106 protein-coding genes, 1 tRNA gene and 5 pseudogenes (2 of these 112 only partly in view) are annotated in these 115,343 nt (G+C 67.0%); 66 read left to right on the top strand and 46 right to left on the bottom strand.

Annotated elements, in window-relative coordinates:
- A protein-coding gene (locus CIK77_RS02975) for a ThiF family adenylyltransferase (protein ID WP_087054604.1) crosses the window boundary here: on the bottom strand, window positions 1–736 show its 5' portion. The gene continues 476 nt to the left of window position 1, outside the view; only the first 736 of its 1,212 coding nucleotides appear in the window; its start codon is at window positions 734–736; its stop codon lies off the left edge, out of view.
- A gap of 249 nt (window positions 737–985) precedes the next feature.
- On the opposite strand from CIK77_RS02975, the gene modA reads away from it, so the two are divergent.
- The 5 genes from modA to fdhD are packed head-to-tail and all read left to right on the top strand — an operon-like array spanning window position 986 to window position 6,085.
- Window positions 986–1,735: a molybdate ABC transporter substrate-binding protein gene (gene modA, locus CIK77_RS02970; RefSeq protein WP_087054566.1), complete on the top strand. Its 750-nt coding sequence runs from the start codon at window positions 986–988 to the stop codon at window positions 1,733–1,735.
- 4 nt (window positions 1,736–1,739) lie between these two features.
- The gene (locus tag CIK77_RS02965) at window positions 1,740–2,591 is read left to right on the top strand and encodes an ABC transporter permease (RefSeq protein ID WP_087054567.1); all 852 of its coding nucleotides are present in this window, start codon (window positions 1,740–1,742) and stop codon (window positions 2,589–2,591) included.
- Window positions 2,588–3,976: an ABC transporter ATP-binding protein gene (locus tag CIK77_RS02960; protein WP_087054568.1), complete on the top strand. Its 1,389-nt coding sequence runs from the start codon at window positions 2,588–2,590 to the stop codon at window positions 3,974–3,976. The genes CIK77_RS02965 and CIK77_RS02960 overlap by 4 nt, the downstream gene beginning before the upstream one ends.
- A 26-nt stretch (window positions 3,977–4,002) precedes the next feature.
- Window positions 4,003–5,085 (top strand): GTP 3',8-cyclase MoaA, encoded by a 1,083-nt coding sequence (moaA, locus tag CIK77_RS02955; protein WP_087054569.1) that lies wholly within the window; start codon window positions 4,003–4,005, stop codon window positions 5,083–5,085.
- Between the two features lie 52 nt (window positions 5,086–5,137).
- Window positions 5,138–6,085 (top strand): formate dehydrogenase accessory sulfurtransferase FdhD, encoded by a 948-nt coding sequence (fdhD, locus tag CIK77_RS02950; RefSeq protein WP_087054570.1) that lies wholly within the window; start codon window positions 5,138–5,140, stop codon window positions 6,083–6,085.
- 34 nt (window positions 6,086–6,119) lie between these two features.
- Here the strand turns inward: fdhD and CIK77_RS02945 are convergent, their stop codons facing one another.
- Together CIK77_RS02945 and CIK77_RS02940 are read right to left on the bottom strand one after the other, a co-directional pair.
- Window positions 6,120–7,064: a 3-methyladenine DNA glycosylase gene (locus CIK77_RS02945; protein ID WP_441897706.1), complete on the bottom strand. Its 945-nt coding sequence runs from the start codon at window positions 7,062–7,064 to the stop codon at window positions 6,120–6,122.
- The gene (locus CIK77_RS02940; protein ID WP_087054571.1) at window positions 7,061–8,338 is read right to left on the bottom strand and encodes a M18 family aminopeptidase; all 1,278 of its coding nucleotides are present in this window, start codon (window positions 8,336–8,338) and stop codon (window positions 7,061–7,063) included. The genes CIK77_RS02945 and CIK77_RS02940 overlap by 4 nt, the downstream gene beginning before the upstream one ends.
- An 82-nt stretch (window positions 8,339–8,420) precedes the next feature.
- Here CIK77_RS02940 and CIK77_RS02935 point away from each other — a divergent pair, with 82 nt between their 5' ends.
- From CIK77_RS02935 to CIK77_RS02925, 3 genes are all read left to right on the top strand, one after another.
- Complete coding sequence (locus tag CIK77_RS02935) at window positions 8,421–10,166, top strand: DEAD/DEAH box helicase (protein WP_249268541.1); 1,746 nt, start codon at window positions 8,421–8,423, stop codon at window positions 10,164–10,166.
- 123 nt (window positions 10,167–10,289) lie between these two features.
- The gene (locus CIK77_RS02930; RefSeq protein ID WP_249268542.1) at window positions 10,290–11,381 is read left to right on the top strand and encodes a VIT1/CCC1 transporter family protein; all 1,092 of its coding nucleotides are present in this window, start codon (window positions 10,290–10,292) and stop codon (window positions 11,379–11,381) included.
- A gap of 122 nt (window positions 11,382–11,503) precedes the next feature.
- Window positions 11,504–11,589 (top strand) — tRNA-Leu (locus CIK77_RS02925).
- A 624-nt stretch (window positions 11,590–12,213) separates the two neighbouring features.
- Here the strand turns inward: CIK77_RS02925 and CIK77_RS02920 are convergent.
- The 18 genes and pseudogenes from CIK77_RS02920 to nrdI all read right to left on the bottom strand — a co-directional run.
- Window positions 12,214–13,209, bottom strand: a pseudogene (locus tag CIK77_RS02920) (recombinase family protein); the annotation flags it as partial.
- A 107-nt stretch (window positions 13,210–13,316) separates the two neighbouring features.
- The gene (locus tag CIK77_RS17565; protein ID WP_170934101.1) at window positions 13,317–13,460 is read right to left on the bottom strand and encodes a hypothetical protein; all 144 of its coding nucleotides are present in this window, start codon (window positions 13,458–13,460) and stop codon (window positions 13,317–13,319) included.
- A gap of 98 nt (window positions 13,461–13,558) precedes the next feature.
- Complete coding sequence (locus CIK77_RS02910; RefSeq protein WP_087054574.1) at window positions 13,559–14,845, bottom strand: single-stranded DNA-binding protein; 1,287 nt, start codon at window positions 14,843–14,845, stop codon at window positions 13,559–13,561.
- 84 nt (window positions 14,846–14,929) lie between these two features.
- Window positions 14,930–16,696, bottom strand: a complete 1,767-nt coding sequence (locus tag CIK77_RS02905) for a type IV secretory system conjugative DNA transfer family protein (protein ID WP_087054575.1) — start codon at window positions 16,694–16,696, stop codon at window positions 14,930–14,932.
- Window positions 16,697–16,780: 84 nt separating this feature from the next.
- Window positions 16,781–17,326 (bottom strand): hypothetical protein, encoded by a 546-nt coding sequence (locus tag CIK77_RS02900; protein ID WP_140403513.1) that lies wholly within the window; start codon window positions 17,324–17,326, stop codon window positions 16,781–16,783.
- Entirely contained in the window at window positions 17,323–17,733 is a 411-nt protein-coding gene (locus CIK77_RS02895; protein ID WP_087054577.1) for a hypothetical protein, read from the bottom strand. The genes CIK77_RS02900 and CIK77_RS02895 overlap by 4 nt, the downstream gene beginning before the upstream one ends.
- 34 nt (window positions 17,734–17,767) lie before the next feature.
- Window positions 17,768–18,226 (bottom strand): annotated as a pseudogene (locus tag CIK77_RS02890) (transposase); the annotation flags it as partial.
- Window positions 18,227–18,263: 37 nt separating this feature from the next.
- Window positions 18,264–19,679 carry an IS30 family transposase gene (locus CIK77_RS02885; RefSeq protein WP_212647471.1) on the bottom strand — a complete coding sequence of 472 codons (1,416 nt, stop codon included), beginning with the start codon at window positions 19,677–19,679 and terminating at the stop codon, window positions 18,264–18,266.
- Window positions 19,680–19,870: 191 nt separating this feature from the next.
- Window positions 19,871–20,586, bottom strand: a pseudogene (locus CIK77_RS17835) (transposase); the annotation flags it as partial.
- A 68-nt stretch (window positions 20,587–20,654) separates the two neighbouring features.
- Window positions 20,655–20,813, bottom strand: a pseudogene (locus tag CIK77_RS02870) (bifunctional DNA primase/polymerase); the annotation flags it as partial.
- 276 nt (window positions 20,814–21,089) lie between these two features.
- Entirely contained in the window at window positions 21,090–21,701 is a 612-nt protein-coding gene (locus tag CIK77_RS02865; RefSeq protein ID WP_087054582.1) for a hypothetical protein, read from the bottom strand.
- A gap of 4 nt (window positions 21,702–21,705) precedes the next feature.
- Window positions 21,706–22,386: a hypothetical protein gene (locus CIK77_RS02860; protein WP_140403514.1), complete on the bottom strand. Its 681-nt coding sequence runs from the start codon at window positions 22,384–22,386 to the stop codon at window positions 21,706–21,708.
- A 243-nt stretch (window positions 22,387–22,629) separates the two neighbouring features.
- Entirely contained in the window at window positions 22,630–23,127 is a 498-nt protein-coding gene (locus tag CIK77_RS02855) for a hypothetical protein (RefSeq protein ID WP_086992464.1), read from the bottom strand.
- Between the two features lie 100 nt (window positions 23,128–23,227).
- Entirely contained in the window at window positions 23,228–23,998 is a 771-nt protein-coding gene (locus CIK77_RS02850; RefSeq protein WP_170934102.1) for a helix-turn-helix domain-containing protein, read from the bottom strand.
- A 79-nt stretch (window positions 23,999–24,077) separates the two neighbouring features.
- The gene (locus CIK77_RS02845; RefSeq protein WP_087054584.1) at window positions 24,078–24,653 is read right to left on the bottom strand and encodes an NADPH-dependent FMN reductase; all 576 of its coding nucleotides are present in this window, start codon (window positions 24,651–24,653) and stop codon (window positions 24,078–24,080) included.
- 48 nt (window positions 24,654–24,701) lie between these two features.
- Window positions 24,702–25,727 carry a class 1b ribonucleoside-diphosphate reductase subunit beta gene (gene nrdF, locus CIK77_RS02840; protein ID WP_087054585.1) on the bottom strand — a complete coding sequence of 342 codons (1,026 nt, stop codon included), beginning with the start codon at window positions 25,725–25,727 and terminating at the stop codon, window positions 24,702–24,704.
- Window positions 25,728–25,759: 32 nt separating this feature from the next.
- Window positions 25,760–27,916, bottom strand: coding sequence for a class 1b ribonucleoside-diphosphate reductase subunit alpha (gene nrdE / locus CIK77_RS02835; protein ID WP_087054586.1), 2,157 nt, complete (start codon window positions 27,914–27,916; stop codon window positions 25,760–25,762).
- Window positions 27,913–28,416 carry a class Ib ribonucleoside-diphosphate reductase assembly flavoprotein NrdI gene (gene nrdI / locus CIK77_RS02830; RefSeq protein ID WP_087054587.1) on the bottom strand — a complete coding sequence of 168 codons (504 nt, stop codon included), beginning with the start codon at window positions 28,414–28,416 and terminating at the stop codon, window positions 27,913–27,915. The genes nrdE and nrdI overlap by 4 nt, the downstream gene beginning before the upstream one ends.
- Window positions 28,417–28,901: 485 nt before the next feature.
- Here nrdI and CIK77_RS02820 point away from each other — a divergent pair, with 485 nt between their 5' ends.
- From CIK77_RS02820 to CIK77_RS02805, 4 genes are read left to right on the top strand one after another with little or no spacing between them, the layout of a single operon-like run.
- Window positions 28,902–29,843 carry a metal ABC transporter substrate-binding protein gene (locus CIK77_RS02820; protein ID WP_087054588.1) on the top strand — a complete coding sequence of 314 codons (942 nt, stop codon included), beginning with the start codon at window positions 28,902–28,904 and terminating at the stop codon, window positions 29,841–29,843.
- On the top strand, window positions 29,843–30,583 hold the full coding sequence (locus CIK77_RS02815) for a metal ABC transporter ATP-binding protein (RefSeq protein WP_087054589.1): 741 nt from the start codon (window positions 29,843–29,845) through the stop codon (window positions 30,581–30,583). Before CIK77_RS02820 ends, CIK77_RS02815 begins: the two co-directional genes overlap by 1 nt.
- Window positions 30,580–31,455 carry a metal ABC transporter permease gene (locus tag CIK77_RS02810; protein WP_087054590.1) on the top strand — a complete coding sequence of 292 codons (876 nt, stop codon included), beginning with the start codon at window positions 30,580–30,582 and terminating at the stop codon, window positions 31,453–31,455. Before CIK77_RS02815 ends, CIK77_RS02810 begins: the two co-directional genes overlap by 4 nt.
- 11 nt (window positions 31,456–31,466) lie before the next feature.
- A complete protein-coding gene (locus CIK77_RS02805; RefSeq protein ID WP_087054591.1) occupies window positions 31,467–32,159 on the top strand; it encodes a metal-dependent transcriptional regulator in 693 nt (230 codons plus the stop codon).
- A 5-nt stretch (window positions 32,160–32,164) separates the two neighbouring features.
- Here the strand turns inward: CIK77_RS02805 and CIK77_RS02800 are convergent, their stop codons facing one another.
- The 3 genes from CIK77_RS02800 to CIK77_RS02790 all read right to left on the bottom strand — a co-directional run bounded on the left by CIK77_RS02800 (window position 32,165) and on the right by CIK77_RS02790 (window position 34,597).
- On the bottom strand, window positions 32,165–32,845 hold the full coding sequence (locus CIK77_RS02800) for a metal-dependent transcriptional regulator (protein ID WP_087054592.1): 681 nt from the start codon (window positions 32,843–32,845) through the stop codon (window positions 32,165–32,167).
- A gap of 102 nt (window positions 32,846–32,947) precedes the next feature.
- Window positions 32,948–34,012 (bottom strand): DNA-methyltransferase, encoded by a 1,065-nt coding sequence (locus CIK77_RS02795; protein WP_087054593.1) that lies wholly within the window; start codon window positions 34,010–34,012, stop codon window positions 32,948–32,950.
- A 258-nt stretch (window positions 34,013–34,270) separates the two neighbouring features.
- Window positions 34,271–34,597 (bottom strand): hypothetical protein, encoded by a 327-nt coding sequence (locus tag CIK77_RS02790; RefSeq protein WP_327078608.1) that lies wholly within the window; start codon window positions 34,595–34,597, stop codon window positions 34,271–34,273.
- A 188-nt stretch (window positions 34,598–34,785) separates the two neighbouring features.
- Here CIK77_RS02790 and CIK77_RS02785 point away from each other — a divergent pair, with 188 nt between their 5' ends.
- The 3 genes from CIK77_RS02785 to CIK77_RS02775 all read left to right on the top strand — a co-directional run bounded on the left by CIK77_RS02785 (window position 34,786) and on the right by CIK77_RS02775 (window position 37,243).
- A complete protein-coding gene (locus CIK77_RS02785; protein WP_212647470.1) occupies window positions 34,786–35,091 on the top strand; it encodes an IS110 family transposase in 306 nt (101 codons plus the stop codon).
- Window positions 35,092–35,151: 60 nt separating this feature from the next.
- Entirely contained in the window at window positions 35,152–36,414 is a 1,263-nt protein-coding gene (locus CIK77_RS02780; RefSeq protein WP_087053862.1) for an IS256 family transposase, read from the top strand.
- 187 nt (window positions 36,415–36,601) lie between these two features.
- Window positions 36,602–37,243, top strand: a complete 642-nt coding sequence (locus CIK77_RS02775) for a transposase (protein WP_249268613.1) — start codon at window positions 36,602–36,604, stop codon at window positions 37,241–37,243.
- 20 nt (window positions 37,244–37,263) lie between these two features.
- Here CIK77_RS02775 and CIK77_RS02770 read toward each other — a convergent pair.
- Window positions 37,264–37,560, bottom strand: a pseudogene (locus CIK77_RS02770) (transposase); the annotation flags it as partial.
- Between the two features lie 581 nt (window positions 37,561–38,141).
- On the opposite strand from CIK77_RS02770, the gene CIK77_RS02760 reads away from it, so the two are divergent.
- Genes CIK77_RS02760 through CIK77_RS02750 form a run of 3 tightly spaced genes read left to right on the top strand, consistent with a single transcriptional unit; the run spans window position 38,142 to window position 40,132 of the window.
- Window positions 38,142–38,753 (top strand): TetR/AcrR family transcriptional regulator, encoded by a 612-nt coding sequence (locus tag CIK77_RS02760; RefSeq protein WP_087055259.1) that lies wholly within the window; start codon window positions 38,142–38,144, stop codon window positions 38,751–38,753.
- Between the two features lie 37 nt (window positions 38,754–38,790).
- Window positions 38,791–39,366 carry a hypothetical protein gene (locus tag CIK77_RS02755; RefSeq protein ID WP_087055260.1) on the top strand — a complete coding sequence of 192 codons (576 nt, stop codon included), beginning with the start codon at window positions 38,791–38,793 and terminating at the stop codon, window positions 39,364–39,366.
- A 13-nt stretch (window positions 39,367–39,379) separates the two neighbouring features.
- Window positions 39,380–40,132 carry a VOC family protein gene (locus tag CIK77_RS02750; protein WP_087055261.1) on the top strand — a complete coding sequence of 251 codons (753 nt, stop codon included), beginning with the start codon at window positions 39,380–39,382 and terminating at the stop codon, window positions 40,130–40,132.
- A 312-nt stretch (window positions 40,133–40,444) separates the two neighbouring features.
- Here CIK77_RS02750 and CIK77_RS02745 read toward each other — a convergent pair whose 3' ends face one another.
- The 10 genes from CIK77_RS02745 to CIK77_RS02705 form a co-directional block, all read right to left on the bottom strand.
- Window positions 40,445–42,166, bottom strand: a complete 1,722-nt coding sequence (locus tag CIK77_RS02745) for a copper resistance protein CopC (protein WP_029153853.1) — start codon at window positions 42,164–42,166, stop codon at window positions 40,445–40,447.
- The gene (locus CIK77_RS02740; RefSeq protein ID WP_084644363.1) at window positions 42,163–42,900 is read right to left on the bottom strand and encodes a YcnI family copper-binding membrane protein; all 738 of its coding nucleotides are present in this window, start codon (window positions 42,898–42,900) and stop codon (window positions 42,163–42,165) included. The genes CIK77_RS02745 and CIK77_RS02740 overlap by 4 nt, the downstream gene beginning before the upstream one ends.
- A 64-nt stretch (window positions 42,901–42,964) precedes the next feature.
- Entirely contained in the window at window positions 42,965–43,555 is a 591-nt protein-coding gene (locus CIK77_RS02735) for a DUF5134 domain-containing protein (protein WP_051216734.1), read from the bottom strand.
- Between the two features lie 119 nt (window positions 43,556–43,674).
- Window positions 43,675–43,848, bottom strand: coding sequence for a hypothetical protein (locus CIK77_RS17560; RefSeq protein ID WP_157560608.1), 174 nt, complete (start codon window positions 43,846–43,848; stop codon window positions 43,675–43,677).
- 26 nt (window positions 43,849–43,874) lie between these two features.
- Window positions 43,875–46,130 (bottom strand): heavy metal translocating P-type ATPase, encoded by a 2,256-nt coding sequence (locus tag CIK77_RS02730; RefSeq protein ID WP_086990901.1) that lies wholly within the window; start codon window positions 46,128–46,130, stop codon window positions 43,875–43,877.
- A complete protein-coding gene (locus tag CIK77_RS02725) occupies window positions 46,127–48,115 on the bottom strand; it encodes a cytochrome c oxidase assembly protein (protein WP_181861389.1) in 1,989 nt (662 codons plus the stop codon). Before CIK77_RS02725 ends, CIK77_RS02730 begins: the two co-directional genes overlap by 4 nt.
- A gap of 70 nt (window positions 48,116–48,185) precedes the next feature.
- A complete protein-coding gene (locus CIK77_RS02720; protein WP_086990903.1) occupies window positions 48,186–48,413 on the bottom strand; it encodes a heavy-metal-associated domain-containing protein in 228 nt (75 codons plus the stop codon).
- A gap of 77 nt (window positions 48,414–48,490) precedes the next feature.
- Entirely contained in the window at window positions 48,491–49,297 is an 807-nt protein-coding gene (locus CIK77_RS02715) for a M56 family metallopeptidase (RefSeq protein WP_029153849.1), read from the bottom strand.
- Window positions 49,298–49,301: 4 nt separating this feature from the next.
- On the bottom strand, window positions 49,302–49,685 hold the full coding sequence (locus CIK77_RS02710) for a BlaI/MecI/CopY family transcriptional regulator (RefSeq protein ID WP_029153848.1): 384 nt from the start codon (window positions 49,683–49,685) through the stop codon (window positions 49,302–49,304).
- A gap of 56 nt (window positions 49,686–49,741) precedes the next feature.
- Window positions 49,742–50,680, bottom strand: a complete 939-nt coding sequence (locus tag CIK77_RS02705) for a GlxA family transcriptional regulator (RefSeq protein ID WP_249268614.1) — start codon at window positions 50,678–50,680, stop codon at window positions 49,742–49,744.
- A gap of 336 nt (window positions 50,681–51,016) precedes the next feature.
- On the opposite strand from CIK77_RS02705, the gene CIK77_RS02700 reads away from it, so the two are divergent.
- The 7 genes from CIK77_RS02700 (at window position 51,017) to CIK77_RS02670 (ending at window position 59,277) form a co-directional block, all read left to right on the top strand.
- Window positions 51,017–51,877, top strand: coding sequence for an ABC transporter substrate-binding protein (locus tag CIK77_RS02700; protein ID WP_029153846.1), 861 nt, complete (start codon window positions 51,017–51,019; stop codon window positions 51,875–51,877).
- On the top strand, window positions 51,874–52,932 hold the full coding sequence (locus CIK77_RS02695) for a FecCD family ABC transporter permease (protein WP_084644361.1): 1,059 nt from the start codon (window positions 51,874–51,876) through the stop codon (window positions 52,930–52,932). The genes CIK77_RS02700 and CIK77_RS02695 overlap by 4 nt, the downstream gene beginning before the upstream one ends.
- Complete coding sequence (locus tag CIK77_RS02690) at window positions 52,929–53,726, top strand: ABC transporter ATP-binding protein (RefSeq protein WP_029153844.1); 798 nt, start codon at window positions 52,929–52,931, stop codon at window positions 53,724–53,726. The genes CIK77_RS02695 and CIK77_RS02690 overlap by 4 nt, the downstream gene beginning before the upstream one ends.
- The gene (locus tag CIK77_RS02685) at window positions 53,723–54,553 is read left to right on the top strand and encodes a DJ-1/PfpI family protein (RefSeq protein ID WP_086990907.1); all 831 of its coding nucleotides are present in this window, start codon (window positions 53,723–53,725) and stop codon (window positions 54,551–54,553) included. The genes CIK77_RS02690 and CIK77_RS02685 overlap by 4 nt, the downstream gene beginning before the upstream one ends.
- Window positions 54,554–54,751: 198 nt before the next feature.
- A complete protein-coding gene (locus CIK77_RS18010; RefSeq protein ID WP_234988384.1) occupies window positions 54,752–55,060 on the top strand; it encodes an NUDIX domain-containing protein in 309 nt (102 codons plus the stop codon).
- A gap of 147 nt (window positions 55,061–55,207) precedes the next feature.
- On the top strand, window positions 55,208–58,714 hold the full coding sequence (mobF, locus tag CIK77_RS02675; protein WP_087055262.1) for a MobF family relaxase: 3,507 nt from the start codon (window positions 55,208–55,210) through the stop codon (window positions 58,712–58,714).
- A gap of 203 nt (window positions 58,715–58,917) precedes the next feature.
- Window positions 58,918–59,277 carry a hypothetical protein gene (locus CIK77_RS02670; RefSeq protein ID WP_087055263.1) on the top strand — a complete coding sequence of 120 codons (360 nt, stop codon included), beginning with the start codon at window positions 58,918–58,920 and terminating at the stop codon, window positions 59,275–59,277.
- Window positions 59,278–59,533: 256 nt separating this feature from the next.
- On the opposite strand, the gene CIK77_RS02665 is transcribed toward CIK77_RS02670, so the two are convergent.
- Both CIK77_RS02665 and CIK77_RS02660 read right to left on the bottom strand, forming a co-directional pair.
- Window positions 59,534–60,721, bottom strand: a complete 1,188-nt coding sequence (locus CIK77_RS02665) for a hypothetical protein (RefSeq protein ID WP_086993036.1) — start codon at window positions 60,719–60,721, stop codon at window positions 59,534–59,536.
- 124 nt (window positions 60,722–60,845) lie between these two features.
- Window positions 60,846–61,418 (bottom strand): helix-turn-helix domain-containing protein, encoded by a 573-nt coding sequence (locus CIK77_RS02660; RefSeq protein ID WP_170934156.1) that lies wholly within the window; start codon window positions 61,416–61,418, stop codon window positions 60,846–60,848.
- A gap of 112 nt (window positions 61,419–61,530) precedes the next feature.
- Between CIK77_RS02660 and CIK77_RS02655 the strand changes: the two genes are divergently transcribed.
- From CIK77_RS02655 to CIK77_RS02590, 14 genes are all read left to right on the top strand, one after another.
- The gene (locus CIK77_RS02655) at window positions 61,531–62,973 is read left to right on the top strand and encodes an HNH endonuclease signature motif containing protein (RefSeq protein WP_181861388.1); all 1,443 of its coding nucleotides are present in this window, start codon (window positions 61,531–61,533) and stop codon (window positions 62,971–62,973) included.
- 221 nt (window positions 62,974–63,194) lie between these two features.
- Window positions 63,195–63,485 carry a PadR family transcriptional regulator gene (locus CIK77_RS02650; RefSeq protein WP_332841604.1) on the top strand — a complete coding sequence of 97 codons (291 nt, stop codon included), beginning with the start codon at window positions 63,195–63,197 and terminating at the stop codon, window positions 63,483–63,485.
- Complete coding sequence (locus CIK77_RS02645) at window positions 63,482–64,216, top strand: hypothetical protein (protein WP_087055266.1); 735 nt, start codon at window positions 63,482–63,484, stop codon at window positions 64,214–64,216. Before CIK77_RS02650 ends, CIK77_RS02645 begins: the two co-directional genes overlap by 4 nt.
- 217 nt (window positions 64,217–64,433) lie before the next feature.
- A complete protein-coding gene (locus CIK77_RS02640) occupies window positions 64,434–65,552 on the top strand; it encodes a thiamine pyrophosphate-dependent dehydrogenase E1 component subunit alpha (protein ID WP_087055267.1) in 1,119 nt (372 codons plus the stop codon).
- The gene (locus CIK77_RS02635; protein ID WP_087055268.1) at window positions 65,549–66,565 is read left to right on the top strand and encodes an alpha-ketoacid dehydrogenase subunit beta; all 1,017 of its coding nucleotides are present in this window, start codon (window positions 65,549–65,551) and stop codon (window positions 66,563–66,565) included. The genes CIK77_RS02640 and CIK77_RS02635 overlap by 4 nt, the downstream gene beginning before the upstream one ends.
- Window positions 66,562–67,815: a dihydrolipoamide acetyltransferase family protein gene (locus CIK77_RS02630; RefSeq protein ID WP_087055269.1), complete on the top strand. Its 1,254-nt coding sequence runs from the start codon at window positions 66,562–66,564 to the stop codon at window positions 67,813–67,815. The genes CIK77_RS02635 and CIK77_RS02630 overlap by 4 nt, the downstream gene beginning before the upstream one ends.
- A 15-nt stretch (window positions 67,816–67,830) precedes the next feature.
- Complete coding sequence (locus CIK77_RS02625; protein ID WP_087055270.1) at window positions 67,831–69,438, top strand: carboxyl transferase domain-containing protein; 1,608 nt, start codon at window positions 67,831–67,833, stop codon at window positions 69,436–69,438.
- A 6-nt stretch (window positions 69,439–69,444) separates the two neighbouring features.
- Entirely contained in the window at window positions 69,445–71,421 is a 1,977-nt protein-coding gene (locus tag CIK77_RS02620) for an acetyl/propionyl/methylcrotonyl-CoA carboxylase subunit alpha (protein ID WP_087055271.1), read from the top strand.
- Entirely contained in the window at window positions 71,418–71,921 is a 504-nt protein-coding gene (locus tag CIK77_RS02615; protein WP_087055272.1) for a MaoC family dehydratase, read from the top strand. The genes CIK77_RS02620 and CIK77_RS02615 overlap by 4 nt, the downstream gene beginning before the upstream one ends.
- Complete coding sequence (locus CIK77_RS02610) at window positions 71,918–72,745, top strand: HpcH/HpaI aldolase/citrate lyase family protein (RefSeq protein WP_087055273.1); 828 nt, start codon at window positions 71,918–71,920, stop codon at window positions 72,743–72,745. Before CIK77_RS02615 ends, CIK77_RS02610 begins: the two co-directional genes overlap by 4 nt.
- Window positions 72,746–72,801: 56 nt before the next feature.
- A complete protein-coding gene (locus CIK77_RS02605; RefSeq protein ID WP_249268658.1) occupies window positions 72,802–73,968 on the top strand; it encodes an acyl-CoA dehydrogenase family protein in 1,167 nt (388 codons plus the stop codon).
- Window positions 73,969–74,104: 136 nt separating this feature from the next.
- Window positions 74,105–75,028: an ABC transporter ATP-binding protein gene (locus tag CIK77_RS02600; RefSeq protein ID WP_249268615.1), complete on the top strand. Its 924-nt coding sequence runs from the start codon at window positions 74,105–74,107 to the stop codon at window positions 75,026–75,028.
- Entirely contained in the window at window positions 75,025–75,912 is an 888-nt protein-coding gene (locus CIK77_RS02595; protein ID WP_087055275.1) for an ABC transporter permease, read from the top strand. Before CIK77_RS02600 ends, CIK77_RS02595 begins: the two co-directional genes overlap by 4 nt.
- A gap of 6 nt (window positions 75,913–75,918) precedes the next feature.
- The gene (locus CIK77_RS02590) at window positions 75,919–76,140 is read left to right on the top strand and encodes a helix-turn-helix transcriptional regulator (protein ID WP_087055276.1); all 222 of its coding nucleotides are present in this window, start codon (window positions 75,919–75,921) and stop codon (window positions 76,138–76,140) included.
- Window positions 76,141–76,142: 2 nt separating this feature from the next.
- Here CIK77_RS02590 and CIK77_RS02585 read toward each other — a convergent pair whose 3' ends face one another.
- On the bottom strand, window positions 76,143–76,436 hold the full coding sequence (locus CIK77_RS02585) for a transcriptional regulator (RefSeq protein ID WP_087055277.1): 294 nt from the start codon (window positions 76,434–76,436) through the stop codon (window positions 76,143–76,145).
- Window positions 76,436–77,335: a hypothetical protein gene (locus CIK77_RS02580; protein WP_140403539.1), complete on the bottom strand. Its 900-nt coding sequence runs from the start codon at window positions 77,333–77,335 to the stop codon at window positions 76,436–76,438. Before CIK77_RS02580 ends, CIK77_RS02585 begins: the two co-directional genes overlap by 1 nt.
- A gap of 133 nt (window positions 77,336–77,468) precedes the next feature.
- Here CIK77_RS02580 and CIK77_RS02575 point away from each other — a divergent pair, with 133 nt between their 5' ends.
- The 3 genes from CIK77_RS02575 (at window position 77,469) to CIK77_RS02565 (ending at window position 79,693) form a co-directional block, all read left to right on the top strand.
- On the top strand, window positions 77,469–77,810 hold the full coding sequence (locus CIK77_RS02575; protein WP_170934157.1) for a histone-like nucleoid-structuring protein Lsr2: 342 nt from the start codon (window positions 77,469–77,471) through the stop codon (window positions 77,808–77,810).
- A gap of 94 nt (window positions 77,811–77,904) precedes the next feature.
- Window positions 77,905–78,768 carry a siderophore-interacting protein gene (locus tag CIK77_RS02570; RefSeq protein WP_087055280.1) on the top strand — a complete coding sequence of 288 codons (864 nt, stop codon included), beginning with the start codon at window positions 77,905–77,907 and terminating at the stop codon, window positions 78,766–78,768.
- A gap of 91 nt (window positions 78,769–78,859) precedes the next feature.
- Window positions 78,860–79,693, top strand: a complete 834-nt coding sequence (locus CIK77_RS02565) for an undecaprenyl-diphosphate phosphatase (protein WP_087055281.1) — start codon at window positions 78,860–78,862, stop codon at window positions 79,691–79,693.
- A 116-nt stretch (window positions 79,694–79,809) separates the two neighbouring features.
- Here the strand turns inward: CIK77_RS02565 and CIK77_RS02560 are convergent, their stop codons facing one another.
- Window positions 79,810–80,667 carry a PAC2 family protein gene (locus CIK77_RS02560; protein WP_249268616.1) on the bottom strand — a complete coding sequence of 286 codons (858 nt, stop codon included), beginning with the start codon at window positions 80,665–80,667 and terminating at the stop codon, window positions 79,810–79,812.
- Between the two features lie 81 nt (window positions 80,668–80,748).
- Here CIK77_RS02560 and CIK77_RS02555 point away from each other — a divergent pair, with 81 nt between their 5' ends.
- The 12 genes from CIK77_RS02555 (at window position 80,749) to CIK77_RS02500 (ending at window position 94,530) form a co-directional block, all read left to right on the top strand.
- Window positions 80,749–81,414, top strand: coding sequence for an HAD family hydrolase (locus CIK77_RS02555; protein WP_087055282.1), 666 nt, complete (start codon window positions 80,749–80,751; stop codon window positions 81,412–81,414).
- Entirely contained in the window at window positions 81,411–82,487 is a 1,077-nt protein-coding gene (locus CIK77_RS02550) for a tRNA (adenine-N1)-methyltransferase (RefSeq protein WP_087055283.1), read from the top strand. The genes CIK77_RS02555 and CIK77_RS02550 overlap by 4 nt, the downstream gene beginning before the upstream one ends.
- 10 nt (window positions 82,488–82,497) lie before the next feature.
- Window positions 82,498–83,469 carry an FKBP-type peptidyl-prolyl cis-trans isomerase gene (locus tag CIK77_RS02545; protein ID WP_114347180.1) on the top strand — a complete coding sequence of 324 codons (972 nt, stop codon included), beginning with the start codon at window positions 82,498–82,500 and terminating at the stop codon, window positions 83,467–83,469.
- A gap of 100 nt (window positions 83,470–83,569) precedes the next feature.
- The gene (locus CIK77_RS02540; RefSeq protein ID WP_249268617.1) at window positions 83,570–84,550 is read left to right on the top strand and encodes a helix-turn-helix transcriptional regulator; all 981 of its coding nucleotides are present in this window, start codon (window positions 83,570–83,572) and stop codon (window positions 84,548–84,550) included.
- The gene (locus CIK77_RS02535; protein ID WP_087055285.1) at window positions 84,547–85,503 is read left to right on the top strand and encodes a helix-turn-helix transcriptional regulator; all 957 of its coding nucleotides are present in this window, start codon (window positions 84,547–84,549) and stop codon (window positions 85,501–85,503) included. Before CIK77_RS02540 ends, CIK77_RS02535 begins: the two co-directional genes overlap by 4 nt.
- A 102-nt stretch (window positions 85,504–85,605) precedes the next feature.
- Window positions 85,606–85,878, top strand: a complete 273-nt coding sequence (gene tatA / locus CIK77_RS02530; protein ID WP_441895960.1) for a twin-arginine translocase TatA/TatE family subunit — start codon at window positions 85,606–85,608, stop codon at window positions 85,876–85,878.
- A gap of 6 nt (window positions 85,879–85,884) precedes the next feature.
- Entirely contained in the window at window positions 85,885–86,700 is an 816-nt protein-coding gene (tatC, locus tag CIK77_RS02525; protein ID WP_332841603.1) for a twin-arginine translocase subunit TatC, read from the top strand.
- Window positions 86,701–86,737: 37 nt separating this feature from the next.
- On the top strand, window positions 86,738–89,128 hold the full coding sequence (locus CIK77_RS02520) for a DEAD/DEAH box helicase (RefSeq protein ID WP_087055287.1): 2,391 nt from the start codon (window positions 86,738–86,740) through the stop codon (window positions 89,126–89,128).
- Window positions 89,129–89,303: 175 nt separating this feature from the next.
- Complete coding sequence (locus tag CIK77_RS02515) at window positions 89,304–90,395, top strand: BMP family lipoprotein (protein ID WP_249268618.1); 1,092 nt, start codon at window positions 89,304–89,306, stop codon at window positions 90,393–90,395.
- An 87-nt stretch (window positions 90,396–90,482) separates the two neighbouring features.
- A complete protein-coding gene (locus CIK77_RS02510) occupies window positions 90,483–92,012 on the top strand; it encodes an ABC transporter ATP-binding protein (RefSeq protein WP_087055289.1) in 1,530 nt (509 codons plus the stop codon).
- Window positions 92,009–93,250 carry an ABC transporter permease gene (locus CIK77_RS02505; RefSeq protein WP_170934158.1) on the top strand — a complete coding sequence of 414 codons (1,242 nt, stop codon included), beginning with the start codon at window positions 92,009–92,011 and terminating at the stop codon, window positions 93,248–93,250. Before CIK77_RS02510 ends, CIK77_RS02505 begins: the two co-directional genes overlap by 4 nt.
- On the top strand, window positions 93,247–94,530 hold the full coding sequence (locus tag CIK77_RS02500) for an ABC transporter permease (protein WP_087055290.1): 1,284 nt from the start codon (window positions 93,247–93,249) through the stop codon (window positions 94,528–94,530). The genes CIK77_RS02505 and CIK77_RS02500 overlap by 4 nt, the downstream gene beginning before the upstream one ends.
- A gap of 32 nt (window positions 94,531–94,562) precedes the next feature.
- On the opposite strand, the gene CIK77_RS02495 is transcribed toward CIK77_RS02500, so the two are convergent.
- Entirely contained in the window at window positions 94,563–95,189 is a 627-nt protein-coding gene (locus CIK77_RS02495; RefSeq protein ID WP_087055291.1) for a hypothetical protein, read from the bottom strand.
- A gap of 138 nt (window positions 95,190–95,327) precedes the next feature.
- On the opposite strand from CIK77_RS02495, the gene CIK77_RS02490 reads away from it, so the two are divergent.
- The 11 genes from CIK77_RS02490 (at window position 95,328) to CIK77_RS02440 (ending at window position 107,896) form a co-directional block, all read left to right on the top strand.
- Window positions 95,328–96,200, top strand: a complete 873-nt coding sequence (locus CIK77_RS02490; protein ID WP_087055292.1) for a helix-turn-helix domain-containing protein — start codon at window positions 95,328–95,330, stop codon at window positions 96,198–96,200.
- A gap of 81 nt (window positions 96,201–96,281) precedes the next feature.
- On the top strand, window positions 96,282–99,197 hold the full coding sequence (gene uvrA / locus CIK77_RS02485) for an excinuclease ABC subunit UvrA (RefSeq protein WP_087055293.1): 2,916 nt from the start codon (window positions 96,282–96,284) through the stop codon (window positions 99,195–99,197).
- Window positions 99,194–101,092, top strand: a complete 1,899-nt coding sequence (gene uvrC / locus CIK77_RS02480; protein ID WP_087055294.1) for an excinuclease ABC subunit UvrC — start codon at window positions 99,194–99,196, stop codon at window positions 101,090–101,092. Before uvrA ends, uvrC begins: the two co-directional genes overlap by 4 nt.
- Before the next feature lie 59 nt (window positions 101,093–101,151).
- The gene (gene rapZ, locus CIK77_RS02475) at window positions 101,152–102,030 is read left to right on the top strand and encodes an RNase adapter RapZ (RefSeq protein WP_087055295.1); all 879 of its coding nucleotides are present in this window, start codon (window positions 101,152–101,154) and stop codon (window positions 102,028–102,030) included.
- Window positions 102,031–102,280: 250 nt separating this feature from the next.
- A complete protein-coding gene (whiA, locus tag CIK77_RS02470) occupies window positions 102,281–103,273 on the top strand; it encodes a DNA-binding protein WhiA (RefSeq protein WP_087055296.1) in 993 nt (330 codons plus the stop codon).
- Between the two features lie 151 nt (window positions 103,274–103,424).
- The gene (locus tag CIK77_RS02465; protein WP_087055297.1) at window positions 103,425–104,051 is read left to right on the top strand and encodes a superoxide dismutase; all 627 of its coding nucleotides are present in this window, start codon (window positions 103,425–103,427) and stop codon (window positions 104,049–104,051) included.
- A 100-nt stretch (window positions 104,052–104,151) separates the two neighbouring features.
- The gene (gene gap / locus CIK77_RS02460) at window positions 104,152–105,156 is read left to right on the top strand and encodes a type I glyceraldehyde-3-phosphate dehydrogenase (RefSeq protein WP_087055298.1); all 1,005 of its coding nucleotides are present in this window, start codon (window positions 104,152–104,154) and stop codon (window positions 105,154–105,156) included.
- A gap of 127 nt (window positions 105,157–105,283) precedes the next feature.
- Entirely contained in the window at window positions 105,284–106,498 is a 1,215-nt protein-coding gene (locus tag CIK77_RS02455; RefSeq protein ID WP_087055299.1) for a phosphoglycerate kinase, read from the top strand.
- The gene (tpiA, locus tag CIK77_RS02450; protein WP_087055300.1) at window positions 106,489–107,277 is read left to right on the top strand and encodes a triose-phosphate isomerase; all 789 of its coding nucleotides are present in this window, start codon (window positions 106,489–106,491) and stop codon (window positions 107,275–107,277) included. Before CIK77_RS02455 ends, tpiA begins: the two co-directional genes overlap by 10 nt.
- Window positions 107,278–107,288: 11 nt before the next feature.
- Entirely contained in the window at window positions 107,289–107,537 is a 249-nt protein-coding gene (secG, locus tag CIK77_RS02445) for a preprotein translocase subunit SecG (protein ID WP_087055301.1), read from the top strand.
- Window positions 107,537–107,896, top strand: a complete 360-nt coding sequence (locus CIK77_RS02440; protein ID WP_087055302.1) for an RNA polymerase-binding protein RbpA — start codon at window positions 107,537–107,539, stop codon at window positions 107,894–107,896. Before secG ends, CIK77_RS02440 begins: the two co-directional genes overlap by 1 nt.
- Window positions 107,897–108,014: 118 nt before the next feature.
- Here the strand turns inward: CIK77_RS02440 and pgl are convergent, their stop codons facing one another.
- From pgl to tkt, 5 genes are all read right to left on the bottom strand, one after another.
- On the bottom strand, window positions 108,015–108,782 hold the full coding sequence (pgl, locus tag CIK77_RS02435; RefSeq protein WP_087055303.1) for a 6-phosphogluconolactonase: 768 nt from the start codon (window positions 108,780–108,782) through the stop codon (window positions 108,015–108,017).
- The gene (locus tag CIK77_RS02430; protein ID WP_087055304.1) at window positions 108,782–109,717 is read right to left on the bottom strand and encodes a glucose-6-phosphate dehydrogenase assembly protein OpcA; all 936 of its coding nucleotides are present in this window, start codon (window positions 109,715–109,717) and stop codon (window positions 108,782–108,784) included. Before CIK77_RS02430 ends, pgl begins: the two co-directional genes overlap by 1 nt.
- Window positions 109,714–111,276 (bottom strand): glucose-6-phosphate dehydrogenase, encoded by a 1,563-nt coding sequence (gene zwf / locus CIK77_RS02425; RefSeq protein ID WP_087055305.1) that lies wholly within the window; start codon window positions 111,274–111,276, stop codon window positions 109,714–109,716. The genes CIK77_RS02430 and zwf overlap by 4 nt, the downstream gene beginning before the upstream one ends.
- A gap of 137 nt (window positions 111,277–111,413) precedes the next feature.
- Window positions 111,414–112,520, bottom strand: a complete 1,107-nt coding sequence (gene tal / locus CIK77_RS02420; RefSeq protein ID WP_087055306.1) for a transaldolase — start codon at window positions 112,518–112,520, stop codon at window positions 111,414–111,416.
- Complete coding sequence (tkt, locus tag CIK77_RS02415; protein ID WP_087055714.1) at window positions 112,517–114,613, bottom strand: transketolase; 2,097 nt, start codon at window positions 114,611–114,613, stop codon at window positions 112,517–112,519. The genes tal and tkt overlap by 4 nt, the downstream gene beginning before the upstream one ends.
- Window positions 114,614–114,855: 242 nt before the next feature.
- Here tkt and CIK77_RS02410 point away from each other — a divergent pair, with 242 nt between their 5' ends.
- A protein-coding gene (locus tag CIK77_RS02410) for a heme o synthase (protein WP_087055715.1) crosses the window boundary here: on the top strand, window positions 114,856–115,343 show its 5' portion. It continues 427 nt past the right edge of the window; 488 of the gene's 915 nt are visible here — the first part of the coding sequence; its start codon is at window positions 114,856–114,858; its stop codon lies beyond the right edge, outside the window.

The raw sequence follows: 115,343 nt of genomic DNA, 5'->3' as shown, positions 1-115,343 counted from the left end.
GGGATCGCAGCGCGTCGAAGAGCATCACCCGCCCGAGCAGCGGCTCGCCGATTCCTGCGATGAGCTGAATCGCCTGCATCGCCATCGCCGCCCCGACCTGCAGGCACATCGCCCCGAGCACGCCCACCTGGGCACACGTCGGAACCTCTCCCGCGCTGCCTGCGGGATACAGATCGTCGAGCAGCACGGGCGAGCGTCCGTCCGGCGGAGTCGACCAGAACACCGTCAGCTGGGCGGTGAACTCCTGGATCACGCCCCACACCAGCGGCACGCCCAGCCGCTCGCACGCGGCGGCCACGTCGACCCGCGTCTCGAACGTGTCGGCACCGTCGAGCACCACATCGGCGCCGCTGAGCAGCTCGACCGCGTTGGAGGCATCGAGGCGCCGGATCACCGTGCGCACGTCGGTCTCCGGCGAGAGGTCCGCGGCCGTGCGTACGGCGCTGAGCGCCTTCGGTGCACCGATGTCGTCGTGCCGGTGCATCACCTGGCGCTGCAGGTTCGAGACCTCGACCACGTCATCGTCGATCACGGTGAGCGTGCCGACGCCTGCCGAGGCGAGCGCGAGAACGGCGGGGGAGCCGAGTCCACCCGCGCCCACGAGTGCGACGTGCGCGTTCGCGAGTCGCCGCTGCGCGTCCTCGCCGAAGCCCGCGAGGGTGAGATGACGCGCCGTGCGGGTTCGCTCCGCCTCGGAGAGCGAAGCGACGGGGTCGACGAGCGGTGGGAACGGCATGTCTCCAGGGTAGGCCGCACCACGGTCATCCGGGCGCTCCCCGCCCGAGGAGCGCCCGTCGCTCATCCGGTGCCGGTCGTTCGTCCGATGCCGGATTCCCGACCGACGCCCTCCCATCCCCGTGTGCCGCTCTGCGCCACAGCGCCGCGGCAGTCCGCTGGGGCGCGGCACAGTGCGCCACCACTCCGGCGGCGGAGCGACGGGCGCACCGGGGGCCGTCTCCGCTGATGGCAGGATGGGCGGGTGAGGATGAGACGTCTGGTGGCCGCGACAGCGGCGGCATCCGGCGTGCTGCTCGCGGGGTGCGCCGGACCGGCCGACGGCGACGGCACGCCGGTGACGGTGTTCGCGGCCGCATCGCTGCAGGGCGCCTTCGAGGAGATCGCCGCCGCCTTCGAGGCGGAGCATCCGGATGTCGACATCCGTCCGATCGTCACGGACGGCTCGAACGTGCTGGTCACGCAGATCGAGGAGGGTGCCGCGCCCGACATCGTGGCGACCGCGAACGAGCAGACCTTCGACCGGATCGCGGACGACGTCTCCGAGGCGCGCATCTTCGCGACGAACACCCTGGTGATCGTCACGCCGCCCGACGCGGAGACGCCGGTCTCCGACCTCGCCGACCTCGCCGATCCGGGGCTGAACGTCGTCCTGTGCGCGCCCGAGGTGCCGTGCGGCGCGGCCAGCGGCACGCTGCTCGATTCCGCCGGCGTCGACGTCACTCCGGCCAGCGAGGAGCAGAACGTCACCGCCGTGCTCACGAAGGTCGAGACGCAGGTCGCCGACGCCGGACTCGTCTACCGCACCGACGTGGTCGGGCGCGACGTCGGCGTCCTCGACGCGACGGGCGCCGACGAGGTGATCAGTCGCTACCCGATCGGCGTGCTCGATGCTGCACCGGAACCGGATGCCGCGGCCGAATTCGTCGACTATGTGACAGGAGATAGCGGACGCGCCGTGCTGGAGGCCCGCGGATTCGGCGCAGGATCGACACGATAGGACTATGAGCGACGTCCGCAGCGGCACCGCCCGCACAGAAGCCGGCCCGCGTCGGCGGGCGTCCCCGCCGGGGCAGCTTCCCCGAATACTGGCTGTTCCCGCCCTCGTCGGGATCGCCATGCTCGTCCTCCCGCTGGCCGCCCTCGTCGGCCGGGTGGAATGGACGACGGTCTGGGGAGACGTCACCTCGCCGGCGTCCCTTGAGGCGCTGTGGCTCTCGGTGCGCACTGCGCTGGTGGCGACGGGGATCTGCCTCGTGCTCGGAGTGCCGCTCGCTCTTCTGATCGCCCGCTCCGCCCGCGCCGTGGCGGCCGTGCTGCGGGCGCTCGTGACGATACCTCTGGTGCTGCCGCCGATGGTCGGCGGTGTCGCTCTGCTGTTCCTGCTCGGCCCGACCGGCCCCGGCGGCTCGCTCCTCGCCGAGGTCGGCATCCAGATTCCGTTCACCACCACGGCCGTGGTGCTGGCGCAGGTGTTCGTCGCGCTGCCGTTCCTCGTGCTCGCCCTCGAGGGTGCGCTGCGCTCGGTCGGCACCGAATTCGAGCTCGCGGCAGCGGGATTGGGCGCGGGCCGGTGGCGCATCCTCGCCCGCATCACGCTCCCGCTCGCCGCACCCGGCCTGATCGCCGGCACGGTGCTGTGCTTCGCCCGTGCGGTCGGCGAGTTCGGCGCCACGGCGCTGTTCGCGGGGAACGCGCCGGGTGTGACCCGCACGATGCCGCTGGCGATCTACACCGCGTTCAACGGATCAGGGCTCTCGCAGGGACCGGCGGTCGCGCTGTCACTGCTGCTGCTGATGACCGCGATCCTCGTGCTTCTTCTGGTGCGGGCCTGGCGACCGGGAGCGATGCGATGAGCCGTGGAAATCAGCACAGGGTGAGCGGCGCGCCGATCGACGCGCACGTGATCGTGAACCGTCCCGGATTCCGGCTCGACGCACGCGTGCGCGTCGAGCACGGCGAGATCGTCGCGGTGATGGGGCCGTCAGGCGCAGGGAAGTCCACACTGCTGGGCGCGATCGCCGGAGTGACGCGCCTGTCGGGCGGGACCGTGGCGTTCGGCAACGACACGGCTGCCACCAGGCGGCGCCACGTGCGCCCGCAGAAGCGCGACGTGGTGCTGCTCAGCCAGGATCCACGGCTGTTCCCGCACCTCTCCGCACGCGACAACGTCGCGTTCGGCCTTCGCGTGCGCGGCCTCGACGGCAAACACGCCCGCAACGAGGCGGATGAGTGGCTCTGGCAGGTCGGCCTCGGCGGCACGGGCGACCATCACCCCCGCGAGCTGTCAGGAGGGCAGCAGCAGCGTGTCGCGATCGCCAGGGCGCTGGCGGCCGCACCCCGCGCCGTGCTCCTCGACGAACCGCTCACGTCCCTCGACCCCGAAACTGCCGCCGACATCCGAGCCATGCTGCAGGAGCAGCTGATCTCGTCCAGGGTCGCCGCTCTCATCGTCACGCACGACGTCACCGATGCCGCCGCCCTCGGGCGGCGCCTGTTCATACTGGAGAAGGGCACCATCACGCAGGAAGGGCCGACTGCGGATGTGCTCGCGCGCCCGCAGACGCCGTTCGCTGCGACGGTCGCCGGCCTGAACCGGATCGTGGGCACCGGATCGAGCGGCGGATGCCTGGTCAAGGCGTCGGAGGGCCCCGTTCGCATCGGAGGCAGCGACTCCGCAGACGCAGGCGGCGGACCGCTCGCCGCGGCGCACGTCGTGCCGCATCATCGGGCACTGCCTGCGGGGTACGAGTCGGCGGACGACGCGGAGCACGTCGACGGGGACGCACCATCGTCGACGCGCGATGCCCAGGCCGCGGCGCTGGCGCGCACCCCGCGACGGCACGCGCACGAGGGCAAGCGGGTCACGGCGCTGTTCCGGCCGAGCGATGTGCGCCTGGAGCGCGCCGACGACGACTCGTGGACCGCCGCACTGCGACTGGCCCGCGATGCCGAACCGGAACCCGGCGAGTGGCTGGCACGGGTCGTCCGATTCGAGTCGACGCCGTCCGGAGCGCGCGTCGTCACGGAGAACCCGCGAGTGGCGGCCGAGATCCCCGCCGAACGGCTCGCCGGCATGCACCTGGCTCCCGGCGACCCCGTGCGCCTGTCCGTACCGGCGGATCGCGTGCGGATCATCGGCCCGGCACGCAGGCCGCGCGCATCCGGTGCGCACTCGCCGCGCGAGGACGGCACGCGCCAGGTCACCGACCGCGGTGCCGCTTCCGCTGTCGGAGAGTAGCCTGGTCTGATGCACAGGAGTCGCTCATGACGGCCGTTTCGCTGGGCGCGACGATCGCAGTCGCCCCTGCGGAAGGCGCAGCCGCGCGCCCCGCGACGTTCGACGGGCCCCTGGGCGGGCCGATCGTCGACCGCTTCGGCCGCGTGCACCGCGATCTGCGCATCTCGCTCACCGATCGCTGCTCCCTGCGGTGCACGTACTGCATGCCGGAGCAGGGCAACGAGTGGCTGGCACGCGAGAGCATCCTCACTGTCGACGAGATCGTTCGAGTGGCCGGCATCGCCGCAGCCAGCGGCATCTCGACGTTCCGACTGACCGGGGGAGAGCCGCTGCTGCGGCGCGACATCGTCGACGTGGTCAGGCGGCTCGCACGCATCGAATCCCCTGACGGGCCCGTGAAGATCGCGATGACGACCAACGGCATCCGGCTGGGGGAGTTCCTTCCCGATCTGGTCGATGCGGGCCTGAAACGACTGAACATCTCGATCGACACGCTCGATCGGGAGAAGTTCCGCGAGCTGACCCGTCGTGATCGCTTCGACGACGTGATGGACGGCATCGCGGCCGCGGCGCGCAGCGGCCTGAAGCCGCTCAAACTCAACACCGTCGCCATGCGCGGGGTGAACGAGGACGAGATCGTCGACCTGGTGGAGTTCGCCACGGGACACGGCGCGCAGCTGCGCTTCATCGAGCAGATGCCCCTCGACGCCGGACACACCTGGAGCAGGGACAGCATGGTCACGCGCGAGGAGATCCTCGACGCGCTGCGCACGCGGTGGGAGCTGGAGCCGATCCCCGGCCGCGGCGGCGCGCCCGCCGAGACCTGGCGGCTCGGCGGAAGCTCGCATTCGGTCGGCGTGATCGCATCCGTCACCGCCCCGTTCTGCGGCGACTGCGACCGGATGCGCCTCACGGCCGACGGGCAGATCCGGAACTGCCTGTTCTCCAACGACGAGTACGATCTCGTGCCGCGGCTGCGCGGGGGCGGCAGCGATGACGACATCGAACGGGTGCTGCGGGCGGCCATCGCGGGTAAGCTGCCCGGGCACGCCATCAACGACCCGTCGTTCCTGCAGCCGGAGCGCGGTATGAACGCCATCGGCGGCTGACCCGAGCCGTCCGCGCGGAGCTGGGGCCCACACGCGCGCGTAACATGGCTGTATGGGACGGATCACGACGCGGCGGCCTGTCACCAGAGTCTCCCTCACGCACGGCGAGCGGCGCAGGCCCGACACTCTCGCGGTGGAGGAGCCGCTCGAGATCCGCATCGCGGGGGAGCCGCTCGTGATCACGATGCGCACGCCGGGGCACGACGTCGAGCTGGCGGCGGGATTCCTCGTCTCCGAAGGGGTGGTGAAGACGGGGGGCGACTTCCGTTCGGCGATCCACTGCGGTGGTCCGGGAACCAACGGCCTCGGCATGCCGGAGGTCGGCGCTCCGGCGGCGGCAGACGCCGCCCCGCGCAGTGTGCTGGACACGCTCCGGGCGTCCGACAGCGGCGCCTCGGCGAGTGAGAACACCTACAACGTGCTCGATGTGGCACTCGCGCATGGCGTCGCGCTGCCCAGCACCGACCTGTCGCGCAACTTCTACACGACCAGCTCCTGCGGCATGTGCGGCAAGGCGTCGATCGATGCCGTCCGCACCGAATCGGCCCATGACGTCGCCGGCGACGCCTTCACGATCGATGCCCGCCTGCTCGCGGAGCTCCCCGACACGCTCCGCGACAACCAGGACGCCTTCGACAAGACGGGCGGTCTGCACGCTGCGGGCCTGTTCGACGCGGACACGGGCGAGCTGCTCGTCCTGCGCGAAGACGTCGGCCGCCACAACGCCGTCGACAAGGTGGTGGGCTGGGCGGTGCTGAACGACCGACTGCCGCTGCGCCGAACTGTGCTGATGGTGTCGGGCAGGGCCAGCTTCGAGCTCGTGCAGAAGGCCCTGATGGCGGGCATCCCGGCACTGTCGGCAGTGTCGGCGCCGTCATCGCTGGCGGTCGAACTCGCCGACGACGCGGGCCTCACGCTCGTCGGCTTCCTGCGCGGTGACACCATGAACATCTACACCGGCCACGACCGCATCCTGGTGCCGCAGCCCGCCGAAGCCTAGCCGGCGACAGTCGCGCAGATGCGGCGAAGGGCCGCTACCCAGCGGCTGCGGCGGCGTCCGCCCGTACCGGAGCAGCGATGCGCTGGGCCGACGGGGCGGGGGCGGTATCAGGGAAGGCCGCCGCGAGGATCCGTCGGCGCAGCGCATTGCCCCGTTCGGCGAAGCCGCGCTGACGGCGCACATACTCGGCTTTGCCATCCGGCGTCTCGATCCGGACAGGGTCGAAGCCCCACGCGCGCAGATCGTAGGGCGCGGCCCGCATATCGAGGCTGCGGATGTCTGCGGCCAGTTCGAACGCGTCCAGCAGGAGATCGCCTGGCACGAGCGGCCCGAGTTTGATCGCCCACTTGTACACGTCCATGCCCGCGTGCAGACATCCGGGCTGATCGAGATCCGGCTGTGTGTCGCGCGTCGGCCGCAGGCGGTTGCGCGGTTCCGCCTCTGCAGTGAAGAACCGGAAGGCATCGAAGTGCGTGCACTTCAGCTCGTGTTCCTCCACGACGCTGTCGGTGCCGTCCTGCCCGAGTCGCAGCGGCTGCGGATGCCTGTGCGCATCGGAGCGGTACACCATCGCCCACTCGTGCAGACCGAAGCAGTCGAACTGACCGGGCCTCGACGCGGTGCGGGTGAGCATGATCCGGATGAGACTCGCCAGATGCGGCTTCTCTGTCGCGTAGCCGGCGTCATCCGGAATCAGGGAGTCGGGCGTCGATCCCTCGCGGTACCAGCGCCATCCGGCGCGCTCGCTGTCGGCGGCGTCGGCGAGTTCCACGCCGGCGCCCGGATGCCATCGGCGCAGCACGGCGGGCTTGAACGAGTAGTACTGGAACAGGAAATCCCACACCGGGTGCTTCTCGCCGCGTGCCGCGCGCTCGCGGTGCCCGGCGGTGAGGGCATCGGCCCGGCGGATGTGGACGCGCTCGTGCTCGCGCCACGCTTCGTGCGGAAGCCTGGCGCGAGCGGGCGCGTCCGATGTCACGCGGCGAGCACCTCACCCATGGCTCGTGAGAGGTACCAGGGGTCGACGACGCTGGTGAGCTCGCGTGCGGAGTGCATCGACAGGATCGGCACGCCGACGTCGACGGTCCGGATGCCCAGGCGCGTCGCCGAGAGCGGCCCGATCGTTGACCCGCATGACACCGCGTTGTTCGAGACGAACTCCTGCGACGGCACCGCGGCGCGCTCGCATGCGGCGTTCCAGGCGGCGGCGCCGTGGGCGTCGGTGGCGTAGCGCTGGTTGGCGTTGATCTTCAGGATCGGCCCCCGCCCGGCCATCGGCAGGTTCACGGGGTCGTGCCGCTCCGGATAGTTCGGGTGCACGGCATGGCCGACGTCGCTGGAGACGTGCAGCGACGCGGCGAACGCGCGGGCCCGATCTTCCGCCGTCGCGCCGAGCGCATCGCCGATGCGGCGCAGCACGTCTTCGTGGAAGGGGCCTGCGGCGCCGGAGCGCGACGAGCTGCCGACTTCTTCGTGGTCGAACGCGGCGAACATCGCGATCGACCGCGTCGGTGCGGCCGTCTCTATCGCGATGAGCCCCGCATGTGTCGACAGCAGGTTGTCGAGGCGACCGGACGCGAACAGGTCACCATCGGCGCCGAACACGCGCGGGTCCTGCGTGTCGGCCGTGAGGATGTCGTAGCCGGCGATCTCGTCAGGCCGCACGCCGGCCTCGCGCGCCAGAACGGCGAGGATGTCGGCCGACTCCGCGTCGCCGAGTCCCCACACCGGGTCGAGATGCTTCTGCTTGTCGAGCGCGAGCGACTCGTTCACAGCGCGGTCGAGGTGCACAGCGAGCTGCGGGAATCGCAGCAGCGGCCCTGTGCGCACGACGTGCTCGACGCCGTCGCGCGTCACGATCCGCCCCGCGAGTTCCAGCTCGCGGTCGAGCCACGAGTTGAGCAGCGGGCCGCCGTAGACCTCGACGCCGAGCTGCCACCAGCCGCCTGGACCCGTGGTGGTGGGCTTGGGCTTCAGCTTGAAGGCGGGGGAGTCGGTGTGGGCTCCGACGATGGAGAACGGCGTGAGCGGCCCGGCGTCATCCGGGACGACGAATGCGATCGCCGAACCGTCGCGCCGCACCACGTAGCGCCCACCCGGTCGCACCTGCCAGGCGTCGCGCTCGTCGAGAGCGTCGAAACCTGCGCCGGTCAGTCGGCGCACGACCTCGGCGGCCGCGTGGTACGACGAGGGCGAAGCGGTCACGAAAGCGGCGAGGTCATCGATGTGCGTACGTGCGTCGGCGGGGATCATCCGACGATTATCCCAGCTCCGGATGGGCGACGCCCTGCCGCTTCGAAGGTTCGACGTCGTCGGTCTCGCATATCGTGGACGAGTGCTGTCACCGTCCTATCCGCAGAGAGCTCCGTGGGGTACCGCGGAGAACCTTCGCGCATGGCAGCGCGAGGCGATGGAAGCGTACGACCTGGCGAACAAACGCGACTTCCTGGTCGCTGCGACACCCGGCGCAGGAAAGACGACATTCGCGCTGACGATGGCGCGAAAGCTCCGCAGCGACGATGTCATCGACCGTGTCATCGTGGTCGCGCCGACCGAGCATCTCAAGACCCAATGGGCGGATGCCGCTGCTCGTGCGCACATCCGGCTCGATCCGAACTTCCGCAACAGCGACGTCTCACCGTCGCGGCAGTACGCCGGTGTGGTCGTCACCTACGCGCAGGTCGCCGCGAAGGCGTACGTGCACCGCCAGCTGACGGAGTCGGGGCGCACACTGGTCATCCTCGACGAAGTGCACCACGGCGGCGACGCGCTCAGCTGGGGCGACGCCGTGCGGGAGGCGTACGCGCCGGCCACCAGAAGGCTGATGCTGTCAGGCACGCCGTTCCGCAGCGATGACTCGCCGATCCCGTTCGTCGACTACGCGCCGGATACTGCCGGCGGCATGACCTCGATCACCGACTACAACTACGGCTACGGGCGGGCCCTCGCCGACGGCGTCGTGCGCCCCGTGCTCTTCCACGTGTACGCCGGCCAGATGGCCTGGCGCACGAAGGCCGGCGAAGAGGTGGAGGCGCAGCTCGGGCAGGACAACATCAAGGACGTCACGTCTCAGGCCTGGCGCACGGCGCTGGATCCGAACGGCGAGTGGATGTCGCAGATCCTGCGCTCGGCCGACGCACGGCTCACCGAGATCCGGCACCACGTTCCCGATGCGGGCGGGCTCGTGCTGGCGACCGATCAGACGGCGGCTCGCGCGTACGCGAAGCTGCTGATGTCGATCACCGGCAGAAGGGCGACCGTCGTGCTCTCCGACGACAAGGCGGCTTCTCGGCGCATCGAGGACTTCGCGGGGAACGACGACAGGTGGATGGTCGCTGTTCGCATGGTGTCAGAGGGCGTCGATGTGCCGCGGCTGGCGGTCGGGGTGTACGCGACATCGTCGTCGACGCCGCTGTTCTTCGCGCAGGCGATCGGGCGCTTCGTGCGGGCCAGGCGCCGCGGCGAGGCGGCCAGCGTGTTCCTGCCGCACGTGCCGTCTCTGATGGATCTCGCCGGCGAGATGGAGCGGGAGCGCGACCACGTCATCGGCCGTGGCGAGAAGGACGGCGACGGGCTCGACGATTCCCTGCTCGACGCCGCGGAGCGCGAGGAGAAGGCCTCGGACGAGCTCACAGAGGAGGAGGGGAAGTTCGAAGCCCTCAGCTCTGTGGCGCACTTCGACAAGGTCGTGTTCGAGGGCAGGGAGTTCGGCCAGCTCGCCGTTCCCGGCACCGAGGAGGAGCAGGAGTTCATCGGGCTTCCCGGCCTGCTCGAGCCGGAGCACGTGCACGATCTGCTGCTGCAGCGCACGCAGCGGCAGTCGAAGCATCGGGAGGTGCGCGAATCCGCAGAGCGTGACAGCGGGCAGAGCGCGCTCCCCGAGCCGCTGCACCGCACGCTGAAGGAGCAGCGGCAGCTGCTGAACAACCTCGTCGGGCTCTACTCCAGGCAGACGGGCGATCCTCACGGCAAGATCCACGCAGACCTTCGACGCACCTGCGGCGGGCCGGCCGTGGCACAGGCGACCGTGGCACAGCTGCAGAAGCGCATACAGAGCCTGCGTCGTCGCGTACGCTCCTGACGGCATCCGGGTGCCTGTGAGGGCGTCGCAGAGGGTGCGGCGCGCGTGCTTCGGGGATCCGAAATGCTGTCAATGCGCGGATCTGCGACGTGTTGCGGGCACGGCGCGAATACCGTGGAACGAGTGAACGACACGGAGTATCAGACCCCGAGCGAGCCGACCGCATCGGACCGCCGCCGCTGGGCGCAGTACATCGCCGACGAGCGTGCGGAGGCTGCGGTGTACCGGCGGCTCGCGCGCAAGCGACAGGGTGAGGAGCGCGAGATCCTGCTGCAGCTCGAGGACGCCGAGAAGCGCCACGAGCAGCACTGGATCGACCTGCTCGGCGGTGAGCCGAAGAAGCTGCCGAAGGCGAGGATGCGCGACAGGCTGACCGGGTGGATGGCCGGACGCTTCGACTCGGTGTTCACCCTCGCGATGGCGCAGCAGGCGGAGGCGCGCTCGCCCTACGACGCCGACCCGTGGGCGACGCCGGCGATGCGCGCCGACGAGAAGATCCACCACGAGGTCGTGCGCGGACTCGCCGCGAAGAGCCGACGCAAGCTCTCCGGCACGTTCCGGGCTGCGGTGTTCGGAGCGAATGACGGGCTCGTCAGCAATCTGGCGCTCGTGATGGGCATCGGTGCAACGGGCGCGGCGCCTCAGTTCGTCCTTTTCAGCGGCGTCGCCGGCCTGCTGGCCGGGGCGCTGTCGATGGGGGCCGGGGAATACGTCTCGGTGCGCAGTCAGCGCGAACTGCTGGAGGCGACGGAGCCGAGCGACTTCGCGCACGCGAACCTGCCAGACCTCGACATCGACGCGAACGAGCTCGCCCTCGTGTATCGGACCAGGGGAATGGCAGGGGAGGAGGCGATGGAACGCGCACGGCGCGTGATCGCCGAGGCCAATGGCGGGCAGATGCCGCAGCGCGCCGTGTCCGGTGACGCGCACGAAGTGGTCGGAGGCGCTCTCAGAGCGGCGGTGTCGAGCTTCCTGCTGTTCGCCTCTGGTGCGATCATCCCCGTGCTGCCGTGGATCTTCGGCATGTCGGGAATGGCCGCCGTGGTCGTCGCACTCGTGCTCGTCGGCATCGCGCTGAGCGTGACCGGTGCGCTGGTCGGTCTGCTGTCCGGTGCCTCACCGATTCCGCGCGCGCTGCGGCAGCTGGCGATCGGCTTCGGTGCCGCCGCGGTGACCTACGGTCTGGGGCTGATCTTCGGCGTCGACCTCGGGTAGGAACGCGGGTCACCGCCACGCCCGAGGCATGTCATGATTCGTCGGGCACGGTCGTAGGTGGTAATGTTTTCTCTTGGTTCGAAAAGCTCCGCACGGCGGGTCTGGACGGGCCGACACCCAATGCGCGGGTGGCGGAATAGGTAGACGCGCTAGCTTGAGGTGCTAGTGCCCGTATTAGGGCGTGGGGGTTCAAGTCCCCCCTCGCGCACTCAATGAGCGATGTTGTAACCCGGGCCTGAAGAAACAGGTCTCGGGTTACAGCATCGCTCTCCTCGTCTGAGGACGAGCGTGCTTCGGCCCAGGTGAGGGCTTGCTGCTTCGTGTTCTCGTCGAGGATCGTGGCGAAGGGTGCGGCGGTGTCGGCGGTGAGGGTGCCGCCCTCGTTCAGGTAGATGCGGGTGAAGAAGGTCTGGTTCGCGAGGCGCTTGTTCTGCTCGTCGCAGCGCTCGTAGATCTTTGCGAAGTCGCGGGCGAGATCGAGAGCTCCGTCGATGAGGGCACGGGCTCCTTGGTAGTCGTTGTGGTGCTCGGCGATCTGCGCTTCGATCCCGTCAAGTTCGGCGCGGAGCCGGGTCTGGAACTTCTTCAGCTGGTCCAGGGACAGGGCGTCGGCGAGGTGGGCTTCGAGGAGCTTGTCCTGCTCGGCGAGGATCTGCTTACGCCGTTCGGTGAGGTCGCGGATGGATTGGTTCGTGCCTGCGGTGAGCTGGTCGAACTCGTGGGTGAGCATCCCCCGGAGCGCGTCGGTCATCGCTGGGGTGAGGGTGATGCGCCGGTAGTAGTCGGCGACGAGCTTCTCGACCCGGTCCACGGGTGCGTAGGGCATGTCGCAGGTGGTGCGCTTGTTGTTGCGGCCCAGGCAGATGAAGTACGGGTAGATGTTCCCGTGCCGGTTCTTCGCGTGGATGATCGTCATCCGCTGGCGACAGCGCCCGCAGTACAGGGTGCCTTTGAGGTAGTGGTCGTGCTTCTGGGTGCGGACCCCGGACTGGGCGTGGGCGCGGAGCACGGACTGCACCTGGTACCAGATCTCGGGCTCGACGAGGCGCTCGTGTGCACCGTCGTAACGGACGCCGCGGTAGACGACGTCGCCCTTGTAGTACGGGTTCTGCAGCATCCGGTGCACCGACGATAGCCCGAGCGGACGTGCGGGACGTTTCGGCGTCGGCACGCTGCGCAGACCCTTCTTGGTGAGTTCGGTGCGGAGCTGGGCGAGGCTGTAGTTCCCGGACGCGTACGCGGTGAATGCCCACTTGACGAGTCGTGCCCGATCGGGGTCTTGGGTGATGCCGCGCACTTCACGGCCGAGGTCGTCGCGGTGGAGGGTGTTGCGGTACCCGATCGGGGCGCGCATGGGGGTGCCGCCGGTGGAGGCTTTCTGGACGAGGCCTTTCATGACCTCGTTGGCGAGGTTCACGGAGTAGAACTCCGCGATCGAGGACATGATCCCGTGCAGCAGCATCCCCGATGGGGTCTCGTCGATGTTCTCCGTCGCCGATACCAGCAGCACGCCGGCCTCGCGGAGGGCGAGGTGGATCTCGACGTCGTCGGCACGGTTGCGGGCGAGCCGGTCGACTTTATGGACGATGCAGTACGCGACCTTGTGGGCCTTGACGTAGGCGATCATCTCCCGCAGCGCGGGACGGTCGGCTTTCTTCGCCGACTCCCCCGCGTCGACGAACTCCTTGACGATGCTCGCGCCGAGGGTGTCGGCTTTGGCGTGGTTCGCGCCCCGCTGCGCAGGGATCGAGAAGCCCTCGTCGTGTCCGCCTTTGGTGGCCTGCTCCTTGGTCGACACCCGCAGATAGGTCACTGCGGGAGCAAGCATCGTTTCCGCGGGCGGGGATGGTGGTGCGATCGTGTCAGTGGCGTACAGCATGGCGGCGGTTCCTCGGCTTTCTCCCCGCCGGTGCGTGTTCTGGGCGGGTGGTGATGTTACCTTCCTTCGGCAGTGAGATCCCGGTCCGTGCTGAGTTTCAGCACTTCCGGTCGTACGGTCACCGGCTCGTGCTCGGTGTCGCGGTTGGCGTGGGCTTCGGCGAGCGTGAACCGGACGAACAACTCCGTCAGCGCGGTCATGTTCGGACGCTCCCGGTGCACCACCCGGATCCCGTATGAGCGTTCCGCTTGCGGCACATACCCGGTCTTCCGCTCATACGGGCGACGCCTCCCCGCCATCACCGGGCCTGCTGTTCCTTGGCAATCACGTCACGGATCGTTGCGTCCTGCTCCTCACGGCGCGCGGCAACCTGCTCGGCGACGAATGCGAGGAAGTCGTCCGTCCGCGCCGCGACGGGTCGTTCCGTGGTGTCGGGCTCCGTCCAATCCTCAGCTTCCCCGCCGGGCCAGGCCGTGATGCGGGTGGGCCGGTCTCGGTCGAGGCGGGTGCCGGAGATCGTGGCCCAGTCCCGCAGCCGCTCCCGTGCAAGGCTGAAGTCGTGGTGCCAGGCGAGAGCCTGGTTGCCTTTCGCTTGGGGGTCGAAGCAGAACAGCCAGTGCTGGCGTAGCGCGGACAGCTCCCAGAGCAGTTCGGGGTGGCGATGCCACATCGGCGGGATCACCTGGGCGGGCAGGCCGTAGGTGTGGCGAAGCCAGTCCACCCACCCGTTCAACTCGAGAAGCTCGGCTTCGAGGTCTGCGGGTGGGAGGGTGCGCCAGTTGATCGGCCGCGCCACCGCGGTGAGCGACTTCGCCAAGTCCGCCTGGAACGTCTGCTTCGCGAACGCTCTCGCTTTCTCAGCGACGTCTGCGGGCAGCCCGGACAGGTCGATCCCGTCGAAGTCAGGCCCCTGAGCGGTCGGATCTGTATCGGGCAGGTCAGGTGGTGTGGGGTTGTCGGTGGTCATCAGGATGCTCCCGGAACAAGGGCGAGAAAGAAGAAGGAGAGCCGCGAAGGACGCGGCGAAGAGCAGGGGGCGGGCGCGGCGACCAGGTGGAGGTGGTGGGGAGGCTGGTCGCCGCACCCGCGGTTTATCGGGCGACCGCCTCGCGCTGCACTGCGCCGGTGCTCGCGGTCGCGGCGGGTGGCTCCGGGTCGAGCTGTGCTTCCCGCTGGGCGAGAGCCTGCTGCACCTGCTCCCGCAGCGGCGCCTCCTGCTGCGGGCTTCTCGTTCGAGCGGGGCGCGGTCGACGGTGTAGCGGGTGAGGTTGTTGTCGTGTCCGATCCGGGACGCGACGAACTGCTCCCGTTCAGCGCCGTCACTGCCGGTGTAGGTGCGGGTCTCGCCTTCGGCAAGGAAGTTGTCGCCCTTACGGAACTGCTCATGGGCGAGTTCGGCAGACTTGCGGAACATCACCAGGTCGGTGAACTCCGGGTCGAGCTGGGTGAACGTGCCGTCCTGTTCGAACCGGGCCTGGGGCTGCCCGATACGCATGTAGACGCGGGCATCACCGTTGCTCGTGAACGTCAGCTCCGGGTCCGTAGCGACGAACCCGGAGAGGGACTGCTTGGTGCGGATGGTCATCAGCGAGTACTCCTATCGGTCTCACACCCGCAACTGCGGGGGCTACTGGACAGGTACGACCGCCACCCTGAAGTCGTGGCCCTGCTACCGGGCACCGCCCTGGAGGGCCTGCTCCACCTCACCCCGGTCAGCTCTCAGTTGCTTCGCGTCGGCGCGGGACGGCCAGGGGCGCAGGTTCGTGATGATGGGCCGGGCGGTGCGGAGCATTACCACGCCCGTGCCGAACGGGAGCGTGCGCAACACGTCTGGGGGGAGGATAGGGACGCGGCGGATCGAGCGCTGCGATGAGTGCGCCCCATACGCGTCGGTCGTCACGCTGTTGGTGGTTTCGTCGCGGTCGCCGATGAGGGTGGAGAGGTCTTGGAGGTCGCGGCTGTTGGAGGCTCCGCCGAGGATGATCTTGACGATGGAGGCGTCCCAGATCGCGTTCGCCTGGTTCTCGCTCCACTTCTCCCTGGCCTGTGCGAGGGACTGCAGGACGGGGAGTGGGGTGATGCCGGTGCCGCCGCCTTCCGCCATCAACGTCGGCAGCGACGGGAGCGGGGCGAGGTTCCCGATCTCATCCAACGCGAGGAGCAGGGGCGGGTCCATGCGGGCACCGGGTGACCGGGCGGCGATCTTCCTCGCCGTCTCAACCAGGTCCTCGATGAACGCCGCCACCAGCGCTGACGACGCCCCAGCCCCCGCACCCGTCGCCAGGAGGTAGAGAGTCCCGTTGCCGCGAAGGAAGACCTCGGGGTCGAACTCCTCACCCGGTCTTGGTGAGACGGCGTCGAGGACGCGGGGGTCGGCGAGGGCGGAGAACGCGAGGGACACGCCCTGCCAGATCGAATCCCTCGTCCGCGGGTCAGCCTGCACCATCGCATCCAGGCTGTCCGCCCACCCCTCCGCCGCCCCAGGATGCGAGGACAGCACCCGTACGGCGTCGGCGGCGAGGGTCGGGTTCAGCGCCCACTGATACAGGGTCTTCGCATCCCTCCCGTCGAGAGCGGCGGCATGCAGGAGCGCTTGGATCGCGGCGGTGGTCTTCCCTTCCCAGAACCCGGCGTCTTGGACACCGCCGAATCCGGTGGCGGTGGCGAGGCCTTTGGCGCGGATCATCGCCGTCAGCGGGTCCTGGCAGCCCCGCACCGGCGACCACCGCATCCCCGCAGACAACCCTGGGGCGAGCTGCTGGGGGTCGAACACCGCGACCTTCCCCTTCTTCGCCCGTGCTTTCAATGTCGCGGTGAGGTTGTCCGGGCGGGTGCTGGTGGTGATGACGGCGCCGGGGGCGTCGAGGATCGCGTTGATCACCACATGCAGACCCTTCCCCGACCGGGGAGGACCGATCAACAGGATCGAGTCCTCGACCGTCGCCCACACCTGCCCTCCCTTCCCCGTGCCGAGGAGATACCCGACGTCGCTCGGGGCTGGCGTCCCGGTGAGAGAGGGCCGCAACGTCGCGGCCTTCTTCACCAGGGCCTTCGGGGAGGCGACGCGGGCGACCTCGGCGGCGGTGGCGGTGCCTGCGAGCCGGTGCGGGTCCGTCTTCGACCGGGAACGGTGAACCGCCCGAACCACGAAGAATCCCGCTGTCCCGAGCACACTGAGGAACAGGGTGACGACTGCCCAGTAGGCGAACGGGTTCAGGCCTTCCGCGCCGAGCGCCGCACCCGGGTCTGCTGGGGTGGCAAGGACGGCGAGGCCGGTCGTGAACCCGCTGGCCGGTTCAGGGAGCCCGGTGAGGAACGCGGTCACGGAGCCTGCGACGCGCAGGATCCCGGTGAACACGGCGGCGGTGACGAGCAGGCCGAGGGTGATGTCGATGAAGAGGTCGTTGGCGGGTTTCGCCTGCGCAGGACCAGACACGGTGAACGCACCTTCCCGACCCCGCAGAAGGGAAAGAAGCGGGGTCAGGACAACAGGTACGACGACGAGAGGATGAGCCGGCGGTCAGTCGATGCGCTGCACCGAGGTGGTGCTGGAGATCCGCCCCAGCAGGATCACCTCACCGGTGATGACGGGGTTCTCTCCACGTTCGATCAGGGCGCGTGCCGTCCCGGTGGGGCCAGCGGAGCTGTGGCGCAGGATGAGCGCGACGGCGACGTCTTCACCGGGCACGAACCCGCTCGCGGTGAACTCCAGAAGGTTCGGCAGCGTCACCAGTGCGGGTGCGTCGTCTTCCGGTGAAGCGAACGGCGACCGCGGCACAGGATCGGGCGGGGTGAGGATGTCCGCATGGATGCTGCCGTCCAGTTCTCGCACCTCCACCCGGGTTGGTGATCCGAAGCGCCCGACGAGCTCCGTCACCGTGGCCGTGATCTCGCCTCGGCGGATCGGGGTAGTGGCAAGGCGGTTACCGTTCACGGTCACGACGAGAGTGTCCGCGTTCACGGCTTCGAGGAGAATCTGCGGCAGCACCGCAGGCACCACCACCCCCTGCTTCGGGGTTCCGGAGGGTTGCTGGGTGCGCGTGCGTCGGTGGCGTCGAAGGGTCATGTCAGGAAGGTGCGACCCGGCTCCGAACGCCCCGCCCCGTCATCGCTGATGGGGTCAGCGGTGAGGGCTTCTTCCCGGGCGATGAGCTCGCCCAGTGCGTCCGCCCACCCACCGGTGATGTGCAGCAGCGTCTCGTAGTCAGCGGAGGCAACTTCACCCTCGGCGAGCGTCACCCACGTCCAGCTCCCATCCGGTTGCGGAAGCCGAGCCTCGGATGCCCACGTCCAGGACACCGGGACCCGGTCCTCGTCAGCCCAGTCGACTCCGGGCGGGTACTTTTCCTCGATCGCGAACCGTGGCGAGGACCCGTGTAGGGGATGCAGCACGAAATGCCCGGCTCCGAACGTCTCCGGATCCTCATACAGCAGGATCAACCGGCCCTGGGAGTGCTGCTCGATCCGCTGCAACCGGGCCTGCTGAAGGTTCGGTTGACTCCGTTCCTCATGCCGCCAGAGCGACGGCCGATCTCATGATGTCCTCGAACGCGACCGGACTCAACTTCCCCAGCCGGCGCTGACGACGACGCCGGTTGTAGGTCGCCTCGATCCAGTGGATGATCGCGAGCCGCAACTGCGTCCGCGTCTCCCATCGCCGCGAGTCGAGGACGTTGGTCTGCAGGGTGGAGAAGAAGCTCTCCATCGCCGCGTTATCGCCCGCCGCGCCGACCCTGCCCATCGATCCGACCAGTTGATGGCGCCGCAGAGCCTTCCGGAACCGCCTGGCCCGGAATTGACTGCCTCTGTCCGAGTGCACGATGCATCCGGCGACGTTCCCGCGGCGGGCGACGGCGTCCTCGAGCGCGGCGACGGCCAGGCGCGCGGTCATCCGCGGCCCGGTCGCATACCCGACGATCCGGTTCCCGAACACGTCCTTGATCGCGCAGAGGTAGAGCTTGCCCTCGCGGGCTTGGATTCCAGCAGTCGTCGCAACACGTTGATTACGAGACTTTCAGTAAAGCAGCCATTCGCTCGTCCGGGGTGTCCCAGTCCAACGACTTTCGGGGGCGTCCGTTGAGCTCTTGAGCGACGGCCAGAAGATCGTCAGCGCTGTGCATGGCGAGGTCGGTGCCCTTCGGGAAGTACTGCCGGAGCAGGCCGTTGGTGTTCTCGTTGCTGCCGCGTTGCCAGGGCGAGCCGGCATCGGCGAAGTAGACGTCGAAGTTCGTCGCGGTGCTGAAAGCCCAGTGCTCGGCCATTTCCGCGCCCTGGTCCCAGGTCAAGCTACCCCGCAACGACGAGGGCAACTCTTGGACGGTCGCGATGAGGGAGTCGCGGACGGCTTCCGCAGTGCGATCCCGCCCGAGGTGCCCCAGCATGACGAAGCGTGTGGACCGCTCGACGAGCGTCGCCATAGCGGATCCGCCGAGCGCTCCGATGATGAGATCTCCCTCCCAATGCCCAGGGACATCGCGGGAATCGGCCACGGACGGGCGGTTACTGATGGCGTTCATCGGGTCGACGAATCGTGGGCGTCGAGCGTCGGCTTGCCGGTGTGGTTTCCGGGCAACGCGCCCCCGCCGCAACTGCTGTCCGAGTGATCGCTTCAGTTCGCCGCGGGCGTGGACGTAGATTGCCTGGTAGATCGTCTCGGTGCTCACGCGCATCTCCGGAGCGGCCGGGAAGTCCTTGATCAGTCGGTGGCTGATCTGTTGCGGCGACCACTTCATCTTCAGTTTCGCCTGAACATAGGACTGGAGGGGTTCGTGGGCGAGGATCTTCGGCTGTCGCGGCCTGGCGCGGCGTTTGACCGAGAGCCGGTGCGCGGTGTGAGGCATGTAGCCGCGGGTAGAGACCGTGTTGCGACGCAGCTCGCGACTGATCGTTGACGGCGATCGTCCCATCTCCGCCGCGATCTGGCGGATCGAAAGCCCCGCGCGGTGCAGGTCTTGAAGCTGTTCTCGTTCGAGAAGACTGACGTATCGGCTGTCGATGACTTTCTCCACGATGTTCAGATCGACGCTTCCGCCGATCGCGCGGGATCTTCGTTCGGGCACGCTCCCATTGTTCTGCTCTGGGTAGCGCACGACACGACCATCCGGATAGACCCGGCCCCGCTTGATGATTCTGATGCCCTTATCCCAGTCGGCTGCCGAACGGGCGTCCGCGCCAACTCGCGCCCTGGCTTCCGCGCGGGTGAGCCCTGCCGCCCGAAGGCGCAGGAACTCCTCGCGCCTGGGGTTAACGCGGCGGGCCTCGCTCGTGGATATCCCCACTTTCCGCGCCCACGCGTACGCGGTCGGTCGATGAATGCCCAACTCACGTGCGACGGTCGAGATGATCTGCCGCTCGCGAACGAGCCGCAAGAACTCCTCTTTCAACTCCGGCGAGTAGACACGCGGAGTCGCCCGCTGCATCGTCAACCCCGTCTTGCGCAGCCAGTTGTAACCGGCGTCCTCGTCCACCCTGACTGCTCGCGCGGCCGCGCGAACAGTCCCGCCTCGATCGAGTACCCGGAAGAACTCTTCCTTCTGCTCCTCGGTGTATCTCTTCTCCGCCATCGCGTCACCTCTCCTATAGGCGTTGCGACGACTGCTGGAATCCAAGGGGTCCAGTGCTCGGTGATGTCGGTGAGCCAGATCTCGTTCGGCCCCGCCGCGGTGAACACGCGCTGTACCCTGTCATCGTGCACCGTCGGCCCGGGACGGCGCTTGCCCTTCCCGCGCCCGCGCTTGCTGATCTCGGAGGCGATGCCCTCCTGCGAACACAACCGCCACACGCGCCGCTCGCTGGCGACATGCCCGTCCGCGGCGAGCTCGTCCGCGAGGAGGCGATACCCGAACGCGGGATCGTCGTGGTGGGCGTCGCGGAGCGCGTCGATCAGGTGGGCGTCGTCCTCGTCGCGCGGTGAGCACGGACGCGCCTGCCACTTGTAATACGCCTGCTTTGTGAACCCCAGAACCCGGCACGTCACCGCGACGGGCACCCCGGCCGCGGCAAGGTCTTGGACGAGCGGGAACATCATTTTGGGGCCTGGCCGCCGAGCTTCAGATTCGCCTGCGACAGATACGCCGTCGCCTTCTTCAGGATCAGGTTCTCCGTCTCCAGCTCCTTGATCCGCTTCAGCATCGCTGCCTGCTCACGCCGCTCATCGACGTCACCAGCCGGCTCGATCCCTCGGCTGACGAGCTGGGCGTCACGCACCCACGCCTGCAGCGCGGACTTCGAGATCCCGAGATCCGCGCACACCTGCTTCTGCGACAACCCGGACTCCACGAGCTCGACCGCGGTCTGCTTGAACTCGTCCGTGTACTTCTTCGGCATAGTCGTATCCTCTCCCGCTCGAAAGCGGTCCAGGAGTCAACCGAACCTTCAGCAGGCCCATACCTTCCCCACCAGGCGTCGATCTGCGTGGGGTCGGTGGTGGCGTCGTGGAACCCATGCGCGGTGAGCGGGCGCTTCTGACCGGGTGCGCAGGGGAACACGGGGATGCCCGCGGCGGCGTAGACGGCGGCAGCCTTCCCAAGCTCCTTGGGGAGGCTGGTGGGCATCGGCCAGGCAGTGGGGTCGGTGATGGTCATGTGCACCTCCTTCAGGACACGGCACGGGCCGGGGCTCGTGCGCGGTATCCACAGGGAAGGTGCGTCAACAAACCGTGCTGGCCGCAGATTCTCCGCTCTGAGCATCCCTTCTGAACCTCAACCCCTACCCGAGGTCGCGTGGTTGCCGCGAGCATTTTTGGGCGGGATGCGCCGTTTCGTCAAGAACATGCGCCAAATCGTCAAACACACCGGCTTCCAGCTCCACCGATCAGAGATGACTTTCTGCTACAGGCTCCGGCCAGAACCACGGTCTGGGCATGGCGGCTCGGGGCCGTCCGGGTCCATGCTCAGGTGTTGTTCCCGTTCGGCGAGGAGCTCGCTCAGCAGTGCCCCACGTTCCAGCATGGTCAGCGCCTGCCCGGGCGCACGAATATCCGAGGGTGTGGCAGCCGTCCGTCCAGTTTCGAGGACCGCGGCGTTGATCCGGTCAAGAATCTCAGCCGTGTTGTGCTGTTCGGTGTCCTGCTCCAGGATGCGGGCGATCTCGTTCACCACGACACTGTCGTGCTCGGCCGGTGGGAACGCCGCCGACGCCGTCACCCCATCCCCGACCGGGACACGGCCCACGACGAGCCGGAACTGGCCTTCTCCGTCGTACCCAGTCGCGTCATACACGCCGGGCGGCATCCAGTCGTGTGCGTCTGACGCCTGCCCCGCATACAACTCAGCCCCAGCCGGGTCGTCAGGGTCAACCACGCGAATGTCGGGATCGGCAGCGAACAGCATCGCTGACAGTTCCTCCCTCTGCGCCCGGTCCAGCAAGGGTGTGCCTTCCCCGGCTTTCTCCCGTTCCACGAGTACACGGAGGGTTTGCAGGGCGATCAGATCCGAAGGCACCCACTCACGGTGAAACCGCTCCGGAAGGAACATCGTCCGCGGCCCCCCCCTTGGCCACGAGCCCCTGCAGGGCGTGTTCGCGGCGCAGCGCGGTCGCGGTGAACTCGGACCGCCACTGGGCGTGGTCGGATCGGAACCTCATGTCCTCGTACTCGCCCTCGAACGACGGGGCGACCGTGACGAGATAATCCTCCTTCACCGGCTCCACCGGCAACCGCTCCCGCTCCAACAGATCCACCAGGCCATCACGGACCCGCTCAGCCCGCTCCAACCGATCCAAAGTCTCCGGGAGACGTGACGCCTGGACCGCGAGGGAGAGACACTCGTCCCGCCACCGCTCATGCGCGTCCTCAAAGCTCTCCGGATCGGGCGTGCCGTCCGGGAGGCGGAAGTCACCGGTGCCCGGTTCGGGTGGGAACATCTCCGCCACGATCTCCGGAATCCCCGACTCCTCGAACGCCTCCCACCCGGGTGACGGCACCGCTACCGGCGGGGTGGGAGCGGCGTCAGCTGCGGGTGTCCAGGAGCGGATGTGCGGGACGTCGTCGCCGAAGTCTTCACCGAATACCCGGTCGCCTTCTGTGCGGAGCTGGTCGGGAGGACCGGCGAGCCCCTCGATCAGCACCTCAACGACCATGTGCTGCGCCTCGGCTTGGGTGCGAGCGAGGACATCGAAAGCGACCACCACCCGATGCGGGCGCGGCGGCTCAGACGAATACCCCAAAGGGGGGATCGTGATATCGGACATGATGAAAGACTCCAATCACACTCGGATAGACAGGACACGCCACTGCACCCGATCGCTCAGGTGTCACAGGTGGTGCTGTTCCAGAGGTACGCACAGAACCGAGTCAAGGGCGAGGCATCCCGGCAATGACGCGTCGAAACACCAAAAACACGCGCCGAAACGTCAAACTCCGCCACCGGGTCAGCGTGCGAGGTGACGCCCTGACGAGGGGCCAGCGACGGAGCTCGGCGTCGAGTCAGGGGTGAGAGCATCCTCGCGTTCCTGCAGCGCATGCTGCAGATAGCGGTTGATGACGGTGTGGTTCGTTCCGTCCGCACCGCCCGTCAGAGGTACGTGGTGGAACGAGTACGCCGGGTACGGCGTCGCCTCCCGCAGCGCCTCCAACCACGCATCCACGTCCTCGGGCAGTACCCAATCCTGCGGCGGCGGATTCGACTGTAGGAACTCCGTCGCCCCGGCATATACCTCAGAGTCTTCGAGCATCTCGTGGATCGTGACCGCCACCGCCCGCGCCAACGCGACCGGGTTCCGGCCTGCGATCACGGTCGGCTCGACCTCCGGGTCATCGGTCCAGACGATGATGCCGAGAGACAGGGCGCTCGGCGGGCTTATCTTGCGCCGAGGATCCGCAGCGTTCGTGGACGTCGATGCTGATGCTTCGCCCGGGTTGATGCTCATGGTGGTGGCTACTTCCCTCGCAGGTTCGCGCGCACGATGGCGTGGTCGGCGTACTTGTGAGGCAGGACACAGTTGGCGGCCACTGGTATCGAGCAGTCGTCTATGGTCGAGAGATTTGCCGATACTGCTGCGGGGACAGACCGTGTACCTGACGGAAGGCGCGTGAGGCGTGGCTGGGGTCGGTCCATCCGACGCGACGTGCGATGGTTTCGACGGTGTCGCTGCTTGAGCGTAGAAGGTCGGCCATGCGTCGTGAACGTTCGTTGCGAAGGAACGCTGCTGGGCTTGTGCCGACGTGGCGGGTGAAGAGTCGGGCGAGTTGCGATCGAGAGATCGCGGCCTCGTCGGCGAGAACATCCATGGTCCACGCGCGGCCAAGATCGTTCATGAGCAACGCCATTGCGTGGCGCACCGAGGGGTGTTCGGGCGAGTGCTCGGGGACGGGTCGCGTGAGGATATCGAGCAGGTCCACTGCCAGACTCAAGCGGCGAAGTGTCGGCAAATGGTGCCGTTCACCGTCGATCAACCGTTGCAGGGAAGCATTCACGTGCGGGAACACTGTGGAAGGCACGTCGAGCACGGTCGGGTCTGACCGGTGACTATCTGAAAGCACAAGAGGAGCAGGAGCGCTGGACTGAGTGATCCAGCGCTCCTGCTCCTCAAGGAATGCCGTGTCGATGTATGCGGTGGTGGTGATGACTAGACCGGCGGGTTCTCCCGCATACCAGCGGCCTGGAGGGAGCAGCACGACCTGCCCTGCGGCAAGATCGACTTCACCGGTCTCGTGACTGAGCGTCGTGGTGCCCGAGTTCACAATCATCACCTTGGTCGCGTCGACAGCAACCCGACCCGTCGAGGCGGAGTGGAGCACGCGCTTTACCGTCAGTGGAAAGGGATTAACACGCGCGCCCAGAGCCTGCGCTCGTGCTTCCGGGGATGCAGGCATCGCATCAACGCACCGAGTTCTGACCTTCGATGATTCGAGCGAAGCGGAGGATGTAGTCCCGGAGGAACTGCACGGTCGATTCCTGCGAGATGTTCCCATCCTCACCGAAAAGGGTGGGTGATTGGGAAAGAAAGACCTCGGGCTGTCCGGGGGTGGGCATGTCGAAGTATGAGAGTGCGAGCCGGAGGTTCTTCTGCGAGCTGTACCCGCCCATGCGGCCAACGGAGTGGCTGATGATCCCTGCGGGCAGGTTCTTCCAGGCGACATCGCTGTTGGGTTTGGAGCCGATGTCGATGGCGTTTTTCAGGCAGGCGGGGATGGTGCGGTTGTTCTCTGGTGTGACGAACAACACGCCGTCGGAGGCTTTGATGATCTCGCGGAACTGGGTGTATTCCGGCGGGGTGGGTTTGTCGGTGATGTCGGGATCGTCGTAGTCGAAGTCGTAGAGAGGAAGGTCGCGGATCTCAACGATGCGTGCGTCGTAGTCTTCGGGAAAGTAGCCGATGGCGTTGTGGGCGATCTTGCGTGCGTAGGAGCCGCGGCGCAGACTGCCGACAAGGACGGAGACGTTCTTACTCAAGGGGTGATTCTCTTTCTCTGGGGTGGATGTTGTGGGAGTGACGGTCGGTTAGAAGTCCCAGTCGTCGTCGCTGGTGTCGACGGCTTTGCCGATGATGTAGGAGGACCCGGATCCGGAGAAGAAGTCGTGGTTCTCGTCTGCTCCGGGGGCGAGGGCGGCGAGGATTTCGGGGTTGACTTCGGTCTCTTCTGGAGTGAAGCGGGCAGGGTAGCCGAGGTTCATGAGGGCTTTGTTCGCGTTGTATCGGACGAAGACGGCGACGTCGTCCATGAGGCCGAGCGGTTCGTAGAGCTCACCGGAGTACGCCAGTTCGAGTTCGTAGAGCTCGTCGAGGAGCGCATAGGTGAACTCGCGCATGTGTTCCTGCTCGGCTGCGGTGTGGGTTTCGAGGCCGCGCTGGTATTTGTAGCCGGAGTAGTAACCGTGTACGGCCTTGTCGCGGAGGATGAGCCGGATCATGTCGGCGGTGTTGGTGAGGGTTGCGTGGACGGAGAAGTGCAGCGGCAGGTAGAACCCGGCGTAGAGCAGCAGCGAGGACAGCAGCGTGGAGGAGACCTTCCGTTTGAGCGGGTCATCCCCGTAGTAGTGCGCGAGCACCTTCTTGCACCGTTCCTGGAGCAGGTCGTTGGCGACGGCCCACCGGTACGCGTCGTCGATCTCTGGGGTCGAGGTGAGCGTGGAGAAGACGGAGGAGTAGGAGCGGGCGTGCACGGACTGCATGAACGCGATGTTCGTGTAGACGGCCTCTTCGTGTTCGGTGCGGGCGTCTTGGATCTGGCAGATCTCGCCGACGGTGGCTTGTACGGTGTCGAGCATGGTGAGCCCGGTGAACACGCGCATGGTCAGCGTGCGTTCCTCCTGGGAGAGTTTTTGCCAGGCGGGGAGGTCGTTGGAGAGGGGCACTTTCTCGGGGAGCCAGAAGTTCGCGGTGAGGCGGTTCCATACCTCGAGGTCTTTGTCGTCTCCGACGCGGTTCCAGTTGATGGGCCGCAGGCGGGCTGCCGGGTCGTGCCGATAGCCCGGCGGAGTGACGGAGATCTCGGTGATGGGGCGGGTGATATCGGTGAGGGTCATGGGTGTTCCTTCGGGAAGATCGGATTCTGGGGTTACAGCGCGCAGGAGACGCAGCCTTCAATCTCGGTGCCTTCGAGTGCGGGCTGGCGCAGGCGGATGTAATAGAGGGTCTTGATCCCGGCACGCCAGGCGTGGATCTGGGCTTTGTTGATGTCGCGGGTGGTCGCGGTGTCGCGGAAGAACAGCGTGAGAGACAAACCCTGGTCGACGTGGCGGGTGGCGGCGGCGTAGGTGTCGATGATCTTCTCGTAGCCGATCTCGTACGCGTCCTCGAAGAACTCGAGGTTGTCGTCGGTCATGTGCGGGGCCGGGTAATAGACGCGGCCGAGCTTGCCTTCTTTGCGGATCTCGATCTTCGCCGCGATCGGATGGATCGACGCGGTCGAGTTGTTCACGTACGAGATCGATCCAGTCGGCGGGATCGCCTGCAGGTAGGCGTTGTAAATGCCGTGCTGCCGCACGGATTCCCGAAGTTGCGCCCAGCCGTCGCGGGTGGGGATCGCGACGCCTGCCTCGGCGAAGAGGGCGCGGACACGTTCGGTGGCGGGCCGCCACTCGCGCTCGGTGTACTTATCGAAGTGCGAGCCGTCGGCGTAGGTGGAGGTCTCGAACCCGGTGAAGGTCGTGCCGCGTTCGATGGCGATCCGGTTGGAGGCGCGCAGGGCGTGGTAGGTGACGGTGAGGAAGTAGATGTCGGTGAAGTCGATGCCCTCCTCGCTGCCGTAGCGGATGCGTTGCGAGGCGAGGAACCCGTGCAGGTTCATCTGACCGAGACCGATCGCGTGCGACGCGTCGTTCCCGGCTGCGATCGAGGGGACCGCGTCGATGTCGGTCTGATCCGACACACTCGTCAGCGCCCGCACTGCGGTCTCGACGGTCGCGCCGAAGTCCGGTGAGGCGAAGGCCTGGGCGATGTTGAGGGAGCCGAGGTTGCAGGAGATGTCCCGGCCGACCTGCTCGTAGCCGATCGCCGCGTCATAGGTGGAGGGCGTGTTGACCTGGAGGATCTCGCTGCACAGGTTCGACATGTTGATGTGCCCCTGCAGCGGGTTGGCGCGGTTGACGGTGTCCTCGAACAGCACGTAGGGGTATCCGGATTCGAACTGCAGCTCGGCGAGGGTCTTGAAGAACTCCCGTGCGCTGATCGTGGTCTTCCGCACCCGCGGGTTCGCGACCAACTCGTCGTAGTGGTCGTTCACGGACAGGTCCGACAGCGGTTTCCCGTACTCGCGCTCGACGTCGTAGGGGCTGAACAAGTGCATGTCCCGGTTCTCCTTCGCGAGCTGGAAGGTGACATCGGGGATCACGACGCCGAGCGAGAGCGTCTTGATGCGGATCTTCTCGTCCGCGTTCTCCCGCTTCGTGTCCAAGAACCGCAGGATGTCCGGGTGATGCGCGTGCAGATACACTGCGCCCGCACCCTGCCGGGCCCCGAGCTGGTTGGCGTAGCTGAAGGAGTCTTCGAGGATCTTCATCACCGGGACGACGCCGGAGGCCTGGTTCTCGATCTGCTTGATCGGTGCTCCGGTCTCGCGCAGGTTCGTCAGCAGCAGCGCGACTCCGCCCCCGCGCTTGGAGAGCTGCAACGCAGAGTTAACGCTGCGTCCGATGGACTCGAGGTTGTCCTCCAGGCGGAGCAAGAAGCAGGAGACGAGCTCGCCGCGCTGCGCCTTGCCCGCGTTCAGGAATGTCGGGGTCGCAGGTTGGAACCTGCCCGAGAGCATCTCGTCCACAAGCCGGGTCGCGAGGGCTTCGTCGCCCTGTCCGAGGAAGAGCGCGGTAGCGACGACGCGCTCCTCAAAACCTTCCAGGTACGTGGTGCCGTCGAACGTCTTCAGGGCGTAGGAAGTGAAGAACTTGAACGCGCCGAGGAAGGTCTGGAAACGGTGCCCGGCCCCGCGAGCCCGCTCATGCAGGTCGGTGAGGAACTCCGGGGCGTACGCGTCGAGGAACGCCCGCTCGTAGTAGGCGTTCGCGACCAGCCACTCCAGGCGCTCGGCCACGCTCGGGAAGGTTCTCGTGTTCGGGATGACGTGCTGGCGCAGGTACTCGTCGGCGGCTTCCTTGTCCTTGTGGAACTGGATCGACCCGCCCGGGGCGAACAGGTTCAGTTGCGCGTTGAGGGCGTGGTAGTCCTTCCGCGCACCGATCCCGGTGCTTGCCCGAGCCGCTGGGGAGATGATGGTCATGCGGTCTTCCTCTCAATGGATGTCAGATTGTCGGAGGCCTGGTCCCAGAAGCGGGTCAGGCCGATGTTCACGTGTTCGATGTCGCGCTGGGTGCCGAGCAGCTCGAAGCGGTACAGCTCCGGAACCTGGCATTTGGCAGAGACGACAGGGCCGGCGAGGCAGTAGTGCTCGCCGAAGTTCGTGTTCCCCGCCGTGATCACCCCCCGGATCAGTGCCCGGTTCGCGGGGTCGTTGAGGAACGAGATCACCTGCTTCGGCACCGCCCCGGCACGTTCCCCGCCGCCGTACGTGGGGACCACGAGCACGAAGGGCCGCGCGACCCGGATCAGCCCCTCCACTCGTGGCCGCAGCGGGATACGGACCGCGGGCTGGTCGAGCCGGTCGACGAAGCGGCGGGTGTTCTCCGACACGCTTGAGAAGAACACGAGATCAGGCGACTGGGCGGCGGCGAGTTCGCGCACTGAGGGCGCTGCGCGCCGGGACTCAGGTGGGGGTGGCATAGCGATCCTCCTCGCTCTCTCTGGCTGTGACGCGCCACGCCACCAACCACTACATGTTGTGCCTCACCGATGTTTGGAGCGGCGTATCTAGGAATAACATCGATGTGGTTCACTTGTCTACGCCACGCCGCTGTTTGTAACTACGGCTTGCCGAACACTATGCTGTGGGGCATGAGACGAACACCCACGGACGAGCGCAGCGAGGGTGTGTGGCTGGAAGCCATCACGTTGTTCCAATCCGTGCGAGACGCTGACCATGACGCTGCGGCTCACCTGTTGCGAACGTCTTCCGACCCCGAGGCGGTGACGCTGAACCTGCTACGCATGCTCAGCGTCTACTTGCGCGGAGAAGCTCCCGACAAGCTCGACCACTTCATCGCCGCGTCCCATCGTGCTGGCCCGCCCCCAAAGCCTCGCCCTCCGCTTCCACCACTCACGTGAACTTCCACCCGCGCCTCGTCACCCGCTCAGCTAAGGAACTATCCATGCCACGTACCACCCGCCTCTTCTCCCGCCGTGCCCTGTCGCTGCTGGCAGCGTCCGTGCTCGCGTTCTCTCTTGCTGGATGCGCAACATCCGGCGAGAACGATGCGGGAGCAGACGATGAGCGTCCCGTGGTGCTGACGACGTTCACGGTTCTCGCGGACATTGCCGAAAACGTCGCGGGTGACCATCTGAGGGTGGAGTCGATCACGAAGGCCGGGGCCGAGATCCACGGCTACGAGCCCACACCCGGCGACATCCGCAGAGCGTCGGAGGCTGACCTGATTCTCGACAACGGAATGAACCTGGAGGCGTGGTTCGCACAGTTCGTCGAAGGGCTGGATGTGCCTCACGTCGTCGTCAGCGAAGGAGTCGAGACGATCGACATCACCGAGGACGCCTACGCGGGGATGCCGAACCCACACGCATGGATGAGCCCATTGAACGTGCAGATCTACGTCGACAACATGGTCGACGCCTTCAGCGACCTCGACCCCCAGAATGCAACCGAATACCAGGCCAATGGTGAGGCGTACAAGGCCGAGCTGCAGACGGTGCAGGACGAGCTGGTCGACGAGCTGTCGGTCCTGCCGGAGAATCAGCGAGCGTTGGTCACCTGCGAGGGTGCGTTCTCCTACCTTGCCAGGGATGCCGGGCTGACCGAGAAATACATCTGGGCGGTCAACGCCGAACAGCAGGCCACCCCGCAGCAGATCGCCTCGGCGATCGAGTTCGTCCGCGACGACGCCGTGCCCGCGGTGTTCTGTGAGTCCACCGTGTCCGATGCCGCGATGCAGCAGGTCGTGGAAGCCACCGATGCTGATTTCGGTGGTGTGCTGTATGTCGATTCTCTGTCCGAAGCGGAGGGCCCTGTCCCGACCTATCTGGATCTGATCCGCCACGACGCGACCACCATCATCGACGCGCTAACGGCACGGAACTGATGACGGTCGCGATCTCGGTGCGCGACGTCACCGTCCACTATGGTGAGGTCCTCGCTCTCGACCGTGCCACCCTCGACATCCAGGCCGGGCGGGTATGCGGGCTCGTGGGGATGAACGGGTCGGGTAAGTCCACCCTGTTCAAGACGGTCATGGGTCTGCTGCGCCCTGATTCCGGCACGGTGCGCGTGAACGGCGAGAACCCGGGCAAAGCGCGCAAGTCAGGGGTCGTGGGTTACGTGCCGCAGAGCGAGGTCGTCGACTGGGCATTCCCGCTCTCTGTGCGCGATGTCGTCATGACCGGCCGCTACGGGCACATGGGGTTTACCCGCCACGCGAAGAGAGCCGACCATGAGGCTGTAGATCATGCGCTGGAACGGGTGGAGCTGACCGAGTACGCGAACCGGCAGATCGGGCAGCTCTCCGGCGGTCAAAAAAAGCGCGCGTTCGTCGCGAGAGGCATCGCTCAGGGGGCGACGATCCTGCTGCTGGATGAGCCGTTCGCCGGCGTCGATAAGCGCTCCGAGGCTACGATTACCCGGCTGCTGCGGGAACTCGCCGACGATGGGGCCACGATCCTCGTCTCCACTCATGACCTTCATGCGCTGCCCGGCCTCGCCGACGAGGCGATCCTATTGATGCGACGCGTGCTCATGCACGGGGACCCGGACGAAGTGCTCCAGCCCGACAACCTTGCCCTGGCCTTCGGCCTGGACGTCCTGAACCGAGGCACCACCTCATGAACCTGACCGACTTCTTCCTCGAACCCCTCAGCTACGACTTCATGGTCCGCGCCCTCGCAACCACCCTGATTGCCTCGATCGTGTGCGCGGTGCTGTCTTGCTGGCTTGTCCTGATCGGCTGGTCGCTCATGGGCGACGCCGTCTCCCACGCCGTCCTCCCCGGCGTGGTTCTCGCCTACATCGCCGGCGTCCCCTTCGCGCTCGGAGCAGTGGTCTTCGGCTTTCTTGCTGTCGCGCTCATCGGAGCGGTGAGAGACACCAGCCGTGTCAAAGAAGACGCCGCGATCGGGATCGTGTTCACCACACTGTTCGCTCTAGGGCTCGTGCTGATCTCGGTCACGCCGTCGCAGACCGACCTGAACCACATTATCTTCGGCAACCTGCTGGGCGTCTCCTGGGCCGATCTCACCCAGATCATCATCCTCGGTGCGATCACCTTCACGATTCTCGTCACCAAACGCCGCGACTTCACTCTCTACGCCTTCGACTCCACCCACGCCCACGCCATCGGACTGAACCCGAAAATCCTCGGCGCCGTCCTCCTCGGACTCCTCGCCCTGACCGCCGTCGTCGCCCTGCAAGCGGTCGGCGTTGTCCTCGTCGTCGCGATGCTCATTATCCCGGGAGCTACCGCCTACCTGCTCACCGACAGGTTCGGACGCATGCTCGTCATCGCCCCCGCGATCTCCGCAGGCTGCGCCGTTATCGGCCTGTACTTGAGCTACTACCTCGACACTGCGTCCGGCGGCATGGTCGTCCTCGCTCAGGGAGCCGTCTTCGCGCTCGTCTACCTCTTCAGCCCCCAGCACGGTCTCATCGGGACCCGGATTATGAGCACACGCCGCAGACGCGCACTCGCTTCCGCACAGTAAGGGCATCACGCATGCGCCGCAAGAGCGACAAGTCAGGGACCAGAGCACGCTATCTTCGTGCCATCTGGTCACTGACCGAGAACAGTGACGCTCCAGTCACGGTCACCGGCCTAGCCGGTGCGCTGCGATTCGTACCAGGGAGCGTCTCCGAACAGGTAAAGCGACTCGCCGAGGACGGTCTCGTCAACCACGAACGGTACAAGAGCATTTCGCTCACTCCTACGGGACGACTCGAATCGATGCGGGCAGTGCGGACGAACCGGATACTGCGGTGCTTCCTCCACGACGTCCTCGACCTGCCCTGGAGCGAACTCGCCGCCAATGCCGACGCATTGGAAGCCAGCAGCTCACCCCGCTTCCTCCAACGAATCGAAGCCTCCCTCGACCAGCCCACCCACGACCCCTACGGGCAACCCATCCCCACGCCAGACGGCCGCATCGAGACTCCCACCGATATCCCCCTGCGGGAACTCGCACGCCCGCGATGGGCTCCAGTGAAGATCACACGCATCGCGGACGCGCCACTTGAAACACTGGTATTCCTCGACGAGCGACACCTTCGCCCCGGCACACGGTTAGACATCCAGGCCTGCACAGCGGAAGTCAACATCATCGAGGTCCGCACGGCGCAATGGCATGGCACGTTGCTCCCTGCCGGAACAGGCGTGCTCCATGCATCACTCCACGACGAAGCTACGGGGTGACCGCATCAACTGGCGACGACAGACACATAGAGTGCGTCTGTCGCCGAACGCCCCAGTGCTACCGAGGTGTCCGATCCCGTAACTCGCGCATCCAGTGCGTCCGAGAACGGGGCACCTTCGCCGATCTCCAGCGTTGATCCGATCACGAAACCGTGCTCATCGAAGAACTGCAGGAGCGCCGGATCCGAGTCCGAGATGCGCTCGACCACGACTCGGTGCCCCGCGCCGACTTCGGATAGCTGTGTCGCGTCCGGGATATGCACCGTCCCATCGGCTGATGGGATCGGGTCACCATGAGGGTCGCGGGTGGGGAACTCCAAGAACTCGTCGATCCGGTCAATCATGAAGTCGGACACCGCATGTTCAAGGTGCTCCGCCTCGTCATGCACCTGATCCCACGAGTACCCCAAGACACTGACGAGGAACGACTCAATCAGCCGGTGCCGACGTACCATCGCCAGCGCGTACGAGCGCCCCGTCTCCGTCAACTCCACCGAACCATAAGGCGCATGCTCGACAAGACCCTGCGTAGAGAGCTTACGGACAGCATCCGAGACCGAAGAGAGCTTCAACCCTGTTCGCTCCGCGAGGAGCGTCGGCGTCACCGGCACCGACGACCACTCCGTCAGACCCCACACGGCCTTCAAATAGTTCTGGGTGCTCGCGGACAACTCAGAGACGGACATGAACTCAGCATAGCGCCGAACATGCAACTACGTCATGGCTATGCTCAAAAGTACGGCGTCGAGGCGGCGCGCTCATCGACAGGCGTTCCCCGGCCACAGGAGCTACTGGTCCAGCCTCGACTGGACCAGTGGAACGTATGACGCATCCTTCTCGAAGCACAGCACGCGATAGCCATCGCTGACCGCTGCTTCCACCGTCGTCCCCGATCCAGCGAATGGCTCCAGCACCACTCCGTGCGGCGGGGTCACCAACGTGACGAGCCAGCGCATCAACGCCAACGGTTTCACGGTTGTGTGCGATACCCCGAACGCGCGGGGTCGTTCCGCTGTGGAGGGCTTGTGGTCGAAGCGGAAGATCGGGAACTTCCGCGACAGTGACTCGCCCTGCCACGTCCCCGTCAACACATCCAACGCATCCGCCTGACCCGGATCGAACGCGACGTTCGTCGGCCACCGGCCGTCAGCGAACCTCGCCCCGTCGATGTTGATCCCACCGACGCCGTGCTCGAGGATGTTGCGGACGACGTTTCCTTCGGGTGGCTTGCGGGCGATGATGATCGGCTCGAATGCCGGCCGCAGTGCCGTGCCCCATCCATCCCACTGCTGCGCGTCCTCGGTGACCGGGGTGCCTTTGGACAGGACCGTGCGGGTCGCGCCGAGCACCCCGTCATGATCAGTGGTCTGCACGATCCGATCAGCACGATGCACGCCGTGATGCTTGTCGATCGCGTGCGAGAGGTCCATCGATTTGGGCATCCCGGTGGTGTGCAGCCATGCAATCTGGTCGCGGATCTCGAACCCTGCGTTCTCGATCCCGCGCACCATCCGGTGCCAGGTGCGTGCACCACCGAACGCTGCAACATACGCCCCCGGCTTCAACGCATGCAATGCTCCCGCAGCCCACGCCGTGCACCACGTCTCGAACAACTCCGGCGCACTCATCGCACCCGTGTCGAGGTGCGGGAGGGATTCCCTGAACCCGGACGCGTCATCCCAGGCCTGTCCGTTGAAGCTCAACCCGTACGGCGGGTCAGTGACCAGAGCGTCGATGCTCGCCTCGGGCAGGAGCGGGAGGAGCTCGACCGCGTCACCGAGATAGAGCGTTGCCCGCTCATCAGCGAAGACGGGCTTCGGAAGTTCGGTCAGCGGCGGGGTGGGGTTGGACATGATCGTGGCTCCCTGCTGTTCGGGGCCTGTCCGCGCTCGTGTGCGACGAACAGGGCTACCCAGCAGGTACGGGCCAATCCGACTACGACGAGCCGACACAGCCCCAGCGTCGACGCCACGTCAGAGTCAGTCGCAGCGCGCCGAGTCCGTGATCAGCGAGGTGCCTGTGCCTCGCTGATTCCCAGCGCCAGATTTTCTCCCACACACGATCGGCAATCAACGATTGAAGGCCCCCGGAGATGCATTTCGAAACGCCGTTTATTGGGGTACGGAGCCTATGGCCTCTTTCGGTTTCTCCCAGGTGAGCAAGTATCGGTAGTAGAGCCCACGACGGAGCTTTCGTCCAGGAAGGACTTTCCTGCTCACATGTCGGATTACCGCGAGGTTCTCGCGTGGTTCCGTGGTGGGGACTCCAACGTCGGCCGTCTCCCGGTGGAGGAGCGATCCGATCCTCACGAATAGAAGGGCAGCGGCCGAGAGGATCCAGTCGGACGGGGTGTGGTTCGCTGCGAGACCGACGACCATCAGGTGCCCTCCGGGGCGAAGCAGTGCTGCGGCTTGCTCGAGCGTGGGCTGGAGTTCCATGTGGTGGAGTGTCGCGACAAGGGCGATCATGTCGAACCGTGCGGCACCGGGTTCGAAGGAGGCAAAGCTGGTGCGTTGCAGCGAAATGCTCTCAGTGTCGTGCAGTCGGGTGTGTGACTCATTACAGATGTGACTCTTCGCGACCCTACGAGCCGGCGCCTGTCCGCATTCACTACTTGGAGGTTCTCGTGGTCCTTGTTGCCGAACAGTTCGAGCACGTCGTCGGCATCGACACGCATGCTCGCACGCACACCTACTGCCTTATCCATGCGCGCACTGGCGCACTCATCGATACCGCGACGTTCCCGACGTCAGCGGCCGGCAACGCCCGCGCAGTCAGTTGGATCGCTCGACGCGCCCACGGCACGAGCGTCCTCGCCGGTGTTGAGGGCACCTCATCCTACGGCGCAAGCATCACGGCCGTGCTGACCGAGACCGGGATCGAGGTTGCCGAAGTCCGACCTGCATCAGAGGGTGTTTCATTGACTGTGTAAGGGTCCGGTCTCAAACCGAGGTGTGACCTGCGGGTTTCACCTCTGAAAAGGACCGAACGAATGACCGAAATAGCTGATGCCCAGAACCCCCTTGCCGGGGTGTTGAGCGCCGACCAGATCGACGCGCTGGTGACCGCCGCAGAGGACCTCGGCCAGGGCCGCCACGGGGTCGAGGAACTGCTCTCACAGATGACCAAGGCGGTGCTGGAACGGGCCATGGAGACCGAGCTCAGCGACCACCTCGGATACGAGGCAGGTGACCCCGCTGGCCACGGGACCGGCAACTCCCGCAACGGCAAGAACACCAAGTCCGTGCAGACCCTCCAGGGCCCCGTGCAGCTCACCGTCCCGCGGGACCGCAACGGCTCCTTCGAGCCGGTGATCGTCCCGAAACGGGCCCGCCGGCTGGGCAAGGTCGAGGACATGATCCTCTCGCTCTACGCCCGCGGGATGACCACGAGGGACATCGGCTCACACCTGGAGGAGATCTACGGGTCCAAGGTCTCCGCCGCCACGATCTCCAGGGTCACCGACGTGGTCGCCGACGAGGTCGCCCAATGGCAGTCCCGGCCCCTGGAATCGGTATATCCGATCGTCTACATCGACGCGATCTGGCTCAAAATCAGGGACGGTGGGGTCGTGGCCAACCGGGCCTGCCACGTGGCCGTAGGCGTGGACCTGGAAGGCCGCAAGCAGGTGTTGGGCCTGTGGCTGGGCGCCACGGAGGGGGCGAAGTTCTGGGCCAATGTCCTGACCGAGATCCGCAACCGCGGGGTGCGGGACATTCTGATCCTGTGTTGCGACGGGCTCACCGGGCTGCCGGCCGCGGTCAACAGCGTCTACCCCGAAACCGTGGTCCAGACCTGCGTGGTGCACCTGTTGCGATCAGCGATGAAATACGCCTCCTACTCCGACCGCAAGACCATGGCCAAGGACATGAAACCGATCTACACGGCGGCCACCGTGCAGGCCGCCGAGATGGCGATGGAGGCCTTCGCCGAGGTCTGGCAGGCGAAGGCGCCGGGGGCGGTGTTGGCGTGGCGGAACGCGTGGGAGGACTTCACTCCGTTCCTGGCGTTCACCCCGGAGATCCGCAAGGTCATCTACACCACGAACCAGATCGAATCGATCAACTACCAGCTGCGGAAGATCACCAAGACCAGAGGCTCCTTCCCCTCGAACGAGGCGGCGATCAAGCTGGTCTACCTGGGTATCCGGAACATCGAGACCACCCGTGGTGGTGAGCTCGGCACCGGCACCCAAGGATGGCATCAGGCGTTGAATGCGTTCGCCGTGCAATTCCCCAACCGACTCCCGCTCTGACCACCTGGCAGAGGGGCTAACCGACCGGACCCTTACACAGAAAACTTGACACCCCCCTGCATCACGCGCATCGCATGCTCATACCGGAAAGTCTGACGCAATCGATGCTGAAGCCGCTGCTCGATCGCTACTTGGTCGCGACGTCGACAAGCTTGCGCAACCACGCCAGCCCGGTGACCGCGCGGCCTTGCGAGTCCTGCTCACCGCACGGTCGCTGATCGACCAGCAGCGCACCGCTAACCGCAATGCTCTCAATGCTCTCGCCCGCAGCGTCGACCTCGGCCTCGACGCACGCAAGCCCCTCACCGATGCCCAGATCAAGACCATCGCAGCATGGCGCATCCCTCGTGATGCAGAACCGGTGCGGGTGCTACGGGCCGAGGCCAAGCGTCTCGCCGCAACGATTCTGGAGCAAAGCGCCGCGCTCAACGTGAATCACAAACAACTCGCTGACCTTACCGAGCGCCTCGCCCCGGGACTTCAGGAACTGCCCGGAGTCGGCCCCGTCACCGGAGCCATACTCGTCACGGCATACTCACACCACGGACGCATCCGCTCAGAAGCCGCCTTCGCGGCGCTAGGCGGCATTGCACCGTTGCCCGCATCTTCGGGGAACAGCACCCGGCACCGCCTCTCGCGCTCAGGAGACCGACAACTCAATCGCGCTGTTGATGTCATCGTTCGAACTCGCATGAGCTACGACACCACCACTCGCACGTATGTTGCCCGGCGCCGTGCCGAAGGACGCACCGCACGCGAGGTCCGACGCTGCCTCAAGCGCTACGTCGTCAGAGCACTCTTCCGCGAGCTCCAGACCCGCATGACTTGACATCAGGCATAGAAGCGTCATTTTGGGGGCAGGATATGCGCCTGAGACAGATACGCCGCAGCCCGCCGGAGCACCTCATTCTCCATCTCCAGCTCCCGGATCCGCCGCAGCGCCGCCGTCATCTCGCGACGCTCGTCCGGATCGGTCGACGGGATCATCCCATGTGAGCGGAACCGGTCATCGCGAACCCATGTCTGCAGCGCGGTCTTCGAGATCCCGAGGTCCCTGCACACCTTCTTCTGCGACGAGCCCGCAGCGACCATCGCCACCGCGTCCCGCTTGAACTCATCGGAATAGATCTTCGGCACGATTGCCATCCTTCCAGCACGACCCCCAGCCGGGAATCATGCGGTCATGGACTCAACCGAACCTTCAGCAGACCCCAACGATCGGGTATAACGGCGAGTTGCCGGGGGTTCCGTGGCAGAGAAAAGCTCCTTGAAAAACGATCCTGCGCTCGGGAGCCAACGGAGTTGGTCGAGGGCAAACTGCGGGTCGACGTACACAGCAATCGTCCCAACGAAGGCGAGTGGCGATCCGATGTAAACGCGCTCTGCGGGAAGAAGCGCGATGTCCTCTTGAAGCATCGACGGTGAACCTGCGTCGTACGTGATCTTCGTGCTGCCTCCTACGACGTAGACGAGCTTCATCCGCGCGGAGCGGGTGGGGCCGACCGCGCTCACGGCTTGTGCACGGAGCGCACTGACAGGCCCAGCATCGACACGGACGCGCTCGGATGATAATCCGGGCGATGAGGCCGCGTGCTGTCCTTCCGGGCGAGCTCCCGCCGTAAGAGAAGACCCGATTTCACGCGGCATGAGTCTCCTCCCTCCTGAGTGGCCGGAGCGGGCTGCATACCTCTGCTCATACCGGTACCGTATCGTGATACGGTACCGGTATGAGCAGAGCAGGTTCAGGTCGCATAAGGCGCGCCGGCGGTGCGCGGCGCGCCGTGGTTCTCGGGCAGGTGGTGGAGGTGTTGGCGGATCGTGGATTCGCGGGCACGCGGTTCATCGACGTGGCGGAAGCGTCGGGGGTTGCCGTCAGCACGCTTCAGGGCTACTTCGGTTCGCGTGAGGACATGCTGATCGAGGCGCTGGCAGGTGCCACCTCTGGCGAAGTGGCGGCTCTGCATGAGCTCGCCGCAAGGTTCGATGACCCGTGGCAGAAGATGGTCGCGCTGGTCGATCGAGGGCTTTCCACGAGCGTCGCGACGTGGCGGATGCTGATGGAGTTCTGGACCGCCGCCGCGCATGACTCCGAACTGCATAAACATGCCGCCGCTCTTGCCGAGCAGTATCGGGAGCCCTTCACCGATGCGGTGCGTCGAGGCGTCGACGGCGGCTCGTTCACGCCGCGATTCGAGACTTCGGTGATCGTCGACGTGGTCGTAGCAACGATGGACGGACTGCTCTACCCAGTCGTGCTCGGGTACCGTGGATCAGACGACATGGACTACCGCGACGTCGTGCTCGCGCAGCTCGCCTTCGTCCTGGGGGCCGACGCATGACGCTGCGGGTGTCGAGTTGTCCTCGCCGGGCGGGCGCATGATCCTCACCGAGCGCATCGCCCATGCGGTTGCAGCGGGCAAGGTCACCGTGGCCTACCGGCGCTGGAAGCAGCCGCGGGTGAAGCCCGGTACGGAATTCCGCACCGTCGCAGGACTCGTGCGAGTCGAGACGATCAAGCCCGTTGCACCCGCCGGACTCAGTGACGCCGACGCACGCCAGGCCGGTTACGCCACGCTGGACGACCTGACAGCCACCTTCCGCAGCCGCGACCACGATCCGGTCTTCCGCATCGGACTCTCCTGGGTCGCGGCAGACGTACGAGACGAGCTCGCCGCCCATCCGAACCTCACTGCTGAAGACATCACGGGCATCGACGCACTCCTTGACCGACTCGACGCTCGAACTCCTTGGGCACGCACCACTCTTGCGTGCATCCAACTTAAGCCCGGCATCACCGCGGGCGCGCTCACCGACGGCCTGACGGTCGGAAAGGAATCGCTCAAAAGACGTATCCGCACTCTCAAAGAACACGGCCTGACCCGCAGCCTGCGGGTCGGCTACGAACTATCCGAACGCGGCCACGCCTACCTGCGCGCCACCGACCAACAGTAGAAAGAAGCAGCACATGACCAACATCGGACCCGGCACTCCCGCGCTCATCGACCTCCAAACACCCGACGAGGATGCCTCCGTCCAGTTCTACAGCGCGCTGTTCGGCTGGACGATCGACGCACAGAACCCCAGCGGCTACCGCTACGCCCGCACCGACAAAGGAGCGATCATCGCCGGCATCCGCGCGGCCTACGGTGAGGCCACGCCAGCATGGACGCTCTACCTCGCCGCCGACGACATCGCAGAAACCGCACAGGGCGCGACCGTGCAGGGCGGGAGCATCCTGCACGGACCGGTCAACGTGCCGGGACAGGGAGGCGTCCTCATCGTCGCCGAACCGACCGGAGCCATCACCGGGTTCTCGCAGCCCGAGCCCGGCTACGAGTTTGCATCCCATACGCCCGGCACGTTCGCGTGGGCCGAGCTGCTGACTGCGGACGGCAAGGCGGATGACTTCTACTCGGCTCTCACCGGAGCGAGCGTGACCCAGCTTGGTGATGGCGAGCACTACGACTACACGATCTGGACTCCGGCCGGACAGCAGGTTCCCGTTGTAGGGCGACTCCGCACCGATGCTCCCGCAGGCTGGCGCGTCTACTTCGCCGTCGATCCCGACGTCGGCACAGACAAGGTCGTCGAGATCGCCGCCGCCCTCGGCGCTTCGACGCTCACCGAGCCGAACGACATCCCCGCCGGCCGAATCGCCATACTCGCTGACCCCACCGGCGCCGAGTTCGCGCTCCTGACTCCAACACCACGGAAGTGAATCCGCAGCAGATTCGATGATCTCCCAAGGCGGCGTTGCGCGCCTCGCGGCGAGACAACCTCCTGGCGGGCCCCGCCAACCGGTGACGGCTACGAGCTCAACTACCGCCGCAAATGGCGATCGCTCACTGTCAACACCCCTGCGCGCTACTACGCGAAGAAAGGAACGCCGTAGGGGCGCAAAGGTCGCAACGTCCGAATTATCGGTGTGTGCGAGACATAGTCTTGCCGCGGTGGCGCACAAGGGTGCGGCGTCGAACCGATCCGCGCATACATCGCCCCTGACGGCGACGGCTACCCCAGCGCACCGAAGCTAATTGATGGTGATGGGTATCGTGACGATCGGCTGCGCGAAGGTGGATACGCGGGCGAGCACTTGTATCTCCCATTCTCCGGTGACGGGCATGTCTAGATCCGCGGAGTATTGACCGGTTGCTGGGTCGAGTTCAGCTGTGGTCTGGAACGGCCCGAGATCGTGCTCGGCCTGGTGGGTGCGAATGGTCACTTCGTCGGGCGTGACTGGTTCGGCGTCGTATTCGAGTGTGAAGGTGATCCTGTTCTCGCCGGCCACCGCTGGTTCGAGCTCGCCCCGCAGCGATAGCCCCTGGGCATCCGCGTCGATAGTGACGGTCTGAGCGGTGGCGGCCGTGTTCTCGGTTGGCGTGTCGTGGTGTTCGTGTGTGGGGCTGAGATTGGTGAGGAAGCCGGTCAGGAGCAGAATGGCAATGAGGAGTGCGGCTTCGTAGCTGAGGGTTCGGGTCAGCGTCTGCCATTGCATGCGTGCGGTCGGTCGTGACGCGATGCGTGGGAGGAGTCGGGTTCTGTTGTAGGCGGCGATCGCGATGACGGGGATGATGATCCCGATCTTGAGCAGGAGGGTGAGCCCGTAGCTGGTCGTGACGAGAGCGTCGAGGCTTCCGACGATCATGATGCCCATGAGAGTTCCGCTGACTGCGAGGATAAAGACGCTCCAGACCGCGCCGCGGGAGAACCTCTGCACGACCTTCGCGGCGAGAGTCGGTGCGGTACGTGCCTCTTGGGTACTGGTCACGCGGGTGGCGGCGAGGAATAGGAGGAGGCCGAGGACTCCTCCTGTCCAGAAGGAGCCGGCGAGAAGGTGTCCGAGGTCGGCGGCGATGATCAGTGCTCGCGGTTCCATCAGTTGGGTGTGTCCGGCGAGCACGGGCGCAGCCAGCGCGAGGAGCGGCGGCAGCACGGCGAGCAGGCGCATCCCCCTGCGCTCCTGCTGACGCATCGATAGTACGGCGGCTCCGGCGAGTCCTGCGCATACGATGATGGCCGCAGCGACCGGTGCCCAGAGGACACCCGACCACCATGCAGTCGGATCGATCACCGCGGTCAGTGGGTTTCCGGTCACGTTGAGCGCTGACGTGGGTATGAGCAGCAGCGAGGCGGTTCCCGCTCCGATGCCGGTCAGTCGCAGGATGTTCCTGGACCAGTATTCAGGTGGTGCTGTGCTGCGCAGCACCAGTCGCTCGAACAGGATCAGGCCGGCGAAGACCAGGAGCGAGAGGTATTGCAGTGCCGTCAGGGCGCTGACGGCGAACTGGGTGTCTGGAGGTGTCGCGGTTTCCACGATGGGAGCCGTCGCGCTGTCCGCCTGGCCGTCTCCGATGGTGAAGGTGATCGCGCCGGAGATGGGGTGCCCGTCTGCTGAGACGACGCGGTAGCTCAGCGCGTAGCCCGCATCCGCTAGGTCGGCGGGGAGCGCGGCGATGACGCTGGTGTTGGTGACGTGCGCGTCGAGGGTGAGGGGGTTGTCATCGCCGGGAAACAGGCGGATGCTGCCGTCGATGAGCTGTACGGGCTCGTTGAACGTCAGCACCGCCTCAGCGGGAGCCTCATCGAGCACGGCACCGTTCTCCGGTGTCGTGGACAGCAACTCGGCATGCGCGGACGCTGCCTGCGCTCCCGTCAGCGTCAGCAGTCCTCCTAGGAGGAGGGCTGCCAGCGCACGGAGGACCAGGGCGGAACCCTGTCGCGGTGCGTGTTTCCCGGCGATGAGAGTGCTCACGCCTTCTTGCGTCCCCTCAGCAGCGCGATGACAGCGACGATGAGGCCGATACTGCCGACGGCGAGCGAGGTTACAACGAGCGGCGTCTGATCTGCAGGAGCCGCCGCGGATGCCGAATCCTCGTCGTGCGCATCGACGGTGGCGTCAGTGTTGTCACCGTGCCCGTGCGATCCTGCGTCACTGGCTGCGACGACGTCGACGCTGGGGGCTGGCGCGTCCAGATCGTGGCCGTCCTGGCCTTCTTCCGGGATCTGCACCCAGGCGGTCTCGCCCTGCTCGCAGGTCTGCACAGTCGGGAAGTACAGGGCGGTGTCGGCGGCGTCCTCGGGGATCTGCAGCGAGAGTTCGAACGCGTCTCGCTGCCCATCGGGGAGCGGCGTCGCCGCCGTGTAGACGACCTGCGCGACGCGTTCGGTGACCTCGTTGCCGTGGCTGTCAGTGATCGGGGTGTCGAGGTCTTCCATCACCTTCTCGACGGTGTACAGGCTGTTGCGGGTGGGTGTGACGGCGTTGATGCCCTCGGGGATCTGGATCGCCACCTCCGTCGTCGCAGCCCCATCGCATCCATGTGGCACGCTGAACGTGAGGATCGAGTACGAGCCCGCCTCCACCGGGCCTTCCGCGATACTGACGTGTGCGTTCGCAGCGACGGCACCGCCCAGAACCAGTGCGGCAGTAGCCGCGAGGGCTCCGGTTCCGATCAGAAGGGGCCTCTTGGTGCGTCGTGTGTTCATGGTGTCTCTCTTTCTTGTTGGCCCGCCGGCAGGAGCGGCGGATTGATGGTGGTGTTGAGGGTTTTTAGCCGGTGATCATCGGCCAGCACATCGCTGCCATGCCGAAGCTCATGAGAGTCCCGGAAGCGACGTCGCCGGTGTGTCCGAGCCAGGTCGTGCGACCGCGCAGGCAGCGGATGAGCTCGACGAGAAAAAGGACGCCGGATGTCGTCAGCGCCGCGGTGATGGCAACCCCTGTCAGGGCGGCCCACGGCTCGAGTCCGCCATGGTGGTGGGCATGCATCGTGGCGTCGGTTCCGGAAGGCATCGCGAGGATCATCCAGACCATCGCGAGCATCATGCCCGCGTGTGCCACCTGATGCCACGCGCTGTGTCCGCCCACGGCAGCCCGGGTGATGCGACGCCGCGTCTGGAGGAGCACGATCGCACCGAACCAGGCCGTGCCGGCCGAGAAGAAGAGCGTCTGCGGGAGTGGCGGCAGTACGGTCCACCACGGCCAGCACATGGCGATCATCACGAGGCTCATCACCAGGTGCAGAGCGTTGCCCACGATGAGCAGCGGCTTGCGGTCTGTGAAGAGTCGCAGTGTTGCGTAGGCGGCGGTCGCGGAGAAGGCGAGTGTCAGCGTCCATTGGAGCACCGGGTCAGACAGCATGCCACACACCTTATCTCTACAACATGTAGTAGCTACATTAGCGGGGTGGCGATCGCGAGGTCAAAGCGCCTGCGCACAGCGTCTCCCCGGGTGAGCCGGCTCGGGCTCCCGCGAGGGCGCTACCGCCTGCGCAGGCGTTCGACGCCTTTGCGCACCCGAAAGGCAACGGAGTCCCATTCGTCGCGCAGGGTGGGATCTGAGAGCTGTGGGGGCCGTGGCGGTGTGGTGAGGGCGATCCAGAGCACGAGGAGGTAGAGCGTCGCGGCAAGGGACAGCGGCAGGAAGAACTCCATCGGGGTATCTGTCTTCTGGCTTTCTCCTACCGGGTGCTGCGCACGCGCTGGATGCGGAGGCTGTTGTAGACGACGAGGACGGAGGACAGGGACATCGCGGCGGCGGCGATGAGGGGGTTCAGGAACCCGGCAGCAGCGATCGGGATCGCGGCGATGTTGTATCCGAAGGCCCAGCCGAGGTTGGTGCGGATGGTGCGGAGGGTCTTGCGGGAGATCGCGATCGCATCCGGGATGACGTGGAGGTCGTCGCGGACGAGGATGATGTCCGCGGCTTTGAGGGCGATGTCGGTGCCGGACACGAGCGCGAGCCCGAGGTCCGCGGTGGCGAGGGCGATGGCGTCGTTGATGCCGTCGCCGACCATCGCGACCTTTTCTCCGGCTGCTTGGAGTTCGCGGACGACGTCTGCTTTCTGGGCAGGGGCGACGCCGGCGTGGACGCGTTCGATGCCGAGTTCGGCCGCGATGCGAGCACCGGCAGCGGGGCTGTCGCCGGTGAGGAGCACGGTGGTGAGGTTCTGGGCGTGCAGCGCTGTGATGGCGTCCGCGGCGCCGGGCTTGATGGTGTCGGCGAGGGCAAGGAGCCCGATCAGCTGCCCGTCGCGAGCGACGAGAGCGACGGTGTGCCCGTGCTCGTGGGCGTCCGCGAGCGCTGCGGCCGCCGGGGTGAGGTCAATGCCGTGCTCGCGGAGCAGGTCGGCGTTCCCGACGAGGAGGGTGCTCCCTGTGATGCGGGCGGTAGCACCGAGGCCGGGGAGGGCGGTGAAGTCCTCCAACGGGTGAAGGTCGGTGACGTGGGCGCGGGCGGCGTCCTGGATGGCGTGCGCGATCGCATGCTCGGAACCCTGCTCCACAGAGGCTGCGAGACGCCACAGTTCGTGATCGGCGATTCCGAAGGGGGTCGCGGTTTCGACGGTCATGCGTCCGGTGGTGAGGGTTCCGGTCTTGTCGAGGACGACGGTGGTGATGGTGCCGGAGGCTTCGAGGGCGTCGTGGCCTTTGATGAGGATGCCGAGGGTCGCGGCCCGTCCGATCCCGACCATGAGTGCGGTCGGCGTTGCGAGCCCGAGTGCGCAGGGGCAGGCGATGATGAGGACGCTGATCCCGATGCCGAACGCCTGCGCGAACGGGGTGCCGGTGAATGTCCAGGCGACGGTGACGATGATCGCGAGGGTGATGACGGCGGGGACGAACCAGGTGACGATGCGGTCGACGAGGTTCTGCACTCGCGCTTTGCGGGCCTGGGCCTGCTCGGTGAGGGCGGCCATCTGCGCGAGCTGGGTGTTGGCGCCGACCGAGGTCGTGGTCACCTCCAGGCGACCGTCGGTGCTGATCGTCCCGCCGGTCACCGCGGCTCCGGGGCCGACGGGCACGGGGACGGGTTCCCCGGTCATCATGCTCGCATCCACCGCGGCCGTGCCCGCGTGGACGATGCCATCGGCGGGGATCGTCTCACCCGGAAGGACGACGAAGGTGTCGCCGACGCGGAGTGCGGTTGCGGGTTCGATCGTCTCGACGCCGTCGCTAACGACCCGGACGTGAGTGGCGGCGAGGGCGTTCAGAGCGCCGAGGACATCGCCGGCTTTGCGGCGGGAACGGGTCTCGAAGTACCGGCCGGCGAGTTGAAAGGTCGTCATTCCGGCGGCGACGTCCAGATAGATGGAGTCGGCGCCTGCGGGGGTGACGCCGAAGCCGAGCCAGTAGCTGGCGGCTTCGGTGGTGCCGAACCCGAGCAGCAGGGTGAGGATCGCCCATCCGAAGGAGGCGGCGATGCCGAGGGAGACGAGGGTGTCCATGCTGACTGCGCCGTGGCGCAGGTTGCGGAGCGTGGCCCGGTGGAATGGCCACGCGGCCCAGGTCACGATCGGCAGGGCCATCAGCACGCATACCCATTCCCAGCAGGGGAACCGCCACCCGGGGACGAGGGCGAGAACGATAGTGATGTCCATCAGCGGGACAGTGAGCAGCGCGGACACAGCCAGGCGACGCCGGAGGGAGGAGATCCGTACCTCGGTGGCGCGCGTCGACCAGGTGTCGTCGCTGCCCTCGCGTAGGTGCGCACCGTATCCGGCGTTCTCGACCTGACGGATCGCCGTGGGCACCTCGCTGTCGGGAAGGCCGGTGATGATGGCGCGTTCGGTGGCGTAGTTGACGCTCGCCGTCACACCATCGAGCTTGCCCAGTGCGCGCTCGACGCGTCCCGCGCAGGCGGCGCAGGTCATCCCGGAGATGTCGAGCTCTACCGGGGTGAGATCCACCGGTGTGGTGGTGTCCGTGGTCGTCATGAGTGGGTGTCCTCTCGGACGGTCGGTCGGGGGCCGGGTCGGGTGGCGTCGCGGTCGGCGAGGCGCTGGAGCATCTGGTTGTAGGCGTCGTACTCGTCGTCGCGGCCGGTGTCGAGGTGCCGGTCCTTACGGCGGGCATCTGTGGCGTCTTGCCGGCTCCACCGGATGGCGAGTGCGACGATGACGATCATCAGCGGGATCTCCCCGCCCGCCCACGCGACGCCGCCGCCAAGGTATTGCTGGGCCTGCAGGTCGGCCCAGGGCAGATCGAGGTAGCGGTAGAAGGTCTCGGCGATGATCACATGGCTGGTCATCAGGATCACGCCGAAGAACGCATGGAACGGCATCGCCGCCAGCACATACCCGAGCTTGCCGATATGCGGGAGAGGCCGTGGGGGCCGGTCGACGCCGATGATGAGACTGTAGTAGAGGTAGCCGACGATGAGGAAGTGCAGGTTCATGAGCTGGTGCGCCCAGTGGAACCGCATGTAGTCGCCGAAGATGCCCGTGAGATACAGGCCGTAGTAGGAGCCGACGAAGACCACGAACACGATCAGCGGGTTGTAGAGGAACTGCAGCACCCGCCAGTGCAGCACCCACGTGATCCAGTCGTGCAAGCCCGCCGGTTTCGTCCGGTCCGAGCGGGATGCCCGTAGCAGCAGTGTGACGACGCCTCCGAGGACGAGAAGCCCCGGGGCGAGCATGTTCAGCGACATATGCACGATCATGTGCACCCCGAAATCCGGGGCCGAGTACTTCCCGAACCCAGAGCTCGTGGCGACGACCACAACCGTCCACCCGCCGATCCACGCGGCCGTCCGCCCGAGAGGCCACCGATCACCCCGGCGGTGCAACGTGCGCACAGCGACCAGGTAGACGATGATCGCCGCCGCGGCGATACCCAGGAACAGCAGGTTCGGACGCCACTGCCCGAACAACACACCGAGCGTCGGAGCGTCAGGGACCTCGAATCCCATGAAGACCTGCTCGATGCTCGTCGGCACGAAGTACTGCGGCGGCGGCTGCCTCGTCATCGCCACACCGACCCCGGTCCACCCCGCCACCGCCACGGCCGCCAGGGAGAGGAGCCCGGTGATGTGCCCGGCCCGCAGCTTTCCTCGCCGGGCGAGGATCGCGGCGACGACAAACACCACCGTGATGACGACCAGGCAGGCGAAGCCAGCGAGAATCAGCCACCCGGTCAGCGAGGCGGCGATATCGCCACCAGCGAGCTTGAACACGGCGATGATCACATCGGAGACGACGATGACGGGAAGCGCGACGACCCCGATCCGGAACAGTCGCCGCAAAGTCAGCGGCGAGACAAGCCGCCCGGAGACCACGCGCATGACGGCGACCAGTGCCGCCCCGAAGAACGCGTTCACAGCGATGGTCTGGAAGATCGCCGCGTCACTGCCGAAGTCATGATCGGGGCCCACGAGCACTTGCCCAGACACGACAGGGGCGAGCACCGCGATTCCGGTCGCCCACAACGGGATCATCAGGCCCGTCCACCGTTCCGAGAAGAACGAGACGAAGAAAACGATCAACGCCGCCAGGAAACTGATCGTCCACGCCTTCGGCGCATAGCTCGCCTCCCACAGGAACGGCAACGCGCTGGGCGTCGCCAGGCGCGCCAACGGAGTGCCATTGGAATCAAGAGCCTCGAAGACCACCAGCGCACCTGCGCACACGGCCCATGCCCCCGAAGCGATGCGCAGCACCGTGATCTCGAAACCCTCCGAGAGATAGCGCGCCGTGCGGGCAGGCGCATCCCTCAGGAACAACAGATGCACCAGCGCACCACTGGTCACCAAGGTGGCGAGCTGCGCGCCGGAGAGCAGACTGGTGGTGATCACAGCCACATCGACGCCCGGATATCCGACATGTAGAAGGTCATACGGTGCTTCGCCGAGCATGACCGCCACGACAATCGGGAAGGCGATGAGCGCGAGGGCGGCTCCGCCGATTAGAAGCGCGGCCACCGCAGTCAAGGGTTTACGCACTCGAGGATCCGGCATGGGCGCGGACGCTGCAGTGGTGGCCGCGATGGTGTCAGACATCCACCACTGCGGGCCAGGACCGCACCGTGTAGCCGGCATCATCGACAGCCGACTCCACCACAATCAGATCAAGGGGCCTCTCGTGGGCGAGAAGAACGCGACCGGAAGCGGCATCCACCTGGACATCGACGACACCCGAGAGCGCGGAAAGCTCGGCCGTAACAGCGCGCTCGCAGTGCTCGCAGGTCATCCCGTTCACCCAGAACTCGAACTCGGCCATGACTACTCCTCCTGACACCCAACCACTCCGATAACTCTACATCGTGTCGTAGACAAGGGTGGCCGGTGCCGGCGAGGTCAGGCGCGTGCGAGGGCTGCGGCGCGCTGGCTCCGCGGCTTCTTCCAGCGGCGGAGGGTGAGCCGGTCTGCGCGAAGCTCAAGGCCGGGATCGGCCGTGTTATGCCCCATCGTCGCGAGGGCGTTGGCGAGGTGGACGGCACCGGCGCGACGAGCGGCTGCATCGTCCGCGATGAGTTCGATCAACAGGAGAGTGGCCCGCTTGAGCGCTCGCCCGGCCGGGAACCGCTTGGGCAAGCAGAGCGCGTTGATCTCAGCAATTCGCACCGCCCACCCGTGATGCTGACGCAGATGAGCACGCTCATGCTCGATCACGGCACGAAGCTGCGGGTCGCTCAACAGCTCCTTGAGCGCGGTAGAGAGGAAGATCTCTGGCTCCCCAGAAGGCACCGCACACGCCACCGGCTCCTCGGAATCGAACCACACGAGGGTGACACCATGCGAGTGCTCGCGGGAGACTGCCACCGGGGCGAAGCGTCCGACCGCCTCCCGCCACGAGTCGGCGAGCGGCTCCGCGGACGCGGAGACAAGAGCGATCACCGCGGCCAGCACACCCAGGCTCAACCAGCCAACGAGCGTCAGCACCAGCGCTTCACCTGAACTCGCAGGATTCACCCCGCCGACGGCACCCAGCAGTGCAATAGCGGCGGAGGTCACCGCGAATCCGATTCCAGCGAAGAAAGCGCAGAACCACAGCGTCAGAGCGGTCCGTGGGCGGCGCACCTGCCACCGGCCCGCCGTCAACATGAGAGGCGAGAACAGCAGAATGAGCACCGCTGCGGCGAGGAAGGAGCCGGTGGCGATCAACGGCTCACCTGCGCTTGCGGGAAGTCTTGCCGGTGATCGCGCCGCGGAGCAGATCGAGGTCCTCCTCGGCGAGGTTCCCGGCGAACTGCAATAGAGCAGCCTGCCGGTCTCCGGCTCCATCGAGGGCGGTCATCATCGACCGGCCGACATGCTCGTCCCCGCTTCGCGCCGCACGGAAGCGAACCTTCCGCGGAGAGTCGCCGGAGCGGACGACATCGCCCTTCTTCTGCAAACGCTCCAGCGCCGTCATCAACGTCGTATACGCAGGAACGTGACCCGTGAACACCGCCTGAATATCACGGGCGCTCAACGGCTCGGACGCCTCCCAGAGGATGCGCATGACGGTGCCCTCGAGTTCCCCTCGTTCACGCGTGCGCTCACCCGCCATCTGCCACCTCCACTCTGCATGTCAATCGATCATCAAATCTACATCACGTCGTAGGCTCAAGGTGAAGCAACGCCTGCTCGGGCGTGGGTAAACGCCTTTCGATACTCGCGCGGGCTGGTTCCCGTAGCGCGGCGGAAGTGCTGACGGAAGTTCGCGGGGCTGCCGAGGCCGCACAGGCTGCTGATGTATTCGATGGTCCAGTCGGTGGACTCCAGTAGCTCGCGAGCGTGGTCGATGCGTGCACTGTTGAGCCATCGGATGGGCGTGGCGCCCAGTTCTTCGGTGAATCGCCGCTCGAATGTTCGCCGCGGAATCCTGGCGTGAGCGGCGAGATCGGCGACGGTCAGCGGCTCGTGAAGGCGCCCCAGCGCCCACTCCTGAGTGCGACCGATATCTCCGGAGGCCACCGCGGCCACCGGCCGGCGGATGAACTGGGCCTGTCCCCCGTCGCGATAGGGGGCGGCGACGATGGTGCGGGCGATGTCGTTGGCGACGGCGGCGCCGCGGTCTGATCGCAGGAGGTGCAGGCAGAGATCGATGCCGCTAACGACTCCCGCCGAGGTGAGGACGTCGCCTGAGTCCACGAAGAGCACGCCGGGGTCAATCTCTGCTACGGGATAGCGGCAGGAGAGCTCGTCCGCGTGGCACCAGTGGGTGGTGGCGCGTTTGCCGTCGAGCAATCCTGCTGCGGCGAGAGCGAAAGCGCCGGTGCAGATGGAGGCGATGCGTGCGCCGTTGCCGTGTGCAGCGCGCAGCGCTTCAGCGACGTCGTCCGGCACGCTGTCGAGGAAACCGCGGAAAGCGGGCACGATCACCGTGTCCGCGACGGCGACGGCGTCGAGTCCGAGCTCGACCACGATCGGCCACCCGTGATCCGTCGGCACGAGGCCTGCCTGGCGTCCGCACAGGACGACGTCGTAAGCCAAGTGCGGTGCCCCAAACACGACGAAAGGCATGCATATTTCCAGCGGCATCATGTGCTCCAGCGCGAGCACCGCGATGCGATGCCGCTGCGTGACCGCGGCGGTTTGCGCGTGCGACATGGCGGAAATCTATCCTTCCCGGCGGTTCCTGCCTCTGTTGTCCTGGTGGTTCCTTCGGGACAATTGATATCTCTACAACATGTAGATTCTATCGTTCCGGCCTGTCCGGACGCAGGACAGGACGTCATGACCAGGATTCACAGCGCAACAACCGTCGCAGCAGCCGCTCTCCTCCTCGCCCTCGCAGGATGCTCGGCGTCATCGCCAGCCCCGTCCTCATTGGCGGATGCGGAGACACCATCATCGGAGGCGGGGTATCCCGTGTCGATCGAGAACTGCGGGAGGACGTTGACCTTCGACGCTGCACCCGAGCATGTCGTGAGCCTGTGGCAGGCGCCGACCGAGATGATGCTAGCCCTGGGCCTCGGCGACCATCTCGTCGCCCGGGCCGGCGACTACGCGGCGTACCCCGCCTCGTTGGCGGAAGAGGCGGAAGAGATCCCGTCGATCGGATCGGCCATGGGGTGGCCGTCGAAGGAGGTGCTGCTCAGCGAGGGTGCCGATCTCGTGCTTGGTCAGTCGCTGGAAGGCTACGCGTTCGACACGTCCCAGGGATATGCGTCGGTGGAGCAGATCGAGAATAGCGGAGCACAGGTCTACGGGGCGAATATCTGCGACGCCGACGGTGGGGACGCCATCGCGATGACCCTGGACACCCCCATCGATACGCTGCGCGATCTGGGGGTTATCTTCGGCGTCAGCGACCGGGCAGAAGAGCTCATCGCAGATCTCGAGCAGGACAAGCAGACCGTCATCGACGCCGTCGAAGGAAAAGACACCGTGGAAGTCGCCTTCTACAACGGCGGCGAGGGCCCGCTCATCGTGCTCGCAGGCGGCATCTACGACGACGCCATCGAGACGGCAGGCGGCCGAAACGTGTTCCCTGCGGACTCCGTCTACGTCAGCAAGGAGGACTTCGCCGCTTCAGACGCGGAGGTCGTCCTCGTCGGAACCTTCGAGGGACAGGACTACGACACCCTCCGCGCCTACCTTGAGCAGACATTCCCCGACCTTCCAGCGGTGCAGGCCGGGAATCTCGTGGAGATCCCCGTCGATGACACCGACGCATCCGTGACCGTGATGCGAGGACTGACCGAGATCGCGAACGCCCTGCACTCGGAGCTGGAACTGACGGTTCCCGCGCCGTGACGCGAACCGAATCCGTGATCGGTGCACCGCATCGGCCACGGATCGCTGTCGGCGTGTTCATCCTCGCCTCCGTTGCCGCCCTGATCCTCTCGGTCGGCGTCGGTTCGGTGACGGTGTCGCCGGATCGGATCATTACCGTCATCGCCGATCATCTGTTGCCCTGGACTATCCCGACCTCGGCGACGGACATCGAGACGCGCATCATCTGGGAGTTCCGCCTTCCGCGGGCACTGCTGGGTTTCGTCGTCGGTGCGGCGCTCGCTGTCGCCGGTGCTGTCTTGCAGGCTGTCGTCCGCAACCCGCTCGCCGACCCGTTCGTCTTCGGTGTCTCCTCCGGGGCCTCGGTCGCGGCGGTGGCGACGTTGACGCTCGCGACCGGGGCTCTCGCGGTCGTCTCGGTGCCGATCGCCGCGTTCGCCGGCGCACTGGCGACAACGTTGATCGTCTTCCTCCTCGCGCAGCAGCGCGGGCGAGTGACGCCGAACCGGCTCGTGCTCGCGGGCGTTGCGATGTCCTATCTGCTGAGCTCGATCACCAGCTACCTCGTGCTGCGGGCCAGCTCACCCGGGGAAGGAGTGACGTCCGTGCTCTCCTGGCTCTCCGGTAGCCTCGCCGCCGCGGAATGGGACGGCCTCGGGCTCCCTTCAGCGGTGCTCGTGATCACAATCGCCGTTCTCGTTCTGCTCGCCCGCGTTTTGAACGCGTTTCTCGTCGGAGACGAGACTGCGGCAAGTCTCGGTATCGATGTCGGACGGGTCCGCCTCGTCCTGTTCGTCATCACGTCTCTTCTGGTCGGCGTCGTTGTCGCCGTCAGCGGGGCAATCGGATTCGTGGGCCTTGTCGTGCCCCACGCCATGCGCATGATCGTCGGCTCGGATCACCGCTGGCTGCTTCCCAGCTCTGCTCTAGCGGGAGGCCTGCTGCTGGTCGTGGTGGACATCGTTGCCCGGACCGTCCTCGCCCCGACGGAGCTTCCTGTCGGGCTGCTCACCGCGGCGATCGGAGCACCGTTCTTCCTGTGGCTGCTGCGCCGGTCCGGACGGAGCGCGACATGAATCAGCCAGACCGCACAGTAGGTGCCCGGCTCGACGTTGAAGGTGTGAGCGTGCAGGTCGCCGGACGGCGCATCATCGACCGGGTCTCCCTCACCGCGGACGCAGAGGTGGTCGGGCTCGTCGGACCGAACGGGAGCGGCAAATCCACCCTCCTCAGAACGATCTATCGCATGCTCTCACCGACATCCGGGCGTGTCGTCGCGGACGGAGACGAAGTTTGGCAGATGCGTGCACGAGATGCCGCCCGCATTACCGCAGCTGTCGTTCAGGACGGTCCGACAGATCTCGAGCTCACCGTCGCAGAATGCGTCGCGACCGGCCGGGTGCCCCATGGCCGTCTCCTCGGCGCCGACAGCCGGGACGATCGCGCTGCAATCGAACACGCGATGTCCGTCACGAACGTCACCAACTTCGCAGCGCGACCGGTCGCAACCCTCTCCGGAGGGGAGCGGCAACGGGTGCACCTCGCACGCGCCCTCGCGCAGCAGCCGCGAATCCTCGTGCTCGACGAGCCCACGAACCATCTCGACATCCGACACCAGCTCGAACTCCTCGCCCTCGTCCGCGATCTCCGCATCACCATCCTGGTGACGCTGCACGACCTCAACCTCGCGGCCGCCTACTGCGACCGCATCGCCGTCCTCTCCAACGGCGTCGTCGCTGCCGACGGGACACCCCAGGACGTCTTCACCCCTGAACTGCTGCGTCGCGTCTTCGGGGTCACCGCGGCCACGATCACCAACCCTCTGACCGGCCGCACCCAGCTTGTCTACACCGATAGGAGCACACCATGACCGATACACACGACAACCTCCACCGTGACTGGGACGCCATGCACCACGACCAGCCCTCGATGGCTACAGATGCAACGCGCGACACGGAAGTTCAGGCCGCGTGGGACCGTTCCGTCGCCGCACACGAAGCGCTCGCTGCCCGACCCGGCGTCACCTTCCAGGCAGACGAAGAGATCGTCATCGTCCTGCACCCCGGGTTCGACACCCTCGACGCAATCGGCCCACACTACTTCCTCAGCTCCATGCTCGGCGCAACCATCCATCTCGCCACAACCGGCGAACCCGGAGCGCCAGTCGTTAGTGCGGGCGGGCTCCCGCTGACGCCGACGATCGCGCTGGCAGACGTCGCCGACGCGCCGACCGTGCTCCTCGTACCCGGCGGAGACACCAGTGTCCTGACCAACGACCCTCACGCGATGACCGATATTCGTCGCCTGGGATACGCGGCGCAGGTCGTCGCGAGCGTTTGCACCGGCGCCATCGCCCTCGCCGCCGCCGGCCTCCTCCACGGGAGGCGAGCTACCTCACACTGGTCTGTCCGCCACCTCCTCGCCGGCTATGGGGCAACGCCTATCGACGAGAGAGTCGTCGTCGACGGGAACGTTATGACTGCCGCGGGCGTCACCGCCGGCATGGACCTCGCCTTACGCCTGGTCGGACGTCTTCGAGGTGACGAGTACGCGCAGTTCCTTGAACTCGGAGCGGAGTACGCACCAGAACCACCATTCGGCACAGGCACACCGGGCAAAGCCGGAACTGAACTCACCGCACTCGCGCAAGACTTCTTCGCCACCGTCGAACACGGACTACGCGCACCGGCTACTTAGAACCCTGAAACGCCCTGAAGCCAGAGCCGCCTAACGTCCGTAGAGCGCGCCCATACACCACCGCGAACCCGCTTCTCTGTTGAATGCGCGGAGGCTACAGCGGTCGCCGTAGATAGGGGATGTCAGTAACGCTGTGGTCCCAGGTGATCGGGTTCGCCTAAGCACGGGCCGCAGCGGGAGCTGGCTAAGGTCGAGAGCATGGATGGGATCGTGCTCGCGGTAAGTGCCGTCGTCGTTGACGCACAAGGACGCGTGCTGCTCGTCAAACGTGGTACAGAGCCGGAGAAGGGCTGTTGGTCGGTCCCAGGAGGCAGCGTCGATCCGGGTGAGATGCTGGCGGAATGCGCCGCGCGGGAAGCGTTCGAAGAAACCGGGCTGCACGTCCAGATCATCCGAGAACTGTGGGTGGCAACCGTACCAACCGGCGACGGACATCAGTTCGAGATTCATGATTTCCTGACGACGCCCGCTGGGTCGCGCCCGACGAGCTCCACCGTCTCCCGCTGACCACCGGACTCGTCGGCTATCTGGAACGAGCAGGACTCATCCCGACAACCTGGGCCGCGCCCATAAGTCCAACTCACTCAGCCAGCCCGGACAAGGCACTCCGTCTTCGGCACGGCCTGGCGGAGGGCCGTCGCGTACCTATCGGGTGTGACGGTGTCGATCAGGGTGATGACCGCCGGTGATGGATACCGGTACCTGCTGAACTCCGTCGTCACCGGCGACGGGGACCGTGACGCCGCCTCTGCGTTGACGAGGTACTACCTGGAATCGGGAACACCTCCAGGCGCATGGATCGGGTCTGGACTTGTCGGTCTTTCAGGCGGCGTGACGGCGGGCGCGACGGTGACCGAGGAGCAGTTGCGGCAGTTGATGGGTTACGGGCAGGACCCGAACAACGGCGAGCAATTGGGGCGTCCGTACCGGACGTTCGCAACCGCAACGGAACGGGTCGAGCGTCGTCTCAAGAAACTCTCGGACTCACTCACCGACGAGGAGCGTGCGACCCAGACCACGCTGATCGAGGCCGAAGAAGCGGCAAAGCCGACGGACGCGCCGGTGGCGGGGTTCGATTTGACGTTCTCGGTGCCGAAGTCCGTCTCCACCCTGTGGGCGGTTGCCGACGGTGGCACGCAGGCGCTGATCACCCAGGCCCACCACGCCGCGATCCACGATGTGATCGCCCTGATCGAGCGAGACGTCGCGATGACCCGGATCGGTGCGAAAGGACCGCGGGGCGCAGTAGCCCAGGTCGAAGTACAAGGCGTAATCGCGACTGCATACGACCACTACGACTCCCGTGCGGCGGATCCGCAGCTGCACACGCATGTGGTGGTCGCGAACCGGGTCCAGGCCGTTCATGACGGGAAGTGGCGGACCCTTGACTCTCGCGCGATTCATGCGGCGGTGACGGGGTTGTCGGAGCATTACAACGCGGTCCTCTCCGATCACCTCACAGCGATGCTCGGGGTGGGGTGGGAGGCGCGGGAGCGTGGTGTGGGGCGGTCGACGGCGTGGGAGATCGCCGGTGTGCCGCAGGCGCTGATGGACGCGTTCTCTTCCCGCACCCGTGATATCGAGCAGGTCAAGGACCGCCTCGTCGCCGAGCACGTGGTCAAGCATGGGAGGCAGCCGTCTCCGAAGTTGTTGTGGCAGTTCCGGCAACAGGCCACGTTGGAGACACGGCCTCCGAAGCAGCACCACTCTCTGAGCGACCTAACCGCCCAGTGGCGGGAACGTGCCACCGAGCTGCTCGGGGAGGATGCTCCGACGTGGGCCACAACGCTCCTGTCCAGGAGTGCCGGGGAGCCGTTGTTGCGCGCGGACGACATCCCATTGGGGGATCTCGAGCAGGTTGCCGAGGTGGTGGTGGCGCGGGTGGGTGATCGTCGGGCGACGTGGAAACGATGGAATCTGCATGCGGAGGCTGTCCGGCAGACGATGGGACTCCGGTTCGCGTCTGCGACCGACCGCGACCACATCACTCACCAGATCGTCGACGCCGCAGAACGAGTGTCGCTGCGTCTGACACCGCCGGAGCTCGCGTCGAGCCCGCCGACATTCCGCCGCCCAGACGGGTCCAGTAGGTTCCGCCCGAAGGCCGCGACTGTGTTCTCTTCCGAACAGGTCCTCGCTGCCGAAGACCGTCTCCTGGACGCGTCGAACGACAGGTCTGCGCCGACGGTGCCGCTCATGTGGATTGAGCAGGCCGCGCGGACGAAGAACCGCGACGGGAATGTGTTGTCGCCGGATCAGGAGCGGGCGATCGCGAAGATCGGCGTCTCCGCCCGCACCCTCGACGTATTGGTCGGTCCGGCAGGGACGGGGAAGACGACGACGATGTCTGCGTTGCGGCGGGCGTGGGAGAAACGCCACGGCAGCGGTTCTGTGATCGGTCTGGCACCGTCTGCGGCTGCCGCTGATGTCCTGGCCGGGGATTTGGGGATCTCGACGGAGAACACGGCGAAGTGGCTCCACGAACACCGCCGCGGCAACTGGAACCTCACACCCGGGCAACTCGTCATCATCGATGAAGCCTCCCTCGCAGGAACCCTCGCGCTCGACACCATCGCCACCCACGCCGCCGAGGCCGGCGCGAAGGTACTTCTTGTCGGCGACTGGGCGCAGCTCGCGGCCGTGGATGCGGGTGGGGCGTTCGGAATGGTCGTCCGCGACCGGGACGATGCCCCGGAGCTGACGGATGTGCGCCGCTTCCGCAATGAGTGGGAGAAACACGCCTCCCTCGGCCTGCGCATCGGCGATACCGATGTCATCGACACCTACCTCGACCACGACCGCATCACCCCAGGCGGCTACGAGGACATCCTCGAGCAGGCATACCAGGCATGGCGTGCCGACCTGGCTGCGGGGAAGGCATCGGTGTTGATAGCCGAGACCCTAGACACTGTTTCCGAGCTCAACACCCGCGCCCGCACCGACCGGATCCTCGCAGGCGACGTCGCCCTCGACGGCGTCCGGCTCCATGACGGGAACGAGGCCTCCCGCGGCGACCTCATCATCACAAGACAGAACGACCGCCGACTCGCGCTGGAACGGGGGTGGTTGAAGAACGGCGACCGGTGGACCGTCACCCGCGCCAACGATGACGGATCCCTCACCGTCCGCCGCGCACACTCCAAATGGCGCACCACAATCACTCTCCCTGCCGCGTACGTCACCGAGCACGTCGAGCTGGGGTACGCGATCACGGCTCACCGGGCGCAGGGCTCCACTGTCGATACTGCGCATGCGATCGTGCACTCACCCGAGATGACCCGGGAATCCCTTTACGTCGCGATGACCCGCGGCCGGGAATCCAACCGCGCCTACATCGCGACCGATGAACATCACCTTGAAGATCACCAGCACCGGGACGACCTGCAGATGACCGCCCGGTCCGTGCTCTACGGCATCTTGCAGCATGTCGGTGCGGAGCATTCCGCCCACGAGACCATCACGACTGAGCAGGACATGTGGGGGTCGCTGGCCCAGCTTGCTGCCGAGTACGACACCATCGCCCAAGAAGCGCAGCAGGACCGGTGGGTCACCCTCCTCGAACACGGCGGCCTCACCCCACAGGCGATCGATGAGCTGGTGGAGACGGACTCGTTCGGGATCCTCACCACCGAACTGCGCCGACTCGAAGCCGACGGGCACGACATCAACGACCTCCTCCCACGCATCACCCGCGCCGGAGGCCTCGATGGGGTGGAGGATCTCGGGTCGTTGCTGCGCTACCGGGTCCAGAAAGTCGCCGCCACCTACCAGCCGTCAGCGCGCCGGGTGTCGCTGATCGCCGGCCTCGTCCCGCGTGCGACTGGCATCACCGACCCAGCCATGCGGCAGGCGCTCCAGGAGCGGGAGCAGCTCATGCAGCAACGCCTCGACGCCCTCACCACCACGGCCATCGAACGGCCCGAGCCGTGGATGAGCATCGTCGACGGCCTGGACCCCGACGCACGGGCGACGGCGGTGCGGGTGGTGGCCGCGTATCGGGACCGGTGGGGCATCACCTCCACCAGCCCCCTCGGACCCGTCCCCGACGATGACGCAAAGAGGATCGACTACGAACGCGCCCGAGGGCTCCTCGCCAGCCATCAGCCAGACCAGCAGGACGCATCGCCCGGGGCTCAGCAACGGCGCAGCCGCACCCTGTGAGCACCAACGACCGCCCGGCAAGGGATTGCTCTTCCTTTGCTGCAGGGCCGCCGGTATCCTGATGGTGGCAGGAGCAACCACACGCCGAGCCCCCGGACATTGTTCAGGGGTGACGCAGACCGTTCGAGCAGCATCTCGGGCACTCAACCACTCAGGACCAGCCACACCGCAATAGTCCTGCGTGCGAAAGTGAGGCCCACACCATGCTCCTGAACCGGCTCTGGAACGCCAGCATCCACACCCGCATCTTCCTGCGCCGATGGATGCCCACCAACATCCTCCTCGACCGACTCCGCATCCGTCGCTGCCTGCGGTGGGGTGTTCCAGCGATGCTCCTCGGCGTCGTCTACATCCTGATCGCCGCCACCTGCACCGAGCTCATCGACCAGGGCTGGAGCGAATGGCTCTACCTGGCCTTCTTCTGGGCACTATGGAACGGCCTGAAGTTCCTCCTCTTCGGGCCGTGGAGCCTCATCCTCCTGGCGCAGGTGCGAACGCGGGAAGCGATCGCACGTCGGCGGCAGCATCGACATGCTGCACGCTCCGAACACGCTCCGGTGTGACACGCGCCCATGGCGCGTGGTCGGTCATCGTTCCTGCTCGGCATCGCGCCAGGCCTTGAGACATTGTTAGTCGGCGGACGGCACGTCCTCTTGGGGATCTCGTTCAGATGGCCGGTGTTGATAACGTACTCGTGCATGTCGCGGGTCTCATGAAAGGTCACCAATACCGCTTCCCGATGCGGGAGTGTCTCGTAGATCTCGTGTTGGGCCCGCCAGGGGTGTACCTCGGACGCGCGAATCCGCGCCCGTCGAAAGCTCAGTCACGCCTATCTAGATTGGATGGTTCCTCAAGATCGGTCATAGCGCGGCGTTGGGTGAACGCGACCGCATCGTCACGCATCCTCTGCAGCACGTCCCAGTTGTGGAGCATGTCATCTGCGTCGTGATCGAAGCTCGGCACGAGTTCGCGCATACGGGTGAGGACATCGGTATCGGGCAGCGATTCCAGCCAGGCCCGCACGTCCGCGAATGTTGGAGCGTCGGGCATGTCGGCGATGGTGCCCGTCATGTCCGCTCGTACCGTCGCCGCACTCAGCCGGTCGCGGTTGCGGTCATACGCAGGGACCCGACTCCCTTCGGAGAGCGCCACCCGCAGATCCGGGTGGCCCTGCGATATCTCATGCCACGCCGGGATCTCGGGCTGGGGAGGATCCGTTCCGGTGATGAGCCTCGGGATGGCCTGCGTCCGCACCCAGGCAGCGATCTCGCCCAGCTCGTTCATCAACACCGGCCAGCGAGCGGTTTCCGGCAGGTTGATCCCGACGGTGGGGAACAGCGTCACCGGCACCACCTGGCCCGTGGGAGCCGAGAAGATGACCTCGCCCGGCACGAGCGGTTCCTCAGGCCGCTTCGGTATGTCGCGCGGATGCCGCGGTGTCACGTCTTCGCGAGACACAACAGGGATTCGAACGGCCGTGACCGCCGGGGTGCGGTGCTTCGCGTGATTCGTGTAAGCCACCAGCCGTGCTAACGGATGCGCCTCGGGATCGGTGTACCGGTGAAGTGGCTGGAGATCGTAGATGCGCCGGTTCAGATCCGCACCGCTGCGAAGCGCCGACGGCCCGTTCTTCGCCCGTTTCTGGGTCCACTCCACGAACTTGTCGTAGCTCGACGCAGCAGGCATCTCCACGAGCTTCGCCGCTCTCTCGCTGAGTTCGGCTCCCGCGTCGGCCTCGGCCTCGATGTAGATCGTGTGCTCGATCGCCGCCCGAAGCGCGTTGAGAGCATCAGCGGCCAGCAACGGGATCTTCTGCGGGATCGGCGCCACACTGTCAACCACTAGATGCCGAAGCTGCCCGTCGAGCACTTCTCGGAGGCGAACGACGTCCGAGGACTGGGCCTGGTAGTCAAAGAGCATCTCGCCGACTCTTCCGATCAGCTCGTCGACATGAGCAAGCGTCGCAGCAACCCCGAGGTGCCTATCGGGAAGCCAATGAGCAACCATCACCGCACACCTCCCGACTCTCTCGCTTTTGCTCAATCCTCCCAGAACGCCCTGACATCCCCGATCAAGCCGCTCGGTTCCGCAACCCGCGCCGGAGATGCTCCAAGAACCGTAGGGATGGCGTTCACTGCTTCGAGAGCTTGCGTCCGACGCGACGAGTATTGGGCCTGGACTCGACTTCCGCCCGCTTCAACGCCCGCCACACCATCGAGTGCCCTATACCGAGCTCCCGTGCGATCTCACGCGTCGTCAGCCCCGACTCATAGCCGCGAACCGCGTGCGCAACTTGCTCATCGTCCAACCCCTGACGACGGATCCTGACACCAGCATCCACGAGCAGATCCCGCACCGTTTCCTTACCCAAACGATGCTCACGTGCGATCGAGATCAGCGACGCCCTGGACTCGTACGCCGCGACCATCGCCTGCAACGTCTCGGGGGCGACCGGGGTTCCAGCCGTCTCAATCGGCGTCACCACCGGCCCACGAACATCACTTCGAGGCACAGCTAGACTGGAAACCGACACGCCCTGACCTTCGGAAGATCCGCGTGAAATCAACGATTTCAAGGTGACGAACGAGGATACAGTTTTCTCCCGGTTGGGGCACAGAACGAAGAAGGACCCGACCGGAAGGTCGGGTCCTTCTTCGTGTCTGGTGGGTGAGGCGATCTTCCAACGCAGCATCGACAACGACACGCGGAGCCACTGAGCGTCCCGCGGACGAGCGAGAGATCGTCGCGGCGCGGAGCGATTCGTGCTGATCCGGCCGTCCGGGTGGAATGTCGGTGGTCGGTGGGACGATCTGGGTATGTCATCGAAGCGTCCGCCGGTCTGGTTCCCCACCCAGGAGGAACAGGAGCGGTCGCGTGTGCTGCTGGCTGACATTGAGACTGCGGAGCGGGCTGCTCGTGTGGCGGAGGCGGCCAGGGTGCGGGCGTCGGCGGAGCTGATGCGGATCGCGGTCGCGCAGGGTAAGCGTGCTCTCCGTACTCGGGGGAAGCGGCCGTCGGTGTCGGCGTGTGAGGGGCCGGTGGATGACATGCCGGTCCGTTCGGTTGCGGCGGAGGTCGCGCTGGTGCGGGGCGTGACCCGGTTTCGTGCGAAGGCTGACTTGTCGGATGCGTATCTGCTGCACGAGAGCTTCCCTGCCACGCTCGCTCGTGTCGAGGACGCCACGATCGGGCAGGACAGGGCGCGGGCGGTCGTCGATGCCGGCACCCGACTGACCGGTGAGATCCGTGATGTGTATGAGGAGCGGGTGCTGGAGCTGCTGGACGCGTCCCCGACACGTTCGGTGCCCGGGTTCGCCGCGGACTGTGTGCGTGTGGCTGAGCAGCTCGATCCCCGCGACCCGGAGGAGGAAGCCCGCGCGGCGCGGCGTCGACGGATGGTGTTCACGACGGTGCTGTCGGAGCATCTCGCGGAGTTGCATGTGATCGGTGATGCGACCGCGATCCGCGGGATGGAAGACCGGGTCACCTCGATCGCGAAGACCGTGATGCGCGACACCGACCGCCAGCACCCCGCCGCCGTCACCGGCGCGAGCGAAACGACCCCTGGGGTGGAGGCCGATCCGCGCACGTTCGGGGGAGTCTGCGCGGACGTCGCCGCGGATCTGATCCTCACCGGCACCCCGACCGCGCACCATGTCATGGATGCTTCCGGGAAGAACATCCTCGAGGAGATCCGCGCGACGGTGCAGGTCACGATCCCGGTGCAGGTCCTCGCCGATCTCACCGACGAGCCGGGGCATCTGGCCGGGCATGGCCCGCTCCCCGCCGACATCCTCTGCGCCCTCGCCGACACGGCACCCGTCTGGGAACGCCTCTTCCGCCGCCCTGACACCGGGGCGCTGCTGGCCGCGGACTCCTATAAGCCGACCGTGGAGCAGCGGCGGTTCCTGCAGGCACGGGACGAGCACTGCCGGTTCCCGGGCTGTGACCAGCCGTTCCGACGATGCGACATCGACCACACCACCGACTGGGCCCAAGGCGGCGAAACCACCGTCACCAACCTCGGAGCACTGTGTCGACATCACCACACCCTGCGACATCACACCCCATGGAAAGCGAAACAGACCGCCGCCGGAGTGTATGAATGGACCAGCCCCACCGGGAGGGCCTACCGCGACAAGCCCGAGTCCTCAGTGAGGTTCGTCGACAGCGAAGAACTCGCCAACGGCACCCCCATGCCCGACCTGGCCGACAGACACGACGTACGCGAACGCGACCCCGAGCCCGCACCCTTCTGAGACTCGAGCCAGCAGCCCTGGACTCGCATCCTCGGCGGGGGTCGCGCGGGTGCTCATGCGTTCACCGAAGCGATGACGGCGCGGACTCGGACTTGACAGCACTGACTAGTTAGACACATAGTTTAGTTATGCAGGCAGAGCAATCAGACGCAGTGTCGTCGCCCGGGGAGTGGCCGAGCGACTGGATGCGCGCGACCCTGGGGATGCTCAGCCTCTGCGCCTTGGAGCAGGGCGAATCGTACGGATACGCGATCATCGCCGACCTCGAGGCCAACGGGCTGGGCGCAGTCAAGGGAGGCACGCTGTATCCGATACTCGCCCGCCACGAGTCGGCCGGGTTCGTCACCGTCGAATGGCGCCCGGGCGAGGCAGGTCCCGGCCGCAAATACTTCTCGCTGACCGATCTCGGGCGCAGCGAACTGGAGCGAATGAGAGCACAGTGGCTGCGTTTCGCAGCGAACAGCAACGCCTATCTGAGCAGTGCACGGCCCGTAGGAACGGATATCCCATGAAGACGACGACCGACGATACGTGGATCGAGCAGTTCACCGTCGAACTGCGCCTGCGCCGCGTGCACGGACCGGCCATCGGCGATGCGATCGCCAGCGTCCGAGAACTGCTGTCCGACTCCGGGCAGGGTGCGGAAGAGGCCTTCGGCTCCGCACGGGACTACGCCGCTTCTTTGGACCTTCCCGCCATGAACGCGCGCGAGCACGCGGTCAGGTCGGTGCTCCTTCCTGTGCTGGAGCTCTTCATATTCTTCCTCTTCGTCCTGGCAAGCGTCGCCTGGTTCGATCAGGCGGTCGTTCTGATCTCGGTGCCGCAGCTGATGCTGCTCGCCATTCCTGTGCTTTTGACGCTGATGTTCGCCTTCCCGTTCTATCCGCGTGCCGTCTTCCGGCAGCGCTGGTTGCCGGCGGCCCTCTTCGTCGTCGTCGGGGTGGCGAGCGCCCTGGCAGTACTCGTGGCTCCGACAACAGCATCTGAGGCGTGGCTGATCTTCTCGGCGCTGCCGCCTCTCGTCGGAGCCGCGGCAGTTCTGGTCGTGCTCTCGGTGATCGGCACCATCGCGACCGTTCGGAGCCGTGACGACGGCGAGATCGTCGAGCCGTTGCCTGTGCAGGATGAAGCGAAGCAGGAACAGGGACGGCACCCGTTCCTCATCGTCGTGAACTGGCTCTTCCCGATGCTCGCCGCCGTGGTGTTCGCAATAGCCTGGGCGTTCAGCCTCTTCCCGCACTGACTCTGTCTCCGGAGCCTGCGAAATGTCCCCTGGAGCCCCACCGGGGCGCGCGTATCGCATCACGATGGGGAGGACATCCGGACGCGAGCTGCGCACTCTGCTTCGTTCCAGGTGGGGGTGTGGCGCGATGTGAGCGGGCAGGCGTAGCCTGACGACAAGCCCACACCAGGGCTCGACGCAGCGCCCACAAGGTGCACCGGAACGAGGAGGTTCCACGATGTCGACCGCTGTACCCGCTCCATCCGCCGAACTCGCGGCGGGACTCGACAGGCCGCTCGCAGTCCTGCATCCGGACGGCTCCCGGCACGCGGACGCTGTTCTCGACGCGTACCTCACCGACGTCGACGAGACGATGCTCACCGACTTCTACGTCGATATGTCGATCGCGCGACGCGTCGACCGAGAAGCGTTCACCCTCACCCGCCAGGGCAGTCTCGTGCTCTGGCCGCCGCTGCTCGGCCAAGAGGCGGCGCAGATCGGCTCCTGCCGTGCGCTGCGCGACACCGACTTCCTCTTCGGGTCCTACCGGGAGCACGCCATCGCCGTGATGCGCGGCGTCGACCCGGCAGGGCTTCTCGCGGTGTGGCAGGGCAACACCCTCTCCGGATGGGACCCGTACTCCCATCACCTCGCGACCCCGCAGATCATCATCGGAGCGCAGACGCTGCACGCGACCGGCTACGCCATGGCGACTCGGATCGACGGCGCCGACGACGTGGCGATCGCCTATCTGGGTGACGGCGCGATCAGCGAGGGCGACACGAACGAGGCGATGGTCTTCGCCAGCACGTTCAGCGCACCCGTGGTGTTCTTCTGCCAGAACAACCAGTACGCCATCTCCGAGCCGGTGCGCGTGCAGTCCGGCTCCCCGCTCGCGCTTCGCCCGACGGGCTTCGGCATCCCTGCTCTGCGCGTCGACGGCAACGACGTGCTCGCGGTTCTCGCCGCGACGCGCATCGCGGTCGAGCGGGCGCGCACCGGTGGCGGCCCGACGTTCGTCGAGGCGGTGACGTACCGGATGGGCCCGCACACCACGACCGACGACCCGACCCGCTACCGCGAGGATGAAGAAGCTGCGGAGTGGAGCGCGAAGGACCCGATCGTCCGACTCGAGCGGCACCTCGCGTCGAGCGGCGTCCGGACGGACCGCATTCGCGAGGAGGCACAGGTCCGCTGCGACCAGATCGCAAGAGACATGCGCGACGCCGTCGCAGAGGCGCACACCCCGGAAGCCGCCACCATCTTCGACCACGTGCACGCGGTTCCGACGCAGCGTGTCGAGCGGCAGCGCGCCGAGCACATCGCCTTCGTCGCCAGCGTCGAGGGGGAGTCATGACCGAGCAGCTGGCACTCGGTGCGGCCATTGGTCGTGCTCTCGGCGACGCCCTCGACGCCGAGGAAAAGACCGTGCTGATGGGCGAGGACATCGGCCGGCTCGGCGGCGTCTTCCGCGTCACCGACGGCCTGCAGGCGCGTTTCGGAAAGGCGCGCGTCATCGATTCGCCGCTCGCCGAGTCGGCCATCGTCGGCACCGCTGTGGGGATGGCTTATCGGGGGTACCGCCCGGTCGTGGAGATCCAGTTCGACGGGTTCGTCTACCCGGCCTTCGACCAGATCGTCACGCAGGTCGCCCGTCTGCGCTACCGGACGAAGGGGCAGGTGCGGATGCCGCTCACGATCCGGATGCCGTACGGCGGGAGCATCGGATCGGTCGAGCATCATTCGGAGTCTCCTGAGTCGTACTTCGCACACACGGCCGGCCTGCGTGTGGTGACGGCGTCGAGCCCGCAGGAGGCGTATTCGACGATGCGCGCCGCGATCGCGAGCGATGACCCTGTGATGTTCCTCGAGCCGAAGTCGAAGTACTGGACGAAAGGCGACGTCGACACCACGCTCGAGCGCGACCTCGACACGGCAGCGGTGCTCACCAGAGGTCGCGACATCACCGTCGCCGCCTATGGGCCCGTCATCCGGACAGCGCTCGACGCGTCCATTGCCGCATCCGACGAGGGCATCGAACTGGAGGTCATCGACCTCCGGTCGATCTCGCCGCTCGACGTCGACACCGTCGTGGCGAGCGTCGAACGCACCGGCCGGCTCGTCGTCGCGCACGAGGCTCCCGCCGAGGCCTCCGTGTCGAGCGAACTGATCACAAGCGTCGTGGAGCGCGCTTTCGGCGCCCTGAGGTCCGCGCCAGAGCGTGTGACCGGATACGACACCCCGTACCCGCCGTCCGCGATCGAAGGGGACTATCTGCCGAGCCTCGACCGGATCCTCGATGCCGTCGACCGCGCACTGGGGCGCCGTTCCTCGCGCACAGGCATGGCGCTCACAGGAGGTGTCGGATGACGACGTTCCGCCTGCCCGACCTGGGCGAAGGACTGACCGAGAGCTCGATCGTCGAATGGAAGGTCTCAGAGGGAGACACCGTCGCCGAAGGCGATGTGCTCGCCGAGGTCGAGACGGTGAAGGCCGTGGTCGACCTGCCGAGCCCGTATGCCGGCGTCATCCGTCGGCTCTGCGCGAACGAGGGCGACACCGTCGACGTGGGCGCGCCCATCGTCGAGTACGACGTTCCGGGCGCCGATGATGGCGCGCCGGATGTCGCCAATGGCGACAGGGACACGATGGGCCAGAGCGCGCATGCCGCTCATCATGGCCCGGATGAGAGCAATGACGCACGAACTGCGGCACCGGATGAGCGCGGCAGCGCCCCCGAAGCGGCCGAGGACGCCCCGGAGGAAACTCCCGACGGTGACCGCGTGAGCGTACTGGTCGGATCGGTCAGGGTCGACGGCGGCAGCAGGCCGACGCGTCGCCCGCGCACCTTCGCGCAGGAACCGTTCGTCCGCGAGACCGAGGACGGCGGCACGGCACCGGCAGAACGGAAGTCCCGCCGGGAACGGGTGACCGGGCTGCGCAGACGCACGGCGGAGGCGATGGTCTCCTCCGCGTTCACCGCGCCGCAGGCGGCCTGTTTCCTGCAGGTCGACGTGACGGAGACGATGCGGCTGATTGCCGACCTCGCCGAGCACTCCCGCGATGAGGAGACGCCGACGTTCCTCGCCCTGGCGTCGAGGGCGATCGTCAGCGCGGCACAGCGAACCCCCGGTGTGAACGCGACGTTCCACGCCGACGAGCAGGAGATCGAATACCACGAACGGGTGAACCTCGGCATCGCCGTCTCAACGGACAGGGGCCTTGTGGTGGCGAGCGTCGACGACGCCGATCGGCTTGACGCCATCGGTCTCACGAGCGCGATCGCCGAACGGGCCGCCGCGGCCCGCGACGGCAGCATCGGTCAGGATGCGCTGACGAGTTCGACCCTCACCGTCTCGAACGTCGGCGTGTTCGGCGTCGACGGCGGCATCCCGCTGATCAATCCGGGGCAGTCGGCGATCGTCGCGCTGGGTGCGGTGCGCCGGATGCCGTGGCAGCACCGAGGCGAGATCGTCCTGCGGGAGGTCTGCACGATCACGGTCTCCTTCGACCATCGCGTCATCGACGGCAGGGAGGCGAGCACGTTCCTCCGCGACGTCGGGGCGACGCTGGAACGGCCAGGGCTCGCACTGGCACGGGGGATGACCGCACACGGCTGAGAGGACGGGGCGAGGATGGAGCGACTGACGTCGACGGTCGACGCGCACGGCGAGGCCGGGGCACGGCGTGCCGAAGCGATGCATGCGCTCGTCGATGAGCTGCGCGAGCGACTGGCCGCAACCGCTCTCGGCGGATCGGAGCGCGCCCGCGAGCGCCACGTCGCACGCGGAAAGCTGCTGCCGCGCGAGCGCATCGACCGGCTGATCGACGTCGGCAGCCCGTTTCTCGAGCTGTCGCCGCTCGCGGCGAATGGCTGCTACGACGATGAAGCAGCGGCGGCGGGAATCGTCACCGGAATCGGCGTCGTGTCGGGCAGGCGCTGCATGATCGTCGCGAACGACGCCACCGTCAAAGGCGGTACGTACTACCCGCTCACCGTGAAGAAGCACCTGCGGGCGCAGGAGGTCGCCAGGGAGAACCGCCTGCCGTGCGTGTGTCTCGTCGACTCGGGAGGTGCGTTCCTGCCGCTGCAGGACGAGGTGTTCCCCGACAGGGAGCACTTCGGGCGGATCTTCTACAACCAGGCCACGATGAGCGCAGCAGGCATCCCGCAGATCGCGTGCGTGATGGGCTCGTCGACCGCCGGCGGAGCATACGTGCCAGCCATGAGCGACGAGACGGTGATCGTCGCGCAGCAGGGCACGATCTTCCTCGGCGGACCGCCATTGGTGAAGGCGGCGACGGGCGAGGTCGTGACCGCCGAGGAGCTCGGCGGCGGCGAGCTGCACACTTCCGTCTCCGGCGTCGCCGATCATCTCGCCGACGACGACGAGCATGCGCTGCGCATCGTGCGCGACATCGTCGCGACGCTGCCGCCGAGCCCGGAACCGCCATGGCAGGTCTCGAAACCGCGCGAGCCTGCCGTCGATCCCGAGTCGCTCTGCGCCGTGGTGCCCGCCGACCTGCAGACGCCCTACGAGGTGCGAGAGGTGATCGCCCGCATCGTCGACGACAGCGCCTTCCACGAGTTCAAATCAGGGTTCGGCACGACACTCGTGACGGGATTCGCCACGCTGTACGGTCATCCGGTCGGAATCGTCGCGAACCACGGCGTGCTCTTCAGCGAGAGCGCCCAGAAGGGTGCGCACTTCATCGAGCTCTGCGACCAGCGGGGCATCCCGCTGGTGTTCCTGCAGAACATAACGGGGTTCATGGTCGGCAGCGAGTACGAGCGGGGTGGGATCGCCAAACACGGCGCGAAGATGGTGACTGCGGTCTCGTGCGCGCGTGTGCCGAAGCTCACCGTCGTGATCGGCGGATCCTTCGGAGCGGGCACGTATTCGATGTGCGGCCGTGCCTACGATCCCCGGTTCCTGTGGCTGTGGCCGAACGCGCGAGTCTCGGTGATGGGCGGTCCCCAGGCGGCGAGTGTGCTCTCCACAGTGAAGCGCGAGCAGATCGAATCCGACGGCCGTTCGTGGTCCGCCGACGAGCAGGCGCAGTTCGAAGCGCCGATCCTCGAGCAGTACGAGCGTCAGGGCTCGCCCTACTATTCGACGGCTCGCCTGTGGGACGACGGCGTCATCGACCCCGCCGATACGCGGCGCGTGCTCGGGCTCGCACTCGACGTGGTCGGGCAGGCGCCGCTGCCCGACGTCCGCTACGGCATCTTCCGGATGTGATGGGCGATGTTCGACAGGGTCCTGATCGCGAATCGCGGGGAGATCGCCGTTCGCATCATCCGCACGCTCGACCGGATGGGCGTCGCCTCGGTCGCGGTGCACTCCGACGCGGACGCCGACGCCATGCACGTGCGCGCTGCCACCGTCGCCGTGCGCATCGGGCCCGCCGACCCGCGCCGGTCGTATCTCGACATCGACGCGATCGTCAGGGCCGCCCGCGCGACCGAGTCGGAAGCCGTGCACCCCGGATACGGGTTCCTCGCCGAGAGCGCCGCCTTCGCGCGCGCCTGCAGGGACGCCGGTCTCGTGTTCATCGGGCCCCCGGCCGAGGCGATCGAGACGATGGGCGACAAGATCCGCGCGCGCTCCGCCGTTGAGGCGCGCGGAATCGCGACCGTGCCCGGCATCTCCGAACCCGACCTCGACGATGCGGCACTCATCGCTGGTGCCGCGCGAACCGGGTATCCCGTGCTGGTGAAGCCGTCGCAGGGAGGCGGCGGCAAGGGCATGCACCGCGTCGACGAACCGGCCGCGCTTCCCGACGCCCTGGCGCGGGCGCGCAGGGAGGCGGCCGGTGCCTTCGGCGACGACACGCTGTTCGTCGAGCGCTTCGTCGCGAACCCCCGCCACATCGAGGTGCAGGTGCTCGCCGACCGCGGCGGCGCGGTCATCCACCTCGGCGAACGCGAGTGCTCGCTGCAGCGGCGGCATCAGAAGGTCATCGAGGAGGCGCCGAGCCCGCTGCTCACACCGCAGCAGCGGGAGGAGATCGGGCACGCCGCCTGCGAGACGGCACGCGCCGTCGGGTACGTCGGTGCAGGCACGGTCGAGTTCATCGTCAGCGGAGACGACCCGGGCGAGCCGTTCTTCATGGAGATGAACACGCGCCTGCAGGTCGAGCATCCGGTCACCGAAGCGGTCACCGGTATCGATCTCGTCGAGCAGCAGCTCCGCGTCGCAGCCGGTGAGCCGCTGGCGATCGAGCAGCGTGATGTGTCGATCACCGGGCATGCGGTCGAAGCGCGCATCTACGCGGAAGACCCCGCCCACGACTTCGCGCCCGCCGGCGGCGAGGTGCTCGAGGTCTCGTGGCCCGAGGGAGAGGGCATCAGAGTCGACGCGGGCGTGCAGACCGGAGACACGGTCTCGTCGCACTACGACCCGATGATCGCCAAGGTCATCGCGCACGCGCCGACCCGCGCCGACGCGATCGAGCGCCTCGACCAAGCGCTGGCGGGCACCCGCGTGCTCGGCGTGACGACGAACACGGCCTTTCTGCAGGCACTGATCGCTGAGCCGGCCGTGCGCGCCGGCGACCTCGACACCGGCCTCATCGACCGCGAGGTCGAGCGCCTCGCTCGGAGGGATGTTCCGGATGCGGTGCTCGCGCAGGCCGGGCTGGCGCTGATCGAGCGCGCCGCCGGCGGGGTGCGGGCGTGGCAGTCAGACGGATGGCGCGTGGGCGGGCCGGTCGGTGCGTCGGTGCGGCTGCGCGATGAGGATTCCATTGCCATCGTCACGCGTTTCGGCACCGTCACGCCGACAGGCGGCGATCGCGTCGGACGCGGGGCTCGTCGTGTCGAGGTCCGCGTGGCGCGGGAGCGCGGGCACAGCATGATCCGCGAGCTCGAGCATCCGGCGGGCCTTCGTGCGACGCCCGATGGCGACGTGTGGCTCGCCGACTCATCCGGTGTCTGGCTCGTCGAGCAGGCCCGCCCTGCCGCGAGGCGCAGCGGGGGATCTGCTCCGACGCTCGCCTCACCGATGCCTGGCGCCGTCGTCGCCGTGCATGTGACCGACGGCGATGAGGTGGTGCAGGGTGCGGCCATCGTGAGCGTCGAGGCGATGAAGATGGAGCACGTGCTGCGCGCCCCGTCGGCGGGCGTCGTGCACGTGGCGACGACGGTGGGGGAACAGGTGGCGCGTGGGCAGGAGCTCGCCACGGTGACGCCCGTCGCACCGGCAGCCGAGGAGGAGAGATGACCGCTCATTCTGGTGCACAGCGACGCGTGACGCAGCGTGGGCTGTGGTTCGACGAGTTCGAGGACGGCGTCGTGTACGAGCACAGGCCGGGCCGCACCGTCACCGAGGCCGACGACGTGCTGTTCACCACGATGACGATGAACACGCAGGCACTGCACCTCGACGCGCACTGGGCGGCGCAGACGGAATTCGGCGAGCGCCTCGTCAACTCGATGTTCACTCTCGCCACGATCGTCGGGATGTCCACGGGGCAGCTCACGAACGGCACGATCGTCGCGAATCTCGGCTTCTCGGAGATCTCGTTCCCGCACCCGATGACGCACGGCGACACCCTGTACGGCGAGACGCGCGTGATCGGCAAGCGGCCGTCGGCCTCCCGGCCGGGTCAGGGCATCGTGACCCTCGAGCACACCGGCTGCAATCAGCACGGCGTCATCGTCGCTCGTGCCGTGCGCACCGTGCTCATGCAGGGGCGCCCGGAGACGGGAGCGGCGCAATGAGCTTCTCGATGGGGCCGGCGCTGCTGTTCTGTCCTGGCGACCGTCCCGACCGCTTCGCGAAGGCGGCCGACCGCGCCGATGCGGTCATCCTCGACCTCGAGGACGCTGTCGCGCTCGACGCGAAATCCGCTGCGCGCGAGGCCGTCGCAGAATCGCGCCTGGATCCCGCCCGCACGATCGTCCGTCTCAACGCGGCAGGCACCGAGCATCTCACGGCCGATCTCGACGCTCTGGCACGGTCGTCGTATCGCACCGTCATGCTCGCCAAGACCGAGTCGCGCGACGAGATCGACCTTCTCGGAGACCTCGACATCATCGCGCTCTGCGAGACGGCGAAGGGCGTCGTGAATGCCCAGCAGATCGCTGCCCACGACCGGGTGGTCGCGCTGATGTGGGGCGCGGAGGACCTCATCGCGTCGATGGGCGGCACGTCCAGTCGCGACGAGTCGGGGGCATATCGCGCCGTTGCGATTCACGCGCGTTCGCGTGTGCTGCTGGCAGCCGCAGCCGCAGACAAGGCCGCGATCGACGCGATCTGCACGGACATCGCCGACCTCGTTGGCTGCCACGCGGAAGCAGACGACGCCGCAGCGAGCGGCTTCTGGGCCAAGGCGGCCATCCATCCGGCGCACAGCGCCCCGATCCGTGCGGCGTTCGCGCCGAGTGACGACCTGCTCGACTGGGCGCGCCGCGTGCTCCGCGAGGCGGAAGGGCGCGGCGGGGTGTTCCCGTTCGAAGGTCGGATGGTGGACGAGCCCGTGCTCACGCATGCGCGCAGCATCCTCGCGCGCACCGGTAACGGGGCCATCAGCCCCGATCAGTGAAGGAGACGCAGATGTCGGTGATCGCACCAGTGACAACGCCCGTCGAGGGCACCGAGATGCTCGAACCCGAGCTGCAGGGCCTGGCGCATCAGGTGCGCGAGTTCGCCGACGAGGTCGTCGCGCCCGCCGCCTACGAGTACGACACCCAACGCCGGCTGCCGATCGAGATCATCCGGCAGATGGGCGAGATGGGGCTGTTCGGCCTGCCGCTGCCGCTGGAGTACGGCGGTCAGGGAAAGACCTACCTGCACCTGTGCGTCGCCGTCGAACAGCTCGCGCGCGTCGACCAGTCGATCGCGGTCACGCTCGAAGCAGGTCTCGGGCTCGGCGCGATGCCGATCTTCCGCTTCGGCACTCCGGAGCAGAAGGAGACCTACCTGCCGTCGCTCGCGCGCGGGGAGGCGCTTGCGGCCTTCGGACTGACGGAGGCCGAAGCGGGCTCGGACGCCGGTGGAACGAAGACGACCGCGACGCTCGAGGACGGCTGGTGGCGGATCGACGGCACGAAGCAGTTCATCACGAATTCCGGGACGCCGATCACCAGCGTCGTGACGGTCACTGCCGTCACGGGTGAGAAGACGGACGGGGCGGGACGCACGCGTCCTGAGCTGTCGTCGATCATCGTGCCCGTGCCGATCGCAGGGTTCACGGCGCTGCCCGCCTACGACAAGGTCGGCTGGCACACCTCGGATACCCATCCGCTCGTGTTCGACGGAGTGCGCGTGCCGGAGGGCAACCTGCTGGGGGAGCGCGGCAAGGGCTTCGCCAACTTCCTCAGCGTGCTCGACGAAGGGCGCGTCGCATTTGCCGCGCTGTGCGTCGGCGCCGCCCAGGGGTGCCTCGAACAGGCCGTCGCCCGCGCCAAGCAACGCGAGGTGTTCGGCCGTGCGATCGGCGACAACCAGCACATCGCGTTCACGATCGCGCGGATGCAGTCGCGCGTCGCCGCCGCCCGCGCCGTCATGCACGACGCCGCACACCGCATCGACGCGGGAATGCCGTTCACGAAGCAGGCTTCGCTGGCAAAGCTCATCGGGTCGGAGACGGCCGTCGCGAACGCGCAGGACGCAACTCAGATATGGGGCGGCTACGGCTTCCTGAACGAGAACGCCGTCGCACGGCACTACCGCGACGCCCGCATCCTCACCCTCGGCGAGGGGTCGACGGAGGTGCAGCTGGGCGTCATCGCCCGCAGCCTCGGCTTCGAGCACGCCTTCGGGTAGTGCCCGGGACGGTGATGCGCTTCTCCCACCTCACGGTCCCCGTCGATCGGAAGAATCCCGTCAGATAGTGCGTAGGTCCACGCCGATATGTAGTATGAGTGCTACATTCCATAACTGATGTCTGGTGAGGTGGGCAGTGAACACAGCGCAATCGACCCCGCGCGGCGCGCCGATCGTCTCCGTGTCCGACCTGCGCATGACGTACGGCGACAAGACGGTGCTCGATGGCGTCGACCTGGAGATCCGTGAGGACGAGATCGTAGCGATGCTCGGTCCGAACGGAGCGGGAAAGAGCACGACCATCGAGATCCTGGAGGGGTTCCGCACACCCTCATCCGGCACCGTCTCGGTACTCGGCGCAGATCCTTCTCGAGGCGACGACGGATGGCGGTCGCAGATCGGCATCGTGCTGCAGGCATCGAGCGACCACGGCAAGTGGCGGCCGCGGCAGCTGCTCCGCCACCTGTCCGACTACTACCGTCCGTATGTCGATCCCTGGTCAGTCGATGAGCTGCTGGACATCGTCGGCCTGACGGAGCAGGCGAATCAGAAGCTGCAGACTCTTTCCGGTGGTCAGCGCCGCCGTCTCGATGTGGCGCTCGCCGTCATCGGGCGACCGTCCCTGCTGTTCCTGGACGAACCGACCACTGGCTTCGATCCTCGCGCGAGGCGTGACTTCCATGACCTCGTGCACCGCCTCAGCGATATGGAGGGCGTCACGATCATGCTGACCACCCACGACCTCGCCGAGGCGGAGGCGCTGGCCAGTCGCATCGTCATCCTGGCGGGCGGTCGCATCATCGCCGATGGGTCGCCGCTGGAGCTCACCAGCGCCGTGTCGCGCACCGCCGAGATCAGTTGGGTGACCGGTCAGCAGCGTCACCTGCACGCCGCGGAGGATTCCACGCAGTTCGTTCGCGAGCTGCTCACGCATGATCACGAGGTCACCGATCTGCAGATCAAGCGGGCGACGCTCGAGGAAGCGTATCTCTCGCTCGTCGAGCAGTTCGAGGCCGGACGAGAACTGGCAGCAACGCCTTTCGAGGAGGTCGAGCGATGAGCACCACCATCCAGCGGCGGACGCCGAGAACGAACGCGACGGCGAACGCCTACCGCACCGGACTGCGGCGCGGACTGATCTCCGCACGTATCCAGCTGACCACACCGGCCGAGATCATCGGGACGGTCGTCACGACGGCCATCATGATCGTCGCGCTCGTACTGATGTCGCAAGCGAGCTTCGCCGGGTCGCCCGTCGATCTCGGCGCGATGGGGCTGCCGGGAGTGATCGCGATGGGTGTGGTGTTCGGCAGCACGATGGGCATCATCGGCGTGCTCTCGATGGACCGCACGAACGGCACACTGCTGCGGTCGAAGTCCGTTCCGGGAGGGACGACGGGGTATCTCGTGGGCGAGATCACGGCCAACATGCTGGCGAACATCGTCTCCGCGGCGGTCATGCTGGTCGTCGGCCTCATCCTCTTCGCGGGTCTGGAGTTCGCTTCCCCGCTGCGGTGGCTCCTGTTCGTCGCCGTGCTCGTACTCGGCATGATCTCGACGATGTCGATCGGTGCCGTGCTCGGCGCGCTGATCTCCAATCCGAAGCACATGCCTCTGGTGATGCTGCCGCTCCTTGTTCTGATCGGGATCTCGGGAATCTTCTACCCTCTCGTGGCGCTGCCCGGGTGGGTGCAGGGCATCGCACAGGCGTTCCCGCTGTACTGGTACGGCCTGGGATTGCGCGCCTCGCTGCTGCCCGATGCGGCGAGCGCCGTCGAGATCGCCGGTTCCTGGCGCCTGGAATGGGTGTTCATCGTGCTCGCCATCTGGGCGGCGCTGGCGCTGGCAGTGGCCCCGAAGCTGCTGAGCCGGATGGCGCGGCGCGAATCCGGATCGACGCTCGCCGCACGTCGTCGCGATGTGCAGCAGCAATGGGGAGTGTAGGTCGGCGTGGCAGAGACGGTTCACAATCGCATCGCGATGCTGCGCGCCGAGCGCAACGTGTCGCGGCGCGAGCTCGCCGATGCGCTCGGTGTGCACTACCAGACGATCGGCTATCTGGAACGCGGCGAATACAGCCCCAGCCTGTACGTGGCGCTGCGCATCGCCGCGTACTTCGAGGTGTCCGTGGAGGTGCTGTTCTCGACCGAGCCGTTCCCGCGCATCGGGTGAGGCTACTCGCCGGCGATGGCGCGGAGTGCGGCGACGTGGTCGGCGTAGGCGCGTTCTCCGTACGCGGTGATCGATATCCAGGTGCGCGGGCGGGAGCCGACGTAGCCCTTGGTGATGCGGACGTAGTTCGTTCGGGCCAGGTGAGCGATTGCCTTGCTCAGGGATGAGTCGTCGGCTTCGAGCAGGTCGCGCAGGATGCCGAACTCGATGTCGGCGTCGCGGCGCAGCGCGGCCATCAGCGAGAACCGGATCGGCGTCTGGAACGCCGGATCGAGCCGGTGGCGAGGGTGCGGCATCATTCTTCCGCTCTGCGGGTCGTCGGCAGGAACGCGGCGACGATGAGGAGAGAGGCAACGATGACGCCGGCAGCGATGCCCGACGTGGGACCGACGACCGTTGTGAAGGCGCGCAGGATCACGGTCGTGACGACGAGTGTCGTGCAGATTCCGAATGCGGTCCATTGCGGAGTGCCCCACAGGTAGCCCATGCGGTGCGGGCCGAAGCCGGATCCGCGGGCCGCCAATGACGCAATGGCGGCGACGACAACGGATGCAGAGCCCAGCAGTGAGAGTGATGCGCCCACGACGGAGTCGATGCCGATGCCGATGCAAGCCGTCATCAGGCCGAGCACCGCTGCAAGGCCGATCGTCGTGATCCGGACGGGGCGGTCCAGCCGAAGTTCACGGCGTGCCGTCGCCGGGGCAGGGCTCGCGCGCATCACCTGCAGAAGGCTGACAGGCAGAGTGAGAGCGACCATGGCGGACGTCGCCACCACAGCAATCCACCATGGCATCACAAGATCTGCGAGGCTCGCCACCATCGAGGCGGCGACAGTGCACGCGCCGATGCCTATTGCGAGCCAGGCCATGGCAGAGGTCTTCCGCGAGCGCACGCGGAAGCGCTCTTTGGCGCCCTCGAGCACGGGGTTGCCTGTCACGGTCAGGATGATGAGCGCAAAGATGCTCGGCTGCAGCACCTCAGACCCATCGGCGCTCGCTGCAGAGAATACGAGCGCGATCGCCCCTAGTTGGATGACCGCCGCCAGTTCGGTCCACATCTTCAGCACCGCGTACGCCCTCGGCGGCTCCAGTGAATCGGTGCGGTCGCGCAGTCTGTCGCGCTCGGCCAGCTGCCGTGCCGCGTCGTCAGGCCCCTCGACCTGCGCTATCGGCTCTCCCATCCACTCGCTTGCCATGTGGAAAGTATGGTCAGGATAGAAACTGATGGCAAGGGTCGCTGCGCGAATCGGGCCCATCGATGTGTACCCCGCCGCACACGCGTGGCGCGCCATGAGCGTTCGGTGGGGGAGCGCCACTAGCCTTGCCGGTATGGCGACACGCACGGTGGAGAAGGTTCTCGACGACCTCGACGGCACCGAGCTCTCCTCGGCGGTGGCGGAACGGGTCGCTCTGTCGTTGGACGGTGAGGCGTACGAACTCGATCTGTCTCCGCGCAACGCCCGCGCGCTGCGCGACGCGCTGGAGCCGTACATCCGGGCCGCTCATCGCGCGCACGCGGAACGGGAGCGCAGCGAGTACCGGGTGACGAACCTCGCGCGCGCTGTGCCGCTCGCCGAGGTGCGCCGGTGGGCCGCGGCCAACGGCTACGACTTCTCCGCGCGGGGCGCCGTGCCCAAACACGTGCGGGAAGCGTACGACGCCGCGCACTGAGCACGGTGGGTCGGCGCGACGCGGAGCAGAAAGGGGAGCGCCGCGCTGAGGTTAGGTGAGGCTATCGTAAGGTATCCATGGTTGGATGGACGGGATGACTGACAAGCCAGCCGGCCCACGCCGCCGCACGCCGTACGTGTTCGAGGTCGTTCGCGCCGAGGCGGTGAGCCCGCACATGGTGCGCGTGCACTTCGGCGGCCCCGGCGTCGACGCATTCATCACGGGACTCGACGAGAAGAACGCGCGCTCGACCGAGAAGTACGTCAAGCTGCTCTTCGCTCGCCCTGAGCTGGGCCTGGAGCACCCGTACGACATGGAGGTGCTGCGCGAGACTCTCTCCCCGCAGGACATGCCCTCCCGGCGCACCTACACCATCCGGTCGATTGACGAGTCGGAGCGCACCATGGCGATCGACTTCGTCGTGCACGGCGATGAGGGTCTTGCCGGGCCGTGGGCGGCGAACGCGCAGCCGGGCGATCTCGTCACCCTCACCGGTCCGGGCGGCATGTACGCCCCGGCACCGGATGTCGATGAGCACCTCTTCTTCGGTGATGACTCGGCGATTCCCGCGATCTCTGCCGCGATCGAATCGCTCGACCAGGACGCGAAGGGGCTGGCGATCATCGAGGTCGGCTCCGCGGCGGACGAGATCTCGTTCGACGCGCCGGATGGCGTCGCGGTGCGCTGGCTGCACCGAGACGGCGCACACTACGGCGAGGCGCTGGTGGCGGCCGTCGAGGCGCTCCAGGCGCCGTCGACGTCCGTCGACGTCTTCGCCCACGGTGAGCGCGAGGCGATGAAGCGGCTGCGCCCGCTGATCAACAAGGAATGGGGAATCCACCGCTCTCGGCTGTCGCTGTCGGCGTACTGGGCATACGGGCGCGCCGAGGACACGTTCCAGGCAGAGAAGCAGACACCGGCGGGCCAGATCTTCGAGCCGGAGCCCGCGCAGGGCTGATCCGGGGGCTCTCAGGACCGGCGCGGGTGCCAGCGGGTAGCGTTTGCTCGGGCGCGGCCGCGCCTGCGCATGCCGACCCGAAAGAGAGCACGTGAACTTCTTCGAGGCCATCATTCTCGGGCTCGTGCAGGGGCTGACCGAGTTCCTGCCGATCTCATCGAGTGCGCACCTGCGCATCGTCGGCGAGTTCCTGCCGTCGCACGTCGACCCAGGCGCGACCTTCACCGCCATCACGCAGATCGGCACGGAGCTCGCCGTGCTGGTGTTCTTCGCGGGCAAGATCGGCCGCATCATCAAGCAGTGGTTCCTCGCACTGATCGGCAAGGTGCCTCGGAACGATCCGGATGCCAGGATGGGCTGGCTGGTGATCCTCGGGTCGATCCCCATCTGCATTCTGGGCTTCACCCTGCAGGAGTACATCCGCGATGTGTTCCGCAACCTCTGGCTGGTCGCCGCGGTGCTGATCGTGTTCGGCATCATCCTCGGCGTCGTCGACCGGATGGCCTCCCGCGCTCGTGCGATGGACGACGTCACATATCCGCACGGCCTCACCATCGGCGTCGCGCAGGCTCTCGCGCTGGTCCCCGGCGTCTCGCGCTCGGGAGCGACGACCACGGCTGCTCGCGCGCTCGGCTACAACCGGGTCGCCGCAGCGGAGTTCGCCTTCCTGCTCGCCGTACCCGCCGTGATGGGGTCGGGGCTCTATGAGCTCCAGCACGGTCTCGAGGAAGGCGGCGCCGGCCCCTACGGCTGGGGCGGAGTCATCGCCGCGACCGTCGTCGCCGGAATCGTCGGCTGGGTCGTCATCGCCTACCTGATGCGCTACCTCAAGCGCGGCAGCTTCCTGCCGTTCGTGATCTACCGCGTCGTGCTCGGCGGCGTGGTGATGGTGCTGCTCGGCGCCGGGGTGCTCTCACCGCTCTGACGCCCGTCAGACCTTCTGATCGGGTTCTGCGAGCGTCGGCCGCCAGACCGAGGAGGAGCGCGCACTTCTGGTGCGCCGACGACGAGAACGCCGCGGACGGCGTGCGCAGGGCCCGATCAGCGGTGGCCTTTGCCGCGGTCGTCCCGGTTGAGGTATTTCTCGAAGGCGCGCGCGATCGCGTCTCCTGAAGCCTCGGGCGCGTCGACGGTGTCGCGGTTCTCCTCGAGCAGCCGGATGTATTCGCGCATCTCCTCGTCCTCGGCCGCCGCGGCGTCGATCGACGCCTCCCATGCGGCCGCCTCGGTGTGCAGCGACCCGTGCGGCACCGATGCGCGGGTGAGCAGCTCCAGCCGTTCGATAAGGGCGAGCGTCGCCTTGGGAGACGGTGCCTGGCTCGCCACGTAGTGCGGAACACTCGCCCACAGGGATGCGGTCGGAAGCCCGGCGGTCTCGGCAGCGTCCTGCAGCACGGAGAGGATCCCCACCGGCCCCTCGTACGTCGCTGCGGTGAGTGCCAGGTCCTCGCTGACGGCGTGATTATCGCTCGTGGCCGAGATCGCGATCGGTCTCGTATGCGGCACGTCCGACATCATCGAGCCGAGTGTGACGAGCCCGGTGACGTCCTCGCGCAGAGCCACATCGATGAACTCCGCGACGAACGCCCGCCATGCGCGGGCCGGCTCCACACCGGTGAGCAGCCACAGCTCCGGACCATCGCTCGACGCCGTCGGGCGGTACAGCGTCGCCTCCGGCCACTCCAGGCCGCGCGAACCGTCCGCCTTCGTCTTCAGGTTCGGGCGCGTGTACTGATAGTCGAAGTACAGCTCCGGATCGACGGAGGACACGGGCTCGTAGGCGCCGTTCTGGCGGAGCTGTTCGACCGCACCGGACGCGGCCTCGCCCGCGTCGTTCCATCCGTCGAACGCCGCCACGATGATGCGGCTGCCGAACGTCGACTCCGAGCTTTTCGTCACTGCGCTCCTCCCGACCCGATGCCAGGTCTTCCCGACAGCCTATGCGCAGGACGCTCACCGTGTGCCCGATACGCTGGTGGAATGACTTCTCCACGCGCCGTGCTCTGGGACATGGACGGCACACTGATCGACAGCGAGCCCTACTGGATCGCCGCGGAAACCGACCTCGTCGAGTCCTACGGGGGCAGCTGGTCGGCGGAACAGGGCTACGAACTGATCGGCAACGCGCTGCCGGTGTCGGCAAAGCTGCTGCAGGCCGCCGGGGTGAAGATGGAGATCCCGGAGATCGTCGACCACCTCACGGCGGCGGTGATGGACCGCATCGTCACCTCGGGCGTGCCGTTCCGCCCCGGCGCGCGCGAACTGCTGTTCGACCTGCGCCAGGCGGGCATCCCGACGGCGATGGTCACGATGTCGATGCGCCGCCTGGCGAAGACCGTGATCGAGCGCATCGACTTCCCGGCGTTCGACCTGCTCATCGGCGGAGACGACGTAGAGCACCCCAAGCCGCACCCCGAGCCGTACCTCACAGCGGCGAGGACACTCGGCGTCGACATCGCCGATGCGATCGCGCTCGAAGACTCCACGGCCGGTGTCACATCGGCTGTGGCCTCGGGTGCCGTGACGATCGGAGCGACCAACATCATCGACATCTCCGGTCTCGGCGCCGACGCCGTGTGGAACGGGCTCGACGGGCGCACCGTCGGCGACCTGACGGAGCTGTTCCGCCGGGTGCGCACCTCGTGATCGACAAGCCCCGCGGACCGTTCCGCTACGGCGATCGGGTGCAGCTGACCGGCCCGAAGGGCAAGCTGCACACTGTCACGCTGCGCGAGGGCGGCGAACTGCACACACACGTCGGGGTGCTCACCCACGCACAGCTGATCGGGCTGCCGGACGGTTCGGTCGTCGAGAACACTGCGGGGCATGAGTACCTCGCGCTGCGCCCCCTGCTGCGGGACTTCGTGATGTCGATGCCTCGCGGTGCGGCCATCGTGTATCCGAAGGATGCGGCGGCGATCGTGCAGCAGGCCGACATCTTCCCCGGGGCGGTCGTCGTCGAGGCGGGCGTCGGATCGGGCGCGCTGTCGCTGTCGCTGCTGCGCGCGATCGGTGAGGGCGGCTCTCTGACCTCGTTCGAGCGCCGACCGGACTTCGCCGAGGTCGCCTCCCTCAATGTCGAGACGTTCTTCGGCGAGCGTCCACCGCAGTGGCGCATCGTCGAGGGCGACCTGGCAGAGGAGCTCCCGGCGGAGACCGAGCCGGGAAGCGTCGACCGCGTCGTGCTCGACATGCTCGCCCCGTGGGAGGTCATGCCGGCGGTCTCCGATGCGCTCGCACCGGGCGGCGTGGTGATCTGCTATGTCGCGACCGCCACGCAGCTGTCGCGCACGGCCGAGTTCATCCGGGGCTTGGGCGGGTTCACCGATCCCGATGCGTCGGAGACGATGGTGCGCGGATGGCACGTCGAGGGTCTCGCGGTGCGCCCCGATCACCGGATGGTCGCTCATACCGGCTTCCTCCTCACCGCCCGGAAGCTGGCGCCGGGCACGATCGCGCCAGAGGCGAAGCGCCGGGCGTCGAAGAGCAGCTATGGCGACGAGGATGTGGAGACCTGGACCCCTGGCGCGGTGGGCGACAGGGAGATCACGGACAAGAACCTCCGCAAACGTGTCAAGGAGGCACAGAAGGCGGTCGACGGCGCGCGGATCGCTGCCGCGTCGCGCCGGACCGACGACGGTCATGGCGGGGAGCAGCCGGAGACGATTCATCCGGAACATCCAGCCGACGATGAGGGAGAGGCCCCTACCCGTGCTTAGACTGAGGCGCGTGCGCAAGTTCCCCGCTGCAGTATCCATTCTCGCCCTTGCCGGACTGAGCCTCGTCGCGTGCTCGACGTCGAGTCCGATCGCCGCGTGCGAGCGACCGGACTCCGGTGCCGCGATCGCCGATCTCATCGACATCTCGGGCGAGACCGGAGCGGTCCCCGAGATCTCCGTCAACCTTCCCGAGGATGCCTCGACCGGCTATGCGACCGAGAAGACCGTGTTCGCCGATGTCGAGCCGGGTGACGGCGACGCGCTCAGCGAGATGGACCAGATCGCCACGATCGACATGGCGTTCTACGACGCCAAGGGCAATTTCGTCATCTCGACAGCGTTCGACGGCACCAGCCAGCCGCAGACCATGGAGAACTGGCTGCTGCAGTTCCCTGGTCTGGAGGATGCGCTCACCTGCGCCCAGGCCGGCACCCGGATGGTCGTCGGTCTCGGCGCCGAGGGCGTCTCCGACGAGGCGCGAGAGCAGTACGCGATGCAGGGCTTCCCGCAGGACGGCTCGCTGATCGCGGTCGTCGACGTGACCGACGTCTACCCGCGCGCCGCCTGGGGCTCGCCGCAGTACAACGCCTCGACCAACATGCCGTCCGTGGTGCGCGGTCCCGACGGCCGCCCCGGCATCACTGTGCCGGACAAGAGCGCACCGGATGAGCTCGCCGTCGAGACGCTGCTGAAGGGCGACGGTAAGAAGGTCGCCTCAGGCGATGCGGCGGTGCTGCGATACACGGGTGTGCTGTGGGACACCGGCGAGGTGTTCGACTCGGCCTGGGAGCAGGGCGGGGCGCTCGTGATGAGCGGCGAGATGATCGAGGGGTTCAGCAGAGCCATCGAGGGGCAGACGGTCGGATCGCAGGTCCTCGCCGTGATTCCGCCAGAGCTCGGCTACGGCGATCAGGGCAACGAGTCCATTCCCGCGGACTCGACGCTGGTGTTCGTGATCGACATCGTCGGAATCCAGGAGTAGGGCGGATCCGAGACGCTGTCGGGTGAAGACCAGGCGGCGTCTCGGCGTCCGTGCCCGCGTGTTCGGCGCGCACGCCTCGCCGCGATCGTAGGATTGCCGGGTGGCACAGAGGATTCCAGTGGAGGAGCGTCAGCTCAACCTGATCGTTGCGCTGATGGCGACGTCGAACGGCGTGACCAAGGACGAGATCCTGGAGAACGTGTCCGGCTATCGCCAGCGCTCTGGCTCGTCGCGCACCGCGCTGGAGAAGCTGTTCGAGCGCGACAAAGAGGATCTGCGCCGTCTCGGCATGCCGATCGAGACGATCGGCAACAGCGCGGACCCGAAGGATCTCCGTGAGGCCCGCTATCGCATTCCGCAGGCGGAGTACGATCTGCCGGACGACCTCGAGTTCACTCCGGCCGAGTTGGCCGTGCTCGGCCTCGCCGGCAGCGTGTGGAGCGAAGGCTCGCTCTCGGCCGAGGCCAGAGCGGGGCTGCGCAAGATTCGGGCGCTCGGCGGAGACGCCGACGAGCCGATCCTCGGCTTCGCGCCCCGCATGACGGCGAGGGAAGCGGCGTTCGGTCCGTTGCAGCACGCGATCGACCAGGCCGTCGAGGTCGAGTTCGACTACCTCAAGCCGGGGGAGGAACGGGCGCGCGGACGGCGGATGCGTCCACTCGCACTCGTCGACTACGAGGCGCGATGGCACGTGTACGGGCACGACACGGTCGCGGACGGCGATCGCACGTTCCTTCTCAGCCGCATCGTCGGTGACGTGACACTCACCGACTCCGGCTTCGACCCGGCTCTGCGCGTCGGAGCGGGAGAGCGTGCGCTGCGGGGCCTGACCATGGTCGCGGACAGACAGAGCGCCCTGATCGAGGTCAATCCCGGAACCGAGGCCGAGCTGCGGCTGCGGCGCAGAGCGCAACCTGCACGCCAGGGGATGCGGGTGCCGTACGTCGACCTGCACATCTTCGCCGACGAGCTCGCCTCCTACGGGCCGGAGGCTCGCGTCGTGGAGCCGTCCGAGCTTCGCGATGCCGTCATCGCGCGGCTGCGCGCCGTGCGCGACCTGCACGAGGAGGCGACACGATGAGCGCTCTGCTGTCGACGGACAGGGTGCAGATCCTGCTCACCCTCGTTCCCTATCTGCTCGAACGCGGCGAGGTATCCGTCGACGAGGCTGCTGAGGAGTTCGGTGTGAGCGCCGAGCAGATGCGCGGCATGGTCGAGAAGCTGACCGTGATCGGGTTGCCAGGAGACGGCGGCTACTGGCAGCAGCCGCACGAGCTGTTCGACATCAACTGGGACCTGCTCGACGGCTCGGGGATCATCGAGATCACCCAAGCGGTCGGGCTGCGTCGCGCTCCACGGCTGACCTCGCGCGAAGCCGCAGCGCTGCTGGCGGGTCTGCGGCTGGCATCGTCGCTTCCCGGCGTCGCCGACAGCGATGTCGTGCGCTCATTGATCGCGAAGCTCGCCGCCGGCGCGTCCGCGGCGCCAGCAGACGTCGTCGTCGTGCCCGCTCGAGTCGACGAGGTGCGCGAGCTGGTCGGCCGCGCACTGCGCGACCGCGTCGCCGTCGAGTTCCGGTATCGCGCGAAGGACGGCCCGGAGATGACGCGCACGGTCGACCCGGTGAAGCTCGTCATCTCGAACGGCGACTGGTACGTGCAGGGCTGGTGCCACACGCGCCGTGCGATGCGCACGTTCAACCTCGAGCGCGTCAGCGACCCTTGCATCACCGAGATCCCCTCGCATCATTCCGGTGAGGAAGCGCCTGCGCTGTTCGCCCGCGGCGCGGACGACGACATCGCGGCCATCCGGTTCCGCCCAGAGTACGCACCGCTCGTCGGCGACTACCTCGAGGGCGCAGAACTGCATGATGACGGCGGCACCGTGCGGGCGAGGGTGCGGGTGGGCGATGCGCGCTCGCTGAAACGCCTCGCCGCGCTGCGCGCAGGGCACGTCGAGATCGTGGAGCCGGATGCCGCGCGGCGCGCCGCCGCGGAATGGTCGCAGGCCGGGCTGGACCAGTACGGGGGCTGAATCGCCGCGGGCCTCACTGTGATTGCCAGGCGAACACGCTTAGACTGAGATCGCATCGGGCGTCATCCGGTCGGCGCCCGACAACGACCGTTCGGAGGCATCATGCCCAATATGGGAATCTGGCAGATTCTGCTGATCCTGCTCGTCATCCTGCTCATCTTCGGTGCGGCACGGTTGCCTGCCCTTGCGAAGAGCATGGGCCAGTCCGCCCGCGCATTCAAGGGCGAGATGAAGCAGATGAAGGACGAGAACGCGGCCGAAGACGACTCCGCCGCGCCCGCGACCACGGTGCAGCCGACCGTGCCGGAGAAGGACGGCGGCTACACGCTTAACGGCGAACCGGTCGCGAAACCGAACGACTCCTCGCAGCAGTAGCCGGCGGTGGTCAGCACCGACAGTGGCGTGACGACGGAGGACGGTCGGCCGAAGCGCGAACGCCGGATGAGCCTCGGCGGGCATCTCAAGGAACTGCGTAGACGGCTGATGATCGCCGTCATCGCGCTGCTGGTCGGGATGATCGTGTCGTTCATCCTGACCGACTATGTGATCGAGTTCCTGATCCGGCCGATCGAGATCGTGCGCGACGAGCTCGGCGACGACTTCACGCGCCTGACGTACCAGAACATCACGGGCGCCTTCGACATGCGCCTGCGCATCTCGTTCGCCCTGGGCATCGTGCTGTCGGCACCTGTGTGGCTCTGGCAGGTGTGGGCGTTCGTGATGCCGGGCCTCAGGCGTCGCGAGATCGGCTACACGATCGGGTTCATGGCCGCCGCGATCCCGCTGTTCTTCGGCGGATGCGTCGTCGCGCTGATGCTGATGCCGAACATCATCCGGATCATGTCGGAGTTCGTGCCAGCAGAAGCATTCGCGTCACAGATCTATGAGGCTCGCAGCTACTACGACTTCGTGCTGAAGCTGGTCGTGATCGTCGGAATCGCGTTCGTGCTGCCGGTGTTCCTCGTCGCACTGAACCTCGCCGGGGTGGTGCGCGGCAAGACGATCGTGCGTGGGTGGCGCATCGCGGTCATCGTGTGCCTCGTCTTCGGCATGCTCGCCTCGCCCCCGGCCGACATGATCACGATGCTGATCCTCTCGGCGATCCTGTTCGCCCTGTATATGGGTGCCGGTCTGGTGTCGCTGCTGTTCGACCGGCGCAAGCGCAAGAAGAATCCGGAGCTCTTCGTCGATTTCTGAGCGGGCAGCCGGCCCCGCGGGGCATAGGCTGGCCGGGATGAGTCATCCCCTTACCGCCGAGTTCGCGGGCGCGCAGCGATTCCGGCTCGATCCGTTCCAGACCGCGGCGTGCGAGGCGCTCGAAGACGGACGCAGCGTGCTCGTGGCCGCGCCGACGGGCGCGGGCAAGACGATCGTCGGTGAGTTCGCGGTGCACCTCGCCGCGGAGACGCCGGGCGAGAAGGCGTTCTACACCACGCCGATCAAGGCACTGTCGAACCAGAAGTTCCGCGAGCTGCAGGAGCGGTACGGCGAGGACGAGGTGGGTCTCCTCACCGGAGACGTCAACATCAACGGCGGCGCGCGCATCGTGGTGATGACCACCGAGGTGCTGCGGAACATGATCTATGCGGGGTCGTCAGCGCTCGACGGCCTGCGCTACGTGGTGATGGACGAGGTGCATTACCTCGCTGATCGGTTCCGCGGCGCGGTGTGGGAAGAGGTCATCATCCACCTCCCGGAGAGCGTGCGCCTGGTGTCGCTGTCTGCCACCGTGTCGAATGCGGAGGAGTTCGGCGACTGGCTCGACACGGTGCGCGGCGACACGGAGGTCATCGTCTCCGAGACCCGGCCGGTTCCGCTGGAGCAGCACGTGCTGGTCAAGAACGAGCTGCTGCCGCTGTTCGATGAGCACTCGGCGGGAGACAAGGTGAACCGCGAACTGCTCAGTCTGCGCGGCTCTGGTGGCGCCGCGTACGACCGCACCTTCGACGGTCGGCGCCGCGGCGGGCCGCGCGGCAGGCATCGGGGCGGGCCGCGCGTCGGCGGACAGGCGCGCCGGATGCCTCGGATGGACCGGCCGCAGGTGGTCGATCTGCTCGATCGGGCGAACCTGCTGCCTGCGATCTTCTTCATCTTCAGCAGGGTCGGGTGCGATGCCGCCGTGCAGCAGGTCAGGCGCTCAGGGCTGCGGCTGACGACCAAGGACGAGCGGACGGAGATCCGGCGCGTCGCCAGGGAGCGCACGGCGGCGATCGCCGATGAGGATCTCGGTGTGCTCGAGGTCGACACCTGGATCGAGAACCTCGAACGCGGCGTCGCCGCGCACCACGCCGGACTGCTGCCTGCCTTCAAGGAGGTCGTCGAGGAGCTGTTCCAGCGCAAGCTGGTGAAGGCCGTGTTCGCCACTGAGACTCTCGCGCTCGGCATCAACATGCCCGCACGCTCTGTCGTGCTCGAGAAGCTCGAGAAGTTCAACGGCGAGAGCCGAGTTCCGATCACACCGGGGGAGTACACCCAGCTCACCGGCCGCGCCGGGCGCCGTGGCATCGACGTCGAGGGCCACGCCGTGGTGCAGTGGGTCGATGCGCTCGACCCGGAATCGGTTGCGTCGCTCGCTTCCCGCCGCACCTATCCGCTGAACTCGTCGTTCCGGCCGACATACAACATGGCGGTGAACCTGATCGACCAGTACGGTCGGCCGCGCGCCAGGCAGATCCTCGAGACGTCCTTCGCGCAGTTCCAGGCTGACCGTTCAGTGGTGGGCCTGGCCCAGCAGGTGCGGGACGCGGAGGAATCGCTGTCGGGTTACCAGGAGGCGATGACGTGCGACCACGGCGACTTCGTGGAGTTCGCCGGGATGCGTCGCGAGCTGAAGGATCTGGAGAAGGCGCAGCGCCGCGACGCTTCCGCCTCCCGTGCCAAGCGCGATGAGCGCTCGGCGAAGATCCAGCAGCTGAAGCGCCGGATGTCGCGCCACGGCTGTCAGCGCTGTCCCGAGCGCGAACAGCACGCCCGTTGGGGCGAGCGCTACTTCTCGCTGAAACGGAGCACAGACAAACTGCGCAGGCAGATCGCCTCCCGCACCGGAACCGTGGCCCGGCGCTTCGACCGGATCATCGACGTGCTCACGGCGCTCGAGTACGTCGAGCACGCGGATGATGATGTGACGCTCACCCATGCGGGGCGCCGGATGAAGCGGATCTACGGGGACCGCGACCTGCTCGTCGCCGAGTCGCTGCGGGCGGGAATCTGGCAGGGACTGGATGCCGCATCGCTCGCGGCTCTCGCCTGCACCCTGGTGTACGAACCGCGTCGGGACGACGCCGGTGACGCACCGCTGCCGCGCGGGCCCTTCCGCGAAGCGTTCGGGCGCACCGAGCAGCTGTGGGCGCAGATCGATGATCTCGAACAGGAGCACCATCTGCCCGGCACCCAACCGCTGGCGACCGGGCTGAGCCTGGCGATGCACATGTGGGCGCGCGGCCAACTGCTCGACGTCGTGCTCGGCGAGGCCGACATGGCCGCAGGCGACTTCGTACGATGGGCGAAGCAGACCATCGACCTGCTCGACCAGCTGGGGATCGCGGCCGACGGCCAGCTCGCCCGAACCGCCAGGCAGGCGCTGGATGCCGTCAGGCGCGGCATCGTCGCATACTCCGGTGTGTGAGCGGCACACGACTTTCACCGTCGAGTCATCGGTCAATGTAACTTTCCCGTTTCGGACGGGTTGAACGTGTCGGTCCGCGCAGTGAACGCGGGGTAACGTGTGCACATTGCCCCGAAGGACGCCGACCGATCGGAGTTCGTGCGCGATGGGGCCCGTTCTCTCAGGAGGAGACAGCGTGACCAAAACGATCAAGCGTTCACTGCTCGGCGGCGTCGCGGCGGCGAGCGCCGCGATCCTTCTCGCGGGCTGCGGGGCGGCACCGGAGGAGACAGAAGAGTCCGGTGACGGAGCGGCCAGCGACTTCCTGCCGTGCATCGTGTCGGACTTCGGCGGCTTCGATGACAAGTCGTTCAACCAGCTCTCCAAAGAAGGCGTGGAGAAGGCGGCGGATGAGCTCGGCGTGACGGCGAAGGAGGTCGAGTCGAACGCGGAGACGGACTACGCACCGAATCTCGAGAATCTCGTGGCGCAGGGATGCAACACGATCGCCTCGGTGGGGTTCAACCTGTCGGCGGCAACGGTCGACGTCGCGAACGCTAACCCTGACATCGACTACATCCTGATCGATGATGCCGCGGACAACGACTTCGACGGGGAGAAGGACGCCGAGGCGATCAAGCCGCTCCTCTACGACACAGCCCAGGCGGCGTTCCTGGCCGGGTACCTCGCCGCCGGATACTCGGAGGCAGACAAGGTCGGCACCTTCGGGGGCGAGGAGTTCCCGACCGTGACCATCTTCATGGACGGCTTCACACAGGGCGTCGACTACTACAACGAAGAGAACAGCGCCGACGTCGAGGTCGTCGGCTGGGACGGTGAGACCGGATCGTTCACCGGCGGCTTCGACGCGAACCCCGCGGCGAAGACGGTCGCGCAGAACATCATCGACCAGGGCGTCGACGTGCTGCTGCCGGTCGGCGGGCCCATCTACCAGTCCGCGCTGCAGGCGATCAAGGAGTCGGGCGAGGACATCGCGCTCATCGGTACGGACTCCGATCTGTTCGAGAAGGACCCCGACACGCAGGACTACGTGCTCACCTCGATCCTGAAGAGCATGGATCTGTCTGCCTACGAGGCAGTCATGGCGAGTGCGAACGGGGAGTTCGACACCGAGGCGTACATCGGCACGCTCGAGAACGAGGGCGTCGGGCTGGCCGACCTGCACAACTTCTCGGACAAGGTCGACGCCGAGCTCGTCGCCGAGGTCGACGAACTCGAACAGGCGATCATCTCGGGCGATCTGACGGTCGAGTCGTATCTCGAGTGATCACGCGGGAGACGCGAGGGGAGGCAGGTGCGCACCGGCCTCCCCTCGCCTCCTGCCATCCGCTCCGCCCGAATAGGATCTTGACTCATGAAGCTTGAGCTGCGCGGCATCACGAAGAGGTTCGGCGCGCTGACCGCCAACGACGACATCGATCTCACCATAGAGCCGGGTGAGATCCATTCCCTGCTCGGTGAGAACGGCGCGGGCAAGTCGACCCTGATGAACGTGCTCTACGGCCTCTACCAGGCCGACGAGGGCGACATCCTGATCGACGACGTCGAACAGCACTTCGCGGGACCGGGCGATGCGATGGCGGCCGGCATCGGGATGGTGCACCAGCACTTCATGCTGATCCCCGTGTTCACAGTCGCGGAGAACGTGATGCTCGGCCACGAGCAGACCCGCCTGGGCGGGCGCCTCGATCTCGCGGCCGCCCGCGAGAAGGTGCGGGAGATCTCGGACCGCTTCGGATTCCACGTCGACCCCGACGCCCTCGTCGAGGATCTCCCCGTCGGCGTCCAGCAGCGCGTCGAGATCATCAAAGCGCTCTCTCGTGACGCGCAGGTGCTGGTGTTCGACGAGCCGACGGCTGTGCTCACCCCTCAGGAGACCGACGAGCTGATGTCCACGATGCGTCAGCTGCGCGACGGGGGAACATCGATCGTGTTCATCACGCACAAGCTGCGGGAGGTGCGCGAGGTCTCCGACCGGATCACGGTCATCCGGCTCGGCAGGGTCGTGGGCGAGGCAGAGCCGACCGCGTCGAATGCCGAGCTCGCCTCGCTGATGGTGGGGCGCTCGGTGGAACTGACCGTCCGCAAGGATGAGCCTCAGCTCGGCGGCGAAGAACTCGTCGTGTCTCACCTCACCGTCACGGACGCGGCAGGAACAGTCGTCGTCGATGACGTCTCGTTCTCGGTGCACGGCGGGGAGGTGCTCGTCATCGCCGGAGTGCAGGGCAACGGCCAGACCGAACTGACGGAGGCGATCGTCGGACTGCAGGACCGCGCGACGGGCAGCGTCCTTCTCGGTGGATCGGAGCTGATAGGGCGCTCGGTCCGCGACGTGCTCGACCACGGCGTCGGCTTCGTGCCGGAGGACCGCAGCGTCGACGGGTTGATCAAGGAGTTCTCGATCGCCGAGAACCTGATGCTCGACCGCAGCCACGGCGAGCCGTTCGTGCGCCACGGCAGCGTGCAGATCGGCACGCTCGACGACTTCGCCGTGGAGAAGATCGACGAATTCGACATCCGCACGCAGGGGCCGTGGCAACCGGCGGGACGGCTGTCCGGCGGCAACCAGCAGAAGGTCGTGCTGGCCAGGGAGCTGAGTCGCGACCTGTCATTGTTCGTCGCGGCGCAGCCCACGCGCGGCGTGGACGTCGGCTCCATCGAATTCATCCATTCGCGCATCGTCGACACGCGCGACTCGGGGACTCCCGTGATCGTGGTCTCGACGGAGCTGGACGAAGCGGCGGCGCTGGCCGACCGGATCATGGTGATGTACCGAGGGAAGGTGGTCGGCATCGTGCCCGGCGACACGACGCGCGAGCAGCTGGGGCTGATGATGGCCGGCATGTCCGGTGATGCAGCAGGGGCGACCGGGGCGAACGCATGAGCGCCGCCGAAGGCTCCCCGTCTGTGCAGACGCCGTCGCGCTGGCACGACGCCATGCGCAGGGTCACGACGGGCAACGGCCTGATCGCCGTGCTCGCCGTGCTGCTGTCGCTCATCGCGGGGTCCATCCTCATCGCGATCACCGACGCCGACGTCCAGGCGACCGCGGGCTATTTCTTCGCTCGTCCGGCTGACACGCTCTCCGCGCTGTGGCATGCGGTCTCCGGCGCCTACGTCGCGCTGTTCAACGGCGCCGTCTACAACCTCAACGCCGACGGCTTCGTCGCAGGCATCCGGCCCCTGACCGAGTCGCTGAAGTTCGCGACTCCGCTCATCGCAGCGGGCCTCGGCGTCGGGCTCGCCTTCCGCGCCGGGCTGTTCAACATCGGCGGGCAGGGCCAGATGCTGATGGCGGCGGCCGCCGCCGGCTACGTCGGCGCCTACATGCAGCTGCCCGTGGTGCTGCACCTGCTCCTCGCCATCGTCGCCGGTGTGCTCGCCGGCGGCATCTGGGCGGGCATCGCCGGCGTATTGAAGGCCCGCACCGGCGCTCACGAGGTGATCCTCACGATCATGCTCAACCACATCGCGTTCTACCTTCTCGCCTGGATGCTCGCCACGCAGGGGGTGCTGCAGGCGCCGGGATCCAACAACCCCAAGACGGCGCCGATGCACGACACGGCGATCCTGCCGGAGCTGCTCGGACCGGCGTTCAACCTGCACGCCGGTCTCATCCTCGCCCTGATCGCCGTGGCCGCGACCTGGTGGCTGCTCGAGCGCTCGAGCCTGGGGTTCCGCTTCCGTGCGGTGGGGGAGAACCCCCACGCCGCGCGCGTGGCCGGCATCAGTGTCGGACGCACATATGCCTACGTCATGATCATCGCCGGAGGGCTCGTGGGCCTGGCTGGAGTGAGTCAGGTGCTCGGCACGGTGCCGACGGGGTTCGCCGGTGACATCGATGCGGGGATGGGCTTCGATGCGATCACCGTCGCGCTGCTGGGGCGTTCATCGCCGCTCGGCATCCTCGCCGCCGGCATCCTGTTCGGCGTCTTCAAAGCAGGAGGCTTCTCCATGCAGGCGGCCGAAGGCGTTCCCAATGAGGTCGTGCTCGTCGTGCAGTCGCTGATCGTGCTGTTCATCGCGGCGCCGCCGCTCGTGCGTGCGATCTTCCGGCTCCCGCAGCCGGGACGTCGCATCGTGCGAAAGCCGAAGCGTGCGAAGAGGGAGGTGACGGCATGACTGCCGCAGCAGAGGCACCGCTCGTCTCCGACGCGAAGCGCCATGTCGCCGTGACCTCGTGGAAGGCACCGGCGATCTTCGCGCTGTTCACCGTGCTGTTCGCGCTGCTTCCGCTGTTCGGTCCGCGCGACGGTGTCAGCACGTTCCGGTTGGTCGCTGACGCGTCAGCCGTGATCCGGTTGCCGGATCTCGTGCTTCCCTCCAACCCGACGGCATGGGTGTGCGTCGTGCTGATGGCCGCGGCGACGGTCGCAGCAGCAGCGCGCGCGAGGGCCCATCGGCCCCAACCGCTCTGGCTGATCACCGCCTACGTCGTCTTCCTGCTGCTGGGGTTCCTGGCATGGGCGTCCGCGGGCGGCACGCTGCCGATGATCGGCCTGCTCAGCGGCGCCCTGGCACTGGCGACGCCGCTCATCTTCGGCGCGCTCGGCGGTGTCATCGGAGAGCGCGTCGGCGTGGTGAACATCGCCATCGAGGCGCAGCTGCTCGCCGGTGCCTTCAGCGCTGCGCTGGTCGGCTCATTGACCGGCACGCCATGGCTGGGCCTTGTGGCCGCCATGTTGTCCGGACTGCTCGTCAGCCTCGTGCTGGCGGTGTTCGCCGTGACGTACTTCGTCAACCAGATCATCGTCGGCGTCGTGCTCAACGTGCTCGTCATCGGTCTCACCACGTTCTTCTACGGAACTCTGCTCAACCCGAACTCCGACACGCTCAACTCGCCCGAGCTGTTCCCACGGATCGCGGTTCCGCTGCTCAGCGAGATCCCGGTGATCGGGCCGGTGCTGTTCGATCAGACCGTGGTCGTCTATCTGATGTACGCCGTCGTCTTCGTCGTCTGGTTCGGTCTGTACCGCACCCGTTGGGGGCTCAGGCTCCGTGCCGTCGGCGAGCATCCGCAGGCCGCGGACACCGTGGGCATCAGCGTGATCGCCACGCGCTACGCCAACGTCATGCTCGCCGGCGCGATCGCCGGCATGGGAGGAGCGTTCTACACGCTCGTGTCGAACCCGCAGTTCGGACGGGAGATGACAGCTGGCGCAGGGTTCATCGCCCTCGCGGCGCTGATCTTCGGAAAGTGGGATCCGATCCGTGCGACGCTGGCGGCGCTGCTGTTCGGCTTCGCCACGAACCTGCAGGGCGTGCTGTCGGTGATCGGGTCGCCGGTGCCGAGTCAGTTCATGCTGATGCTGCCCTACGTCGTGACGCTGTTCGCCGTCGCAGGTCTCGTGGGACGATCCCGCCCGCCCGCGGCATCCGGTCAGCCGTACATCAAGAGCTGAACGGCACAGGGCGCTGGCGGTGATGCGTGCTGTCAGGCAGGGACAGGGAGGTCGTTCCGGCGGGCGTAGGCTGACCGGCACGAGAGCGCGCAGAAGCCGAGAGTCTCGCCGTTGTGCTCCATGGTGATCGCGTCGGGCCCGAGTCGCACGTGCATGCCGCACATCGGATCGACCAGGACGCCTTCTGGGACATCGACTTCTCCTGCGGCATAGCGCTGGCGGAACTCTGCCGTGATGCAGTCGACGACATCGTCCGCAGTGCTCGGCTTGCCGTTCAGCCCGATGCTGTCGTTCTTGATGCCGACGACGTTGATCCATAGGGTGCCGATTGCCCTCTCCCAGCCGTTGCGCCGGTCCACGGCACGAACCGAGCGACGCAGCGCCCCCATGGTCGGGTACAGCATCTCCGCGCGCCAATCTTCCGGCACGGTCACCGTGATCCAGATGGGCGGCGTGCCCCCGCGCCGCCACGGGCCGTCTCCTGTCGTCCATCCTTCGAGTTCGTTGAACCCGAAATGGGTCATCATCCGGCCGCGAGACAGGGTCTCCTCCGGCGCGTCGCCGTCGGCAGCGTACATTTTCAGCAGGTCTGCGGTGAGCGTTGCACGGTCGTCAGAGGTGAGCGATCCCGACGGGGTCGCGATCTCAATCAGAAACATGGGTGGTCCTTTCGGTCACGGGGGCCGGACTGGCCGCTGCGCAGCCCGACCTGGGACCGAGTCTTCGCCCGGCGGGGAAGCGTCGCAATTACCCGAGAGGTAGTTGTCAGAGCACACCGTCGACGGCATCCTGAGGTGATGACGCGGCAACCGGTCGGAACCCTCGTGCGCACCTGGCGGGAGCGCCGGCATCGCAGCCAACTCGACGTGGCGGTCGCGGCCGACGTCTCCTCTCGGCACTTGAGTTTCATCGAAACCGGTCGCGCGACGCCGAGCCGGTTGATGATCGCACGAATCTGCGAGGAACTCGACGTTCCGCTGCGCGAGCGCAACGAGGTGTATCTCTCGGCCGGCTACGCCCCCGTGCACCCGGAGCGACCGCTGGAGGATCTGGGCGCCGCACGCGCTGCAGTGGATGCGGTGCTGTCCGGCCACGAGCCGTATCCGACGGCGGTCGTGAACGTGCGCTGGGAGCTGCTCGCCGCGAACCGGGCGATGCGACGCTTCCTGGATCCGCTTCCGGATAGCCTGCGGAAGCCGAAGATCAACATGCTGCGCGCGAGCCTGCATCCGGATGGGTTGGCCGGGCAGCTGCGCAATTATGCGCACTGGCGAGACCACACAGTGCGCCGGGTTCGCCGACAACGTGAGCGCACCGCGGATCCGGAGCTCACAGCACTGTGCGAAGAGATTGAAGGGTATCCAGTACCTGACGGATCTGACGAGGACGCTGCTCACGGCTCTGCAGTCGGGCAACCAGATTCGCCGGACTCGGACCTGCTCGCCCCGATGGTGCTCGACACCCCGTTCGGCACGCTGTCGCTGTTCTACGTGTTGTCCGTCTTTGGCGCACCTCGAGACGTCACCCTCGACGAGATCGCGCTCGAGACCATGTTCCCCGCCGACGGGCACACCCGTGAGGTGCTCTTCGCCCTTGCGGAACATGATGACAGGGATCCTCAACACGTCGACGGCGCGAAGAGACAAAGCTTCGGGTCGGCTTCGCCTTGAGGGGGAATGATTCGAACAAAGTTGTGGCTTTTCCGCGTGCCTTCCAGCCTCGGTGTCGGAGGCCGCTACTAGTGTGGAAACGTGCCGATTCAGCCTGTAGTCAACGCCGGGAAAATCAGTGTGCGCGGTGCCCGTGTGCACAACCTGAAGAACGTCGACCTCGAGATCCCGCGCGACGCGATGATCGTCTTCACCGGGCTTTCGGGCTCCGGCAAGTCGAGCCTGGCGTTCGACACGATCTTCGCGGAGGGGCAGCGCCGCTACGTCGAGTCTCTCAGTGCGTATGCGCGTCAGTTCCTCGGTCAGGTCGACCGACCGGACGTCGACGTCATCGAGGGGCTCAGCCCCGCGGTGTCGATCGACCAGAAGTCGACGAACCGCAACCCGCGCTCCACCGTCGGCACCATCACCGAGATCTACGACTACATGCGCCTGCTGTGGGCGAGGATCGGCGTGCCGCACTGCCCCGTGTGCGACGCGAAGATCCAGCGCCAGACGGTGCAGCAGATCGCCGACCAGCTGATGGAGCTGGAGGAGGGCACGCGCTATCAGATCGTGGCTCCGGTCGTCACCCAGAAGAAGGGCGAGTTCGTCGATCTGTTCGGCGAGCTGTCGGCCAAGGGCTACGCCCGCGCGGTGGTCGACGGCGAGCTTGCCCAGCTCAGCGATCCGCCCAAGCTCAAGAAGAGCTACAAGCATGACATCGCCGTGGTCGTCGATCGTCTCGTCGCGCGCGACGACATCCTGCAGCGCGTCACCGATTCGGTCGAGACCGCGATCGGGCTCGCCGGCGGCGTGCTCCAGGTCAACTTCGTCGACCTGGAGGGCGACGAGGCATGGCAGTCGTTCTCAGAGAAGCTGTCATGCCCGAACGGACACGCGCTGCAGCTCACGGAGATCGAGCCGCGCACCTTCTCGTTCAACGCGCCCTTCGGCGCCTGCCCGTCCTGCTCCGGCCTCGGCACCCGGATGTCGGTCGACGTCGAGCTGATGCTCGGCGACGAGGAGCTGTCGATCCGCGAAGGCGTGATCGTGCCGTGGACGACGCAGGGCAAGGGTCTGTTCCAGTACTACGAGCGGCTCCTCGAGGGTCTCGCTCAGGATCTCAGCTTCTCGCTCGACACCCGGTGGCGGGCCCTTCCCGAGGTCGTCCGCGAGGCAGTGCTGCGCGGTCAGGACTACAAGGTCAACGTCCGGTTCAAGAACCGCTGGGGCCGAGAGGTGCGCTACGCCAGCGGCTTCGAGGGCGTGGTGCCGTACATCGAACGCCAGTATGCGCAGGCAGAGAGCGACACGCAGCGGGCGAGATGGAGCCAGTACCTGCGCGAGGTGCCCTGCTCCGTCTGCGACGGCGCCAGGCTCAAGCCGGAGGTGCTCGCGGTCAAGGTCGACGGCCGCTCCATCGCCGAGACGGCCGATCTCAGCCTCGAGAGCGCACTCGACGTCGTCAACCGCATCAAGCTCACCGATCGTGAGGCGATGATCGCCGCCCAGGTGCTCAGGGAGATCCGGGTGCGCCTCGACTTCCTGCTCCGCGTCGGGCTCAACTACCTGACCATGAGTCGATCGGCCGGCTCGCTCTCGGGAGGCGAGGCGCAGCGCATCCGGCTTGCCACGCAGATCGGCACCGGCTTGACGGGCGTGCTGTACGTGCTGGACGAGCCGTCGATCGGCCTGCACCAGCGCGACAACCGTCGCCTCATCGAGACTCTCGAGACGCTGCGCGACCTCGGCAACACCCTGGTCGTCGTCGAGCACGATGAGGAGACGATCGACTCCGCCGACTGGATCGTCGACATCGGCCCTCGCGCTGGTGAAGGCGGGGGAGAGGTGATCCACTCGGGCTCCGTAGCGGAGCTGGCGAATGAGCCGCGGTCCATCACCGCCGATTACCTCACAGGCAGGCGGGAGATCGCCACACCGAAGAAGCGCCGCAAGATCGACAAGAAGCGCATGCTGCAGATCGTGGGAGCCCGCGCGAACAACCTCAGGAATGTCAGCGCAGACATCCCGCTCGGCGTGCTGACGGCGGTCACCGGGGTCAGCGGTTCCGGCAAGTCGACGCTCATCAACGACATCCTCTACAAGGTGCTCGCCTCCCGGCTCAACGGTGCGCGCACCGTGGCGGGGCACCACACCAGAATCACGGGGCTGGAGCACCTCGACAAGGTCGTGCATGTCGATCAGGCGCCGATCGGCCGCACACCGCGTTCGAATCCTGCTACCTACACCGGGGTGTTCGACAAGATCAGGAACCTCTTCGCCGAGACCCCGGAGGCGAAGGTGCGCGGCTACCTGGCCGGCCGGTTCAGCTTCAACGTCAAGGGCGGGCGCTGCGAGGCGTGCTCCGGCGACGGCACGCTCAAGATCGAGATGAACTTCCTGCCCGACGTCTACGTCGACTGCGAGACCTGCCACGGAAAGCGCTACAACCGCGACACGCTGCAGGTGCACTACAAGGGCAAGAACATCGCAGAGGTGCTCGAGATGCCGATCTCCGAGGCCGCGGAGTTCTTCGAGCCGATCACCTCGATCCACCGCTACATGAGGACGCTCGTCGATGTGGGGCTCGGCTACGTGCGCCTCGGCCAGGCGGCGACGACCCTCTCCGGCGGCGAAGCACAGCGCGTGAAGCTCGCGACGGAGCTGCAGAAACGGTCCAACGGGCGCAGCATCTACGTGCTCGATGAGCCGACGACGGGGCTGCACTTCGAAGACGTGCGCAAGCTGCTCGAGGTGCTGGGCGGTCTCGTCGAGAAGGGCAACTCCGTTGTGGTGATCGAGCACAACCTCGATGTCATCAAGTCGGCCGACTGGATCGTCGATCTCGGGCCGGAGGGCGGTTCCGGCGGCGGTACGATCGTTGCCACGGGCACTCCGGAGCAGGTCGCGAAGGCCGATGGCAGCCACACGGGTCTGTTCCTGCGGGAGACCCTGGGGCTGGCACAGCGACCGAGCGCCGCAGAGAAGAAGGCAGGCGCGAGGAAGGCCGCATGAGCCCGACCGATCCGCGCACCTACAAGCCGAGGCCGGGGGAGATCCCCACTCAGCCAGGGGTGTACCGGTTCCGCGACGGTGAGGGGCGCGTGCTGTATGTGGGCAAGGCGAAGAACCTGCGCCAGCGCCTGTCCAACTACTTCGCTCCGCTGCACACTCTGCATGAGCGCACCAGGCGCATGGTCACCACGGCCACGAACGTCGAATGGACGGTCGTCCCGACCGATGTCGACTCGCTGCAGCTCGAGTACCAGTGGATCAAAGAGTTCGATCCGCCGTTCAACGTGCGCTACAAGGACGACAAGTCCTACCCGTTCATGGCGATCACGCTCGCCGATGAGGCGCCGCGCGTGATGGTCACGCGGAACGGGAAGATCCGCGGCGCGAAGTATTTCGGGCCGTACCCCAAGGTGTGGGCGGTGCGCGACACCATCGATCTGATGATCAAGGTGTTTCCGATCCGCACCTGCAGCGACTCCTCGTACGCACGCGCGATGCGCACGGGGCGACCGTGCTTCCCCGGTCAGATCGGCAAGTGCGGCGGCCCGTGCTCGCACCGGGTGACGATCGAAGAGCACAGGGCGATGGTCGACGACTTCGTCGCGTTCATGCAGGGCAGCGACGAGCGGTTCACCATCGAGCTCACCAAGCGCATGCGCGGCGCGGCGGAGGCGATGGACTACGAGGCCGCTGCCGGGTATCGCGACAAGCTCGAGTCTCTCGACGCCGTGCTGAGCAAGAGCGCACTCGTGCTTCCGGAGAAGGCAGACGCCGATCTGTTCGGCGTCGCGGAGGACGAGCTGCAGGCGGCGGTGCACCAGTTCGTGATCCGAGGCGGCCGCGTGCGCGGCGTGCACTCGACCACGATCGACAAGGAGCTCGACATCTCGGGAGGCGAACTGGTCGAACGGATCGTGCAGCGCACCTACGGCGATGCCGAGGGGTCGGGTGTGCCGCGCCGGGTCATCGTTCCGAGCCTTCCGGATGACGCCGAGGAGCTTACCGAGTGGCTCGCAGAGCGCGCGGGCAGGCGTGTCGAACTGTCGGTGGCGCAGCGCGGCCAGCGCGCAGAGCTGATGCGCACCGCCACGCTCAATGCGCAGCAGGCACTGCTGCGCCACAAGACGCGACGGGGCAGCGACTATGCGACCCGCACCCAGGCGCTGGCCGACCTGCAGGATGCGCTCGGCCTCGACGAAGCGCCGCTGCGCATCGAGTGCTACGACATCTCCCATCTTCAGGGCACCAATGTCGTCGGCTCCATGGTGGTGTTCGAGGACGGCATTCCGCGCAAGGACCAGTACCGCTCGTTCTCGATCGCCGAGACGACGGATGACACCGACTCGATCCATCAGGTGCTGACCCGTCGGCTCGCGCGGCTCGACGAACCGGAGGATCCGGTGCCCGACCCTGCAGACGACGGCGTGATCGAAGCCGAGCCGGTGAAGCGGAAGCGCTTCTCGTACCCGCCTCAGCTGCTGATCGTCGACGGCGGCCAGCCGCAGGTCGCCGCCGCCGCGCGGGCACTGCGGGAATCAGGCAGACAGGGCATTGCGCTGTGCGGCATCGCGAAGCGGCTCGAGGAGATATGGCTCCCCGATGACGATTTCCCCGTCATCCTGCCTCGCACCTCCGAGGCGCTCTATCTTGTGCAGCGTCTCAGAGACGAGGCGCATCGGTTCGCGATCACCCATCAGCGCAAGCGGCGCAAGCGCGACATCCGTACGACGCTCTCAGAGGTGCCGGGGCTCGGAGAAGCACGCATCAAGGCGCTGCTCGGCCGCTTCGGCTCAGTGAAGGCTCTGCGCGAGGCGAGCATGGAGGAGATCCAGCAGCTTCCAGGGATCGGTCCAGGGCTCGCCGAGACGATCGAGCGGCGACTGCGCGAACCGTGACACAGTGCTGCCTCCCGCGTGTGGGCTGTCTCGTCGAGCGACGGTGTCGATAGGCTGGCATGGTGAGTGAGCGCCGAGTCCCGAACGAGGTTCTGATCGTCACCGGCATGTCCGGTGCCGGCCGCTCGACAGTGGCGAACGCACTGGAGGACCTCGAGTGGTACGTGGTCGATAACCTGCCGCCGCAGATGCTCGGCACGCTGCTCGACCTCACCGGGCGGCTCGGGCAGCAGCTGCCCCACGTCGCGGCGGTCGTCGATGTGCGAGGGCGCGACCTCTTCGGAGATCTGCCGGCGCGCATGGCCGAGCTGCGGGCGCGCAGTCGTCTTCGGGTGGTGTTCCTGGATGCATCCGACGATGCGCTGGTTCGACGCTTCGAGCAGGTTCGCCGACCGCACCCGCTCCAGGGCGACGGCACGATCCTCGACGGCATCGCCAGAGAGCGCCGGATCGTGGCGCCCATCAGGGAGAACGCCGACGTCATCATCGACACGACGCAGACGAACATGCACCAGCTGGCCACGCGCGTCGACGATCTGTTCGCCGAAGAGGGCGCAGCCCGTCACACTGTCACGCTGATGAGCTTCGGTTACAAGTACGGGCTGCCCACGGATGTCGACCTCGTCGCAGACATGCGCTTCCTGCCCAATCCGTTCTGGGAGGAGTCCCTGCGCCATCTGTCGGGCGAGGACGAACCGGTGCGGGAGTTCGTGCTCGCGCAGGAGGGCGCCGAGGAGTTCCTCGACGCATACTCGGCCACGCTGCGCGCCGTGATCTCCGGCTACGAGCGCGAGAACAAGCGCCACTCGACGGTGGGCGTCGGCTGCACAGGAGGGCGGCACCGTTCGGTGGCCATGGTGCGCGAACTCGCGACTCGGCTCGCCGAGATCCAGGGGCTCTCGGTGAAGGTGCAGCACCGCGACATCGGCCGCGACTGAGACGCGAAGGACCGCAGAACGCTGGCAAACGGCGACGCTCGCGAGTACTCTCCGTACCAGACGAATACGCGATCTCGCCGGGAGTCGTCCAGCGTCGGGACCGGTAAGGTGGATCACTGCCATTCGGCCGCGACGCCGAGGCGATGTGATTGCGCGGGCCGCGCACGCGTCCCGACGGGTCGCGCTATAGGCTTGCGGGTCACGAACGTGAGCGGCATGTGCCGCAACGACCGATGAGTGAGGGAGTTCCGTGACATTGACCGCCGACGTGAAGGCTGAGCTGATATCTATCCGCGATCCGCGCCCATCAGTACGGGTATCGGAGACGACGGCCGTGCTCAGGTTTGCCGGTGGGCTGCACTCGATTGCGGGGCGCGTTGCCGTAGAGGCCGAGCTCGATTCGCCGTTCCTCGCGAAGCGCACCGCTCGCGACATCGCCGAGATCTACGGCGTGCGGCCCGAGATCGCCCGACTGCAGGGGAGCGGTGACGGTGAGCGGTTCGCTGTCCGCGTGATCGACGGCGGTGAGACGCTGGCGAGGCAGACCGGTCTTCTCGACGCGCGCCGTCGACCGGTGCGCGGGCTGCCCAACAAACTCACCACGGGCAACCGGCACGACCTCGCGGCGATCTGGCGCGGGGCGTTCCTCGCCGCAGGCAATCTGTCGGAGCCTGGCCGTTCCGCCTCCCTCGAGGTGGGCTGCCCGTCCGGCGAGGCGGCGATGGCGCTCGTCGGCGCCGCCGGCCGCCTGGACATCTCGGCCAAGGCCCGTGAGGTGCGCGGCGTCCCGCGCGTCGTCGTACGGGAGCCCGAGTCGATCAAGGGCATGCTCGTTGCCATGGGCGCCGTCGACACCGCCGCAGAATGGGATCAGCTCCGTCAGCGCCGCGAGGTGCGTGCCGGCGTGAATCGCCTCGTCAACTTCGACGACGCCAACCTGCGCCGTTCCGCGCAGGCAGCCGTTGCGGCCTGCGCCCGCGTCGAACGCGCACTCGAGATCCTCGGCGATGAGGTTCCCGATCACCTCCGTCAGGCGGGCGACCTGCGACTGAGCCATCGGGATGCGAGTCTCGACGAGCTCGGTCAGCACGCCGACCCGCCGCTGACGAAGGATGCTGTCGCCGGGCGGATCAGGCGTCTGCTCGCCATGGCCGACAAGCGGGCCGAGCAGAAGGGCCTTCCCGGCACGGAATCTGCCGTCGAGGCGGCGGAGGCCGCCGAGGAGGCCAGGGCCACGGCCTGATCCGTCCTCCTTGCGCATCCGAGGGCACTGATCCGGTGCCGAGTGCCGCTTCCGCTCATTAGGATGGGAGGGACGGCTTCGCTTACGCGTCACTGCGGAGCGGAGGACTTCGGATGCGCCTCTCCAGGCGCGGATGGGAAGAGATCGAACGATGGCTACTTACACGCTCCCAGAGCTTCCTTACGACTACGCGGCCCTCGAGCCGCACATCAGCGCGCAGATCATGCAGCTGCACCACGACAAGCACCACGCAACCTACGTCGCCGGTGCGAACACCGCGCTGGAGCAGCTCGCCGAGGCGCGCGAGACCGGCAGCTTCGGCACGATCAACAAGCTCGAGAAGGACCTCGCGTTCCACCTCGGCGGTCACACGAACCACTCGATCTTCTGGACGAACCTGTCGCCGGAGGGACACGAGCGCCCCGAGGGCGACATGGCGGCGGCTGTCGACGAGTACTTCGGCTCGTTCGAGGGCTTCCAGGGTCAGTTCGGCGCGGCGGCGCTCGGCATCCAGGGCTCCGGCTGGGCCGGCCTGTTCTGGGACTCGATCGGTCAGCGCCTGATCATTCAGCAGTTCTTCGACCAGCAGTCGCAGTTCGCAGCCGGCACCGTGCCGATCCTGCTGCTCGACATGTGGGAGCACGCGTTCTACCTCGACTACCAGAACGTCAAGGGCGACTACGTCAAGGCGTTCTGGAACATCGTCAACTGGGAGAACGTCAAGCAGCGCTTCGACACCGCGCGTGAGAAGACTCAGGGCCTCCTGGTAGCCTCCTGAGTACGGGGGTGGCCCTTCCGGGTGCGTGCCGGAAGGGCCACCACATCTCCCGACCCGATACGCGCCGCAGGCGCACAACACACATTCACAGGAGACATACGTGTCCGTAAGGATCGGAATCAACGGCTTCGGCCGCATCGGCCGCAACTACCTGCGCGCGGCCTTCGCTCAGGGGAGCGACATCGAAATCGTTGCGGTGAACGACCTCACCGACAACAAGACACTCGCTCACCTTCTGAAGTACGACTCGATCCTCGGTCGTCTCGACCGTGAGGTCACGTTCGACGACGAGTCGATCACCATCGGCGATCAGAAGATCAAGGTGCTGGCGGAGCGCGACCCGGCCGCACTGCCGTGGGGCGAGTTGGGCGTCGACATCGTGATCGAGTCGACCGGTCGCTTCACGAACGCCGACGACGCGCGCAAGCACATCGCGGGCGGCGCGAAGAAGGTCCTCATCTCGGCTCCGGCCAAGGGTGAGGACGCCACATTCGTCATGGGCGTCAACGACCAGGACTACGACCCGGCGAACCACCACATCATCTCGAACGCGTCGTGCACCACGAACTGCCTCGCCCCGCTGGCGAAGGTGTTCAACGAGGCGTTCGGCATCAAGCGCGGTCTGATGACCACGGTTCACGCATACACGGCCGACCAGAACCTGCAGGACGGCCCGCACAGCGACCTTCGTCGCGCCCGCGGCGCCGCGCAGAGCATCATCCCCACCTCCACCGGTGCGGCGAAGGCCATCGGCCTGGTCATGCCGGAGCTGAAGGGCAAGCTCGACGGCTTCGCGCTGCGCGTGCCGGTTTCGACCGGCTCGATCACCGACCTGACCGTCGAGGCCGACCGCGAGGTCACCGTCGAAGAGGTCAAGGCCGCGTACAAGGCTGCGGCCGAGGGCCCCCTCAAGGGCGTCCTCAAGTACACCGAGGACGAGATCGTCTCGGCCGACATCGTGCACGACCCGCACTCGTCGGTCTTCGACTCCGGTCTGGTCCGCGTGATCGGCTCGCAGGTCAAGCTCTCCAGCTGGTACGACAACGAGTGGGGCTACTCCAACCGTCTCGTCGACCTCACCACCCTGGTCGGCAAGAGCCTGTAACGAACTCGGTTCACCGACGCCCGTCGTCCCGCAGATATGCGGGGCGGCGGGCGTCGTCGTTCACCTGCCGGCAAGACAGCGGCGTGGGGGCAGGGGAGACTCCTGCCGCACGGTAGACTCGGAGACGATGTCACTTCGCACACTCGAATCCCTTGGTTCCCTCGCCGGAAAGCGTGTCATCGTCCGCTGCGACCTCAACGTCCCGCTCAAGGACGCGCAGATCACGGATGACGGACGCGTGCGCGCGTCGGTCCCCACGCTGAAGGCTCTCATCGACGCCGGCGCCCGCGTCATCGTCTGCTCGCACCTGGGCCGCCCGAAGGGCGCGCCCGACCCGCAGTTCAGCCTTGCGCCGGTCGCCGAGCGCCTCGGCGAGCTGCTCGGGCGCGACGTGGCCTTCGCCGCAGACACCGTCGGCTCCGCGGCACGCAGCACGGTCGACGCCCTGGGCGACGGCGACGTTGCCGTGCTCGAGAATCTCCGCTTCAACCCGGGCGAGACGTCGAAGGACGACGCAGAGCGCGGCGAGTTCGCGCAGCAGCTGGCGGCACTCGGCGATGCGGTCGTCTCCGACGGCTTCGGCGCCGTGCACCGCAGCCACGCGTCCACGGTCGACATCGAGCGGCTGCTCCCGAGCGCCGCCGGTCTGCTGATCGAGACCGAGCTGAAGGTGCTCGACCGCCTCACCGAGAGCCCTGAGCACCCGTACTCCGTCGTGCTCGGCGGCTCGAAGGTCTCAGACAAGCTCGGCGTCATCGACCACCTGCTCCCGCGCGTCGACCGTCTCGTCATCGGCGGCGGCATGGTGTTCACCTTCCTCGCGGCGCAGGGCCACAAGATCGGTGCATCGCTGCTCGAAGAGGACCAGATCCCGACCGTGAAGCGCTACCTCGCAGATGCGAGCGAGCGCGGTGTCGAGATCCTGCTGCCGACCGACGTGGTCGTGGCCAGCAAGTTCGGCGCCGACGCGGAGCACGAGGTCGCTTCGATCGACGCGATCGAAGCGACGCCGTTCGGCGCATCCGGTCTCGGGCTGGACATCGGCCCGGCGTCCGCGCAGACGTTCGCCGATGCGGTTCGCGCGTCGAAGACCGTGTTCTGGAACGGACCCATGGGCGTGTTCGAACTGGAGCCGTTCGCCGCCGGAACGAAGGCGGTCGCACAGGCACTCACCGAACTCGACGGGCTCGGCGTCGTCGGAGGGGGCGATTCGGCCGCCGCCGTGCGCCAGCTCGGCTTCGCCGACGACCAGTTCGGTCACATTTCCACAGGCGGCGGAGCCAGCCTGGAATTTCTCGAGGGCAAGAAGCTGCCCGGTCTGGAGGCACTCGGATGGGCATGACACGCACCCCGCTGATCGCGGGCAACTGGAAGATGAATCTCGACCACCTGCAGACGGTGGCGCTGATCCAGAAGCTGCACTGGTCGCTGAAGGACGCCAAGCACGAGTTCGACTCCGTCGACGTCGCCGTGTTCCCGCCGTTCACCGATCTGCGCAGCGCGCAGACGCTGATCGATGCAGACAAGATCCCGTTCGCCCTCGGCGCGCAGGACCTGTCGGCACACGACTCCGGCGCGTACACGGGCGAGGTCTCCGGAGAGTTCCTCGCCAAGCTCGAGGTGCAGCAGGTCATCATCGGCCACTCTGAGCGTCGCGAGTACCACGCGGAGGGCGACGACGTCGTCCAGGCGAAGGTCCAGGCCGCGCTGAAGCACGGTCTCGTCCCGGTCATCTGCGTCGGCGAGACACAGGAAGAGCTCGACGAGCACGGCGCGAGTGCGGTTCCTGTCGCGCAGCTGCGCAAGGCGCTCGAGGGTGTGGAGCCCGGTGCAGACATCGTCGTGGCCTACGAACCGGTCTGGGCGATCGGCACCGGTCAGGTGGCGACGCCGGAGCAGGCCCAGGACGTCTGCCAGAAGCTGCGCGGGGTCATCAGCGAAGTGGCCGGCGACGAGACTGCGGCCGCGACCCGCATCCTCTACGGCGGATCCGTCAAGGCCGCCAACATCGCGAGTTTCATGCGTGAGCCGGATGTCGACGGCGCGCTCGTCGGCGGCGCGAGCCTCAAGGTCGATGAGTTCGCATCGATCATTCGTTTCCGCAAGCACGTCGGAGTGTAAGGTAGGTTCTCGTGGCGATCATCGAATTCATCCTGCAGGTGCTGCTGGGTCTGACCAGCCTCATCCTGACGTTCTTCATCCTGCTCCACCGTGGTCGTGGCGGGGGACTGTCCGACATGTTCGGCGGCGGGATGTCGCAGACAGTCGGCTCATCCGGTGTGGCAGAACGCAACCTCAATGTGATCACGATCCTCGTTGCGCTGGTCTGGTTCCTGTCGATTGTGGGGCTCGGGCTGATCACCAAGTTCCAGGTCATCTGATGGCCTCCGGCGGCGGCAGCGCGATCCGCGGCACCCGCGTCGGCTCAGGGCCGATGGGGGAGCAGGACCATGGTCATCAGACTCAGCGCCGCGCGGTGTCCTACTGGGACGCCGAGGGCAATGAGGCGGTGCGGTACTTCGCAGCCGATGTCGCCGACGACGAGCTTCCTGAGCTGATCAACCACCCCAAGTCCGGTCTTCCCGCCGGCCGCGACAAGCAGAACCCTCCGGCATCCGGCTCGAACCAGCCGTTCAAGACGCACCTGGCCTACGTGAAGGAGCGCCGCACGGAGGACGAGGCAGAAGGCCTTCTCGACGAGGCGCTGCAGAAGCTGCGTGACCGCCGCGGTCAAGCCTGACCGACCCCCGACACAGATTCGCCCCGCGCCACCAGGGCGCGGGGCGAATCTTCATTTCTGGCACATCTCCGGGCGAAGTCCCATCAGGAGATGTGCCAGAAATGAAGAAACAGCGGTGTCAGTCCTCGAGGAGGTCGTCGGGGAGCTCGGCTGCGGCGGCTCGGTCGACCCACACCACCGTCTCGGACGTGCCCGAGGCACCCGCGGCCGGCACGCTGAGGGGGCTGGCGCCTGCGAGCACGAGACCGAGTGCCGGTGCCTTGTCGGCTCCGGCGGCGACGAGCCACACACGGCGCGAGGAGTTGATCACCGGGCGGGTGAACGTGACCCGCTCCGGCGGCGGCTTGGGAGAGTCCCGCACCGCCAGCACGCTGGCATCCGTGACCGAGACCTCGGCGCGATCGGGGAAAAGCGAGGCGATGTGCCCGTCGGGGCCGACCCCGAGGAAGCAGATGTCGAACTCCGGATAGGGGCGTTCGTCTGTGCCGTACCGGGCGAGCTCCGCCGCATACGCGGCGGCGGCATCGTCGAGCGCGATGCCGTCGTCCGCGGCGGCGGGCTCGTGCACGTTCGCCGCCGGGATGTCGAGAGAGTCCAGCAGCGCTTCCCTGGCCTGGAGCGCGTTTCGCTCACCGTCGCCGCGAGGGAGGAAACGCTCGTCGCTCCACCAGAAGTGCACCCGAGGGAAGTCCACCATCGCCGCGCCGGGATGGTCGGCCACGCGTTCGAGGACCCCCGCCCCCATCGAACCGCCCGTGAGGGATACGTGCACGACCTCGCGCTCCTGAGTGAGCTGTGCGAGCTTGCCCACGAACTGTGCCGCAACGGTGTCGGCGAGCGCCGATTTGTCGGCCTCGACGACGACGCGCACGGTGCCGGAGGACATCAGCTGCCCCCGGGCTTGGGCAGGTTTGCCCAGCCGTCGGTGAGCACACGGCCGTACAGCAGATCCGGATCGAGTCGCCGCAGCTCTTCGGCGAGGCACTCCCGCAGCGAACGGCGCGGCAGGTGCAGCTCGTGGTCGGGCTGACCAGGCTGGGTCAGCACCGCGATGGTGTCGTTCTGCCGCTCGAGCACGATGTCGCCGCTGGCGCGGGTGAGTCGCACGGAGTGGATGCCGTGATCCCACTCGTCGGCAGTCTCCGGATGCCAGATCACGGGGAGGTCGAGTGCCATGCCGAGCCAGGCGGCCAGCAGCGCCGTGGAAGGCGACTGCCCCGAGCCGCGCACCTCGGCGGCGGTGATCGGCTCGAACGGCGGCTGATCGAGCACAGACGCCAGCTGCTCACGCCAGCGCGTCAGCCTCGTCCACGCGATGTCGGTGTCCCCTGGCGTATACGCCTGGCGGAGCTGAGTGAGGCGCTCGCGCTTCGAGGAGGCGGTCGAGGTATCGGTGATGCGACGCTGGGCGATGTGGCCGAGGTCGCTGTGACCGGCATCCGCCGGCGGCTGATCGGGCCACCATACGACCACGGGTGCGTCAGGCAGCAGCAGGCCGGTGACGAGGCTCTCCTTGTTGACGGCGGTCTCGCCGCCGGCCGTGAGCACGATGACCTCGCTGGCGCCGGCGTCGCCGCCCACGCGGATCTGGGCGTCGAGTCGCGTCTCGCCCTCTGCATCGGTGCGGATCACGATCACGCGCATCGGATGCTCGGCCGAGGCGGCATTCGCCGCGTCGATCGCCGCCTCGTGGTGCGCGCCGGGCGAGGCGATCACCAGCGTGAGCACGCGGCCGAGAGCGACGGCGCCGCCCTCTTCGCGCATGCTGACGAGCGCCTTGGCGACCTTCGAGACGGTGGTGTTGGGCAGATCGTTGATCACGGGCGCCTCCAGACGCGGCCATCGCGAGCGAGCAGTGCATCGGCGGAGGGTGGGCCCCACGAGCCGGGACCGTACTGTTCGAGATCGCCGCCGTTCGGCTGCGCGTCGAGCTCGCCCCAGTACTTCTCCACCGGATCGAGGATGCGCCACGACAGCTCGACCTCCTCGTGGCGAGGGAACAGCGGAGGGTCGCCGAGCAGTACGTCGAGGATGAGACGCTCGTAGGCCTCAGGGCTGTCCTCGGTGAATGCGTGGCCGTAGCCGAAGTCCATCGTGACGTCGCGCACGTGCGTGCCGTTGCCAGGCACCTTCGAGCCGAAGCGCAGCGTGACGCCCTCATCCGGCTGCACGCGGATCACGAGCGCGTTCTGGCCGAGCTCGGAGCCCTGGCCGCGCGAGAGGAGCTGTCCAGGTGCTTGTTTGAACACCACGGCGATCTCGGTCACGCGACGACCGAGGCGCTTTCCGGTGCGCAGGTAGAACGGCACGTCAGCCCAGCGGCGGGTGTTGATGCCGAGCTTGATCGCCGCGTAGGTCTCAGAGGTGGAGCTGGGATTCATCCCGTCCTCCTCGAGGAAGCCGCTGACGTGCTCGCCGCCCTGCCAGCCGCCAGCGTACTGGCCGCGTGCGGTCGCCGTCGAGAGGTCGTCCGGCAGCTCGACGGCGGCGAGGACCTTCTCCTTCTCGTTGCGGAGGTGCTCGGCGGAGAGGCTGATGGGCTCCTCCATCGCAGTGAGCGCGAGCAGCTGCAGCAGGTGGTTCTGGATCACATCGCGCGCGGCGCCGACGCCGTCGTAGTAGCCGGCGCGGCCGCCGACGCCGATGTCCTCGGCCATCGTGATCTGCACGTGGTCGACGTAGTTGCGGTTCCAGATCGGTTCGTACAGCTCGTTCGCGAAGCGCAGCGCCAGGATGTTCTGGACCGTCTCCTTGCCGAGATAGTGGTCGATGCGGAAGATCGCGTCGGCGGGGAAGGCCGCCTCCAGCGAGTCGTTCAGCTCCCTGGCGGATTCGAGGTCGTGTCCGAAGGGCTTCTCGATGACGACGCGTCGCCAGCGGTCGGCGTCCGGCTTGTCATCGACGAGTCCGGACCTCAGCAGCTGCTGGGCGACGGTGTCGAACGCCTTGGGCGGGATCGACAGGTAGAAGGCGTGGTTCCCCATCGTGCCGCGCTCTTTGTCAAGGAGATCGACCGTTTCGCGCAGACGCCTGTAGGCGTCGTCGTCGTCGAACGTTCCCTGCACGAACCGGATGCCGCGCTGCAGCTGCTGCCAGGTCTCCTCGCGGAACTCGGTGCGGGCGTGCTGACGCACGGCGTCGCGCACCACCTCGGCGAAGTCCTGGTCCTCCCACTCGCGCCGCGCGAACCCGACGAGGGCGAAGCCCGGGGGCAGCAGGCCGCGATTGGCGAGGTCGTACACCGCTGGCATCAGCTTCTTGCGGGAAAGGTCACCGGTGACGCCGAAGATGACCAGCGCACTCGGGCCCGCGATGCGGTTGAGCCGAAGGTCGTCGGCGTCGCGCAGCGGGTTCTCACCGCGCGAGATGGGGACGGTCATGAAACTCCAGTTGGGATAGTGCTCTGCCGTTTCGTCGGGTCGCCGATCGCGGTGCGACCCTCAGGTGCGTCAGCGGCGGCGAGGAATGCCGAGGTGGTCCTCGGCCCTCGCCGCCGCTGCGCTGCGGTGGTGTTACGTCACGCGGCGCTCGAGAGCGCGTCCTGGACGGTCTGCTTCAGTTCCTGCCACGAGGCGGCGAACTTCTCCACGCCCTCGGTCTCGAGGACCCTGGTGACGTCGGCGAAGTCCACGCCGACGGAGGCGAGCGCGTCGATGACGGCGCGCGCGTCGGTGTAGGCGCCGGTCACGGCGTCGCCGCCGATGACGGCATGGTCGAAGGTGGCTTCGAGGGTCTTCTCCGGCATGGTGTTCACCGTGCCGGGGGCGGCGAGCTCGGTCACGTACAGGGTGTCGGGCAGCGCCGGGTCCTTGACGCCGGTCGACGCCCACAGCGGACGCTGTACGTTCGCACCCGCGTCGACGAGCTCGGTCGCGCGCTGCTCGGCGAACTTCTGCTCGAACAGCTCGAACGCGAGGCGCGCGTTGGCGATGCCGGACTTGGACAGCAGCGCGGTCGCCTCGTCGGTGCCGACCGCCTTGAGCCGCTTGTCGACTTCGCTGTCCACGCGGGACACGAAGAACGACGCCACCGAGTGGATCTGCGAGAGGTCGTGGCCGGCGGCCTTGGCCTGCTCGAGCCCGGCGAGGTACGCGTCGATGACGGCGGCGTAGCGCTCCAGCGAGAAGATCAGCGTCACGTTCACGCTGATGCCGGAGCCGATCGCCTCGGTGATCGCCGGAAGACCGGCGAGGGTCGCCGGAATCTTGACGTGCGCGTTCGGACGGTCGATCGTCGCCCAGAGCTGCTTGGCCTGGGCGATCGTGCCCGCCGTGTCGTCGGCCAGCTCGGGGGAGACCTCGATCGACACGCGGCCGTCGACGCCGTTCGTGGCGTCGTAGACCGGGCGGAAGACGTCGCACGCGTTGCGGACGTCATCCGTGGTGATCGAGATGATGGCGTCGTCGACGCTCGAGCCGGCCTTCGCCAGATCAGCGACCTGATCGGCGTACGAGGCGCCGTTGCTGAGCGCGCCGGCGAAGATCGTCGGGTTCGTCGTCACACCGACGACGTCGCGCGTATCGATGAGCTCCTGCAGATTGCCCGACGTGATGCGCTCGCGCGACAGGTCGTCGAGCCAGATGCTGACGCCGGTGGCGGACAGCTGAGAGGTGGGGGAGGTCACGAGTTCTCCTTGATGGTTTCGCGGGCGGCGTCGACGACGGCCTGCGCCGTGACACCGAACTTCTCGAACAGGGTCTTGTAGTCGGCCGACGCACCGAAGTGCTCGATCGACACGGAACGGCCGGCATCGCCGACGATGTCGCGCCACGACATCGCAAGGCCGGCCTCCACGGACACGCGCGCCTTCACCGCGGCGGGCAGCACGCTCTCGCGGTACTCCTCGCTCTGCTCGGCGAACCACTCCAGCGAAGGAGCCGACACGACGCGCGCGTTGACTCCGTCGGCCTTGAGCGACTCGCGGGCCTCGACGGCCAGCTGCACCTCGCTGCCTGTGGCGACCAGGATGACATCGGGCGTGCCGCCCGGCGCCTCCGCGAGCACGTACGCGCCCCGGCCGGTGAGCGAGGCCGAGGCGAAGGTCTCGCCGGATGCCTCTGCGTCGCCGCGCTCGTACGTGGCGACTCCCTGACGGGTCAGGGCGAGCCCGGAAGGCCCGCCGCGGCGCTTGAGGATCTCGAGCCACGCGTACGACGTCTCGTTCGCGTCCGCCGGGCGGACGACGGCGAGGTTCGGGATGGCCCGCAGCACGGTGAGGTGCTCGATCGGCTGGTGCGTCGGGCCGTCTTCGCCGAGCGCCACCGAGTCGTGGGTCCACACGAACACGCTGGGGATGTTCATCAGCGCGGCCAGTCGGACCGCCGGACGCATGTAGTCGGCGAACTGCAGGAAGGTGCCGCCGTATGCGCGCGTCTTCCCGTGCAGCACGATGCCGTTCAGGATCGCGCCCATCGCATGCTCGCGAATGCCGAAGTGCAGCACGCGCCCGTACGGCGATCCGGTGAACTTGGCGGTCGACGCCGAAGCGGGGTTGAACGAATCGACACCGTCGATCGTGGTGTTGTTCGAACCGGCGAGGTCGGCGGAACCGCCCCACAGCTCTGGCATGACGGGGCCGAGAGCGTTGAGGACCTTGCCGGACGCAGCGCGCGTGGCAACGGCCTTGCCCGCCTCGAACTCCGGCAGCGCGTCCTCGATGCCCTGCGGCAGTTCGCCGGCCTCGAGACGGTCGAGCAGCGCCTTGCGCTCGGGATTGGCCGCAGCCCAGGCGTCGAACTTCTGCTGCCAGGCGACGCGCACGTCGGCCGCACGGTCGGCGAGACCGCGCGTGCGGGCGATGACCTCGTCCGAGACCTCGAAGGTCTTCTCCGGGTCGAAGCCGAGCGCCTGCTTGGTCGCTGCCAGTTCGTCGGCGCCGAGCGCCGAGCCGTGGATGCCGCCGGTGTTCTGCTTCTTGGGCGCCGGCCATCCGATGACCGTCTTGAGCACGATCAGCGACGGCTTGTCGGTCTCGGCTTTGGCGGCCTCGACTGCCGCGAACAGCTCTCGGACGTCCTCGACGTAGTCGCCGGTCTTCTTCCAGTCGACCGTCAGCACCTGCCAGCCGTACGCCTCGTACCGCGCGGCGACGTCTTCGGTGAACGCAACGTCGGTGTCGTCCTCGATGGAGATCTGATTCGCGTCGTAGAGCGCGATCAGATTGCCGAGCTGCTGATGCCCGGCGAGGGAGGAGGCCTCGCTCGTCACGCCCTCCTGCAGGTCGCCATCGCTGGCGATGACGTAGACGAAGTGGTCGAACGGGCTCTCGCCCGCCGGAGTCTCCGGATCGAACAAGCCGCGCTCGTAGCGGGCGGCATAGGCGAAGCCCACGGAGGACGCGAGACCCTGACCGAGCGGACCGGTCGTGATCTCGACGCCGTCCGTCTCGCCGTACTCAGGGTGTCCTGGTGTCTTCGAGCCCCAGGTGCGCAGCGCCTTGAGGTCGTCGAGCTCGAGCCCGAAACCACCGAGGTACAGCTGCACGTACTGGGTGAGCGAGGAGTGACCGGCCGACAGGATGAAGCGGTCGCGACCGATCCAGTGCGTGTCAGTCGGGTCATGGTCCATGACCCGCTGGTACAGCAGGTAGGCCGCAGGCGCGAGGCTCATCGCGGTGCCGGGGTGGCCGTTGCCGACCTTCTCCACAGCATCCGCCGCGAGCACGCGCGCCGTGTCAACGGCTCGCTCGTCAATCTCGTCCCAACGCAGTTCCGTCACCGGACCGCCTTTCATCCTGGGTTAAGCGCTCGGGCACACGAGCCGTCCGCAAGAACGGGTGGCATTCGAGCGCGCGTTCAGCTCCATCCTAGTCATCGCGCTCCGCCGCCGGGAGCCCGCGCGTCACACGCCGCATCCCAACAACCATGAACGGCTTTCAGTGAGCTCCGAGCCGACTCCCAGCATCCGGATGAACTAGACTGGGCCGGGTTTTGCAGCAGCGAGTGAAGAAGGGACGTGCGATGTCGACTGCCGTCTCCGATCGCCGCACAGGCAGAGACATCCGGCGCACGGTTCGCGCATACGTGATGCTGACGAAGCCGCGGGTGCTCGAGCTGCTGCTCGTGTCGACCGTTCCGGTCATGTTCCTCGCCGCCCAGGGTCTGCCGAACCTCTGGCTCGTCGTTGCGACCGTGATCGGCGGCTCGGCCAGCGCGGGTTCGGCCGCGGCGTTCAACATGTACATCGACCGCGACATGGATGCGCACATGCAGCGCACCAAGAACCGCCCGCTCGTCACCGGTGAGATCTCACCGCGGGGCGCGCTCGTGTTCGCCTGGACGCTGGCGATCGCGTCGACGATCTGGTTCGTCTTCACGGCCAACCTGCTCACCGCCGCACTGTCGGCTGGGGCGATCTTCTTCTACGTCGTCATCTACACACTGCTTCTCAAACGGCACACGGAGCAGAACATCGTGTGGGGCGGAATCGCCGGATGCTTCCCCGTGCT

The sequence above is a fragment of the Microbacterium sp. JB110 genome, from assembly GCF_003335195.1.
Classification (GTDB): domain Bacteria; phylum Actinomycetota; class Actinomycetes; order Actinomycetales; family Microbacteriaceae; genus Microbacterium.
The sequence above is the reverse complement of the archived record's forward strand: the minus strand, read 5'-3'. Positions and strand labels throughout refer to the sequence as shown.

Coding starts and splice junctions, on each gene's coding strand:
- modA (WP_087054566.1), top strand. CDS start 986: ATGAGACGTCTGGTGGCCGCGACAGCGGCGGCATCCGGCGTGCTGCTC.
- CIK77_RS02965 (WP_087054567.1), top strand. CDS start 1,740: ATGAGCGACGTCCGCAGCGGCACCGCCCGCACAGAAGCCGGCCCGCGT.
- CIK77_RS02960 (WP_087054568.1), top strand. CDS start 2,588: ATGAGCCGTGGAAATCAGCACAGGGTGAGCGGCGCGCCGATCGACGCG.
- moaA (WP_087054569.1), top strand. CDS start 4,003: ATGACGGCCGTTTCGCTGGGCGCGACGATCGCAGTCGCCCCTGCGGAA.
- fdhD (WP_087054570.1), top strand. CDS start 5,138: ATGGGACGGATCACGACGCGGCGGCCTGTCACCAGAGTCTCCCTCACG.
- CIK77_RS02940 (WP_087054571.1), bottom strand. CDS start 8,338: ATGATCCCCGCCGACGCACGTACGCACATCGATGACCTCGCCGCTTTC.
- CIK77_RS17565 (WP_170934101.1), bottom strand. CDS start 13,460: ATGACCGCGCTGACGGAGTTGTTCGTCCGGTTCACGCTCGCCGAAGCC.
- CIK77_RS02910 (WP_087054574.1), bottom strand. CDS start 14,845: ATGACCATCCGCACCAAGCAGTCCCTCTCCGGGTTCGTCGCTACGGAC.
- CIK77_RS02900 (WP_140403513.1), bottom strand. CDS start 17,326: ATGACCCTTCGACGCCACCGACGCACGCGCACCCAGCAACCCTCCGGA.
- CIK77_RS02885 (WP_212647471.1), bottom strand. CDS start 19,679: ATGCAGCGGGCGACTCCGCGTGTCTACTCGCCGGAGTTGAAAGAGGAG.
- CIK77_RS02855 (WP_086992464.1), bottom strand. CDS start 23,127: ATGAGCATCAACCCGGGCGAAGCATCAGCATCGACGTCCACGAACGCT.
- nrdF (WP_087054585.1), bottom strand. CDS start 25,727: ATGACCCTCACCGATATCACCCGCCCCATCACCGAGATCTCCGTCACT.
- nrdE (WP_087054586.1), bottom strand. CDS start 27,916: ATGACCATCATCTCCCCAGCGGCTCGGGCAAGCACCGGGATCGGTGCG.
- nrdI (WP_087054587.1), bottom strand. CDS start 28,416: ATGCCACCCCCACCTGAGTCCCGGCGCGCAGCGCCCTCAGTGCGCGAA.
- CIK77_RS02820 (WP_087054588.1), top strand. CDS start 28,902: ATGCCACGTACCACCCGCCTCTTCTCCCGCCGTGCCCTGTCGCTGCTG.
- CIK77_RS02815 (WP_087054589.1), top strand. CDS start 29,843: ATGACGGTCGCGATCTCGGTGCGCGACGTCACCGTCCACTATGGTGAG.
- CIK77_RS02810 (WP_087054590.1), top strand. CDS start 30,580: ATGAACCTGACCGACTTCTTCCTCGAACCCCTCAGCTACGACTTCATG.
- CIK77_RS02805 (WP_087054591.1), top strand. CDS start 31,467: ATGCGCCGCAAGAGCGACAAGTCAGGGACCAGAGCACGCTATCTTCGT.
- CIK77_RS02800 (WP_087054592.1), bottom strand. CDS start 32,845: ATGTCCGTCTCTGAGTTGTCCGCGAGCACCCAGAACTATTTGAAGGCC.
- CIK77_RS02795 (WP_087054593.1), bottom strand. CDS start 34,012: ATGTCCAACCCCACCCCGCCGCTGACCGAACTTCCGAAGCCCGTCTTC.
- CIK77_RS02790 (WP_327078608.1), bottom strand. CDS start 34,597: ATGGAACTCCAGCCCACGCTCGAGCAAGCCGCAGCACTGCTTCGCCCC.
- CIK77_RS02780 (WP_087053862.1), top strand. CDS start 35,152: ATGACCGAAATAGCTGATGCCCAGAACCCCCTTGCCGGGGTGTTGAGC.
- CIK77_RS02760 (WP_087055259.1), top strand. CDS start 38,142: ATGAGCAGAGCAGGTTCAGGTCGCATAAGGCGCGCCGGCGGTGCGCGG.
- CIK77_RS02755 (WP_087055260.1), top strand. CDS start 38,791: ATGATCCTCACCGAGCGCATCGCCCATGCGGTTGCAGCGGGCAAGGTC.
- CIK77_RS02750 (WP_087055261.1), top strand. CDS start 39,380: ATGACCAACATCGGACCCGGCACTCCCGCGCTCATCGACCTCCAAACA.
- CIK77_RS02740 (WP_084644363.1), bottom strand. CDS start 42,900: ATGAACACACGACGCACCAAGAGGCCCCTTCTGATCGGAACCGGAGCC.
- CIK77_RS02735 (WP_051216734.1), bottom strand. CDS start 43,555: ATGCTGTCTGACCCGGTGCTCCAATGGACGCTGACACTCGCCTTCTCC.
- CIK77_RS17560 (WP_157560608.1), bottom strand. CDS start 43,848: ATGGAGTTCTTCCTGCCGCTGTCCCTTGCCGCGACGCTCTACCTCCTC.
- CIK77_RS02730 (WP_086990901.1), bottom strand. CDS start 46,130: ATGACGACCACGGACACCACCACACCGGTGGATCTCACCCCGGTAGAG.
- CIK77_RS02720 (WP_086990903.1), bottom strand. CDS start 48,413: ATGGCCGAGTTCGAGTTCTGGGTGAACGGGATGACCTGCGAGCACTGC.
- CIK77_RS02710 (WP_029153848.1), bottom strand. CDS start 49,685: ATGGCGGGTGAGCGCACGCGTGAACGAGGGGAACTCGAGGGCACCGTC.
- CIK77_RS02690 (WP_029153844.1), top strand. CDS start 52,929: ATGAATCAGCCAGACCGCACAGTAGGTGCCCGGCTCGACGTTGAAGGT.
- CIK77_RS02685 (WP_086990907.1), top strand. CDS start 53,723: ATGACCGATACACACGACAACCTCCACCGTGACTGGGACGCCATGCAC.
- CIK77_RS18010 (WP_234988384.1), top strand. CDS start 54,752: ATGGATGGGATCGTGCTCGCGGTAAGTGCCGTCGTCGTTGACGCACAA.
- CIK77_RS02670 (WP_087055263.1), top strand. CDS start 58,918: ATGCTCCTGAACCGGCTCTGGAACGCCAGCATCCACACCCGCATCTTC.
- CIK77_RS02665 (WP_086993036.1), bottom strand. CDS start 60,721: ATGGTTGCTCATTGGCTTCCCGATAGGCACCTCGGGGTTGCTGCGACG.
- CIK77_RS02655 (WP_181861388.1), top strand. CDS start 61,531: ATGTCATCGAAGCGTCCGCCGGTCTGGTTCCCCACCCAGGAGGAACAG.
- CIK77_RS02645 (WP_087055266.1), top strand. CDS start 63,482: ATGAAGACGACGACCGACGATACGTGGATCGAGCAGTTCACCGTCGAA.
- CIK77_RS02640 (WP_087055267.1), top strand. CDS start 64,434: ATGTCGACCGCTGTACCCGCTCCATCCGCCGAACTCGCGGCGGGACTC.
- CIK77_RS02635 (WP_087055268.1), top strand. CDS start 65,549: ATGACCGAGCAGCTGGCACTCGGTGCGGCCATTGGTCGTGCTCTCGGC.
- CIK77_RS02630 (WP_087055269.1), top strand. CDS start 66,562: ATGACGACGTTCCGCCTGCCCGACCTGGGCGAAGGACTGACCGAGAGC.
- CIK77_RS02625 (WP_087055270.1), top strand. CDS start 67,831: ATGGAGCGACTGACGTCGACGGTCGACGCGCACGGCGAGGCCGGGGCA.
- CIK77_RS02620 (WP_087055271.1), top strand. CDS start 69,445: ATGTTCGACAGGGTCCTGATCGCGAATCGCGGGGAGATCGCCGTTCGC.
- CIK77_RS02615 (WP_087055272.1), top strand. CDS start 71,418: ATGACCGCTCATTCTGGTGCACAGCGACGCGTGACGCAGCGTGGGCTG.
- CIK77_RS02610 (WP_087055273.1), top strand. CDS start 71,918: ATGAGCTTCTCGATGGGGCCGGCGCTGCTGTTCTGTCCTGGCGACCGT.
- CIK77_RS02605 (WP_249268658.1), top strand. CDS start 72,802: ATGCTCGAACCCGAGCTGCAGGGCCTGGCGCATCAGGTGCGCGAGTTC.
- CIK77_RS02595 (WP_087055275.1), top strand. CDS start 75,025: ATGAGCACCACCATCCAGCGGCGGACGCCGAGAACGAACGCGACGGCG.
- CIK77_RS02585 (WP_087055277.1), bottom strand. CDS start 76,436: ATGCCGCACCCTCGCCACCGGCTCGATCCGGCGTTCCAGACGCCGATC.
- CIK77_RS02580 (WP_140403539.1), bottom strand. CDS start 77,335: ATGGCAAGCGAGTGGATGGGAGAGCCGATAGCGCAGGTCGAGGGGCCT.
- CIK77_RS02575 (WP_170934157.1), top strand. CDS start 77,469: ATGGCGACACGCACGGTGGAGAAGGTTCTCGACGACCTCGACGGCACC.
- CIK77_RS02570 (WP_087055280.1), top strand. CDS start 77,905: ATGACTGACAAGCCAGCCGGCCCACGCCGCCGCACGCCGTACGTGTTC.
- CIK77_RS02555 (WP_087055282.1), top strand. CDS start 80,749: ATGACTTCTCCACGCGCCGTGCTCTGGGACATGGACGGCACACTGATC.
- CIK77_RS02535 (WP_087055285.1), top strand. CDS start 84,547: ATGAGCGCTCTGCTGTCGACGGACAGGGTGCAGATCCTGCTCACCCTC.
- tatA (WP_441895960.1), top strand. CDS start 85,606: ATGCCCAATATGGGAATCTGGCAGATTCTGCTGATCCTGCTCGTCATC.
- CIK77_RS02520 (WP_087055287.1), top strand. CDS start 86,738: ATGAGTCATCCCCTTACCGCCGAGTTCGCGGGCGCGCAGCGATTCCGG.
- CIK77_RS02510 (WP_087055289.1), top strand. CDS start 90,483: ATGAAGCTTGAGCTGCGCGGCATCACGAAGAGGTTCGGCGCGCTGACC.
- CIK77_RS02505 (WP_170934158.1), top strand. CDS start 92,009: ATGAGCGCCGCCGAAGGCTCCCCGTCTGTGCAGACGCCGTCGCGCTGG.
- CIK77_RS02500 (WP_087055290.1), top strand. CDS start 93,247: ATGACTGCCGCAGCAGAGGCACCGCTCGTCTCCGACGCGAAGCGCCAT.
- CIK77_RS02495 (WP_087055291.1), bottom strand. CDS start 95,189: ATGTTTCTGATTGAGATCGCGACCCCGTCGGGATCGCTCACCTCTGAC.
- CIK77_RS02490 (WP_087055292.1), top strand. CDS start 95,328: ATGACGCGGCAACCGGTCGGAACCCTCGTGCGCACCTGGCGGGAGCGC.
- uvrC (WP_087055294.1), top strand. CDS start 99,194: ATGAGCCCGACCGATCCGCGCACCTACAAGCCGAGGCCGGGGGAGATC.
- rapZ (WP_087055295.1), top strand. CDS start 101,152: ATGGTGAGTGAGCGCCGAGTCCCGAACGAGGTTCTGATCGTCACCGGC.
- CIK77_RS02465 (WP_087055297.1), top strand. CDS start 103,425: ATGGCTACTTACACGCTCCCAGAGCTTCCTTACGACTACGCGGCCCTC.
- CIK77_RS02455 (WP_087055299.1), top strand. CDS start 105,284: ATGTCACTTCGCACACTCGAATCCCTTGGTTCCCTCGCCGGAAAGCGT.
- tpiA (WP_087055300.1), top strand. CDS start 106,489: ATGGGCATGACACGCACCCCGCTGATCGCGGGCAACTGGAAGATGAAT.
- CIK77_RS02440 (WP_087055302.1), top strand. CDS start 107,537: ATGGCCTCCGGCGGCGGCAGCGCGATCCGCGGCACCCGCGTCGGCTCA.
- pgl (WP_087055303.1), bottom strand. CDS start 108,782: ATGTCCTCCGGCACCGTGCGCGTCGTCGTCGAGGCCGACAAATCGGCG.
- zwf (WP_087055305.1), bottom strand. CDS start 111,276: ATGACCGTCCCCATCTCGCGCGGTGAGAACCCGCTGCGCGACGCCGAC.